Raw genomic sequence first — 113,737 nt, forward strand, 5'->3', positions numbered from 1 at the left:
TGCCCTGCGAGTCTCCAACGCGTGAGCCGAGCACGATCCGGCGGGCCAGCTTAAATCCTGTGGTGCTGAGGCTGCGCAGCGCGCCACGGCCGGCCTGGGAGTCAGGATGTGCTTTGGAACCGATGACGAGGGCCGGCAGGTCCGGAAGGGCGTGTGCCGATTCAAGGTCAGTGAAACCGAACGGGAGGTCATCAGCGGTGAGGAGGAGCCTCCGGCCGGTGCTGGCAGCAATCCCGCACCGCAGGGCGTTGCCCATGCCCTTCTCGCTCTGTAGAACCTTAAAATGGACGTTAGGTGTGTCAACGGCGTTGTCCAGCGCAGTCTGATAGCTGGCATCCGTAGACCCGTTCTCCACGACAATGATCTCGGTGAGTCCATCCTTGAGATAGCTCCGCCACTGCTGAAGAGCCGGTGCCAGTACGCGGCCGCTGTTGTAGACCGGAATAACCACAGTCAAATCCGGCATCGTTTTCTCGAAAGTCAAGAATTCCCTCAATATGATCAGTGCTGTGGTGTGCTGCCCGCAGGCATGCCCCGCACGCCACCTTCTTTGGCGTTGGTGGACGACCGGCCAGAAGCCTGGGTTCTAGCTACCGCCTAAAAGGAGGCCACTCCATCCGGTACCTAGAATCGTCTTATCCGCCCACCAACCGGTTCCTGTGACTTGGTAATTATACAGGTTACCCCGGCGGTCAACGGCCAGGACGCTGGCACCACCGTAGCCCATGACATCGCTGCCAGCGGCAACCGTGGGGAACGCGTCCCAGCCTGTGCCAATGACGGCCGGCGCCGATGAAGCGAAGCCGCCGGAAGCATCGCGCCGGTAGTACGCCATGTCGCCATTGGGGCGCAGGGCCAGAATGTCGGCGGTGGCGTCACCGTTCCAGTCAAGGCTAAGGATCCGCAGGCCATTCCAGCCCTGTCCAATGATTGTGCCGCCCTGCATCAGCGAAGCACCATCCGGATTGGTGTAGCGGCGGAGGTTCCCCGCTCTATCCCGCGCGAGAATCCCGGGCAGGCCGGACTGCGAGACGACGGGGTCGGGATAGACGGTCAGTGAGTCCCAGCCCGCGCTTCCGATCGTGCGGGCCGGGGCGAAGCCGCCCTGGCGGAGCCCGTGGTAGACGGAGACGGTCCCCTTGGCCCATTGGACAACGACGTCGACAACGCCGTCGCGGTTCCAATCGACTGTGTGGAACGACTCAACACCGTAGAACCCCGAACCGATCCTCGTCGGTCCTCGAAGTGCCCCGCCCAGCATCGCACGGTAGAGGAGCAGATCGCCCGCGCCGGACACCGTGACGATGTCCGAGGTGGACGGAATGGACGGCCCAGGCGGAGTGTTGAGGCTCTGGGTATTGGCGAGGAGATACGGTCCCCAGCCCTGGCCAACTTTGGGGGAAGACACCCAATAACCCGTTTTGCTGGCGCCATAATAACGGAGGTCGCCGCCCGCGAATTCCGCGAGGATCCCCAGGGTGCCGGCGCCGGCGAATCCGGTGACCGTCCTCAGCGCCGCCGCGTCCTGCCATCCCACGCCGATCGTCTTGGCATTTCCGGCCGTTCCGTTGGCAGATCGTGGCCGGGAGACCAGATCCCCGTTGGACCGGCGGAGGATGATTTCCTGGACACCGTCACCGTTGAAGTCCATCAGGGTGGCCAGGGTTCCTTCGAATCCAGTGCCCAAGGCGACGGGAGCTGAAGCCATGACGGCACCGGTAGTGTTGGCGTAGTACCAACCCCTGCCACGGGTATCCGATGCGATGACTCCTGGAAGCTTGGAGGCCGTGTCCCAGGTACCGACGGTGATGCGCAGCTGCGCCCAGCCCGTCCCCACTGTGCGGGGACCGGAGAAGCCGCCGGAACCCTGGCCGTAGTACAGGTTCAGGTCTCCTGACGCGTTCTGGGCCAGCAGATCGAAGACACCGTCACCGTTCCAATCCGTGGCATGGATGGATACTGTCCCGGACCACCCGGTGCCGATAGCCAGCGGAGGATTCAGCTGGCCCGTGCCGCGCGCGCGGTAGTTGAGCAGGGTGCCGGCCGGATCAATGGCCAGGACATCGGCTGCCGAGGTAATCGAGGGGGCGGAGGGCTGGCGGACTGCGAAATCGTAGAGGCTCGCAGCTGTGCCGTTCCAGACGTTCGAGTCACCGACGAACGGTCCGGTGCTGCTGTACTGCCAGACGTTGTAGGTTGTCCAGCCTGCCGGTATGGCGCCGGGAGTGCGGCTGTAATTGGCAAGGTGCAGGGGATGGTCAGCGAAAGCGGAGCTGTTCCCGGTACAAGTACGCCACCAATCGGTGGTGGTGTAGATCATGGGGGTGCGGCCGGTGCGGGCCTTGATGGTGTTGGAGAATTCCCGGATCCAGGAGACCATCTGGCCGGCCGTCATGTCGTAGCAGGTATTCCCCAGCTGGGGATACGGGTTGTATTCGATGTCCAGCAGGGGAGGCAGCGTGCTGCCGTCGGCGGACCAGCCGCCGCCGTTGTTCACGAAGTAATTTGCTTCAGTTGCTGCCGAGCCGCGGCTGGGAATGGCGAAGTGGTAAGCGCCGCGAACCATCCCCGTGTTCTTTGAGCCGTTGTATTGCTGGCTGTAGAACGGATTCTTGTAGTAGGTGCCTTCGGTTGCCTTGACGTAGGCGAAGCGGGCGCCTTGGTTCCAGACACCCTGCCAATCGACGTTTGACTGGTGGCTGCTGACATCGATCCCTTGGATCCCGGGCGGCATCCAGGACGCTGCCAACGCACGCGCAGGGTCACCGGAGAACGGCCGCGCCGGTTCACCGGGCGCGGCCAGGGCCGCGCCGGACTCGAGGTCACTCAATTTGGCTGCGACACCGGAATCGGGGACCTCCAGCGGGGTCTCGGGATCCGTTTCGGCTTCGTGCCGCATACGTTCTTCTTCGGCCGTGGCAACCTGGGGGTCACCTGTGGCCAGAAGCCGTTCGAGGCCTTGGCCCATGCGCGCGCCCAAGGGGCCAGCCAGCTCCGCTGTCTCCGAGTCGCTGAGTTCGCCGGATTCGCTGGGTTCACCGGGTGCACCGGGTTCGTTGGGGGCGGTTGGAACGGCTTCTCGGGGTTCGGTCCCGGCACCGGTCTCGTCAACAGCCATGCTGGAAGACGGAGATTCAGTCGGAGAACCGGCCGGTGGCGATTCCTCCACCGTGGGGGAAGCCGGGGAGCTGGCTGCCGTTTCAGGCACGGGGGACGGAGACTCCACCACCGCAGGGGCCGGCGCCGCCGTGATCAGGAGTAGAAGGGCAACTCCGAAGGCGAGAAGGGGAGCGCTTTTTGGTGTTGCCACTGGACCTCCAAGAGGAAACGGAGCGTCTGTGACGCCGAGATATCAGTTAGAGACTATCGGTGCTCAGGTGGCTAATGTGATGAGCTCGACGAAAGTTGTTGCTGTGGCAGCAGTATTTTTCGCCGCAGCGGTGGTTTTCTGCCGCCTTCCGCCCGCCCGGCGGGGGAGTTTTCCACATCCGGCACCCTTCACTCTCGCCAGCCGGGACTAAATCTCCTATTCTCGCCCCCAACGGCTGAGATGGCCGGTCAGATTAGTCTCGTTGCCGCAGCTTCCAGCTGCGGAGAGCCCGGGGGAGCGCCATGGATGCTGTGCGTATTGTCGAGGATGAGGTTCGCGAACTCATCCGCGTGCGCGGGCTGGATCCGGCGCGGCAGGTTCCCGAGGTCCGCCGGCTGGTCGAGGCAGCTGTCCAGGACTACGACGAACGCTCCCTCCTGGGGTCGCTCCCGGCCCTTGGCCAGCTGGACCAGGCGAGGAAGAGGGTGTTTGACGCCGTCGCCGGGTACGGTGCCCTGCAGCCTCTGCTGGACGATCCCACGGTGGAGGAGATCTGGATCAATTCCCCCGGTGAGGTCTATGTGGCCCGGGACGGGCGCTCGGAACTGACCGCCTTGAACCTCACGGCCGAACAGGTTCGTGACCTTGTGGAGCGGATGCTGAAGTCCTCGGGCCGCCGTCTGGATCTGTCTTCCCCCTTCGTGGACGCGGCCCTTCCCGACGGGTCCCGCCTGCACGTGGTGATTCCGGATATCACCCGCCGGCACTGGGCGGTCAACATTCGCAAGTTCATCGTCCGGGCCAGCCGCCTGGAGCACCTGGTGGAGCTCGGGACGCTCACCCCACAGGCAGCGCGGTTCCTGTCTGCCGCCGTTTCGGGCGGCCTGAATATCCTGGTCTCCGGAGCCACCCAAGCCGGGAAAACCACCCTGCTCAACTGCCTGGCCGCGGCGATCGGGGCCCGGGAGCGGGTGGTGACGGTGGAGGAGATCTTCGAACTGCAGCTGCCCCTGCGGGACGTGGTGGGCCTGCAGTGCCGTCAGGCGAACCTGGAGGGAACAGGCGAGATCCCGCTGCGCCGCCTGGTGAAGGAAGCCCTGCGGATGCGGCCGGACCGCCTGATCGTGGGCGAGGTACGGGAGGCAGAGAGCCTGGACATGCTGATCGCCTTGAATTCAGGCCTGCCGGGAATGTGCACAGTCCATGCCAACAGTGCGCACGACGCCGTCACGAAAATCTCCACCCTCCCGCTGCTTGCCGGTGCCAACATCTCCAGCAACTTCGTGGTTCCCACGGTGGCATCCTGCATCGATCTGGTGGTGCACTGTGTCCGCAGCTCCACCGGGCGGCGGGAAGTCGGAGAGATCCTGGCGCTCGGCCGGAGGGTGGAAAACGGAATCATCGAATCTTCCCTGCTCTTTCAGCGCGAGAACGGCCGGCTGGTTCCAAGCCTGACTTCACTTCCGTCGCCGGAAAAATTCGCCCGTGCAGGAATGAACCTCACAGAGCTGCTGGAGCCGGCCGCATGAGCACCGTTGCGGGACTGACACTGGGCATCGGACTGTTCCTCATCTGGTGGTCCTGCTGGGCACTGCCGCCCCGTGCCGGAAAGCTGCGGCGCCCGGGAAAACTGGTGGACCTGCTGGCTGCCTCGGGGGTGTCCCGGGTATCCCCGGCAGGACTCATTGCCAGCAGCGGCATCCTCGGAACGCTGGTCCTGCTGGTGGTGTGGCTGCTGACCGGGTCGCTGGTCATCGGCGCCTGTTTCGGTGTATTCGCCTGTGCCGTTCCGGTCACCGCGGTGCGCTGGCAGGCCCGCAGGCGCTCCGCGTCGCTGCTTGAACTGTGGCCGGATGCAGTGGACCACCTGCGTTCGGCGATCCGCGCGGGCTTGTCCCTGCCTGAAGCGCTGATCCAGCTAGGAGAGAACGGTCCGGAGGAACTGCGCGCCCCGTTTCGTGAGTTTGGGGCGGATTACCGGGCGGGAGGCCAGTTCGACGAAGCCCTGGGCAACCTCAAGGAGAGGCTGGCGGATCCGGTTGGTGACCGGATTGTGGAGGCGCTGCGGATTACGAGGCAGGTCGGCGGATCCGACCTCGGCCGGCTCCTTGGAACCCTTGCCGAGTTTCTGCGCGAGAACGCCAGGACCCGAAGCGAGCTCCTTGCCCGCCAATCCTGGACGATCAACGCCGCCCGGCTTGCCGTGGCGGCCCCGTGGATCGTCCTGATGCTCATGGCCACCCGCCCCGAGGCCGTGGCTGCCTACAACACCCCCTCGGGCGCTGGCGTCCTCGTCTCTGGAATGGTGATCTCGGTGGTCTGCTACCGCCTCATGCTGCGCATCGGTGCCCTGCCGCCCGATGAAAGGGTCCTGCGGTGAGCGCGGAGTGGCCGGCGGCATTCCTTGCCGGAGCCGGACTCGGGATCGGACTATGGCTCACGGTTGTTCGGCTGCCCTTCCTCCGGCCCCGGACCTTCGCCGACCGCATCGCCCCGCAGCTGCGCGCCGGTGCCCATGGCTCACGCCTGCTCCAGCCTGCTGACGTTACTCCTTTCGGGCCGCTGGAACGGATCTTCCGTCCAGTGCTCCGCGACCTGGTTCTGAAACTGAACCGCCTCAACCCTGCTGCGTCGGCGCTGCACAAGCGGCTGGAGCGTTCGGGAAAACGGCTGACCGTCCTGGAGTTCCGCTCTGAGCAGCTGCTCTATTCAGCAGCCGGCCTGATGATTGGCGGGACGGGGGCCGTATGGCTGGCCCTCACCGGCCGTGTCTCGGTGCCCGGGGCAGCGGTCCTAACGGTAGCCGGAGGGATCCTGGGGTACCTGCTGCGCGACTATCTCCTAACCCGGGAGGTCACCCGGCGTGAGTCACGGATGCTGGCAGAGTTTCCCAGCCTTGCCGAGATGCTGGCTCTGGCCGTAGGCGCCGGGGAAAGCGCCGGCGGTGCGTTGGAAAGGATCACCAGGACGTCGCACGGCGAACTGGCCGGTGAATTCGAAAGGGTCCTGGCGGAAACCCGCTCCGGGGCTCCGCTGCTGGCCGCCCTGGCCAACCTCTCAAAGCGGACGCAGCTGGCCCCGCTGGCCCGGTTTGTGGACGGAATCTCAGTCGCGATCGAACGCGGTACCCCGCTCGCAGACGTCATGCGCGCCCAGGCACAGGACGTCAGGGACATCGCCAAACGCGAACTCATGGAAGAAGCCGGAAAGAAGGAAATCGCGATGATGGTGCCGCTGGTTTTTGGAGTTCTTCCGCTCACCGTCCTGTTCGCCATCTTCCCGGGCCTCGCCCTGCTGAAGCTCGGACTCTAACGGCCTAACCGCCGCCGCCCATGCGCCGCCCAAGAAAAGAAAGAAAGGGTTCCAATGCAACCTCGATCCCAGATCCGCACCTTTCCGGTCCGGCTTGCCGCTAGCCTGCATTCCATACTGCTGGCGGCACTTCTACCGGACAAACCCGACCGTGAACGCGGGGATGTTCCCGGCTGGGTGATGATCACGCTGATGTCGGCCGTCCTGGTCGCGGCCATCCTCGCGGTTGCCCAGGAACAGCTCCTGACGCTCTTCCGATCCGCCATTGACCAGGTACGGCGCTAACTGCGGGCCCGCTGCGTCCGGCGGCCGGCGCCGGAACGCCGGGGAAGCCACCGGATCCGGGAGGCCAGATGAGGCGGGGTCCGCCGTCGTGGACTTCGTGCTGATCGGTGCCCTGCTGACGGTGATCGTCGTCGCGGTGATTCAGCTGGCCCTGGTGCTGCACGTTCGCAATACGCTCATCGACGCGGCGGCATCCGGGGCCCGGTACGGCACGCTGGCGGACCGCAGCCCGCAGGATGGCGTGGAACGTACCCGCAGCCTTATCTCCGGAACGCTGTCCCCGGGTTTCGCTGACGATGTCAGCTACACCCGGATGGGGGACGGTGCGGCTGCCCTGCTTCAGATCCGGGTAACCGCCCCGCTGCCGGTGATCGGACTGCTGGGACCCAGCGGCGGAATCGAGGTGACCGGGCATGCTTACTGGCCTGACACAGCGGATTAAGGCCGCCGCTGCGGACGAGGACGAAGAGCGGGGGAGCGCCGTGGTGGAGTTCGTCTTCCTTGGCGTCCTGTTGCTGGTTCCGCTGATCTATCTCATTGTTGCCGCCGGCCAGGTCCAGGGCGCGGCGTACGCGGTGGTGGGGGCGGCAGACCATGCCGCGAAGGTTTACGCAGCCGCCGGGCCGGACGGCAGCCCCGAAGCCCAGGCCCGCGCAGCAGCCGAACTGGCACTTTCCGACTTCGGCTTCGACGATCCGGGTCTGGAGCTGGCTGTGTCATGTTCAGCCGCGTGCCATGCTCCCGGATCGACGGTCACCGTGACCGTGGCCTTCGATGTTCCCCTGCCGGCTGCCGCCGCAATTCCCGGTCTGGACCTGGCCCCGGTCCGGGTCGATGCCAGCTCCATGCAGGCAGTGGAACGGTTCGGATGAGGACGAAAAAGAAGGTATCGGAGGACGAGGCCGGGCAGGTAGGCGTGCTGATTATCGGCTACGTCCTGCTGGCGCTGCTGGTCATCACCGTTGTGACCGCAGCTTCCTCCGTCTACCTGGCGCATAAGAAGCTGTTGTCGGCAGCAGACGGCGCGGCGCTCGCAGCAGCAGACACGTTTTCGCTCTCGCAGGTGCAGGGGGCAGCAGCCGGCACCGGTGCTGCACCTGCTGCCGTGCTGGACTCGGGCGCAGTGACGGCAGCGGTTGAGCGCTATTTGGCGGACAGCGGGGCCGGAGAACGGATCAGTGCGCTGGGCATAGCTGCGGAGACGGGAACCACGGACGGCCGGACAGCCAGGGTGGTGCTCTCCGGCGTCGTTCATCCGCCGATCGTGAACTTCCTGGTGCCGGACGGGATACCCATCTCCGCCGAAAGCGATGCCCGGGCCCGGCTCACGCGGTGAAGCCGGCGGCGCGGCGAACGGCTGGAGGACGGGACGCTACGAGGCCTTGGCCTGTTCCTGCGGTGGATAGTGGCTCCATCCGCCGTGGTCGATTTCCAGGAGCGCGCCGTCGCCGCCGAAGCACAGCGTCACCCGCTCGCCGTAGAGGTCGCAGGATGGGTCCGGACAGCGGTCGAGACGTGAACCCGCGTAGTCTGCCGCGGTGTACTGATCCCAGTCGTCGAGTTTGACGAGCGCCCAGGGATCGCCCTGGCCGGCCAGGTCTTCGAGCTCGCCGCGGCTGTACACCCTGCCGGGCTCCGGGTGGTGGACCGGGGAGGCGGATTCTGGTTGCCGGTTCATGGAAATGACGGTGCTCCTTTCACTCCGGTGTGCTTCTCTAACTGCGGTGCTCATTAACAGCGGTGTTCCTAATCCCTATGGACAGCACCAATGTACTCCCGGCCGCCGGCCTTCCCTGGTTCATCCCGGGTGCGTCGGACCGCGGCGCCCGGTCCCCGAACCGGGCCATGGCGTAGTCTGTAATCACCATGGCAGAAATAGATTTTCCCGCAGAAATCCGCGCGCTCCGCTCGACGTTCTCTTCCATCGAAGACGTGTCCGACGTCGCAGCGATGAAAGAAGACATAGCTGAGCTGAGCGAAATGGCCGGCGAGCCCAACCTCTGGGATGATCCGGACGCGGCGCAGAAGATCACCTCCAAGCTCTCGCACCGCCAGAGCGCCCTGGAACGGCTGCAGAGGCTCGAGGCCCGCATCGACGACCTGGAAGTCCTCGTCGAGCTGGCCCAGGACGAGTCCGACGCCGACAGCAAGGCCGAGGCCGCTGCAGAGCTGGAATCGCTGCGCAAGGCGCTGTCCGAACTTGAGGTCGTCACGCTGCTGTCCGGCGAGTACGACGAGCGCGAAGCCGTGGTCACCATCCGGGCCGGTGCGGGAGGGGTGGACGCAGCGGACTTCGCCGAAATGCTCCTGCGCATGTACCTGCGCTGGGCTGAGCGCCATGGCTACCCGACACAGGTCCTTGACACCTCCTATGCCGAAGAAGCCGGCTTGAAATCCGCGACCTTCGAGGTGAAGGCACCCTACGCCTTCGGCACACTGGTGGTCGAAGCAGGCACGCACCGCCTGGTGCGGATCAGTCCCTTCGACAACCAGGGCCGCCGCCAGACCTCGTTCGCCGCCGTCGAGGTGATTCCGCTGATTGAAGCCACGGACCACATCGACATTCCGGACAACGAGATCCGGGTTGACGTCTTCCGGTCCTCGGGTCCGGGCGGGCAGTCCGTGAACACGACCGATTCGGCTGTCCGGCTCACCCACATTCCCACGGGCACCGTCGTCTCCATGCAGAACGAGAAGTCCCAGCTGCAGAACCGTGCAGCGGCCATGCGTGTGCTGCAGTCCCGGCTGCTGCTGCTCAAAAAGGAGCAGGAGGACGCCGAGAAGAAGGCGTTTGCCGGCGATGTGAAGGCCTCCTGGGGGGACCAGATGCGCTCCTACGTGCTGAACCCGTACCAGATGGTCAAGGACCTCCGCACTGAACACGAGGTCGGCAACACCTCCGCAGTGTTCGACGGCGAGATCGACGATTTCATCGACGCCGGCATCCGCTGGCGTGCGAACGGCAGCGTGTCCGCGCGGAAGTAGCCATCGACGGGAACGTATCCCCGCCGGCGACACACCCGCGAAGGCTCTGCCCGCCGCGGCATTCCGCTGGCTATAGTCGAAAGGCCGGTTCCCTGCTCCCAAGCCCAAGGCCCTTGCCGTTCCGGTTCTTACGCGAGGGCATGAAACAGCGATGATCACTTTCGACAACGTCACCAAGGTTTATGACCGCAATTCCAGGCCGGCCTTGAACTCGGTTAGCCTCGACGTCGACCGCGGTGAGTTCGTCTTCCTGGTGGGAGCATCCGGTTCCGGGAAATCCACCCTCATCCGCCTGGTGCTCAAGGAAGAGCACGCAACCCGCGGGACCGTTTACGTGGCCGGCTCCAATGTGGCCAAAATTCCCAGCTGGCGCGTACCCCGTCTCCGCCGCGGAATCGGCGTCGTCTTCCAGGACTTCCGCCTGCTCCCCAACAAGACTGTCTTCGCCAACGTGGCTTTCGCCATGCAGGTGATTGGCCGCAGCCGTGCCGTCATCCGGGAGACCGTTCCCGAAGTCCTGAAGACGGTGGGGCTGGAAGGCAAAGACCAGCGGCTTCCGCACGAACTCTCCGGCGGCGAGCAGCAGCGTGTGGCCATCGCCCGCGCCATTGTGAACAAGCCCGGCATCCTGCTGGCTGACGAGCCCACTGGAAACCTTGACCCCACCACTTCCCTGGGAATCATGAAAGTCCTGGACCGGATTAACCAGAACGGGACCACCGTCGTGATGGCCACACACGACCACGACATTGTGAACGCCATGCGCAAACGGGTCATCGAACTGCGCAACGGCAAAGTGGTCCGTGACGAACGTGAAGGGATCTACTTGGCGACGGCGATGCAGCCCGTGGTTCCGGCAGCCGGTACCAGCCCGGTCCCGGCGCCGGACGGCACAGGTGCCGGCCCAGCCGGTGCTCCTGAGACCGTTGACGCCGTGAAACCCAACGGCCTGGCTGGTTCGGAGGCCGCAGAATGAGAATGGCCTTCGTGATGGGCGAGATCGGTTCCGGAATCCGCCGCAACCTCTCGATGGTTGTTTCGGTCATCCTGGTGACCTTCGTTTCCCTGACCTTCGTGGGGGCTGCGGGCCTCCTCCAGCTGCAGATCAACCAGATGAAGGGCTACTGGTACGACCGGGTGCAGGTAGCCGTGTTCCTCTGCGTTGACAATGACACTTCCCCCTCCTGCGCCTCAGGCGCGGTGACTGATCAGCAGCGAAGTGCGATTGAAGCGAAGCTGAATTCCGCGGAGTTCGAGCAGTACATCGACACCGTGCAGTTCGAAGATCAGCAGACCGCGCTGGGCCACTTCCGTGAGCAGTTCGCCAACTCGCCGATCGTGGACAGCGTGACCGCCGACCAGCTGCCGGAGACCTTCCGGGTATCCCTGGTGGATCCGGAAAAGTATGAAGTCATCAATGAGGCCTTCTCCTCGATGCCAGGTGTCGAGTCCGTCAGCGACCAGCGCGAACTGTTGGAAAAGGTCTTCTCCTTTATGAACATCGCCTCGCTGGTGGCGCTGCTGATCGCTGTCCTCATGCTGGTCTGTGCGATCCTGCTCATCGCCACCACAATCAGGCTCTCCGCCTTCAGCCGCCGCAGGGAGACCGGTATTATGCGCCTGGTGGGTGCTTCCAAGGCGGTGATCCAGCTGCCCTTTGTGCTCGAAGGCGTGATCGCCGCACTCATCGGAGCCGTGCTGGCCTCCGGCACGCTGTGGGCCGTGGCGCACTTCTTCATCGGAATGCTGGCTCGCCAGTATCCCGCCACCGCCTTCATATCTGCACAGGAAGTACTCATACTGAGTCCGGTATTGCTGATTCTTGGCGCGTTGCTGGCGGGCGTCTCCTCGCTGCTGACGCTCAGACGGTACATCAAGGTCTAGAGTGTGGGCACTGGGAAAGGAAAGCTGAAAAGTTCCATGGAAAGTCTCGCCAATGATTGACCGCCAGGTTCCGCGGCCGCCGCACGCCGCCCGATGGATGCGCCCTGCCAAACGGGGTGCCGCCGTCGTCTCCGCAATGGCGCTTGCCCTGGTTCTTGCCCTCAGTGCCAGCACCGCCAGCGCTGATGAACTCAGCGACCGCAAGGCCGCTCTGGATGCCGAGCAGCAGCGGGTGCAGGAACAGTACGAGTACCTTGGCGAGGATATTGCCAAGACCGTGGCGCAGCTGAATATCTACCAGAACGAAGAGCTTCCCGCCGCCCAGACAGTGCTGGCCGACGCCGAGGGCCGGGTGACGTCCGCATCAGCCAAGGTGGGTGCGCTGACTGACCGTGTAGCCCTCGCACAGGAAACCCGCAATACCATCGCCGCCCAGATCGCCGAGGATGAGAAAGCGCTCGACGAGACCCAGAAGGTGATCGGACAGATCGCCAGCCAGGCCTACAAGAGTGGAGGCGTGCCCTCGAGCCTGACGCTCCTTTTTGGTGCTGACGGGGCGGACAGCCTGACGGACACCATGGGGATGGCAGGGCAGGCACTGCGCGGACAGAACGCAGCCGTGGAGCGCCTGACCCAGCAGTCAGCCACCAACGTGAACTCTGAGGCGCGGCTGGCCGCGGTTGAAGAAGAAATATCCACGCTGAAGGCCCAGGCCGAAGAAGCGCTGAAGGCTGAACAGAGCGCCCGTGACGAAGCGGCTGCGGAAAAGGCCAAGGTCGATGACCTGATCGCCAGCGCCGAGGCACTAAACAGCGAACTCGAGGCGCAGAAGCCCGTCGTCCAGGCGAAGCTGTCCTCCATTCAGTCGGAGCAGGCAGCTGTCCAGGCCGAGATCGCCGAGCGCCAGCGGATCATGCTGGAAGAAGCACGCCGCGCGGAAGAAGCCCGGATTGCCGAAGCGAACCGGGTAGCGGCCGAACAAGCGGCACAAAACAACCAGCCTGTACCACCGCCCCAGACCGTCGTGCCCACAAACCCGTCCGCTTTCGGACTCCAGTACCCCGTCAGCGCGCCGGTGACCTCCGGGTTTGGCTGGCGCCCGACGCCGGCAGGCACCATCGATTTCTCCGGAACAGGCGGATACCTGCACTCCGGCATCGACTTCGGTGCACGCTGCGGAACCCCGATCTATGCTGCGGCTGCCGGTGAGGTGTGGCGATCGGACATGGGCGGCACCGAGATGATTGGTACCGGAAACCGGATTGTGCTGAACCACGGCGTGATCGGAACCAGCGCCCTGGCGACGAACTACTACCATATGAGCAGCCGGGTCGTCTCGGCAGGACAGTGGGTCAACGCCGGACAGCTGATCGGCTATGTGGGATCCACCGGTAACTCGACCGGCTGCCACCTGCACTTCGAGACCATGCTCAACGGCCAGCTCGTTAACCCCTCGGGGCTGCTCTAGGCCTACAATGGGTGTTCCGCATCCAGGATCCACCTTCCACTAAGGAGTTGAACCGTGCCCAAAGAAAGTGGCCGTAAAGTTGTGGCCACCAACCGCAAGGCCCGGCACAACTACGAAATCCTCGATACCTACGAGGCTGGAATGGTGCTGATGGGCACCGAGGTCAAGTCGCTGCGTGAAGGGCGGGCCTCCCTTGTGGACGGGTTCGCGACGTTCTATAACGACGAATTGTGGCTGGAAGCCGTCTACATTCCGGAGTACCTCAACGGCAGCTGGACCAACCACGCGGCACGCCGGCGCAGGAAACTGCTGCTGCACCGCGAGCAGCTGGAAAAGATTGCGCAGAAAACCCGTGAGTCCGGGTTCACGATCGTTCCGCTGCAGCTCTACTTCCTGGACGGACGCGCCAAGGTCGAAATCGCGGTGGCGCGCGGCAAGCGTGACTATGACAAACGCCAGACGCTGAGGGAGAAGCAGGACAACCGGGAAGCCCTGAGGGAGATGCGCGCCAAGAACCGCGGCGCCTGATGAGCGGCACCTTCTGGGAGCCGCAGGCCGAGCTGCCGGAACAGCGCGGCCCGCGCAAGCCAGTGTGGGCCTGGGCTGTCACGCTTCTGGACCTGCTGATAGTGGCGGCCGTGGCGCCGGTGGTGATTCTGGTCGTGGTGCCGTTCTTCGTGGTCTTCTACGTTTATCTCGCCCAGGTCCTGATCTGGATTTCGCCAGTGCTCCTGGCCGCCAACGCTGTCCTTTTTGTCTGGGCGTTCCGCCGCAAGTACGCCGGCATGACAGCCCTGTCCATTCTCTCGGTGCTGTTCGTGCTGCTTGCCGCGGTGGTCCTGGTTCTTTGGGGGACACCCTTCACAGTGTTCGGCCTGACGTTCTAGCCGGGATGCGCTATAGTTAACGGTCCGGTGTGTTTATAGCCGGACAGGTGTGCCGGTGCTGAAAGTGGTACTGAACCGGCACAGCACCTCAGTTGGTAACTGAATACGGGGATGACAGGTTTCGACGATGTTAGTCGCGACAGGTGAAGCGGGCCGAGGATGCAGGGTTATCTCGTAAACGCTCCTTGCAAACCAATAAGTGCCGAATCAAAGCGCACTGACTTCGCTCTCGCTGCCTAAGCAGCAGGCATAGTCCGTCAGACCGGGAATGCTCTCGTCCCGGATCCTGGCGTCATTTAGAGGGCCACTGCTGAGCACTTTCGCCGTTGGAGTGCTCGGGACTTTTAGACGGCTGGGCCCGGATCAGCCACTTGTTCACATGATGGCTGGGGCCGAGAAACTCCGACGTGAACTGCGCCCGGAGAAGCCCTGACAACACGACATCGGACGGGGGTTCAATTCCCCCCATCTCCACCAACCACGAAAAGCACCCCGGTCTTCGGACCGGGGTGCTTTTCTGCGTCAGCTTCGAGTGTTGGGCTGCTAGGAGGCACCGTCTTTGTAGTACTGGCTTGATAAGCCATAATTCGGATCCAGCTCGGACCGCTCCATCTGGTGGCCTGCCGGGTTTTCGCGGCAGTCGGACGTGAGCAGAATTTCCACCCATGGACTCGGGCTATTGCGATAGGTGACAGTTATGCCGATGTCGTCCCTGAGGTACATCAGAACCCGCACATCCCCTCGTTCCTCCGGCGGGTAGGAGACCTCATCCAGGAGTTCCCAACCCTCGTCATCGAGCCAGGCTCCCATCCGGTCAAGCGCCTCATTGGCTATCGAGGCGTCCGCTACCTGGCTGGAAGCGACACCCAGCCATCTGGTCTCAAGGTGCTGCTCCTCAATCTCCGGGCGCAGGCAGGATTCCTCCCGCAGGTCCGCAATACGGAGGCCAGCCCCGGCTTGCTCCACCAGTGCAGGCAGGAGCTCTTCGAACTGCACCAGATGATCCGGTGTCCCCGCCGCGGCAGGAGCATCGGGGGATGGTTCGGAGTTCAAGGCACAGCCTCCCAAGGACGCGGTCAGGATCAAGGCCCCTGCAAATGCTGCGGCGGGACGTAAATTCACTTTTCGAGACTTTCGGTGGTCACGGTCTGCAACTTCCTCGTCGTGTAGTCTTCCGGCCGTTCTTCGATGGGGCTTTCCCAATACGAATATCCGAATCCGTTGTGCAATACCTCATCAACGTACAGGCTGACGCGGCCTCCCTCGATGACCGACTGCATGTTGGCTGCCGACGTTGACCCCTTAACGAAGTAGTCACTGTGACCCTTCATCAGCGAATCCGGTTTTTTCGGATTTACGAAACCTGACTCCAGACGAACGGCATCCATTTGGGCCGTGGGCACCCCGCCGCTCCAGAAAGAACCGCTGTGGAAGCCGCCGCCTGCCACCTGCGCAGCGGTAATCGGATCGTCGCGGGTCTGGATCCAATAACGGTTTGCGTCCGGGCTGCCTGTATCGCTCGGACTCGAAACTTCATGGCCTATTCCGGCCGGGGCCACGTAGAGGATGTTAGATGCTGTCAGCCCCTCCCGTTCTCCGGTACCGAGTAGCGAACCCCCGGCGCTGTAGCCAACGTAGGTACTGCGTGTGTTCGCCGGAACCTCCAGGTCCAACGCATGATCGAACGCAGCCAGCAGCGGGCCGCCGTCCTCGTTGTAGGCGCTTGTGAGGTTGTGGTGCAGTTCGTTGGGAAGATCGGTGCCCTGCCAATAGAAGGAGAGTTTTTCCGGGGCGGAGTCCCCATTGATGGCATCGAGGCGGTCCGTGTAGCTTGCCAATGTGCCCAGGTCCGCGCCCGTCCCTGGTACCAGGACTGCGGTTCGGTCGACGGCGTCCGACGGAGAGCCGTGCATGGTGACGATCCGGCCATCAGCCGCAGAGCTGACCAAGATGACCTGGGAAGCGCGGTCTGTGGCGAAATCGAGTCCCTTGAGGACTGTTTCCAGCCTGGCCTTCTCGGCTTTCCACGCGCCGTGATCCCGTCCCCACTGCGCGGCGCCAGCCCTGCTTTGGCTGTAATCGGCGAGGGAAGGTTCCTTGAGCGACGCCAGGTCCCGCCGGGCCGTATGCCGGTAGCCGGCCACCGTGACCGTGTTGGCGTGGGCCCGCGACGCGAACGGAACTCCGTTGAGGGCGCCGAACACCGCGGGATAGAGCAGCAGGAGCTTTTCCTGGTCGGCGGCAGAAAGGTCCAGCCAGGCTGCGCGGATTGCGGCAATGCCCTCTTTTGACTGGCTGTCGTCCATCACGCCCGACAGGGCCGCCTCGGGACTTCCCAAGGGGAACGGACCTACCAGCTTGTTGGCTGCCAGCAAAGCGGCGCCCTCAGGATTAGCTTCGGCCCAAGCCTTCAACTCAGCCGTATCCAACCCCCGGAGGGAGAGGAGCAGTGCGCCCGGAGTCACCGCACCCAGCCGTTCGTCGAGCGTGCTGGTCAGCGATGCCCAGCTCACTCGCGGCAGCGTCTGGCTGCCAAGATAGGCAGTCATGGGCAAACCCTCCCCGGAGCCCCCGGAAACCGAGGCCAGACGGGCAGCGGTGTCCTGCTGCAGGGTGTTCCACTGTGCCGTAAGCCCGTCCGCCCGGGTATTGAAGCTGTCAACGGCTTTCCCATGCTGCACGGGGTCGTCGCCTTCTACGAGCTCCCGGGGCTGTTCAGCTGTGAGCTGTCGAAGTTCCTCGGCCAGGGTTAGGGCAGCGGCAGCGAAATCCTGGATGATCCCGGCGGCGGAGACCAGGGAGGCCCGCCACAGTGCCATGGGCTCGGCCAGCGAATCCATGGCCGCGTGCACCAAGTCCTGGGTCGCGGGTTCCCGGTAGGCGGGTCCGACCCGCTGCCAAGCAGTTGTGGCGTCGGACAGATAGCCCTCCGCCACTCCTGCGCGCACCAGGAGGTCCTGGGCCAGGGCATCGAGCCTGGTCCAGTCGCCGGTAATATCTGGAAGCGTCGAAAGATGCATCATTCCGCCTGGAACCGCAAACGCCCGGTCCGGGGAGGAGCTGCGGGAGCGTAGGCCGTGGGAAGGGTGGAGAGCGCGGACTGTGCTGCTGCGCTCATTTCGCCGTCGGCGTCGATCAGCGCCTGGGCCACGTCGGTGAGGGCCGTGGTCTTGCGGAAAACCAGGCTGGAGATCCGCTGGGCAACGTCCTGCCGGGGAGTCCAGAAGGAGGCGAAAGCACCCGCCACGACGTCGGCACTACCGAAACTGCCGGCGAGGTCCGCGGCGGTGTCCGCAGCGGCGTTCCCGGCCTGGTGCAGGGCCTGGCCATCCGCCGCAACGTCAATCACGACGGCGTGGATGGCCGCCGGCTGGATCTCGTACTGCAAGCTTCCCCCTGGATGCGCGGACGATTCGGTCACGTCCGAGTCTGCTGCAGCGGCGAGCAGACGTCGATGGGCAGAAGTACCCATCGGCGTGCGCGGCCAGCCGGACCGGCACAACGCGGCGGGCTGGCACAGGGGCCCTGCCTGTCCTTGGTAAGCTTGTCTGAAGCCCTCCGCCCGCCGTCCTGCGCTCTGCAGTGTCCGGCTCCGGCGCGGAGGCGCCCCTTTCCACCGCACCCACCACTGACCTGCTGCTCCGCTGCGCCGTGGCCCTCAACGGCCGTGTCGACCGGAGCGCTGTGCCGTGCCCCAAAGCCCGGCGGCGGGAAGAACCGCAATACCGTAGGAGAAGCGCCACCCCCATGCAGTCCGCCCCCGAAGCAACGCACGCCGAAACCCTCTGGAACCGCCGCTACGAACCCAACGTCGCGGAAGTTAACCAGCTCTGCGACTCCCTGATGGAACTCAAGCCAGGCAGCGAGGTGCCGTACGTCGACCCGCAGCACGATGTTGATGAAGCCAGGATCGTCAGTCTGTTCTCCAACAACGGCCCGGCGCATCCGTCCGGCTTCATCACCGCTGGCAGTGACGAGGCGATGACACGTCTGCTGGGGGTCCACTGGCAGGTTGGCCTGCGGCCCGAATTTGTTATGCCGTGGAACGTACACCCCTGGTACACGCCGGGAGAGCCGCACACGAAGCTAACCAAGGAGGAGGTCCAGGAGGGCCTGCGGCCCCTGCTGCGCTTCCTGGCACTCGTGCCGCGTGCCTCGGTGATCGTTGCGCACGGCACGGAAGCCCAGCGGCTGTGTGCGGCTTTCCTGAAGACCGAGAACCGCATGATCTACCGCCGCAGCTTTAAGATCTACAAGGCCCGGTCCGCGGAGGGACGCTCCTTCGGCGCCACGGAGGAACGCCAGCAGGAGTCGCTCGCAGAGATGCGGCTGGCTTACAAGGACGCCATGGCCCGGACCGGACTGGCTGCCACCGGACGCTAGCTGCACCCGGGAACAAGCCGGGCCCGGGCAGGCCAGGCGCCCGCCCGGGCATCAGCCGGCTGACACCGGAACATCAACGATTCCGGTGAAGCGGCTGCCGATGCCTTCGTACTCACTGCGGACGCAGCCCTCCGGAACCGGGGGAAGTTCCCGTGCGCTGTGGTCGAAACATGCCACGTGCGTGAACTCCGGCCACCACTTCTTGGGACGTGCCATCTCGCGGTAGCTGCAGACCGTGCACTCCAGCGATACCCAGACCGGCCGTTTGCCGGTCCGGTTGGCGCGTGACTGCGCAAGCCACTGCGGCGGATTGGCGTTGAGCTCATCGAGCTCAGAGCGTTCCATCTTTGGCGGGATGCCGTGGCGGGTGGCCATTTCGAGCGGAATATCCAGGATCTGTGCGGCAAGGCGTCGGGTAATCATCGCCTTCAACAATACGGCAGGGCACGACGGCGGTTGTCCGCCGTCGTGCCCTGTTTCAGTTTCGAGGCGGGTCAGTCCGCCTCGGCAAAGGCCTGCCGGAGGTTCGCCTCCTGCTCCTTGGAGAGGTTGGTGGCGATCAGGGTCGCATTCGGGAAGCCGTCCTTGAAAGCATCCAGAACCCGGTCCTCAACGGCATCCGATGACAGCACAAAGAGCGCCGACGTTCCCGGCGTGACTTCCTGCCGGACCTGTTTGATGAAGTTATCGTCAATGCCGACATCAACCATCGATGCCGACAGGGCACCTACCGCAGCACCAACAGCGGCACCGATCAGCGGAATAAAGAAGATCAGCCCAAAGAGCAGCCCCCAAAAACCGCCGCCCAGGGCCCCGGTGCCCACCAGATTGTGCTCCTGGATGGTCCGGGGCTTCTTCTTGTCGCGGGGCCAGGTGATAATCGCCTCGTCCTGCACGTTAATCAGGTTCTGGGACTGGAGGCTGGCGAGGGTTTGCGTTGCCCGTTCTGCGGCATCCGCATCGGGGAATTTCCAGACGGTCAGTGTTGCCATGGCAGATACTCCAAACGGTTGTGATCCTGGCACCGCCCGCTGCGCCAGGGGCGCAACAGGCAGAGTAGACGTCACGTTAGCCAGCGCAATACACCGAGATCAAGGAAAGCCGGGCCCCGGAGCCGGGTCAGCCTCAGATCAGTTTCCTACCGGCCTGACTCACCGTCACCGGAGAGGCTGGACCGGTAAAGCTCCAGCAGGCCGGCGGTGCCGCCCGAATCCCTGGCCCGGCGCTGCCGTTCGGCTCCGGTGCCCTTCTCCCAGAGGCCGGCGAGGCCTGCCTGGACCCATTCCGTGTCCTTCTCCGCTTCCAGCGCCGCTCCGGTGAACTCGAGCAGGGCGCGGATCCGGTCCTTGGCGGGGACCAGCTCCGCGCTCACGGGGTCCACCAGCGTGCTGGTCAAACCCTCCCGGGCTGCCTGCCACATGGCTGCGTCCAGCAGTTCGGCTTCCGGGACGGGCCGGTGCAGATCCCGCTCCGCCTCCTCCACTGCGGTGTTGACCAGTCCCCGGATCAGGGCGGCCAGGAGCACGGAATCCCGTGCCTCGAGCTGGGCATCACCGGCCCGGACCTCCAGGGTCGGATAGGAATCGGAGAGCCGGGCCATCCAGGTCAGGACCCCGCGGTCGATGATCGCTCCGGTGGCAACGAGCTGCTTCACCCGGCGTTCGTAATCCGCTGCGTCCTGGAAGACCGGAGGGCAGCCCTGGACGGGCCAGCGGCGGTAGTGCACCACCCGCCAGCTGCCAAAGCCGCTGTCCCGGCCCAGCCAGTAGGGTGAATTGGTGCTCATGGCGACGATCGCCGGCAGCCATTCCCGGATCCGGTTCAAAGCTTGTACCCCGGACTCCCGGTCCGGAATCGAAACGTGCACGTGCAGCCCGTTGACGAACTGGTCGCCAACGATTCCCGGTGCGCTGTCCCGCAGGTCCCGGTACCGTTCCTTGTCTGTGAGGTCGGGGTAATGGTCTTCGATAAATGGTGCGGACGCCGTTCCAGCCGCCACAACGGAAGCTTTCCTGGCAGCAGCCTCAAGCTGGGCACGGAAGTTGAGCAGATACTCCTCCGCTTCCGTCAGCGTGGAAGAAACCGGGGTGGCAGTTTCGAGCTGGCAGCTGAGCAGCTCGCGCTGGATTTCATCCTCGGTCACCCGCGGAGATTGGTGCAGGTAGCCGGCTACCTCGTCAGCCTTGTGCACCGGCAGCCCGGTGGACGGATCCAGCAGCAGGTACTCTTCCTCGATGCCCAGTGTCGCCATGCATCCCTCCAAGATCGTGTTACGGCCATGGGCGCAGGTAGCGCTGAGCCTGTCTAAAAGCCTAGGTCCAAAATTCTGGTCAGCGTCAAATAAGAAGTAACCTGAGGTTTTTCTCACGTCGGCTACGCGGCAGTGAGTGACCGGCCGAACAGGTCAGTGAGCCCGGACCAGCCGGCTTCGGCCACGGCGGCCCGCTGGCGGGCGGCTCCAGTGCCGGTCCGCTTCAACCGCTCCAGTCCGCGGACAACATAGGGAAGATCCCCGGCGTCTTCCAGCGCGGGCCGGATGAATGCCAGGAGGGTGTTCAACTGGACCTGGGCAGGGGAGGAGACGCCGTCCAGTCCCATCAGGTGCGCGTCGAGGCCATAGCGGGCGGCCTGCCACAGCGCGGCGTCGTGCATCTCCGGGTCGGTGGGAGAGGGTTCCGGTTCCCGCAGGACAGTCGTCACCAAGCCGCGCACCAGGGCCGCCAGGAGAACCGAATCCTGTGCCTCCAGCTGCGCGTCGCCCACCCGCACTTCCAGGGTGGGGTACTGCTGCGAAAGCCGGGCTGCCCAGCCGATGTGGCCGGCGTCCAGCACGACGTCGGTGGCGAGCAGGTGCTCAAGCCGCCGGTCGTAATCGGCGGCATCAGCAAAGTACGGCGGGCAGCCCTGGACCGACCAGCGGCGGTAGTGAATAAGCCGCCAGCTGGAAAAACTTGAATCGCGCCCCCGCCAGAACGGAGAGTTGGCGGAAAGAGCCGCCAGAGTTGCGAGCCAGGGGCGGATGCGGTTCAGGGCGGCTATCCGGTCTTCCCGGTCGGGAATCCCAACATGGATATGCGTACCGTTGAGGTAGTGTTCTCCCGCCACCGCGCCTGTCACCTCGCCCATGAGCAGGTACCGCCCCGATCCTGTGATCTCCGCGGGCGGCTCCGGGATGAGGGGAGCTGCCCCCGTCAGCGCAACACCAACCCCGGAAGCGGAAGCCGCTTCGGCTATATGGGCACGGGAAATCAGGAGCGCTTCAGCCGCCTGATCCAGGGACTCGCAGACAATGGTGGACGTCTCCAGCTGTGAGGCGAGGAATTCTGCGCTCGCCGTTGTCACCAGTGCGGATGTTTCCGCCAGCTTCCCCGAAAGTTCAGCCGCGCGCGCGGCGGGCATACCGCTGAGTGGATCGATGAGCAGGAATTCCTCCTCAATGCCGAACGTCACCATGCATTTCCCCTGTTCGCTGCGCTGGCGGAGGACCTAACCGGTTGGATTAGTTTAGGTCAGTGCCCGGTGCTGAAGGCAGGGGGAAAGGAAGAAGTGTCAGTCCGCTCTGCGCAAGGTGGTCCCCGCCGCGCTAGCCGGTGGCAGCCAGGTGGCCCAGCGCGACCGCGCACACGGACAGCACCAGGTTCAGGGTGACGTTGGCGGCGGCCAGCCGCCGGCTGCCATCGAGCCACAGGAGTACGGTCGCGGTACTCCAGGAGCTGAAGGTCGTCAGGCCGCCGGCCAGCCCGGCAGCAGCAGCGTCATACACGCCGCCGTCGATGCCTCCGCGCTGCAGCAGCCCGAAGGCGGCACCAATCAGCAAGGACCCGGCGACATTGACGATCAGCGTTGCCGTGGGGAAACGAGGGCGCCCGGCCCGCCGTGAACCGGTAAACGCGGTGTCCAGCCCGAACCGGATCAGGGCTCCGGCCATTCCGCCCAGGGCAACGAACAGGAACGTCATGGCTGCACTGCCTTCCTGCCGCGTCCCGGGCGGCCCAGCAGCCGGTTGCCCGCTGCCAGCCCGGCACCCGCTGCGGCCAGCCCAACGGCCGTGCTCAGTCCCGCGTACAGCAGCCAGGTGCCATGCCGCCCGGAGACGAGCAGCGTTTCGATGCTGAGCGCCAGGGCGGAGAAGGTGCTGAAGGAACCCAGCAGTCCAGGTCCCAGCCCCGCCCGGAGCCAGAAGGGCACCGTGGGGCGGAAGAGCCACCAGGAGGTCAGGAAACCCAGTGCCGCACTCGCAGCGATGTTGATGGTGAAGGTGGTGGTGTCGAAGGCACCCGGCACAGGGGGGAACAGCGCGGTCAGCAGGTAGCGTGCTTCGGACCCGGCCAGACCGCCAACGGCCACGGCTGTCCAAACCCGCCACCCCGGCAGGGTCCTTCCGCGGAGCCCTGTGCTGTTCACTGCCGGACGGCCCGCCATGTCAGCGTGAGATAGGGCAGGTCCAGGACTTCCGACGCCATATGCCCCAGGTGTTCATGCAGGTACCAGTCGAGGTTGGCCAGGACCTTTTCCCGGGTGGTCTCCGACGCGGAGAGCCAGTAAGCACGGGTCTTGGCCAGTTCCACCAGATCCGCCGGGGTCATCGGCTGGGTCCAGGCGCTGGTGTGGGAAGCCTCCAGCTGGAAGGGGGGCCCGAGCTCCGGCCGGAAACCCGGCCGCAGGACATCACCGGCATGGATGATGCGGGCGAACCGGTGCACCCACGGAACGCTCACGTCCAGCTGGTTCCAGATCAGGCCGGCCATGCCGCCCGGTTTGAGGATGCGGTCGAACTCGAACGCGGAGGCCACCGGGTCGCACCAGTGCCAGGCCTGGGCGACGGTCACGGCGTCGCAGGACTCCGCTTCCAGCCCTGTCTGCTCAGCGGTTCCAACTGTGGCCGGTACCGCCGGCAGAGCGCGGGTCAGCTGGTCCAGCATGTCCTGGGAGGGGTCCACCGCGTGGACAGTGAAGCCGGCGGAGACCAGGGTGCGGGTGTACTTCCCCGTGCCCGCACCAATATCCGCCACGGTCACCGATGCCGGAGCACGTGCAGCGAGTCCGGGTGTATCAAAAAGCCAGCGGACGGCATCGTCCGGGTAGCCCGGACGGACCCGGTCATAGTGTTCTCCGCCGCTGCGGTAAGTCTGGGCAAGCTGTTGCCGCCGCAGCCCGGGGAGCCGGGGCCCGCTGAACGCCACTGTTTCTGCCTTGGGCCTAGAAGAGGTCGTCGAGGCCGGGGTTCAGCCGCTGCAGTACTTCGTTGTGCAGCACGCCGTTCGTGGCGAGCGCGTTGCCGCCGAACGGGCCGTCTTCGCCGTCGAGGGAGCTGAAGCGTCCACCGGCTTCGGTGATGATGGGGACCAGGGCCGCCATGTCGTAGAGGTTCAGCTCGGGTTCGCAGGCAATGTCCACGGCGCCCTCTGCCACCATGCAGTAGGACCAGAAATCACCGTAGGCACGGGTGCGCCAGACTGATTCGGTAAGGCCAAGGAATCCGTCGAGGTTTCCACGCTGCTTCCAGCCGGTCAGGCTCGAGTAGGAAAGTGAGGCATCCTCCAGGCGGGAGACATCCGAGACCCGCAGCCGCGTGGCGGCAGCCAGGGAGCGGCCCATATAGGCCCCGGTTCCGGTGGCAGCCCACCAGCGCTTGCCCAGCGCGGGTGCGCTGACGACGCCGACCACGGGAACGCCGTCGTCAACCAGTGCGATCAGGGTCGCCCAGACCGGGACGCCGCGGACAAAGTTCTTGGTGCCGTCGATCGGATCGATGATCCAGCGCCGCGGCCCGGACCCGGTGGACCCGAATTCCTCACCAAGCACGGCGTCGCGCGGACGGGCGCGGGAAAGCTGTCCGCGGATGGCTTCCTCTGCGGCTTTGTCCGCGTCGGTGACCGGTGTCAGGTCCGGTTTGGTCTCGACCCGGAGGTCCTGGGCCTTGAACCTGGACATGGTCTGGTCGTCCACGGAGTCGGCCATAACATGGGCGAGACGCAGATCATCGTTGTAGTTCTGAGCGAACGGCATACCTCAACTTATCGCTATTACGCATCCAGTGCCCACGTTTACGCAGGTGCGCCGCGTGCAGCAGCAGGATCCGCCGGTCCGCCACCTGGCCTACTGGCTGCCAAGCTCCTTGGCGTGGGCGCGGTTCTCCGTGCGCATGCCGGAGCCGAGGAGCCGGCGCAGGGATGCCAGGCGGGCGGGCCCGGCGGTGCCGGCCTGACCCGACTCCACCCAGGCATCGAGTCCGCAGTTAACCGCCTCGGCGTCATGGCGGCACCCGCGTTCGCAGGCCTCGGTGCCGGGCTCCAGATCGGGGAAGGCGCTGAGGATCCGGTCAGGGTCAACATGGGCAAGCCCGAAGGAGCGGATGCCGGGAGTGTCGATGATCCAGCTGCCGGCCGGGGCATCGTTCACCTTCAGCGCCAGCGCCGAGGAGGAAGTGTGCCGGCCGCGTCCGGTGACTGCGTTGACGCCTCCGGTGGCGCGGCGGGAACCGGTCAGCGCGTTCACCAGGGTGGACTTGCCCACGCCCGAGTGGCCGACCAGGACGCTGACCCGGCCCAGGAGATGCTCATGGAGCGCGGAGACGGCGTTGCCGGCCAGCCGGGCGGACAATCCGTCATCGGATTCCGAGTCGATGCCGGAGTCCTCTTCCTGCGCCGTGCGGCTGATGATGACTTCCAGGTCAAGATGCTCGTAGTTGGCGAGCAGCTCCGCGGGATCCTTGAGGTCCGCCTTGGTGACGCAGAGCAGCGGGGAGATCCCGGCGTCGTACGCCGCCACCAGCGCCCGGTCGATGAAGCCGGTGCGCGGCTCCGGGTTGGCGGCCGCCACAACGATCACCAGCTGGTCTGCGTTTGCCACCACCACCCGCTCCACCGGATCAGTGTCATCTGCGGACCGGCGGAGGAGGGTGGCGCGCTCATTCACCCGGACCAGGCGGGCCAGGGTGTCCGGGGCGCCGCTGACATCGCCGACAAGTCCCACCAGGTCGCCGGCGACAACCGGGGTACGGCGCAGCTCGCGGGCCCGGGCGGCGGTGACGATGCGCTCGCTGGGGGTGTCTTCGTCCACGATTGCGGTGTACCTGCCCCGGTCCACGGTGATGATCCGGCCGGTGACGGCATCCTCATGCGCGGGCCGGTCCTTGGTCCGGGGACGCGATCCCTTTTTATTGGGGCGGACCCGTACATCGGATTCGTCCCAGCCTCCGGTGCCTCGTCCCACGGTCAGCCTTCCTGCGCTGCGCCGGCGGACTGTCCGGTGGAGGTGGCCAGGTCCGTCCACATTTGGGCGAAGTCCGGCATGGTTTTGGAGGTGGCGCCAATGTCCTCCACAACGACGCCGGGTACAGCCAGTCCGATGATCGCTCCGGCCGTCGCCATGCGGTGGTCGGCATAGGTTCCGAAAACCCCGCCGTGCAGCGGAGCCGGTTCGATCCGCAGGCCGTCCTCCGTTTCGGTGACGGAACCGCCCAGCCGGTTGATTTCGGTCCTGAGCGCGGCCAGCCGGTCCGTCTCGTGTCCGCGCAGATGGGCGATGCCGGTAAGGACCGACGGCGAATCCGCCAGGGCGCAGAGGGCCGCGACCGTGGGCGCCAGCTCACTGGTGTCAGCGAAGACTCCGCCGCGGATCCGTCCCCGGCCGGTAATGGTCAGGACTCCGTCCGCCAGTTCCGCATCGGCGCCCATCTGCGGGAGGATTTCCCGCCACTTGTCGCCCACCTGGGTGGTTGCTGCCGGCCAGCCCGGAATCCGCACTGTCCCGCCGGTGGCCAGTGCCGCCGCCAGGAACGGACCCGCGTTGGAAAGATCGGGTTCGATCGCAGTGTCGAAGGCGCGGATGGTGCCGGGGGAGACCTTCCACTCGTTCGGGACGGAATCGTCCACCTCAACACCGGTTTCCCGAAGGACCTGGACGGTCATGGCAATGTGATCCAGGCTCGGCACGGACTCGCCCCGGTGCACCAGGTGCAGGCCGTTTCCGAACCGGGCGCCGGTGAGCAGCAGCGCAGAGACAAACTGGCTGGATGCGCCCGCGTCAATCTCGAGGCGGCCCCCCGGGACCTCCCCGGTCCCGGTGACCCGGAACGGGAGCGAGCCGCTGCCGCCGTCGTCGACAGTGACGCCCAGCCCGCGCAGGGCCTCAATGGTCGGACCCATGGGCCGCTGCCGGGCGTGGGGATCGCCGTCGAAGGAAACGCTGCCTTCCCGCAGGGCTGCGAGCGGCGGGACAAAGCGCATGACCGTTCCGGCCAGGCCACAGTCGACGTCTGCTTCTCCGGATGCACCGGCCTCGATTGGTTCCACCAGCAGGTCCGGACCGAAAGGCCCGGACCCCGGTACCTCGGTGATCCGCGCGCCGAGGGAGCGCAGCGCTGCGATCATCAGTGCGGAGTCACGCGAATGCAGCGGTGCCCGGAGCCGGGAAGGCCCGTCTGCCAGCGCTGCAAGGACCAGGTACCTGTTGGTCAGTGATTTGGAGCCGGGAACCTGGACTGCCGCGTTCACCGGCTGGTCCGGTGTTGGAGCGGGCCAGCCCGCGGTGATGGGCTGGAGTGCAGAGGAAGAAGTCATGGTGCCTAGGAACCCACAATGTCTGTCGCTGCGCTGCGGACGGCGCGGTCCGCATTGGCCAGCTGCTTTTTGGTCAGCTTGGTGACCTTCCGGGACCGGCGGCCGGCGTCCTTGCCCATGGCGCGCACATTCCGTCCGGTGTCGGAGACGAAGTGCTCGGCGCGCCAGGCGAGTCCGGGACGCCCGTTGGTGTCCACCGCTGCCAGCAGGACCCCGCCGATCAGGGAGAGGTTCTTCAGCAGCTGGGTGCGCCGGTCCTTCCGCCCTTCCTTCGTGGCCGCGTCAGCGTTGCGGTATTCCACGAAGGTGTTCACGCCTGCCGTGGCAGCCAGGACCAGGCCGGCGAGCCGGGAAAACTTGCCGAGTCCGAGCATGGCGGCGGCGCCAAGCTGGGTTGCGCCCAGGACACGGGCGACAGCGACAGGATTGTCCGCGAGTCCGGCTGCCGACGGAACCGCTGAGCCGAGGCGCCCGAGTGTGGGGGACAGCTGCTCAGCGGTCTGCTCCGCGTTCCGGAGCCTCTCCACTCCGGCCGCGACAAAGCCAGCGGCAAGGAGCGGGCGGGCTAGGGTTCGGACAATCGTCATGCGTTCCTCCTGGAGTACGCCGGAATCCGGCGTGAAGTACTGGGATGATACGGCGGCGCCAGGCGTGCCGTAAGCAAACGGATATCCCCTAGTCTGGCACCTTTGGCACCCTTATACACTGTCCACCGCCGCGGGGGGAGGAATAACCGCACGGCGGCAGTGGTTATGGTTTGCACCGGCGGCGTCAACCTGTGCCGCCCGGGACACCACCAGGGAAGGGGCGGAAGCAAGGAATGGCGAATATGCTGCTGGACCCCGGGGCGCAGGCCCCCACGGACCAGCCCCGCTTGCTGCTACGCACGCGGCCCTTAGACTTGAACTTGATGAGAACTGATGTGCCGGAAGGCAGCCCACAGGTGGAAGATCCGGGCCTGGACGTCACGGCAGAGTCCGAGCAGGCCCGCAAGCTGAGGTTCGAGCGGGACGCAATGCAGTACGTGGACCAGCTCTACTCGGCTGCCATGCGCATGGCCAGGAACCCGGCTGACGCGGAGGACCTGGTCCAGGAGGCCTACACGAAGGCCTTCTCGGCGTTCCACCAGTACAAGCCCGGGACCAACCTCAAGGCCTGGCTCTACCGCATCCTGACCAACACGTACATCAACCTGTACCGGAAGCGGCAGCGGGAACCGCTGCAGTCCAATTCCGAAGGCGTCGAGGACTGGCAGCTGGCGCGTGCGGCGGAACACAGCTCCTCCGGCCTGCGTTCGGCAGAGGCCGAAGCGCTGGATCACCTGCCCGATTCCGACGTCAAGAGTGCGCTCCAGGCCATTCCGGAGGAGTTCCGCCTGGCGGTGTACTTCTCCGACGTCGAAGGTTTCGCTTACAAGGAAATCTCGGAAATCATGAACACGCCCATCGGCACGGTGATGTCGAGGCTGCACCGCGGACGCAAGATGCTCCGCGAGCTGCTGGCCGAATACGCCCATGAGCGGGGCATCAAAGCGAAGGTACGGCCGGCAGCAGCTGGTGCCGGTGACAAGAAGAATCAGGGGAACACACTATGAGCGATTGCCAGAGCCTGGGCGATTGCGAGGACGCACGCATCGAGAGGTTGTACGAATACCTCGACGGCGCGCTCTCCCATGACGATCTGGTCGAGATTCAGGACCACCTGCGGGGCTGTCCCGAGTGCGCGGAGGAACACGACCTGGAGTGCGTCATCCGCTCAGTGGTCAAGCGGTCCTGCACGGAGGCTGCTCCGGCGACGCTGAAAGCCAGCATCCTGGCGAGGATCAGCCAGATCCAGGCCGTGGACCACTAAACCGGTTACCAAGCTGAGTACACAGAAACCCCCGCCGCCGTGAGGCTGCGGGGGTTTCTGTTTGGTGCGGCCTGACCGCACAAGTGTCCTGACTTAGGTGTTGGGACGCTTGCCGTGGTTTGCGCCACCGCGCTTGCGGTCCTTGCGCTTGCGTGCTCGCTTGCTCATGGCTGCCTCCTTCTATTTGACAACAAGTTTTGCCCTTCAGTCTCCCACAGACTGCACCATTGGCGTAAATGGGGCGGCCTGCACCGCAGGTGGAGGGCAGGCCGGATCCGGCGGTCTTCCGGGGCTGTCCCCTAAGATGGTCCAACAAGCGACCAAAGGAGTTCCGCATGCGAGCGGTGTACGCACAGTCCCAGTCCCAGGAGGATCCGCTCAGCGGCCTGGTGGTCGGTGAACTCGACCGCCCGGAAGCTGTCCCGGGGTTCCGCCGGGTCCGGGTCCGTGCATCAGCGCTGAACCGGCACGACCTGTGGTCCCTGCAGGGTGTTGGGCTCCCTGCCGGCAGTCTCCCCATGGTGCTGGGCTGCGACGCAGCAGGCGTTGACGACGACGGCAACGCCGTCATTGTCCATTCCGTCATTTCCAGCCCGGGCTGGGAAGGGGACGAGACACTGGATCCGCGCCGTACCCTGCTGTCCGAACGCTACCCGGGGACGATGGCGGACGAGGTGTGGGTGCCGGCGCGCAACCTGGTGCCCAAGCCTGCCCAGCTGAGCTTCGAGGAAGCCGCCTGCCTTCCCACCGCCTGGCTCACGGCGTACCGGATGATCTTCACGGTTTCGCCGGCGGCTCCGGGATCGACCGTCCTGGTCCAGGGCGCAGGGGGAGGGGTTGCCACTGCCTTGGTGTCCCTGGCCTCGGCTGCCGGATTCCGCGTCTGGGTCACCGGCCGCAGCCAGGAGAAACTTGAGCAGGCCCGCCGGTTGGGCGCGGACGAGGTGTTCGAGGCCGGTGCGCGGCTGCCTGAGCGTGTGGACACGGTCTTTGACTCAGTGGGGGAAGCGACGTGGGCGCATTCCCTGAAGGCGTTGAAGCCCGGCGGAGCCCTGGTGACCTGCGGTGCCACCAGCGGGCCGAATCCTCCCGCGGACCTGAACCGTGTCTTCTTCCTGCAGCTCAAGGTGCTGGGTTCCACCATGGGAACGAAGCCGGAGCTGCAGCGGCTGGTTCAGTTCCTGCTGGCCACAGGGGTACGGCCCGAAATCGACTCGGTCCTGCCCCTGGAGGACGCTGCCAAGGGCTTCCGCCGGATGCACGACGGCGCGGCAGCAGGCAAAATCGTCTTCCGGCACTGAGATTCGGCCCGCACCGGCTCCGTGGAGACGCGAAAGGCGCCCGCAGTGTGCGGGCGCCTTTTCAAGCGGGTGAAATGCTGTCCACCGGTCAGTTCATATCCGGCAGGTCCAGCCAGCGGAACCAGCCGCGGTGCAGGACCAGCCAGGCAATCAGCCCATAGCCGGCCTGGCCGGGGGCCCCGCCGTTGGAAGCCAGGTCCGTGCGCCACTGCTCGTGGTTAAGGAGCGGAGTCAGCGTGTCCACGTAGACATGCTTGCGCCGGGTTGTGACATCCCCGAAAGCGGCTGACAGGTCGGCCAGTTTCCGGTTGCGTTCCTGGTCCAGGCCAGGGGGAGGTCCCACCACAAGGACCTTGATGCTCATCTGCGCCGCGCCGTCCAAAATGTTCGCCAGGTTCAGCCGGCTGCGCGCAGTGGAAAGTTCCAGGTCAAGGTCCCGGTCGGAAAGTCCAATGACCAGACGGTTCTCACAGGTTTCGTCGAACCTGCGGCCGGCTTCCATCAGCCAGCGGTTGGCAAGTGCTTCAGTGCCTTCGCCCGGGGCAGCGAGGCTGTACGCCTCGAGTTTCGCGTGTTCCGGCGTCGTTCGTGCCAGCACGCGTCCCAGCCAGCCCAAAGCGCGGGGATCGCCGTGGCCGGCGAGCAGTTCGTCACCGACCGCAGCAAGCCTGATTCTGCGTTGTTCCACGAGTTCCCTTTTCCAATAGCCGAAAAGTCCAGATGAAGGGTGCGTTAAAAGCCGGGTGGGGCACCAACGGTGCCCCACCCAAACCTAGCCTACTATCGGCGCTCGAAAGCCTTCTTGACCAGGATGTCCTGCTCAACGGCGTGGCGCTTGGCCGAACCGGTAGCGGTCGAGGCCGAGGCCGGCCGCGAGACCAGCTTGAGCGGGCGGTCCAGCTCCGGCGGCAGGTTCAGTCCGATAAACGGCCAAGGACCCTGGTTTGCCGGTTCGTCCTGTGCCCACACCAGCTCGGCGTTCGGGTACTTGGCAACCGCTTCGTTGATCTCCCTGGAGGGCAGCGGGTAAAGCTGCTCCACCCGGATGATCGCCGTCTTCTCGTCACCGGTTTTCTGGCGGTTGGCCAGCAGATCGTAGTAGAGGCGGCCGGAAACCAGCAGCACCTTCTCGACCGCGTTGGCATCGAGTTCCGCATGCTCGCCGATGACGGGCTGGAACGAACCCTGGGTGAATTCCTCCACCCCGGTGGCAGCTGCCTTCAGGCGCAGCAGCTGCTTGGGTGTGAAGATCACCAGAGGCTTCCGCGGCCGGCTGTAGGCCTGACGGCGCAGCAGGTGGAAGTGGGAGGCACCCGTGGTCGGGTTCGCCACGATCATGTTGTCCTCGGCGCAGAGCTGCAGGAAACGCTCGATGCGCGCCGACGAGTGGTCCGGACCCTGTCCCTCGTAGCCGTGCGGCAGCATCATGACCAGCGAGGAACGCTGGCCCCACTTCTGCTCGGCCGAGGAAATGAATTCATCGATGATCGTCTGCGCGCCGTTGACGAAGTCGCCGAACTGGGCTTCCCAGAGCACGAGTGCGTCCGGGCGTTCCACGGAGTAGCCGTATTCGAAGCCGAGGGCCGCGAATTCAGAGAGCAGGGAATCGTAGATCCACAGCTTGGCCTGGTTCGGGTCCAGATCGCCAAGCGGCATCCACTCGGCGCCGGTGGCGCGGTCATGGAAGACGGCGTGCCGCTGGGTGAACGTGCCGCGCCGGGAGTCCTGGCCTGCCAGGCGGACCGGGACACCTTCCATCAACAGGGAGCCGAAGGCCGCGATCTCCGCGAAGCCCCAGTCGATGTTGCCCTCGCGGGACATCTGCTCACGCTTTTCGAGCAGCGACTTGAGCTTCGGGTGCACGGTGAAGCCTTCCGGCACAGCCACGTGGGCCTTGCCGATGCGGGCCAGCGTGTCCGGGGAGATGGCAGTGCTGGCGGGCGCGACGACGGTCGAGCCCTCCTGCTGCGCGACCGGACGCTCCAGGTCGGAGACAGCTTCCGAGTCCTTGGTAATGACCGGGATCGGTGAGGTCTGTGCGGCATGGGTCTCGGCGAAGACCCGCTCCAGCCGGCTCTGGTAATCGCGCAGCGCCTGCTCAGCCTCTTCCTGGCTGATGTCACCGCGTCCGATCAGGGACTCGGTGTAAAGCTTGCGCACGGAGCGCTTGGCCTCGATCAGCGAGTACATCATCGGCTGCGTCATCGAGGGATCGTCACCCTCGTTGTGCCCGCGGCGGCGGTAGCAGACCATGTCGATGACGACGTCCTTGTTGAACCGCTGGCGGTAGTCGAACGCCAGCTGGGCAATCCGGACAACCTGCTCCGGATCGTCGCCGTTCACATGGAAGATCGGAGCCTGGACCATCTTGGCGACGTCGGTGGCGTACACCGAGGAGCGCGAGGAGGACGGCGCCGTGGTGAAACCAACCTGGTTGTTCACGATCACGTGGATGGTGCCGCCGGTGCGGTAGCCGCGCAGCTGGGAGAGGTTGAGCGTTTCCGCCACCACGCCCTGACCGGCGAAGGCTGCGTCGCCGTGAATCAGGATCGGCAGGACAGGGAACTCATCGCCCCGGTCCAGGCGGTCCTGCTTGGCGCGGACAATGCCCTCAAGGACCGAATCCCCGGCTTCGAGGTGGGAGGGGTTGGCAGCCAGGTAGACCTTCGTCTGGTTGCCGTTATCCGACGTGAAGGTTCCCTCGGTGCCGAGGTGGTACTTCACGTCGCCTGAACCCTGCACGGAGCGCGGATCCTGCGTGCCTTCAAATTCGCGGAAGACCTGGGCGTAGGTCTTGCCGGCGATGTTGGTCAGCACGTTCAGGCGGCCGCGGTGGGCCATGCCGATTCCGACTTCTTCCATGCCGTCATCCGCGGCACCGGAAATGATGGTGTCCAGCAGCGGAATCAGGGATTCGCCGCCTTCAAGGGAGAACCGCTTCTGGCCAACGAACTTGGTCTGCAGGAACGTTTCAAACGCTTCGGCCGCATTGAGCTTGCCCAGGATGCGCAGCTGCTCCTCGCGGGAGGGCTTGCTGTACGGTGCCTCGAGGCGGTCCTGGAACCAGGTGCGCTCTTCCGGATCCTGGATGTGCATGTATTCGATGCCGGCCGTGCGGCAGTAGGCATCACGCAGCACGCCGAGGATCTTGCGCAGCTTCAGCATCGGCTTGCCGCCGAAACCGCCGGTGGGCCATTCGCGGTCCAGGTCCCAGAGGGTCAGGCCGTGGGTGAGTACGTCAAGGTCGGCGTGGCGGCGCTGGACGTATTCCAGCGGGTTGGTGTCCGCCATCAGGTGTCCGCGGACCCGGTAAGCGTGGATCAGCTGCTGGATGCGGGCAACCTTGTTGATCTGCTCATCCGGGTTGACCTGGATGTCGGGGCTCCAGCGCACGGGCTCGTAGGGGATGCGCAGCGACTCGAAGACGTCGTCGTAGAAGTTCTGCTCACCCAGCAGCAGCTGGTGGATGATGCGCAGGAACTCGCCGCTGCCGGCGCCCTGGATGACCCGGTGGTCATAGGTGGAGGTCAGGGTGATGACCTTGGAGATGGCATTGCGCGCCAGGATTTTCTCATTGGATCCCTGGAACTCGGCCGGGTATTCAAGGGCGCCGGCGCCGATGATGCAGGCCTGGCCCTTGGACAGGCGGGGAACCGAATGGACCGTGCCGATGCCGCCGGGGTTGGTCAGCGAGATGGTGGTGCCCTTGTAGTCGTCCGCGGTCAGCTTGCCGTTGCGGGCGCGCTTGACGAGGTCTTCATAGGCGTGCCAGAACTCCGAGAAGTTCAGCGTTTCGGCCTTCTTGATGTTCGGAACCACCAGCAGGCGCGTGCCGTCGGGCTTCGGCATGTCGATGGCAAGGCCGAAGTTCACGTGGGCAGGCTGGACGGCAACGGGCTTGCCATCCACCTCGTCGTAGTAGACGTTCTGCGACGGGAACTGGGCCGCGGCGCGGATGATGGCGTAGCCGAGCAGGTGGGTAAAGGAAATCTTGCCGCCGCGTGCACGCTCGAGGTGGCTGTTAATAACGATGCGGTTGTCGATCAGCAGCTTTGCCGGGACCGCGCGGACGGTGGTGGCCGTCGGGACGCTCAGGCTGAGGTCCATGTTCGTGGCGATGGCCTTTGCCGGGCCGCGCAGCACGGTGACCGTGTCGTCTTCGGTGTCGGCACTGGGCTTGGTCTTGGGCAGCTGAGCCGGAATGGGCGCGGACTTGGTCTCCGGCTTGGTGTCGGCAGCGGGCTGCTTGGCAGCGGCGGCAGCGGACTTTGGCTCGTCCTTGGCTGAGGCTGCTTCCTTGGCTACGGGCGGCTTTCCGGACTCCTGCGACGCTGCAGGGGACTCGCCGGAGGCCTTGGGAGCCGGGGTCTCCGCGTTCACGACCGGCAGCTGCCGGGTTGCGGGATTGGCGCCGAGCTCACTCGGGGGAGTGGAGCCGTTGCCCGAAACGGGGCTTCCGGAAGCGTGCTTGGCGTCCTCGGCCTTGAAAGACTCGAAAATGCTCCACCACTTCTTGTCGACAGAATCCTTGTCCTTGAGGAACTGCTCGTACAATTCGTCGACAAGCCATTCGTTGCCGCCGAATTCCTCCGGCAGGCGGTGGTTGGGTTGGTCTGGCACTAGTTATACGCCTCTTCCATGAATTGCCGTTTGCCCTGATGGCACCATGATCTGGGCGCTTCCGCCTCAAGACTGGCTGGTGCGGCCCGGTGCGCAGTGACCGAGACTTGGTTGCAAGTCTAGTTACAGATGGACGGAAGTGGCCAATCTCGGCGCCGTGTGGTTGTGGGATGCGACACATATTGGGCGCTGCGGGCATCCCCCCAGGGTGGACCCCCCCCCGGGAGACGCGGTTCCACTTCAGGGTGCCGGATGTTCCTCTGGTGCAGTGAAGCGAAAGCTGTAAACTGAAACTTCTATGGACAGCAACTCTAGGCGCCGGCCTGCCTCCTCGTCCGCGGTTACCGCGGCGAAGACGCACAGAGCCGGCAACGCCCGCACCCGTTCCCCGCATTCTCCGGCAGAGTCATCGGAGCCTTCCAGTCCGGCCTCAGCCGACCATCCTCCGCCAGGCGCTAATCCGCCTACCCGCTTCCCCGGAAACCTAAAGCCCAGCCCCGCTGAGGGGGTGGCCTGCTGATATGGAGTGGTTATTCCTCTGTGCAGGCTTGCTGCTCATCTGCGGAACCGGGTTCTTCGTCGCCGTCGAGTTCGCCCTTGTGGCCCTGGACCAGCCCACAGTCCGCCGTGCGGTTGAAGATGGCGACCAGAAGGCCGTGCCCCTGCTGCGCTGCCTCACCACCCTGTCCACCCAGCTCTCCAGCTGCCAGCTCGGCATCACCATAACCACCCTCCTCACCGGGTATGTCATGGAGCCGTCGGTGGGCCGCCTGCTGCAGGGCCCCCTGGCGGTCCTGGGCTTGCCCCCGGCGGCGGCCCTCTCGGTTTCGGTGGTGGCCGCGATGCTGCTGGCGACCCTGCTCTCGATGCTGCTGGGCGAGCTGATTCCGAAGAACATGTCGATTGCGCTTCCCTTTAGGGTCGGCAGGGCTCTGGCCCGTCCCCAGCTCGCCTTCACCTTTGTTTTCAAGCCGGCCATCCTGCTCCTCAACGGGTTTTCCAATAAGGTCCTGAACCTGTTCGGCCTCGAAGCCAAGGAAGAGGTCTCCGGGGCGCGGACGCCGGCGGAGCTCTCGTCGATGGTGCGCCGTTCGGCTGAGATGGGCACCCTGGACCGCGGAACCGCGAACTTCCTGGCCCGCACCCTCTCCTTCTCCGAACGGACCGCCGCGGATGTTATGACTCCCCGCATCCGCCTGGAAACCATGGACTCTGAGCAGCCCGTCTCCGATGTGATCGAGGCAGCCCGCCGGACCGGGTACTCCCGGTTCCCCGTCCTGGGCGATTCCCCGGACGATATTCGGGGAGTGGTGCACGTCAAGAAGGCCGTGGCCGTTCCGCGGCACAAACGCAGCGGACTGCCCGTGGCGGCCATCATGAGCGAAGTCCTGCGTGTGCCGGAAACGGTGCATCTGGACTCCCTGCTCTCGGAACTGCGCGGGGCAAACCTGCAGCTCGCCGTGGTGCTTGACGAGTACGGCGGAACAGCGGGCGTCGCCACGCTGGAGGACCTGGTCGAGGAAATTGTCGGCGAGGTGTCCGATGAGCACGACAAACTGAAGCCCGGAGTTCTGCAGAGCGCTTCCGGCTACTGGTACTTCCCGGGCATCATGCGGCCGGATGAGGTCAGTGAGCTGGTCCCGTCGCTGCAGGTGCCGGACGATTCCGGCTACGAAACAGTTGGCGGCTACATCATGGCCGGGCTGGGCCGGATCGCCGAAGTGGGGGATACCGTGCCGGTGCCGGGTGGAACGCTGGAAGTGGAACGGATGGATGGACGCCGGATCGACCGTGTCTGTTTTGTCCCTGACGGAGATGAAGAGCCGGCAGCTGGGCGGGACGCCGGCGAAGGTGCGGACCGGAAACCGTCCGCTCCCGTGTCCACGGCCCGGGAGCCAAAGCCGTCTGCGCCCACCGGCCAGCCGGTCCACGGTTCGACGGCGGCACCGCTGCGGAAAGAAGGTGCCCGATGAATGACCTCGCAGGGATTTTCTGGCTTGTGGTCCTGCTGATGGGCAATGCGTTCTTTGTTGGCGCCGAGTTCGCCGTGATGTCCGCCCGGCGCAGCCAGATTGAGCCCCTTGCCGACGCCGGTTCCAAGCGGGCGAAGACCACGCTCTGGGCGATGGAGCATGTCTCCCTCATGCTGGCGTGCGCCCAGCTGGGCATCACCGTGTGCTCACTGCTGATCCTGTACGTCGCGGAACCGGCAATCCACCATCTGCTGGCTGCACCGCTCACGGCGGTCGGCGTGCCGGTGGAAGTGGCTGATTTGGCCGGGTTCCTGGTGGCGCTGCTGTTTGTGACTTTCCTGCACGTAACGATCGGCGAAATGGTGCCCAAGAACATCTCGGTGTCAGTGGCCGACCGCGCCGCCCTGGTGCTGGCTCCGCCGCTGGTGATGATTTCGCGTGTGGTGCGTCCGGTCACCGCAAGCCTGAACTGGGTCGCCAACCATGCCCTGCGGATGGTTGGGATTACCCCAAAGGATGAGGTCACGTCCTCCTTCACGCTGGAGGAAGTGCAGTCGATCGTGCAGGAGTCCACGCGGCACGGACTGGTGGCGGACGACTCCGGCGTCATCTCCGGGGCTCTGGAGTTCTCCGGCCAGACCGCCGGTGAGGTGATGATTCCGCTGGATGAGCTGGTCACGCTCCGCACCGACTGCACTCCCGCGGAGTTCGAGAAGGCCGTTGGCCGGACAGGTTTTTCCCGGTTTGTGCTGATGGATGACGACGGGAACTTCACGGGCTACATGCACCTGAAGGATGTCATGGCGATTCCGGAGGAGGCTTTCGAGCGGCCGATCACCGAGAACAAGGTGCGCACGCTCGCGAATCTGCGGCTTCAGGACGGCATCGAGGACGCGCTGGCAGTCATGCAGCGCACGGGCTCCCACGTAGCCCGTGTCCTTGGTCCGGATTCGCAGACCCGCGGAGTCCTCTTCCTTGAGGACATCATTGAACAGCTCATCGGAGAGATCCGGGATGCCACGCAGGCCCAGGGGTTCCGCCGCTCCGGGGAGAGCTTCGCCGGGTAGCCGCAAAACCCCGGACGAAACGCATATGCGAATGATTCGCGTTTGCGTTATGCTGGGGATCTCCGGCTTTCCGGAACTTCCATTGACACCTGAAACGGGGATTTTGACTCTATGCGCCGTCTGCCCATTCGACTCACCGGTTACCTCATCGCCGCCGGACTGGCACTCACCGCGTGCTCTTCGGACAGCGGGGGGAACGGTGCAGGCACGGGCACCGGAGACGGCACCATCCGTGTCGTGGCCTCGACCGACGTTTACGGCAGCATCCTCGAATCCGTAGGCGGAGAGCACGTGAGCGTGGAGTCGATCATCAACCGGCCGTCCCAGGACCCGCATTCCTACGAAGCCACCGCCCGGGACAAGCTCGCCGTCTCCGAGGCAAGCCTTGTGGTGCTCAACGGCGGCGGGTACGACAGCTTCATGGAAAGCCTGGTCAAGGATGAAGGACTGCCTGCCGAGGACGTGCTGAACGCCGTGGAGATTTCCGGTCTCGGTGAGGAATCCGGCCACACGCACTCCGATGAGGAATCCGGGGCGGACGAGGCCCATGACCACGCCGGACACTCGCACGGTGAATTCAATGAGCACGTCTGGTATGACCCGGCAGCCATGGGCCAGCTGGCCGAAGCGGCCGCGCAGCGCCTGGCCGAACTGGATCCGGCCAACGAAGCGTCCTTCCGGGACAACGCAGCAGATTTCCGTGCCGGGATCAGCGAATTGGAGACCAGGCTGGAAGCCCTTCGTCCCGCAGCCGACGGGCGCGGCGTCGCGATGACTGAACCCGTTCCGGCCTACCTCCTCGAGGATGCCGGGCTGCACAATGACACTCCCGAGGACTTCACCCAGGCGGTGGAGGAAGGCTCGGACGTGCCGCCCGCGGTACTCAAGGAAATGCAGGACCTGATGTCCTCTGCGGACATCGCCTTCCTGGCCTACAACGAGCAGACTTCCACCTCACAGACTGAGGCTGTCCGGAACACCGCGGAATCCGCCGGCATCCCCGTGGTGGACTTCTCCGAAACCCTTCCGGAAGGTGAGGACTACCTCGGCTGGATGGGACTCAACATCGATGCCATTGAGGGCGTCCTGCAGTGAACCGCCCGGTTGTCCAGCTCCGCGGCGCCTCGATGGCGTTCGGTGACCGGACACTGTGGCAGGGACTTGACCTCGACATCCATGCCGGCGAGTTCCTGGCCGTCCTGGGCCCCAACGGCACCGGCAAGACCACCCTGTTGAAGGTGCTTCTGGGCCTGCAGCCGCTGAGCGCCGGGTCCGTCACTGTCAACGGCCGGAAGATCGAGCGCGGAAGCAGCGACATCGGATACATCCCCCAGCAAAAGTCCTTCAGCCCGGGCACGCCGCTGCGCGCCCGGGACCTGGTTGGCATGGGTGTCGACGGCGACAAGTGGGGGCTGCGGCTGCGGCGGGCACCGGTCCGCCGGCGTGTGGACGAACTGCTGACCCAGGTCGGTGCCACCGGCTACGCGGACGAGCCGGTCGGCAAGCTCTCCGGCGGTGAACTCCAGCGGCTGCGGGCCGCCCAGGCGCTGGCAACGGATCCGGACCTGCTGCTCTGTGACGAGCCCCTGCTCTCCTTGGACCTGCATCACCAGAAAGCCATCAGCGCGCTCATCGATGAGCGCTGCCACGTCCAGGACTCCGCCGTCGTGTTCGTGACCCACGAAATCAACCCCATCATCGACTACGTTGACCGCGTCCTCTACCTGGCAGGCGGTCAGTTCCGGACCGGCACGCCGTCCGAGGTCCTGCGCTCCGAGGTCCTCTCGGACATGTACGGCTCCCATGTAGAGGTACTGCGCAGCCACGGCCGGATCGTGGTGCTGGGCGTCCCCGATGCGACAACCCACCACCACGGTGAAAGTGAAGACGACCTTGGACCTTTCTGATTTCTTCTCCTCCGTCTTCGACTTCAGCGACTACGGGCAGCTGCTGCCGCTGGTGACCAACTCCCTGTGGGCTGCAGCCATCCTGGGTCTGGTCGGCGGGCTGATCGGCATCTTCGTGATGATGCGGGACCTGGCCTTCGCCGTGCACGGCATTGCTGAACTGTCCTTTGCCGGCGCAGCGCTGGCGCTGCTCATCGGCGCCAATGTTGTCCTGGGATCGCTGGTCGGCTCCATTACGGCGGCGCTGCTGCTGGCCGTGCTTGGCCTGCGTGCCCGGGACCGGAACTCCATCACCGGCGTCATCATGCCCTTCGGGCTTGGCCTGGGCATCCTCTTCCTGGCCCTTTACGAGGGACGCTCGGCCAACAAATTCGGCCTCCTGACCGGACAGATCGTTGCCGTGGACAGCGTCCAGCTGAACCTGCTCGCCATCTGCGCGGCAGTGGTGGTCATCGGCCTTGTGGTGGTCTGGCGGCCGCTCACCTTCGCCAGCGCGGATCCGGACCTGGCGGAGGCCCGCGGAGTTCCCGTGGGTGCCCTGTCGATCGTCTTTATGTTCCTGCTGGGACTCTCCGTGGCACTGTCCATCCAGGTGGTTGGCGCGCTTCTCGTGCTCTCGCTGCTGATCACTCCGGCAGCCGCCGCACTGCTGGTCACCTCTTCGCCGAGGCTGGTGGTGGCGCTAAGCGTGGTCTTCGCCCTGGTTTCGGCTGTGGGTGGGATCCTGCTGGCGCTGGGCGGACGAATTCCGATCAGCCCCTACGTGACCACGATTTCCTTCGCCATCTACGTTGTCTGCCGCGTGATTATGAAAGTGCGCGGGCGCAGCCGGAGGTTCAGCGCGGACACCTCCACGGTGTCAGCCCGCTAAACCCGGTTGCCGGAATGCTCCAGGAGACCGGCTGCGGCTAACGTGAGCAGTCGGGGCAGAGTCCGAAGACTTCCACCGTGTGTGCAACGTCCGTAAAACCGTGTTCCCTGCCGAGCCGTGCAGCCCAGCTTTCGACAGCAGGAGCTTCGACTTCCACTGCTTTTCCGCAGTTCCGGCAGACCAGGTGATGGTGGTGGTGGGCGGCCTCGCAGCGGCGGTACAGGACCTCGCCGTCGGCGCCCCGCAGCACATCCACCTGCTCCTCATCCGCCATGGACTGCAGGATCCGGTAGGTGGTGGCCAGGGACACCGGTTCACCGCGGTCCTGCAGCAGGCGGTGGAGTTCCTGGGTGCTTACGAAGTCTTCCAGCGAGTCCAAGGTGCGGCCCACCGCGAGACGCTGACGGGTGACCCGTGGCTCGGCCGTCCGCCTTGATGGCGATGGCTGCGCTGACATGGGAGCCTCCTGCGGCTTCGGGTAGATGGGCTGCCCCCAGATTATCAGCGATGCGCCTTCCCGGTCCCGCCGCCTCCGTGGCCTGCCGGAGTATCGTGACCGTATGAAGATGACGAAGTACAGCCACTCGTGTGTCCGATTCGAAAAGGCCGGCGCCGTCCTGGTCCTTGACCCCGGGAACTTCTCCGAGGTGGAGGAGGCGCTGGAAGGCGCCGACGCGATCCTGGTGACGCATGAACACGCTGACCACATAGACCAGGAACGGGTGCTTCCGATCCTCTCGGAGCGGGAGGACCTGCGGCTGTACGCTCCGGCGCCGCTGGCCGCGTCCCTGCGCGAAGCCGTGGAGGAAGAGGTCCGCGGCCGTATCCTTGATGTCCAGCCCGACTCCGCGTTTGAGATTGCCGGCATCGGGATTCGTTCCTTCGGCGGGCAGCACGCCCTGATTCATCCGCTGATCCCGATGGTCCGGAATCTGGCCTACCTGATTGAAGGCGGTATCTACCATCCGGGCGACTCCTTCATTGTTCCGAACGGCCTCAAGGCCACAACGCTCCTGCTGCCGATCCACGCACCCTGGTCGAAGGTCGGCGAAGTGATCGACTTCCTGATCAGCTGCGGTGCCGAAACGGCCTACCCCATCCATGACGCACTCCTGAACGGCAACGGCCGGAAGATCGTGGAGAAGCACCTGGAACGGTTCGGTGGAATGTACGGCACGCGGTATGTGTCGCTTGCCTCCGGCGACGTGGTGGACGTGTGAACGGCGTGCTGATCAGCGCGGGGGAGCTGCAGGAGCTCCTCGCAGGGAACCGGCCCGTGCGCCTGCTGGACGTGCGGTGGGAACTGGGCCGCACTGACGGGCACAGCCAGTACCTTGCCGGCCATCTGCCGGGCGCGGTCTTCGTGGATCTGGATACGGAGCTCTCCGCTCCGCCCGGACCCGGTGGGCGGCACCCGCTGCCGGTGCCGGAGGACTTCCACACTGCTGCCCGTGGCTGGGGAATCAACGACGGCGACCTGGTGGTTGCGTACGACGCCGCCGGAGGAGCCGCCGCTGCACGCGCCTGGTGGCTGCTGCGCCACGCCGCCTTCCCGGAGGTCCGGCTGCTGGACGGCGGCCTGCCCGCCTGGCAGGAAGCCGGTGGCAGGCTTGCCGAGGGCAACGAGGTTCCCGTCCCGGGCACTGCCGTCCTTTCCTGGGGACACCTGCCGGTGGCTGACATGGAAACTGCCGGCGAACTGGCATCCTCGGGGGTCCTGATCGATGCCCGGGCTCCGGAACGGTTCCGCGGCGAGCACGAACCCATCGACCCCCGGGCCGGGCATATCCCCGGAGCCGTCAACATCCCCGCAGCCGGAAACCTGGAGGCCAACGGCCGGTTCGCCGATGCAGGCGTGCTCCGCTCCCGGTTTGAGGCGGCCGGCGTCGACGGGACCAAGCCGGTTGCCGCCTACTGCGGCTCCGGAGTGTACGCCGCCGCGGCAGTGGCTGCCCTGGCTGTTGCCGGCTTCGACGCCGCCCTGTACCCGGGCTCGTGGTCCGAGTGGTCGTCCACCCCCGGAGCGCCGGTGGCAACCGGCGCCGGTGACGGGTAGCGTCAAAGCCATGTTTACCGGCCGTCCCGTTCCGCCGCCGCTGCACGTGCAGCGCAGCGGCCATGACGCCAGCAGCTTTCACCGAGGAGAACGAATGAGCACGCTATTCACCAAGATCATCGAGGGTGAGATTCCCGGCCGCTTTGTCTGGAAGGATGACGACGTCGTTGCCTTCCTCAGCATCGGGCCCCTCGCCGACGGGCATACCCTGGTCGTTCCGCGCCGGGAAGTGGATAAGTGGACGGACGCCCCGGCTGACCTGCTGGCGAAGCTGACCGCCGTCGCGCAGGAGATCGGCAAGGTCCAGGTGGAAGTGTTTGGTTCGGAGCGGGCCGGGCTGACCATTGCCGGCTTCGAGATCGACCACCTGCATCTCCACGTGTGGCCGGTGAACTCCCTCCAGGACTTCGACTTCAGCCGTGCCGACACGAACCCCGACCAGGACCGGCTGGCAGCCAACGCGGAGAAACTGCGCGACGGGATGCGGGCCGCCGGGCACGCGGAGTTCGTGCCCGGCGCGTAGCCAGGTCCCCAGGCTCTTCGCCGGCCCCGGCAGCTATGCCGGGGCCAGCGCCTGGTTAAGTGCGGTCCGGATCCGTTTCTCCGAAACGGACCGGGCCGTTCCCAGTTCCTGGGCGAAGAAACTGATCCTGAGCTCCTCGATCATCCAGCGGACCTCCCTGAGGGCCGGGGGAGTGCCGGCCCCGGGCAGCAGGGCCGCGACGGCGTCGTCGTAATCATCTTCCAGCCCCTGGACCACTGCCATGTTGAGGGAATCGCGCTGGATGTTGGTGGGCAGCTTCTCCAGCCGCCGCTCAATTCCGGCAAGGTAGCGCGGCAGCTGGGCCAGCTGGGCGTAGCCGGTGCGGGCCACAAAACCGGGGTAGACCAGCTGCTCCAGCTGCGCCCGGATGTCGTTCAGGGCCGAGATCAGGGCCAGGGACGTGGTGCCCTTAAGCTGCTTCTGGATGCGCCGCGTGCTGGAAAGCACCTTCTCCACGATGGCCGTCACGGTGAACACGGTGTCTATCAGCTCTGCCCGCACGCTCTCGTAGAGCGCATCGAACTCCAAGCGCGACCAGGGCAGTTTTTCCGGCGTCAGCTTGTCGATCGCCGCGAGCGTGCAGTCCTGGATCAGGGCAGCCACGCTCCCGTGCGGGTTTTGGCTGAACGTCAGCTTCTCCGCATTGCTCAGGTGCTCAAGGACGTATTTCGCCGGGCTGGGCACCCGCAGTGCGAGGAGGCGGATGACGCCGGCGCGCATGGCGGCCTCCTGCTCGGGGACATTCTGGAACACCCGCAGGCCCACGCTGGCGCCCTCATCAACCAGGGCGGGATAACCGGTGACGGTGTGCCCTGCCACCTCCCGGGCGACCTGCCGCTCGATGGTGCCGAAGCTCCATTCGGTCAGACCGGTTTGTTCCCGGAACGACGGCGGCCCGCCGTTAGGGGACGCAGGAAGGGCCGCGCCCCCGCCGGAGCCCCTGCCCGGCTTTCCGCGTGCCGGTTTGTCCCGCTTGACGGTACCCGGCGTGGCGCCCAGCGATTCGGCGATGGCACGGCGGTTGGCCGGTGCCAGGGATTCCTGCAGAGCCGCCAGGTCCTTGCCCTCGTCCAGGATCCGTCCGGCGGAATCGACAACGGAGAAACTCATCCGCAGGTGTTCAGGCACCGCATCCCAGTTCCAGGAACCCGGCGGAATGATGTGCCCCTTGAGCCGGCGCAGCGCCAGCTCCAGGGACGGTTCCAGGGGATCAGAGGCCGGGTCGAAGTCGGCGGCCAGGGCGGCCGCTGCCGCGCGTGCCACGTCCGGTGCCGGTATGAAGTTCTTCCGCACGGCCTTGGGCAGTGACTTGATCAGGGCGGTAATGAGTTCGGCGCGCAGGCCCGGGATCTGCCAGCGGAACGGTTCGGGATCCAGCTGGTTCAGGAACAGCACCGGAACCTGGACAGTCACGCCGTCGTTCGCTCCCGGAACACCGGGCGTGAACTCGTAGGACAGCGGCAGGTCAAAGTCAGCGAACCGGAAGGCCTTCGGGAAATCGTTCTCATCCAGGTCCGCGGCATCGTCCGTGCGCAGGGCATCGGGATCAAAATCCAGCAGCCCCGGATTCTCGTGGCGGGCGTGCTTCCACCACTTGTCGAAGTGGCGTTCCGAAACCACGTCGGACCCTACCCGTTCGTCGTAGAACTCGAAGAGGGTCTCATCATCAACCCGCAGGCCGCGGCGGCGGACCCGGGTTTCGAGTTCCTCCAGCTCTTCCAGCAGGGCACGGTTGCGGTGGAAGAACTTGTGGTGCGTGCGCCAGTCACCCTCCACCAGGGCATGCCGGATGAACATTTCGCGGGACAGCACAGGGTCAATGCGGCCGTAGTTCACGCTGCGGCGCGGAATGACCGGAACACCGTAGAGCGTGACCTTCTCGTATGCCATGACGGAGCCGTTGCGCTTGGACCAGTGCGGCTCGCTGTAGGTGCGCTTGATCAGGTGCGGAGCTACTTCCTCCACCCAGAGCGGGTCAAATTTGGCGGCGATCCGCGCCCAGAGCCGGGAGGTTTCCACCAGTTCGGCAGCCATGACCCAGTCCGGGGACTTCTTGAACAATGCAGAGCCGGGGAAGACGGCGAACCGGGTGCCGCGGGCGCCGGCGTACTCACGCTTGCGCTGGTCGTAGAGGCCAATGTGGCTCAGCAGTCCAGCGAGCAGGGAAATGTGCACGTCTTTTTCGCGGCCCACCGGATCAACTTCACCGGGGGTAAGCGTGATGCCCAGCGGCTTGGCCAGCTGCCGGAGCTGGGCGAACAGATCCTGCCACTCGCGGATGCGCAGGAAGTTCAGGAACTCGTTTTTGCACAGTTTCCGGAACTGGGAGGAGGAGAGCTCCTGCTGCTTTTCCTGGATGTAGCGCCAGAGGTTGAGGAAGCCCGTGAAGTCCGAGTTTTCATCCACGAACCGCTTGTGGAGTTCGGCCGCTTTTTGGGCCCGGGCGGGGTCGTCCTTGGACGGGCGTTCCCGCGGATCCTGAATGGTGAGGGCGGCCGCCAGGACCATGACCTCGCGGACGCAGCCGCGCTGGCCGGCTTCCACGATCATGCGGCCGAGCCTCGGATCAACGGGCAGCTGGGCCAGCTTGCGTCCGACGGCGGTGATCCCGCCCTTGGGTTCCAGGGCACCCAGTTCTCGCAGCAGCAGGGCGCCGTCGTTCACGGCCTTGGGATCCGGAGGCTGGACGAACGGGAAGTCCGCCACGTCCTTGGGGCCCTGCGCCACACCCATGGCGGCCATCTGCAGGATGACGGCAGCCAGATTGGTCCGCAGGATTTCCGGGTCGGTGAACTCGGGCCGTGACTCGAAGTCCTCCTCCGAATACAGGCGGATGGCGATGCCGTCCGAAACCCGGCCGCAGCGTCCGGAGCGCTGGTTGGCCGAGGCCTGGGAGATCCGTTCGATCGGCAGGCGCTGGACCTTGGTGCGGTGGGAGTACCGGGAGATCCGTGCCGTGCCGGTGTCAATGACGTACTTGATGCCGGGAACGGTGAGGGAGGTTTCGGCAACGTTGGTGGCCAGCACGATCCGGCGCTGTTTGCCGGGGGAGAAGACCCGGTGCTGCTCGGCCAGGGACAGGCGGGCAAACAGCGGCAGGATTTCGGCGTTCGCCAGCCTCGGATTGCGCTGCAGTGTGCCGCGCAGGGCGTCGGCGGCGTCGCGGATTTCCCGTTCGCCGGAGAAGAAGATCAGGATGTCGCCGGGTGCCTCCCGGGAGAGCTCGTCAACGGCGTCGCAGACCGCGTCGAGGGGATCGCGGTCCTCCTCGAGTTCATCCTCATCATCCTCCAGGGCGCCGAGGGCGGGCTGGTTCAGCGGCCGGTAGCGGATCTCCACCGGGAACGTGCGTCCGGAGACCTCGATGACGGGAGCCGGGGTGCCGTCCGGTGCCGCGAAATGCCGGGCGAAGCGCTCCGGGTCGATGGTCGCGGAGGTGATGATGATCTTCAGGTCGGGACGTTCCGGCAGCAGCCGCTTGAGGTAGCCCAGGATGAAGTCGATGTTGAGGCTGCGCTCATGGGCCTCGTCAATGATGATCGTGCTGTACTTCTTCAGCTTCCGGTCATGCTGGATTTCGGCGAGCAGGATGCCGTCGGTCATGACCTTGACCTTGGTGCCGCGGCTGACCTGCCCGGTGAACCGGACCTGGAAGCCCACCTCGGCGCCGATCTCGACGTCGAGCTCCTCGGCGATCCGTTCAGCAACGGTGCGGGCCGCGAGCCGGCGCGGCTGGGTGTGGCCGATCATCCCGTTCTCGCCGAGCCCCAGTTCCAGGCACATCTTGGGAATCTGGGTGGTCTTGCCGGAGCCGGTGGCGCCGGCGATCACGGTCACCTGGTTGGCCGCGATGGCCGCCATGATGTCTTCGCGGCGTTCCGAGACGGGAAGCTGTTCGGGGTAGGAGATTGTCAGTGCCATAGTTGGCACCAGTCTAGTGGGTTGGCGGTGCCTGACCGGCGGCCCTGGCCAGGCGCCCTGCGGCGTCCCGGGCACGCTGGCGCATCTCCTCCGGTTCGAGGATCTCGAACTCGATCCCCAGCGCAGCCATGCGGATCAATGGAAGGTCCAGGGAATCCCAGCCGCTGCGCAGCATCGTGTGGCCGGGGCCGTCGGCTGTCAGGACCGCCACCTCCGCCGGCACCTGTTCGGAAACCGTGCCCAGGGGAGCCGCGATCCGCAGCACGACGTCGTACCGGTAGGGGCTGCGCGTAATGGCGTCCTGGACGTAGGCGGCGAGGTCCCTGGCCGGCAGCGGCCGCGGCACAAACCGTTCGCGGGGCACCGGGATGGACTGGCACCGGTCCACCCGGAAGGTCCGCCAGTCATGGCGCTCCAAATCCCAGGCGACCAGATACCACCGCCGGCCGGTGCTGACCAGTTTGTAGGGCTCCACATTCCGGCGGCCCTCGGCGGACTCGAAGGCCTGGTAGCGGAAGGCGGAGACCCGCCGCTCCGAAATCGCCGTGGAGAACGCGGTGAGGATGTCCGGATTGACCGCAGAGACGGTGGCCGCGGGACCGGCGAGCACACTGACCGACTGGCGCAGTGCGGAGAACTTCGGCCGCAGCCGGCCGGGCAGGACCTGTTCAAGCTTCACCAGCGCCCGGATGGATGCCTCGCCGATGCCGGAGACCGGACCGGATGCGACGGCGGTGAGGCCCAGGGCGACGGCCAGGGCTTCCTCATCGTCAAGCAGGAGCGGAGGCAGCTGCGCGCCGGCGCCCAGCTGATAGCCCCCGGCAATTCCGGGGGAAGCCGAAATGGGGTAGCCCAGGGTGCGCAGCTTGCCTATGTCGCGGCGTACCGTCCGTTCGGTGACGGCCATGCGGTCCGCGAGCGCCGCGCCGGTCCACTCGCGGCGCAGCTGGAGCAGGGAGAGCAGGTGAAGCAGCCGGGCGGATGTTTCGAGCATGCACTCAAGCTACTCCGATATGCGGACAGTAGCTGTCCTGAATTGGAAAAAGGCGGATTCCGGAAGCGGCGGCGCGGGGGATGAGCGCGGCACCCCGGCGATTGGCCGCAGGTGCCGTGGCGGAGCGGGAGCGGAGCATTACCGCAGCCGCGGCTGGTACGGCTGATCGAGGTAAAGGTCCCGCGGGTCATTGACGTCCCAGAGTGCGTTGCCATGCCAGGGACGGCCGGAATGGACCGGCGGAAGATGGCCGCGTCCGTCATTGCGGATGCTGTGGACGACTGCGGCGATGCTGGCGAGAAGGAGAGCGGCTAGGAGGCTGATCAGAAAGATTTCCATACCTCAAGGTTCGTCCTGGACGCCGGAAAAAAAAGTGGCAGAAATGACCATGACCGACAAAAAACTGCCATACTTTAGGCATGCTCAAATCTGTGGCAGTCATCACATTGGATACCGTTGGAATCTTCGAACTTGGCCTGCTGGGGGAGGTCTTCGGAATCGACCGCTCCGACCGCGGAACCGGGATTCCCCGTTTTGAACTCACCGTGGTGACCCCGGAGCCCGGCCCGGTGCGGACCGCGGCAGGGTTCAGCATCGACGTCGCCCATGGTCTGGACGCTGCCAGGGATGCCGACCTGGTGGTCATGGCACCGTTTGGCAGCACAGAAGCCCATAAGATGCCGGATGCCGTACTGGACCTGCTGCGCGAATCCCTGCAGCGCGGCGCCTGGGTGATGTCCGTTTGCACTGGTGCCTTCGCGCTGGCCGAAGCCGGCATCCTGGACGGCCGCAAAGCAACCACCCACTGGAGGTATTCGGACGAGCTGGCGGCGGCCTATCCCGAAGTCATCGTCGATGAGAATGTGCTCTACGTTCAGGACGGCAATGTGATCACGAGTGCTGGAACAGCCGCTGGAATTGATGCTGCCCTGCACCTGATCCGCCAGGAACTCGGTGCCAAAACGGCTGCCGCCATCGCTCGGGACATGGTGGTGCCCCCTCACCGGGACGGAGGCCAGGCGCAGTACGTCGACCGTCCGATGTCGATCACCGGATGCGACACCTTGGAGGAGGTGCTCGTCTGGGTCAACTCCACCCTGGAAGAGGAGCATTCGGTGACCGCGCTCGCCGACCGGGCGCATATGTCCGAGCGGACCTTTGCCCGACGGTTCAAATCCGAGACCGGAACCACGCCGTCCGCCTGGATCAATGCGCAGCGGGTGCTCCGGGCCCAGGAACTCCTGGAGGAATCCGAGCTGTCCGTAGAGGAAGTGGCCCGGGCCGTCGGATTCGGGCAGGCCGTCCTGCTGCGGCACCACTTCAACCGCGACGTTGGCATCAGCCCGGCCGCGTACCGCCGGGCGTTCCGGGGCGCGGCCGCGGCCGGTGCCCGCGTCCAATCCGCGTAATGCCGGGAAATACGGTCAGGACCGGGGGATGTTGCGCAGATTGCTCCGCGCCATGCTGACAGCCTGGCCGGCTCCCTTGTTCAGTACGACCTTTGACATTGCCGTGGCAAATCCCAGCACCTGATCCGTGGTGATCTTGGGCGGTATGGACAGGGCATTCGGATCGGTAATCAGCTCCACCAGGGACGGGCCCGGATGTTCGAACGCCGCCCGGTAGGCGTTCATGATCTCAGCGGGGTCGCTGACCCGCACTGAATGGATACCGATGGCGGCGGCAATCTCCGCATAGTTGGTGTCCGGGACGTCCACCGCGTAGTCGGGCAGTCCGTCCACCAGCATTTCCAGCTTGACCATGCCCAGGGTGGAGTTGTTGAACAGCACCACGTTCAGGGGGAGGTTGTACATGCGGGCGGTGATGAGCTCTCCCAGCAGCATGGACAGTCCGCCGTCGCCGCAGACGGCCACTACCTGCCGGTCCGGATGCGAGAACTGGGCGCCCAGGGCATGGGAGAGCGCATTGGCCATGCTGCCGTGCAGGTAGGAACCCAGGAGCCGGCGGGTCCCGAGCGGGTTGATGTACCTGGCGGTCCAGACATTGCACATGCCGGTGTCGGCTGTGAAGATCGCGTCCCTGGACGCGGCTTCGTCGAGGAGCGAGGCGGCGTATTCCGGATGGATGGGACGCAGCTTCTCCGCCTTCTGCGTGTAGGCGCCCACCGCCTTGTTCATCAACCGGTCATGCTTTTTCAGCATCTCATCCAGGAACCTGTGGTCCTGTTTCTCCTCGACCAGGGGCAACAGTGCTTCCAAGGTGGGCAGGATGTCGCCGTGGACGGCTATGTCCACGTCGGTGCGCCGGCCCAGGTGCTCGGCGGCACGGTCCACCTGGGCTGTCTTGGTGTCCGGAAGGAACTGGTTGTACGGGAAGTCGGTGCCCAGCAGGACCAGCAGATCGGCGTCTTTGATCCCCTCGGCGGCAGCCCCATAGCCCAGCAGTCCCGTCATGCCGACGTCGAAGGGATTCTCATATTGGATGAAGTCTTTTCCCCGGAGCGAGTGGCCGACCGGCGCGTTGACCTTGGCCGCGAATTCCACCACCGCATCGTGTGCACCCTCGACGCCAATCCCGACGAAGACCGCCACTTTCCGGGCCTCGTTGACGGCCGCGGCCAGCTTTCGAACACTCTCGGCTGCGGGCACCACGGAGGCGGGGAGGAAATCGGCGGGTGAAGGGGTCGGGGCCGTTGCCTCCTGGCCGGCAATGTCGCCGGGAAGCGTGACTACCGATACCCCGCGCAGGGCAACCGCATGCTGGATGGCGCTGTGCAGGACGCGCGGGGCCTGGTCGGAGGTGCTGACCAGCTCCGAATACACCGAACATTCGGTAAACAGCCGGTCCGGGTGAGTCTCTTGGAAAAAGCCGCTGCCAATCTGGGAGCTGGGAATATGCGAGGCAATGGCCAGGACCGGGGCGCCGCTGCGGTTCGCGTCGTACAGGCCGTTGATCAGGTGCAGGTTCCCCGGGCCGCAGGAACCGGCGCAGACGGCCAGCTTCCCGGTCAGCTGGGCCTCGGCGGAGGCGGCCAGGGCGGCGGCTTCCTCATGCCGGACGTGGATCCAGTCGATCCCGCCGCGCTTGGAGCCTCCGGTGCGGCGGACGGCATCCACGATCGGGTTCAGGCTGTCCCCGACAATGCCGTAGATGCGCTGAACTCCGGCGGCGCGAAGTTGATCGATCAGTTGGGTGGCAAGCTGCTTGGCCATGAGGCGCTCCCGGCTACCGGGGCCCAGTTCTCCGGCTGGCACCCGGTGGGTGATGTAGGCGGAATAAGGAAAAACTCCGGCCAGCACCGCAGCCGTTCGAAAAGAAAGCATGCTGCCGACCGGACTTTCATGCTACGCACCGCCGCAGCGCCCTCCAAGTCCGCCCGTCCGGCGCGGCTCAGCCCAAAGGATGAAAGCGCTCAACCCCGGGGAGGGGAAACGCCGTCCTGCGCCGTTTCATCGCTGAAGTGCCCGGGGAAGCTGGTAGCGTCCATCCCAGTCAAACCGGGACCACGGCACGCCTGCACGGTGTGCGGAGTGGGTTCTCGGACAAAGTACGCGGCTGGCCCCACCCGGCAGCGGTCTCTATCCACAATTGGAGAGCCCCTATGGGTGTTGCCAGGCGCATTGTTTTCCCTGTTCTTTGGCTGGTGGTCTTCGCCGTCATTGCCGCAGCTCTGTTCAAATTGGCGTTCCTCGATGGGCTTAGTGCCCAGGCTGAAACCCAGGTTCCCTCCGCCGCGCTGCAGACCGCAACGGTGCAGGCAGTCCGGGGGAGCATCACCAACACCGTGGATGTCCAGGGATCCGTGGTGTCGGATCCGGCTGTACCTGTCCGGAGCACCAGCGACGGGTTGGTCGTTTACATCGATGCTGAGCAGGGTCAGCGGATTGAAAAGGGGGAAAGGCTCTTCCAGGTGCGCAAGCCCCTGGAAGAGCAGCCGGCACCGCAGCCGGCCGCGGAGGAGGACTCTGCGCCGGTCCCGGCGGCCCCGCGCTACACATATGTCGATGTCACTGCGGCGGCATCCGGAACCCTGGCCAGCTTTCCGGTGCTGCTCAACCAGCAGGTGAGCGTGGGTACGGAAATCGCGTCGATCGACCCTGGCACCTTCTCCGTCCAGGGCGGGCTGACCACTGACCAGCAGTTCCGCATCCTGGACCGGCCAAACACGGCAGAGGTAACCATCAACGGCGGTCCCGCGCCGTTCGCCTGCAGCGACGTCACCATGGGCAAGACCACTCCGGCAGCTGATGGCATCTCCACCCAGGCCCAGTCCCAGGCCCAGCCCGCCGTCGGGCAGCCGGCTGCCGGGCAGGGCCCGGGTACCGTGAGCTGCTCCGTCCCGGCGGATGTCTCGGTCTTCGCTGGCCTCGGAGCCGCCATCACCATTACGGCGGGCCAGTCACTGGATGCGGTGACGGTGCCAACCACGGCGGTGCAGGGCGCGGTGCAGAACGGCGTCGTCTGGGTTGTCACGGCTGCGGGTGCCTCGGAGGAACGGGCCGTCGTCCTGGGCCTGACGGACGGCCAGTCCGTGGAAATCTCCGAAGGGCTGAGCGAGGGGGAGGAGATCCTGTTGTTTGTTCCGGGTGCGGAAGCGCCGCAGGACGGATCCCAGGTCGTGTACGGCCCCGGAGTGATGGGCGGATGAGCGGGGTAACGCTGCCCCGCTCCGAACGGCGCGCGGACACCGGGTGGGCAGGACAACGGGTGCCGGAAGCCGGGGCGCTCGTCTCCATGGAAGCAGTCACCCGCAGCGTGCAGCTGCCGGATGGTGCCCTGTTGACGATTCTGGACGGCGTCGACCTCCGGGTCCACCGCGGTGACCACGTGTCCGTCGTCGGCCGTTCCGGTTCGGGCAAGTCCACGCTGCTGAATATCCTGGGCATGCTGGACCTGCCCACCACTGGCAGGATGGACTTCGACGGGATTCCCGTCGAGTCCATGAGCGGAAATGCCCGGGCAGTAAAACGGGGGAGCTCGGTGGGGTTCATTTTCCAGCAGTTCAATCTGCTGGCCGAACGTACCGCGCTGGAAAATGTGATGACACCGCTGCTTTATGCCAAGGGACGCTCCTTCTGGCAGCGGGAGAGGATTGCCGCGGACATGCTGGAGAAGGTTGGCCTGGGCAACCGGCTTAGCGACAAGCCGCAAAAGCTCTCCGGCGGTGAGCAGCAGCGGGTGGCAATTGCCCGGGCACTGGTGCGCAGGCCGGCGCTGATCCTGGCCGATGAACCCACCGGGGCGCTGGACATCACCACCGGGCAGGCAGTCATGGCGCTCCTGGCCGATGTTGTGGCCGAATCCGGTGCCGCGCTGGTCACGATTACCCACGATCCGGGCGTGGCTGCGCTCGCTGACCGGCATTACCTGCTGGACGGCGGGCACCTTCGTCCCGGGGCGGAGCCCGCGGCATGAGCCTTTCAGGAATTACGGCCACCCTGGTGGAGGCCTGGACCGAACTGCGGATCCACAAGGCCAGGATCCTGTTGGCCCTGGTGGGTGTGGCCCTCTCCGTGGCGGCCTTGACCGCTGTGGTGGGGCTGGCGGATATGGCCAGGGCGGCCATGGCCCAGGGGTCCGAGTCGCAGGGCGGACGCCCGGCAACCTTGAATGTTTCCGCCTATTCCATGGACGGATCCGAAACTGACGCCGCCGGGCTAAGGGACGCCTATGTAAATGTTGCGGAACGCTACTCCGTTGAACACTCGTCCTTGTTCCTGCCCACCCAGATTCCCTTCCAGTTCCCCGACGGCGTAGCGCAGACCGACGCCCTTGTTGTGGATGCTGACTTCGGCACCATGCGCCGCGTTAATCTGCAGACTGGAACCTGGTTTACGGAGGCGGACACCCAGCGCATGGCACCGGCAGTGATCGTCAATGAGGCGTTCTACGCCAGGATGGGTTCCCCGGACCTGGCATTGGATCCCGTGGTGGAAATCTGGAACGGCGCTCCGGTGGACGCTGTCATCACCGGGGTCCGGGCCAACACCTGGGAGCAGGAAATGCCCGCTGTCTACCTGCTGACCGCGGCGTACGACAGGCTCGGCCTGACAGGAGGGGGCATGGGCGCTTCGCCGATGCTGGAACTGTGGGTCCCGGAGGAGATTGCGCTTCCGCTGCAGGAAGCCATTACCGCTGACCTCACGGCGCAGTTCCCAAACTTCCACGCCAACGTTTACCGGAGCGACTACGCCGCGTGGGGTGACCCGTACGCGGTGATGGAACTTGTTGTCGGCGGAATCGCGGCCATGGTGATGGTCCTGGGAGCCGTTGGTCTGCTCAACATCTCCATGGTGACTGTGAAGTACCGGGTACGGGAGATCGGTATCCGGCGCAGTTTCGGCGCAACGTCCGGCAGGATTTTCTTTGGCGTGATGCTGGAATCCGTGGTCGCAACCTTCGCCGCCGGCGTGGTGGGAGTCATGGCCGCTATCGCCCTGGTCAAACTGCCGATTGTGCAGCAGCAGATCGCCTCGGGTGTGGCCGAACTGCCGCCGTTCCCCATCGAAGCGGCCCTGCTCGGACTGGGGGCGGCAACCGCCGTCGGCACGCTCGCCGGACTGATTCCGGCACTCGTTGCCGTCCGCGTGAAGGTCATTGACGCCATCCGCTACTAGCCGGACACGGCCCTAGCACCCGAGTTCGGATTCCAGGCCGTCCCGGGCGTTGCGGATCTGCTCGATATCGTCGGACAGCGAGGCCGCTGCCTGGGGCACTGTCATGGACTCATCGATGTTCGCGACGGCGTCGTCGAAGTTCGTCCAGGCATCGTCGAGGGCGGTCCGGCGGTCCTCGGCCACCGATTCCAGGGCAGGCCCCAGGTCCTGGTAAGCGTTTTCGATGGTGTCGCGCTCGGCCTGGATCTCCTCGATGGTGGAGGACGAGTCGATCGAGGCGCGGGCATCGGAGACAGCGCCGGAAAACTCTGCGTAGGCGTCGCAGGCCGACTGGGTGTTCTCCGCGGGGGTCTCGCTCCCGCTGCAGGCCGCTGCCGAGAGGGCGGCAGCGGCGAAAATGACGGTAAGGGCGAGTCGGCTGCCGGACATGGGTGCCTCCTGGGGAACCGCGGATTTCAGCTGGGCGCGGCGCTGCAGGAACCGTACGCCGGAACTACATTCTCCGTAACACCGGAGGGAAGTGGAAGGCAGCAGCCACGGTGCCGCGGAATCTGCGCTGAAAAAGGCCTGCACTGAAAAGCCCACAAAAAAGCCAGGCCCTGACTTCCCCCTGGGGGAAGTCACGGCCTGGCCGTTTCACATGCGTGCCCTCGATAGGATTCGAACCTACGGCCTGTTGCTCCGGAGGCAACCGCTCTATCCCCTGAGCTACGAGGGCGGGACACCGGTGAGAATGATCAAAATCTCGATTGATTGTTGATCGCATCGAACCGGTATGTCCTGCAGGGACTAAAGAAGCTTAGCAGGTCCGGGGCGGTGCCCGGAAACCCGGACGGAGGCATGCGCTTAATAGCCCAGGAACGGGTCGGTATGGATACGCCGGATGCCCGCCCTGCGGGCTTCCCGCCGGGTGAAGGAGACCGCCGACGGTGATCCGGCCACGAACGCCGACCGCTCGGCTGCATCCGGCACGGCCTCCAGCAGCCGCGCCGCGTCCGGGAGGCCGGGGCCGAGCCAGGTCCATCCCGGCAGCTGGGGGTCGGCTGGCGTGCATGCGAAGAGCTGCACGCCCAGATCCGCCAGTTCGTGTGCGTAGGCCAGCTCCTGCGGCGAGGAGGCGGCGTAGATCAGCACGATGTCCCGGCCGTGCATCCCTCCGGTGTGGTTGGTGCCGAGGGACCGCAGCTGGCCGGCGAAGGGCGTGATCCCGATTCCCGAGGCCACCATCAGGATTTTCCGGGACACATCGCGGGGGAGCTGAAAATCGCCGCCCACTGTCGTGGCAGTGATCCGGGTCCCCGGCTTCGCGCCCAGCAGCTTTGTCTTGAAGGAGCTTCCGGGTGAGGCAACCCGCATGGCCACGGACACCGTGCCCGCATCCGCCGGGTCCGAGGTGATGCTGAAGATCCGCCGCAGGCCCCGTCCATCCGGGTTCGGATGGGGCAGGCTTAGTTCCAGATACTGACCGGCCCGGTAACGCAGGGGACGTTCCGGAACGAACACCAGTTCCCGCGACGTCGGGGTCAGTTCACGGGTTTCGCGCAGGCGCAGGCTGATGCCGCCGCGCTGGCCGGCTGCGAAGGCCAGCAGGTTTCCGATCAGCAGCGCCAGCTCGGGGGACATAAAGACCGGTCCCACGGAGAGTGGGGTGGTGAACAGGACTCCGACGACGGCGGCCTCAGCGAGCCGCTGCCAGCGCAGGGGCGGCAGGGTCAGCGGCTCCGACAGCATGAAGCCGGCGAAGAAGATGATGGGGTAGGAAGTAAAGGCGGTGGCCAGCCCTTCCAGGGCCGGCTCGCCCGAAACGGTGAAGCGGAGAACCACAATCCCGACTGTGACGAGGACAAATACTCCGGCCATCGGCAGCAGCCGGCTCCGGTAGAGCACCAGGAACGCGGCGGGCAGCACCACGATGAGCATCAGGGGAGCGGCGGCCCACCAGACCGGCGTGTTGAGCCCGGTCAGGCCAATCACGACGGCGCCGAGAGCCGCCGGATTAAAGATGTGCCGGCGGCGCCAGACGAGGAGGTACTTCGATGCCGTGGCCGCGAACGCAGCCAGGGCAATAGTGCCGAGCTCGGGACCGCTGGTGGTCGGCCAGAAGAGGAAAAACAGCAGCAGCCCAGTGATCAGCGCCGAGTCGGTCTGCGGGAAGGTGCGGAAGAGCAGCCCCATGACGCGGCTGGCAACCAGCGTTGAAATGATGGCGGTGGCAAGAGTTGCACCCAGTTCTGCCGGTGTATAGAAAAGTGCGCCGGTCAGGGAAAGCACGAATGACCAGGCCGCCATGGCCAGCAGCAGCACCACGAGCATCCGGTACATGCTCGTTTTGCCGAGCAGGCGCTGCAGCCGTGCGGTGGGGGGACTCAGGGATACGGTCATGAAAAGAGGACTCCAGCCATAGCGTTGGAAAACTGTGCCCTGCCGTCGGAGAACATCCGGATGTACTCGAAGCTGAACTCGGCAGCGAGCAGGGCGGGATCGGTGATGAACAGTGCGGTTGCCAGGCCATCGGCGGTCATCGCGTCGGCGGCGAGGACCCAGGTGGCGGCTACGGCGTCCACCGGGCGGCCGGTGGACGCGTCGAGGACGTGGTGCAGGCCTTCGCCCCAGTTCCGGCGGTTGGCTGCGGAGGCGCAGAGTGCGCGGTCCTGAAGGTCAAGAACGCCGACCGCGGCGGCGGGGTCGAAGGGGTGTTCCAGAGCAACCCGGAGGCTCCGGGGCCCGGAATGCCGCATGTCGGAACCGGCGTCAACCACTACGGCAGCATATCCGCGTGCGGTGAGCAGCTCCCAGACGAGGTCCACCAGCTGGCCCTTTCCGGCGGCACCCACATCCACGGTGGCGGGCTGTGCCAGGGTCAGGGCCACGGCATCCGGCGGTCCCTGGCGCTGCCATGAAGCGGTGGACGTCCAGTCCGGCGCCGCAGCCGGAGGACCCTGGGGACGCAGCGGGTAGCCGGGTCCGTAGCCCAGCTGCTCCAGTGATCCGCCGACCAGCGGGTTCAGCCTGCCCTGCGTCAGCTTTTCCAAGCTGTCGAACAGGCTGAACAGGGGTGCCGTGTAACCCGGGAGGAGGCCGGTGCCGCCGGTGTGGCCGAGCGCGGACACCACGGAGTCCGGGCGAAAGCGGGACAGCGCGGCGTCATACTGATCCACGAGCGCGCGGACCTCACTGCGGGCAGCAGCGTCCAGCGGCACCTCGGTGGTGATGTGCCATTGCGTGCCGATCGCCTCGAACGCGAAGGACTCCATTGCCGCGGATCCCCTAGCTGGCCGCCTCGCCCTTGACCATCTCCAGGGCCTTGTTGAAGCCCTGGCTGGTGAGGGAGGAGCCGGCCACCTTGCCGACATCCAGACTGTCCAGCGGCTTGCCGACGACCTGCTCCTGGATACCGTCGGTGAACTCCGCCTGATAGCGCTTCGACGTCGGGTTGTTGCCCGACGGCGTTACCTCCAGGGCGGTCACGGTGCCGCCGGAGAGCGTCACCTTCACAGTGACTTCCTCCTGCTGGTTCGACGGCGGGATATAGGTTCCGGTTCCCGTGTACTCGCCGTCCGCGTAGGTGCCGGTTCCTGCAGCCGCTCCGGACTCCAGCGGGGCCGATGCGGGGGAGGAGGCCGGAGTGGAGGAGGGCGTGCCGGCCGGGTTGTCGGCGGCTCCATCAGACCCGCAGCCCGCTGTCCCCAGGAGTGTCAGCCCTGCAACGACGGTCAGGATGGGCTTCTTGGCCTGCGGTTTCACGGGTTTCTCCTTGGTCTTTGGCGGAACGTCCTGGGCGCATCCGGCCGCGGCGGCGGCCGGTCGGCCACGCGGGACGGAAAATGAGCTCCCTCTTTATTACAGCGCATGAACCCTGCAGGTTTCCTCCGGGCACCGGGAGCCCCCCGGCAGGACAAGACCCTGCGGCGGAGCCAAACGGGAGGAATAAAGGCGCGGTGCCTGTCCCCGCTATGCTTAACCAGTGACTCCTGAAGAACTCTCCTCCGCCGTAACTGCCTGCCTCAAAGACGCCATCGATGAGGGTGATTTCAGCATTGAGCTGCCCTCCGAGGTCCGCGTGGAGCGGCCGAAGAACCGGGAGCACGGCGACTGGGCCACAAATATTGCCCTCCAGCTTTCGAAGCAGGCCGGCATGAACCCCCGCCAGTTCGCGGAAATTCTGTCCTCCCGGCTGGAGAAAATCGATGGTGTGGCCAAGGTCGATATTGCCGGTCCCGGGTTCCTGAACATCACTCTCGACGCCGCTGCTGCCGGTGAACTGGCGAAGGCGATCGTGGAATCAGGCCCCGCCTACGGCCGCTCCGATGCGCTGTCCGGCACCCGGATCAACCTCGAGTTCGTTTCTGCGAACCCCACCGGTCCGATTCACCTCGGCGGTACCCGCTGGGCCGCCGTCGGCGACGCGCTGGCCCGGATCTTCGAATCCCAGGGAGCGGACGTCACCCGGGAGTACTACTTCAATGACCACGGAGCGCAGATCGACCGTTTTGCCCGGTCCCTGCTCGCCTCCGCCAAGGGCGAACCCGCCCCGGAAGACGGTTACGCCGGTGCCTACATCGAGGACATCGCCGCACGCGTCCTCGCGGCGGAGCCGAACATCATGGAACTTCCTGAGGCAGAGGCCCAGGAGCGTTTCCGGGCCATCGGCGTGGATCTTATGTTCGGTGACATCAAGGAATCGCTGCACAACTTCGGGGTCGACTTCGACGTCTACTTCCACGAGGATTCCCTCCATGAGGACGGCCATGTGGAGAAGCTGCTGGAGCAGCTCAAGGGCTCCAAGAACCTGTACGAGAAGGACGGAGCCTGGTGGCTGAACTCCACGGAGTTCGGGGACGACAAGGACCGCGTGGTCATCAAGTCCGACGGCAACGCCGCCTACATTGCCGGCGACATCGCCTACATCCAGAACAAGCGCGAGCGCGGCTTCGACCTGAACATCTACATGCTGGGAGCGGACCACCACGGTTACGTTGCGCGCCTGAAGGCCGCCGCCGCAGCCTTGGGGCATGACCCGGAGTGCGTCGAAGTACTCATTGGCCAGATGGTGAACCTGGTCAAGGACGGCAAGCCGGTCCGGATGTCCAAGCGCGCCGGCACCGTGGTCACGCTCGAGGACCTGGTCGACGCCGTTGGTGTGGACGCCGCCCGCTACACGCTGGCCCGCTTCTCCGCCGACTCGAACATCGACGTCGACCTGGACCTGCTGACCAAGCGCAGCAACGAGAACCCGGTGTTCTACGTCCAGTACGCCCACGCCCGGACCTACGCCCTGGCCCGCAACGCCGAAGCCGCCGGAGTGGACGACTCCGCGTTTGATGCCGCGCTGCTTACGCACCCCACTGAAAGTGCGCTGCTGGCAGCTCTCGGCCAGTACCCGGGGGTGGTGGCCCAGGCCAGCACCTTCCGCGAACCCCACCGTGTGGCCCGCCACCTGGAAGTCATCGCCGGCACCTACCACCGCTGGTATGACGCCTGCCGGATCGCCCCGCAGCACGGCGAGGAGATCACCGATGTCAACCGCACCCGGCTGTGGCTGAACACTGCGGCACGCCAGGTCCTGGCCAATGGGCTGGACCTGCTCGGTGTCTCCGCTCCGGAACGGATGTAGGCAGCCATGACCGCATCTAAGCTGGCACCCGCGTGGCTGAGCTTCCCCGGGGACGCGAACGCACTGTCCGAAGACATCTGGGCGCGCGATGTGAGCCGCAGTGCCAACGGGGAACTGGAAATTTCCGGTATTCCGGTCTCGGCCCTGGCCGAGGAATTCGGTACGCCGCTGTTCGTGGTTTCCGAGGCCGACTTCCGCGCCCGTGCCCGGGACTTCAAGGACTCCTTTGACGAGGCATTCGCCGAATTGTGCGGGGGAGTGGACGTCTATTACGCAGGCAAGTCCTTCCTCTGCACCGAAATTGCCCGCTGGGTAGCGGACGAGGGCCTGCGCCTGGACACCTGTTCCGGCGGGGAACTGGCCGTGGCGAAGCGGGCGGGCATTCCCGGCGCCCATCTGGGCCTGCACGGGAACAACAAGTCGGATGCCGAACTGAACCGCGCCCTGGAGATGGAACTGGGCCGGATCGTCGTCGACTCACTTCCGGAACTGGACCGGCTGGGTGCCATCGCCCAGGACCGCGGCGTCCGTGCCAACGTGATGCTCCGCCTGACTCCCGGTGTCCATGCGCACACCCACGAGTTCATTGCCACGGCGCATGAGGACCAGAAATTCGGTCTGTCCATGGCACCGGACCCGGAAACCGGAACCTCGCCCGCAGCAGCCGCTGTCGCCGCGGCGCTGGCGAACCCGGGAATCCAGCTGCTCGGACTGCACAGCCACATCGGCTCGCAGATCTTCGATCCGGCCGGCTTTGAACTGGCCGCCCGCCGCCTGCTGGCCTTTATGGCGGAGATCAAGCAGGCGCACGGCGTCGAACTTCCCGAGCTTGACCTGGGCGGCGGCTACGGCATCGCCTACACCGAAGCCGACAGCCCGCGTCCCGCGGCGGAAATCGCCCGGGCCATGGCTGCCGTGGTCGGAGCCACCTGCGCCGAACTGGAGCTGGCGGTCCCGCGGATCTCCATCGAACCCGGCCGTGCCATCGTCGGTCCGACCACCTTCACGCTCTACAGGACGGGAACCATCAAAACCGTCCGCGTTGACACCCCCGGCGGCGGCAGCGCCCCGCGCCGCTACGTTTCAGTCGACGGCGGGATGAGCGACAATGCCCGGCCGGTCCTGTACGACGCCGACTACTCCGCCGTGCTGGCCTCACGCGCCTCGAATCATGACGCGGTTATGTCGCGCGTGGTTGGCAAACACTGCGAGAGCGGGGACATAGTAGTCAGGGATGTTTACCTGCCCTCGGATGTAGACCACGGGGACCTGCTGGCCGTTCCCGGTACGGGTGCCTACTGCTGGGCGCTCTCCAGCAACTACAACTACATTGCCCGCCCGCCCGTCGTCGCTGTCCGCGATGGTGCTGCGCGGCTGATCATCCGCGGCGAAACCGAAGACGACCTGCTGGCGCGGGACGTCTCAGAACCGGCATAGGAGAAGGCACGAAATGAAGACCCTCAAAGTAGCCCTGTTGGGATGCGGCAATGTGGGATCCCAGGTGGCACGAATCCTCCTTGATGATGCCGCTGACCTGACTGCTCGCACGGGTGCCCGCCTGCAACTGACCGGCATTGCGGTGCGTAACCCGGACGCTCCGCGCGACGCGGACCTGCCCCGGGACCTGTTCACGACCGATGCCGAGAAACTGGTGGAGTCCGCGGACGTAGTCATCGAACTGATGGGCGGGATCGAACCGGCCCGGTCGCTGATCCTGCACGCCATCGGCCACGGCGCTTCCGTCGTCACCGGCAACAAGGCGCTGCTGGCCGCTGACGGTGCCTCGCTCTACGGGAAGGCCGATGCCGCGGGCGTCCGGCTGGCCTATGAAGCCGCAGTGGCCGGTGCCATTCCGATCCTAGGGCCGATCCGCCACAGCCTTTCCGGCGACCGGATCACCCGGGTGCTCGGCATTGTCAACGGCACCACCAACTACATCCTGGACCAGATGGACACGACCGGTGCGCAGTTCGCTGACGCACTGGCCGAGGCCCAGCGCCTGGGCTACGCCGAGGCTGACCCGACGGCCGATGTTGAGGGCCACGACGCCGCCGCCAAGGGGGCAATCCTTGCTTCCCTGGCCTTCCACACCACCTTCGAGATGGAGAACGTTTCCTGCGAGGGCATCTCCGCTATCACCGCCCAGGACATTGCCGCAGCGAAGGATGCCGGGTTTGTCATCAAGCTGCTCGCGATCGCCGAAAAGTTTGAGTCCGAGGGCGCCGAGGGCGTCAGCGTCCGCGTGCATCCCACGCTGCTCCCGCGCACCCACCCGCTGGCCGCCGTGCACGGCGCCTTCAACGCCGTCTTCGTCGAAGCCGAGAACGCCGGCGAGCTGATGTTCTACGGCCAGGGTGCCGGCGGAACCCCCACCGCCTCCGCCGTGATGGGCGACGTCGTTACCGTCGCCCGCCGCCTGGTCCTGGGCGGACACATGGGCGTAGAAGCTGCCTCCGGGCATGTTCCGGCCCTGCCGCTGGAGAAGGTCACCACCAGCTACAGCATCGGGTTGGACGTCGCCGACGCCCCGGGCGTGCTGTCCGCCGTCGCGCAGGTCTTCGCTGACCATGGGGTCTCGATCGAAACCATGCGGCAGACAAGCCACACCGACGCGGCGAACGCGTCGGCTGAACTGCGTTTTGTCACGCACCGCGCACCCGAGGCCGCCCTGGCGGCCACCGTCGAGGCCATCAAGGGCCTGGACGTCATCAATTCCGTCACATCCGTCCTGCGGGTAGAAGGAGTCTAGAACCGTGGCTCATCAATGGCGCGGCGTTATCCGCGAGTACGCCGACCGTCTGCCGGTTACCGACAGCACCGAGGTCATCACTCTCGGTGAGGGCGGCACACCGCTGGTTTACGCAAAGGCCCTCTCCGAGCTGACCGGCAACGATGTCTATCTCAAGGTCGAAGGCATGAACCCCACCGGGTCCTTCAAGGACCGCGGGATGACCATGGCCATGACCGCCGCTGTGGAAGCGGGAGCGAAGGCCGTTGTGTGTGCTTCCACCGGCAATACCAGCGCTTCCGCCGCTGCCTATGCCACCCAGGCCGGGATCACCTGTGCCGTTCTGGTTCCGGACGGCAAGATCTCCATGGGCAAGCTGAGCCAGGCTATTGCCCACGGCGCGCAGCTGCTTCAGGTCAACGGCAACTTCGACAACTGTCTCGAGGTGGCGCGCAAGCTGGCCGAGGCGTACCCGGTGTTCCTGGTCAACTCCGTGAACCCCGCACGCATCGAAGGCCAGAAGACCGCTTCCTTCGAGGTTGTGGACTTCCTCGGCGACGCCCCTGATTACCATCTGCTGCCCGTCGGCAACGCAGGCAACATCACGGCCTACTGGCGCGGCTACCAGGAGTACGCCCAGCCCTGGACCAATAACGCCGGCACGGAACTTCCCCCGGTCGCCACCAAGACCCCGGTCATGTGGGGCTTCCAGGCCGAAGGCGCCTCCCCGCTGGTCAAGGGACATCCGGTGACTGAGCCAGACACCATTGCCACCGCCATCCGGATCGGCAACCCCGCGTCCTGGGACCAGGCGATCGCCGCCCGCGACGAGTCCGGCGGTCTGATCGAAGCGGTGACCGACACCGAAATCCTCGAAGCCCACCGCTGGCTGTCCTCCCGCGAGGGAGTCTTTGTGGAACCGGCTTCCGCGGCCGGCGTCGCGGGTCTGCTGAAGAAGCACGCCGCAGGTGGTGCCCCCACGGGCAAGAAGATTGTCATCACCGTCACCGGACACGGCCTCAAGGACCCGCAGTGGGCGCTTCGCACCGCCGACGGCTCGGATGTTGAACCGACCAAGGTGGAGTTCGACGTCGTCAGCGTCGCCGCAGCGCTGGGCCTCGAAGAGGCCGCTCCTGCGGCAGCCAGCTAAGCGAAGCCGATGCAGGTGAAACAGGTAGACCAGGTCAGCCAGGGTGCACAGGGCACGGCATCCGCCGCGCAGGTTGCCGCCGGGCAGGACATCACCGTTCGTGTGCCGGCGACGAGTGCGAACCTGGGTCCGGGCTTCGACAGCCTGGGAATGGCCGTTGGACTGTTCGACTCGGTGCGGGTCCGCACCCGGGACTCGGGCGGCATCAGCGTGCGGGTCAGCGGAGAGGGAGCAGACACGCTCCCCACCGATGGAACACACCTGGTGGCGCGGACCATTGTGGACACCATCCGGAACGCCGGATACGGCGTTGGCGGCTTCGAGCTCATCTGCGAGAACGTTATACCCCACGGCCGTGGTCTCGGATCCTCGGCGTCGGCTATCGTCTCCGGAGTGCTGGCAGGCAACGCGCTGCTTCCTGCTGCAGCGCAGCTGGACGAGGCCGGGCTGCTGCACGCCTGTTCCGTGCTGGAGGGCCATCCGGACAATGTGGCTCCGGCGCTCAGCGGCGGCCTTGCGGTGTCGTGGGAGGACGAAGGCCGTTTCCGTTCCGTCACGGCCCAGGTCCATCCGGACGTCATTCCTGTAGTGGCAGTGCCGGCAACCGAATTGTCCACGGAAAGTGCGCGCGGACTCCTGCCGCAGAACGTCCCGCACCGTGACGCGGCCGCCAACTCCGGCCGTGCCGCCCTGCTGATGCATGCCATGGTTACCGATCCGTCCCTGCTGCTCGCGGGGACCGAGGATTTCCTGCACCAGTCCTACCGGGCCCCTGCGATGCAGCCCAGCGCCGCCCTCATCGAGACCCTGCGCGCGGCGGGTTTCGCCGCCGTTGTCTCCGGAGCGGGGCCGACCGTTATGGTTCTGGCCGCGGGCACCGATCAGGCAGCCGCTGCGGAGGCCCTGATTGTGCGTCACCTGGCCGCGCAGGCGTTGGAGAATTGGCGTGTGCTGCGGCTTGGCGTAGACCGAGATGGTGCTAGAGTGGTAGTGCACCAGCGGTAATAACCGTATTTGTGCTTCCACCGGCAGGTCGTCCGTTCTGTGGACCACCAAGGCTTCTTCCTGGACCGGATTGTGGACCGTTTTGCCTGGATATCAGCTCAGAAGCTGGTAACTGAGCATCGATCATAACGATTCGGACGGCGGGGCGGAGTCAGTCCGCGGAAACACAAGCATCGGTGTAGCCTTCCGGAGACTGCCAAGAAACGGTCAGTCGAATGATCAAAATGATCCTCGCGTTTTCCGACAGCGCAGCTGCCGAAACTCCCGTGGACTCTCCAAACAAGGCACCAGCAGATTCACCGTTGCCGGGACACTTCCTGCAGCAGGTGAACCCTGAACCGTATGTCGAATCAACGGTTCCAGGGCCATTCAACGCGGCCGGCACTGCGCCGGACCGCCCGACGAGGGGGAAGGATCCTTCGTGACAGATACCACCGACCTGACTGCAGGTGTGGACTCATCAGCATCCGCCGGTTCCAACGGTGAAGCAAATTCCAAGAGCTCCGGGCTCGCCGGCCTGAAGCTTGCACAGCTGCAGGCACTGGCAGGCCAGCTGGGCATCACCGGGGGATCGCGCATGCGCAAGGGAGACCTGGTTACGGCCATCTCCAACCACCAGCGCGGCGGCTCCGTCGCAGACCGCCCGGTCCGCGGCTCCAAGTCTGAAGCCCCGCAGGGCGAGAAGGCCGGGTCTGAGCATTCGGCTAAGGCATCGGCCCCGGCCGAAACCGCGCCGGCGGCCAAGGCAGATGCCCAGGACACCGCCAGCAGCGAACAGGCCACCGAGCGTCCGGCCCGCACGCGCAACCGCAACCGCCGCGCTGCGAGCGACGGCGTGGTTACTCCTGCCGGCAGCGACGCCGCAGAAGCTCCGCAGGCTGATGCACCCGCAGCTGCCGCTGCCCCTGCCGCTGCTGAAAGCGGCCGGGAAGAGGGCCAGCGGGAGCGCGGCCGCAACCGCCGCAACCGCCGCAACGACGGCGAAAACAGCGGTGACGACACCGCGAACAACGGCCAGGAAGCCGCTTCGGAAAAGCCGGCCGAAAAGCAGGAGGGCTCCCGCGAGGAAGACCGCTCCGAGCGCCAGGGCCGCAGCCGCAACCGCAATGAGCGCGGCGACCGCGAGAACAACCGCGGTGACCGTGACGGCAACCGCAATGAGCGCGGCGACCGCGAGAACAACCGCAGTGACCGTGACGGCAACCGCAGCGAGAACAGCCGCAGTGACCGTGACGGTAACCGGAACGACGGTAACCGCGATTCCGACGGCGATGACAACAGCCGCAGCGGACGCAACCGCCGCAACCGCAACCGGAACGACCGCAGCGAGCGCAATGACCGCAATGACCGGTTCCGCGACCGCAACGAGCGCCGCCGCAACCGCGACCGCAGCCCCGATGTCGACGACGTCGAGGTCACCGAGGATGATGTCCTGCTGCCCGTCGCCGGCATCCTGGACGTGCTGGAGAACTACGCGTTCGTCCGCACTTCCGGTTACCTGCCGGGCCCGAACGACGTTTATGTTTCCCTGGCCCAGGTCAAGAAGTACAACCTGCGCAAGGGCGACGCCGTCGTTGGTGCCATCCGCGCTCCGCGTGACGGCGAAAACCAGGGCAACACCGCACGCCAGAAGTTCAATGCGCTGGTCCGCCTGACCTCGGTCAACGGCAAACCGGCGGAGGACAACAAGGACCGCGTGGAGTTCTCCAAGCTGGTTCCGCTCTACCCCTCCGAGCGCCTGCGCCTGGAGACCTCCGCAAAGGTCATCGGACCCCGGGTCATCGACCTGGTGGCCCCGATCGGCAAGGGCCAGCGCGGCCTGATCGTTTCGCCGCCGAAGGCCGGCAAGACGCTGATCCTGCAGGCGATCGCCAACGCGATCACCATCAACAACCCCGAAGTGCACCTGATGATGGTCCTCGTGGACGAACGTCCCGAAGAAGTCACCGACATGCAGCGCACCGTCAAGGGCGAGGTCATTGCCTCCACCTTCGACCGTCCCGCCGATGACCACACCACGGTTGCCGAACTCGCCATCGAGCGGGCAAAGCGCCTTGTGGAAATGGGCAACGACGTCGTCGTCCTCCTGGACTCCATGACCCGCCTGGGCCGTGCCTACAACCTGGCCGCTCCGGCGTCGGGCCGTATCCTCTCCGGCGGTGTCGATTCCTCGGCCCTGTACCCGCCGAAGCGTTTCTTCGGTGCTGCCCGCAACATCGAAAACGGCGGCTCGCTGACCATCCTGGCCACTGCGCTCGTCGAGACCGGGTCCAAGATGGACGAGGTCATCTTCGAGGAGTTCAAGGGCACCGGCAACATGGAACTGCGCCTTTCCCGCAACCTTGCGGACAAGCGCATCTTCCCGGCCGTGGACGTCAACGCTTCGGGCACGCGCCGCGAAGAGAACCTGCTCTCTCCGGACGAGGTCAAGATCATGTGGAAGCTGCGCCGGGTCCTTTCGGGCCTGGATACGCAGCAGGCACTGGAACTGCTGACCAACAAGATCAAGGAAACGCAGTCCAACGTCGAGTTCCTGATGCAGGTCCAGAAGACCACCCTGGGCAACAAGAACGATTAGCTGCCTGACCTAGCCGCTCATGCCCCTTGGCCCTCTTTGGAGGGTGAAGGGGCCTGGGCGGCTTGGCGGTTAACCGGCAGGTGGTCCTCCGGGCGAGAATGGTTCAAGACAGCAACGGGATTCGGGGTCCGCAGGCGGGCCCCACGGTGCGAAGAAGGAATGGGAAACAATGTTTGAGTCCATACAGGGACTGCTGGATGAGCACGCTGAACTCCAGATGCGGCTTTCAGATCCCGCTGTGCACGCGGACCAGGGCCTGGCCCGCCGCCTGGGCCGCCGCTATGCCGAGCTGAGCCGGATCGTGGATGCCTACAACACCTGGCACGGGCTGGAAGACGATCTCGCCGCAGCCCAGGAGATGGCCGGTGAGGATCCCGAATTCGCTGCCGAGGTCCCGGTGCTGAAGGATCAGCTGGGCGAGGCCCAGGAGAAACTGCGCCGCCTGCTGATCCCGCGGGATCCCAACGACGGCCGCGACGTCATCATCGAGGTCAAGGGCGGCGAAGGCGGCGACGAGGCTGCACTGTTTGCCGGCGACCTGCTGCGGATGTACACGCGCTACGCGGAAACCCGCGGCTGGCGCACCGAGATCATTTCGGCCACGGAATCCGACCTTGGCGGCTTCAAGGACGTGTCCATGGCGATCAAGGGTTCTTCCAACGACCCCGCCGAGGGTGTCTACGCCAGGCTGAAGTACGAGGGCGGTGTGCACCGGGTGCAGCGCGTCCCGGTCACCGAATCCCAGGGCCGGATCCACACTTCTGCAGCCGGCGTGCTGGTCCTGCCGGAAGTTGATGAGCCGGAAGAGGTCGAAATCAGCCAGAACGACCTGAAGATCGATGTTTACCGGTCCTCCGGTCCCGGCGGCCAGTCCGTGAACACGACCGACTCCGCCGTCCGGATCACCCACCTTCCGACCGGGATCGTGGTCGCGATGCAGAACGAGAAGTCCCAGCTGCAGAACCGTGAAGCGGCGATGCGCGTGCTGCGTTCGCGGATCCTCGCGCATGAGCAGGAAAAGATCGACGCCGCGAATTCGGACATCCGCAAGTCCCAGATCCGCACCATGGACCGTTCAGAACGGATCCGCACCTACAACTACCCGGAAAACCGGATTGTGGATCACCGCACGGGCTACAAGGCCTACAACCTGGACACCGTCATGAACGGTGATCTGGAAGCAGTGGTCCAGGCTGCCATCGAAATGGATGAGCAGGCCCGCCTGGACGCCATCGGCGACGAGGCGTAGTTCCGTTCATGCCGGCACACTCCCTTGACCAGGCCCTGCGCGCGGCGGCGGCGGAACTGTCCGCCGCCGGTGTGCCGAGCCCGCGTGTTGATGCTGAACTGCTGGCGGCCCACCTCCTCGGAGAATCCGTGGGCCGCGTGCGGGCCCTGGCCTTCACCGATGCCGCAGCACCGGAGGGGTATGCCGGCCTGGTTGCCGAACGCGCCCGCCGGATTCCGTTGCAGCATCTCACCGGCAAGGCGCATTTCCGCAGGCTGGAGCTTGCGGTGGGGCCGGGCGTTTTTGTCCCGCGGCCGGAAACTGAAACCGTTGCGCAGCTGGCCATTGACCGGGCGCGGCTGGTCCCTGGCGGCGCGAAGGTCGTGGACCTGGGCACCGGGTCCGGAGCGCTGGCGGCGTCCATCGCGTCCGAGGTTCCAGATTCGGACGTATATGCGGTGGAACTGAGCCCGCTGGCCCTGGCCTGGGCCAGGAAAAACCTCGACCCGCTGGGTGTCACCGTCCTGGAAGGTGATCTGCGCACGGCGCTGCCCGGTCAGGACGGAACGTTCGACGTCGTCGTCTCCAATCCGCCCTACATTCCTGCAGGGGCAGTCCCGAACGAACCCGAAGCGGCCGACCACGACCCCGCGATGGCGCTTTACGGTGGGGGAGCGGACGGGCTGGAACTGCCCGGCGCTGCCGCGCGCACTGCAGCCCGGCTGCTGCGCCCAGGCGGTTACTTTGTCATGGAGCATGCCGAAGTGCAGGCCAGGGCCATCGCCGCCCGTCTGGCAGCTGACCCGGCCTGGGAAGCAATAACCTCACACAACGACCTCAACGACCGCCCCCGCGCCACCTCCGCAGTGCGTTCCGCGGCGGCGGCCACTTCGCAGAGCAGCATGAAAGAATAGTCCCGTGACTACCAGCTTTGACTGCACAGATCCCGAGGCCCGCAGCGCCGGCCTGGCCCGCGCCCAGCAGGCCATCGCCAACCGGCAGTGCATCGTCCTGCCCACCGACACGGTCTACGGTATTGGCGCTGACGCGTTCTCTCCGCAGGCCGTGGCCACGCTGCTGGCCGCCAAAGGCCGGGGCCGGTCCATGCCGCCGCCCGTCCTGGTACCCCGCCTGCAGACCATGGACGGCCTGGCCGTGGACGTCAGCCCGGAGGCACGGGCGCTGGCGGAGGCTTTCTGGCCCGGCGGACTGACCCTGATTTTCCATGCGCAGCCGTCCCTGACCTGGGACCTGGGCGATACCAAGGGCACCGTCGCGCTGCGGATGCCCGACGACGAGATCGCCCTGGACCTGCTGGCCCTCACCGGACCGATGGCGGTGTCTTCCGCGAACCGGACCGGCAATCCGGCAGCTCAGACCGCGGCCGTTGCCCAGGCACAGCTGGGCGAGTCCGTCGAGGTGTACCTGGAGGCCGGACCCCGGCCGCAGGAAGGCAGCGACGGGATTCCCTCGACGATCGTGGATGCGACGCAGTCGCCCCTGCGGGTGGTCCGGGCCGGCGCCGTCGGGCTTGAGGAACTGCGTGCGGTGGTTCCGTCCGTGCTCGGCCTCGGCGAGGAACCGGAGCAGCCCGCTGCCGGCGGGTCCGTTCCGGACTCCGGGACGGATGACGATTCCGATGCCGACGCTGTTCCGGCCGCCGGCCACGGGTCCGTCCACGGCGAGGCCCGCTAGGCTTCCATGCCGTACCGTGCTCCGGCGCGGTCCTGTGTCTGCCCCTAGCCGCGCTGGCGGCGCGCCTCGCGCAGCACTTCCTCAACGCGCGGTGCGGGAACATTTCCGGTGGCCTCGGCCCAACCAGGCTCCTGGCGCTGCCCAAACCACATCATCTCGACCCGCCGCAGCGACCCGTGGAGGCGTTCGCCGAGCAGGGAAGACACGGCGTATCCCGCTTTCAACGAGCCGCGGCAAAACCAGCCGGGCAGCCGCAGGGGCGGCCGGCCGCCGGCGGCCTCGAGGACACCGGCGGCAGTCGCACCTTCCCACGGCTGCAGGACGAGGGCCGGAACGCCGTCCGGCTGTGCACCGACGGTCAGCACAAAGCTGGCCAATGCGTCCACCGAGCTGACCGGGCTGGGTGAATCGCCCCGCCCGGCCACCGACGCCAGGGGAGAAGCGGCGATTTTCATCAGGTTCGCTGTTGTTGCCCGTGCCGGTCCCTGCACTGAGGTCGCCCGGATGATGACTACTGAACAGCGGCCCCCAGCCCTGGCGCCCAGCGCCTGCTCGCCCAGCGCCTTCGACCGCGAATAGGCCGAAAACGGTTCCACCTGGAGGCTTTCGTCCAGGACCGGCCGGTGACCCTGCACCGAGGCACTGCTGAGGTGGACAAAGCGGCGTACCCCGGCGGCGTCGGCAGCGTTGGCCACCAGCACCGGCAGCAGTGCGTTGGCGCCGCGCAGCTCAGGGGAGTCCGCGCCGGAGGGAGTGGCCAGCCCGGCGGCGTTGACGACGACGTCAGCGCCGGTGAGCGCCCCTGTTAGGTCCCGTAGCTGGTCGGCGAGCTCCGCGGCTTCGGCCAGAAGGCCTGCTGCGTCCGTTGACCGGGCGCTGATCCGGGGGGCCTTGAGATGGCGGACAGTAATGCCGGCGCGGTCCAGTGCCGTGGCCAGGGCGCTGCCGATAAAACCGCTGGCACCGAGAACCGCCCAGACCTGGTCCTGGGAAGATCCGGCGGGGGGAGGGGTGCTGTTCACATCGTGTCCTGGTTTGAAGGAGCTGGAGCAGTGGTCTCAGTGGCGCCGCCGGTTCCGAGCGCCGGCATGGGTTTCCAGCCGCGGTCATGCAGGATGCGGCGGGATTCCCGCCAGCCGCGCCACAGGCTGCCGGCCCCCCGCAGGTTATGCTCGACGGCGATGAGCCGCAGAAGTTCCTTGGCAGCGGTCAGTGCCGTGCCGGCTGCGAAGCCCACGGGATGGAACCGGCCGTGCGCCCGCAGATACCCGGCCGTATGCCCGCGGTTCCGCATGGCGCAGAACCTGCTGAGGTCGCTGGAGTCGTTGAGGTGCCGGATACCCAGGTCGATCTGCTTCTGTGGGCGGACCTTGCGCAGCACGAACTCGTTGACGTAGACGACGCGGTGGTGCAGGGAAGCCAGCCACCCGTAAATCTCGTCGTCGCCGTTAATGAAGAAACGGGAATCGGGGAGTCCTATGTCCCGGACGACGGCGGCACTGACAAGCATGCCCTCGAAGCAGCCGACATTGGTGGCGAATACCGGACGGTCGGCGAAGATATTGCCGCGGACCGGAACATGGATACCCAGGAAGGGAAGAAACCGGTGCTGCCAGAAGAACGGGTTGCCGGCGTCGTCGAGCCGCCGGCCGTGGATGCAGTCGTACGTCGCGGTCCACTTCGCCAGGGCGCCGAGCGCTCCCGGGAGGACCTCGACGTCGTCGTCCATGAGCCACAGCCACTGTGCACCGGTGTCCAGGGCCCGGGCCACCCCCGCCGCGAACCCTCCGGAACCGCCGGTGTTCTCAGCGAGGCGCTCAATGCTGAGCGGAATCGGAAAACGTGGCTGCAGCTCGGTGAGCACCGCGGCTGTGTCATCCGTACTGGCGTTATCCACCACCACTACCCGCTCCGGAGCCGGGTCCAGGGCAGTAACCGACTCCAGCAGGCCACGCAGATAGCCGGATCGGTTGAAGGTGACTATCACCACGGCCAGGCCCTCGATGGCAGCGCCGGATCCGCTCACGCTAATAGCCCAGATCCGATGGCGGGCCGAAGAGGGTGCCCCTGGCCCCGCCTGCGTAGGCGCGCAGCCAGGCGCGGAACCCGCGGAAGTCCCGGGTCCGGGCGAAGTGGAGGGGATAGCCGACGGCATCCGCGGCCAGGGACCGCAGGCGCTTGTGTTTCCACATCAGGTGTCCGCGGTTGCGGAAGAAGTAAAAGCGCTTGAAGTCTGTGTCCGGAACCAGCACATGGAGGCGTCCGCCGAGGATTTCGTTGACCTCGGACCACGCAGCCGGGTGGCTCAGGGCCACGGAGGTCAGGGTGCCAAACGGAATCCCGGCCTTGCGCAGGCGGATCATGAAGTCAGTCTCATCGCCGCGGATGAACAGGCGCAGGTCAGGAAGGCCCACCCGGAAGAAGACATCACGGCGGATCAGCGCGCCATTGAAGAAGTGCCCCACGCCGGGAAGGAACCCGGCCTTGGCGACTTCGGCCCGGTTGTGGGTGAGACGCCCGTCGATGCGGAAGTGGAAGGAGAGGGTGTCCGGCCGTCCGGGGGCCACCACCAGCGGAAGGATCACGTCCAGGTTCCGTTCCTTGGCACCATCGATCAGGGCCTGGAGGCACTCCGGATCTTCCGGATGGGCGTCGTCGTCCATGATCCAGATCCAGTCCGCACCGGAGGCCATTGCCGTGAGGATGGCCAGCGAGAATCCGCCGGCGCCGCCGAGGTTGGTTTCCGAGCGGACATAGGTGACGTTGGCCGCAGAGGCTTCCGCAATGTCCCGGACCGGGCTCTTTCCCGAGTCAACCAAGGCCACGGAGGAGATGGCGGCCGTCTGGGCCGAAAGCGCCCCCAGCAGCGTCTTGACGTCATCCGGGCGGTCAAACGTCACAGCTGCCACGGCCACTGAATCCGGCAAGGTGTTCCTTTCCAAGGCTCCCCGGACGCACGGGCTTTGCCGGGCGGGAAGGGGTGTGCAGTTAGTATGCTGAATAGATTCCAGTCTATTACACCGGATTCACCGCACTTCCGTGCCGCCAGCACGGCAGGACCCCCAACAGCCTAGATACGAACCGGGTGCCAACCCGTTGAGGACTATGAACGATTCAAGCAGGGACACAACCACCCCGGTGCGGGACGAGAAGCCGGCGCTATGGCTCTGGTCCCAATACGTGCTGGATTCCATGGCGTGGGTGGTGGCCATCGTCCTGGCACTGGTCCTGCGCTACGAACTCACAGTTGACCAGATCAACGTAGCCGGGCTGGCGGTGTTCTGCGCCGTGGCCGTCGTGACGCAGCTCGTGGTGGGCTATTCCTTTGCCCTCTACCGCGGCCGCTACAGCTTCGGCAGTTTCCACGAAATGCGGCTGCTGGCCGTGGTTACCATCGTGGTTTCGGCGATCCTGGTCCTGGTCAGCGCCCTGTTCGGCCTGGCCATCGACATTCCGCGCAGCACCGGCGTGCTGGCTTTCCCGTTTGCCTGCCTGTTTATGGCGGCAATCCGCTATCTGAAGCGGATGTACGTCGAAAGCAAGACCCGCCCCGGCGATGAGGCGCAGCGGACATTGATCTACGGTGCCGGGTTCCTGGGCAACTCGCTGGTGACCCGGATGATGAACGATCCTGACTCCCCGTATTTCCCGGTGGGCCTGATCGACGATGATCCTGCGAAGAAGCACCTCCGCCTGGGCACGGTACCCGTGGTCGGCAAGCTGACAGACCTGCGGGAACTGGTGCAGCGCACCCGTGCGACCGTTCTGATCATTGCGATCGCCGACGTCGACGCCGCGCAGGTGCGGCAGGTTTCGGACAGCGCGGAGGGACTGGACCTGCGCGTGATGGTGCTCCCGCCGCTGCGGGACATGCTCTCGAAGGGATCCGGGGCCGGGCTGACCGATTTCCGGGAAGTCGCCGTCGAGGACCTGATTGGCCGCCGTCCCGTGGACATCCATGTGGACGAGGTTGCGGGCTACCTTACCGGCAAGCGGGTGCTGGTCACCGGCGCCGGCGGTTCCATCGGCTCGGAGCTCTGCCGCCAGATCACGGCCTTCGAGCCGGAAGAACTGATCATGGTGGACCGCGACGAGACCGGCCTGCAGCTCACCCAGCTCTCCATCACGGGCCAGGGACTGCTCAACGGCAAGGACACGGTGCTCGCTGATATCCGGGACGCCCGGGCATTGGACGAGGTGTTCGCCGCACGCCGCCCCGACGTCGTTTTCCACGCTGCCGCCCTGAAGCACGTCTCGCTGCTGGAGCAGTATCCGCTGGAAGCCTGGAAGACGAACGTGCTGGGTACGGCGAATGTGCTGCGTTCGGCCGAAAAGGCCGGTGTCAGCCACTTCGTGAACATCTCCACGGACAAGGCCGCCAACCCCACCACGGTCCTGGGCCACTCCAAGCGGGTCGCCGAGAAGCTCACGGCATGGATGGCCGGACACAGCGGGCGGCGGTTTGTCTCCGTGCGGTTCGGCAACGTGATCGGCAGCCGCGGTTCCATGCTGCCCCTGTTCACTGAGCAGATCCGCCAGGGCGGTCCTGTGACGGTGACGGATCCGGAGGTCACCCGGTTCTTTATGACCATTCCCGAGGCCTGCCAGCTGGTGATCCAGGCCGGAGCCATCGGCCGCGGGGGAGAAGTCCTGATCCTGGACATGGGCGAGCCGGTGAAGATTCTGGACGTCGCCCGCCGCATGATCGCGATGTCCGGGAAGGACATCGAAATCGTCTTCACCGGTCTCCGGAAGGGCGAGAAGCTGCACGAAATCCTGGTCGGCACGGGGGAGGACGATTCCCGTCCGCTGCACCCGAAAATTTCGCACACCTCCGTGGCTGTTTTGGCGCCGCAGGACCTCGACGCCGAGGACTGGCTGCGCCGCTGCGGGTTCGGGCCGGGCGAGTTCCCGGACAGCGGTACCGGGGCCGGCCCCGGGGCCCCGGCCGCGGCGCTTTTCCCGCTGCCGGACACCGCCGCGCTTCGCCTGGCCGATCTGCATAACGCCGATCTGCGCAATGCCGATCTGCGCAATGCCGATCTGCACGACGCCGATCTGCATAAGGGCTCTCCGGCTGCCGGGCGGCATGAGGATCGGCGGACCGGCTGATGGAGCTCGCCGTTCCTGTTGCGGCAGCCTTCCTCGCTAGCCTCCTGCTGCCTTTTGCCCTGATCCCGCTGCTGCGCCGCCTGGGTGTCGTGGATGTACCCAATGAGCGCTCCTCGCACACCAAGGTGGTGATCAGGGGAGTGGGCGCCACAATCGCCGCCGGGGTCCTGCTGGGCTTGGCGGCGGCACTGCTCACGGGCTACGTGGCCGTTGACCGTTCGCTGCTGCTGGTCCTGATGGCAGTGATTGCCGCCGCCTCGCTGCTGGGCTGGATCGAGGACTTCCGTGGGCTGTCCATCCGGGTCCGCTTCGGGATGCAGCTGCTCATCGGTGCCGCCGGAACCACAGCACTGGCAGCCGCCCTGGGCCAGAGTTACTGGTGGGTGCCCGTGGGGACGCTGGTGATCGCCGGTTATGTCAACGTTGCCAATTTCATGGACGGCGTGAACGGGATATCCGGTCTTCATGGCCTGACCGTCGGTCTTCTCTACGCGGCCAGCGGCGTGCTGGCCGATCAGGTGTGGCTGATAGCCGCCGGCACGGTGATCGCCGCTGCCTTCGCGGCGTTCCTGCCCTGGAACCTGGGCCGCGGGTCGGTGTTTATGGGGGACGTCGGCAGTTACCTGCTGGGTGCCGCCATTGCCGGAACTGCCGTCGCGGCATTCCTGGCCGGGGTCTACGTCGAGTACCTGCTCTTTCCCATCCTGATCTACGTGCTGGACACGTTCACCACCCTTGTCCGCCGGATCTGGCGCCAGGAGCGCTGGTACGCCGCGCACCGCCAGCATGTCTACCAGCGGTTGACCGATGCCGGGCTGAGCCACGTGCAGTCGGCGCTGCTGGTGACGTTGTGCACCGCAGCCGTCGGCGCCACCGGCCTCGTTACCGGAGGGTCAAGCTGGGGAGTTACTGCAGCAGGAACAGCTTTTGTTGCCGCAGTGGCAGCCTTCTACCTGGCTTCTCCGCGGCTGGTCGCCCGGCTGCGTGCCCGGACCCGGACCTGACATCCGGGCCCGGGGGAGGGACTGTGTCACGGAGCAGTTCTATGTGCTGTAGAATTCAAACGTCGCCACGATCCGTTATGCGACGACGCTATATTTCCTCACAAAGCACAAGGATGATCCTCCAGCCATGAGCCCAGAAGACGGCCCACGCGCTTCGCGGCTCAGTGTTTCCGGCCCCACAACGGCGCCGTGGCTGGACATCCTGAAGACTTGCCTTCTTTGGACCGCTTTGCCAGCTGCCGCCGCTGCAGTGTTCTCCCTCCTGGGCCCGGGTATCGCCGGGGCAGCCAGTGTTGCTGCGGGATGGGCAATGATCGCACTGTTCTTTGGTATCAGCCTGCTGGTTGGCCACGTAGTCGGGCGGAGCAATCCATCAGGCGCCATCGGAATGTTCGCCGTAACGTATGCCATTAAAGTTGTCGGGTTCGCGGCGATCCTCCTGATCTTCGGCGTGCCTGAATGGCTCGAACGGCCCTGGTTCGCGTTTACTGCACTGGGGGCCGTCGTTATGTGGCAAGCTGCAGAGATTTTCGCTTATTCACGCACCCGGCAGCTTATTTTCTCCGAGGCGCCCAATGGCCCGGACAATTCAGTGAAAGGTGCGCCAGGTGGCAGCTAAGCCAAAAAAGAATGCCCCCCAGCATGTTCCCGCAGCCTTTGAAACTCCGGTCAAAAAGCCGATCGCGGTGCTCCAATATGTCCTGTCCGGAATCCTTGCCCTGGGTTTGATAGGGTGGGGGCTGGACAGTCTTCTGGGGACCCGCTGGATTTTATTTGCAGGTATCGCCCTGGGTGGTGTCAGCGGTTATTACACAGCTGCCGCCCACGGGCTCACTTCCACCAAGCCACTACCGCCCAAGGGTGGAAAACGGCCGGATGAGGGTTAGAGACATCAATGTCACAAAACTTAGTACACGGGTGCATGAGCTATGTGCCCGCCAATGAAATGCCCAACGATGGACACAGCAGAGAGGAAACGCGTTGATCGCGCTTGCGCTTCCCGCCGCCAATGAAGAGGGTTTTGTTGCTCCCACCCTCGAAGACATGCACCTCCCTGAGATCCTTCCCTGGGGCGCACCGTACGGAGACGGGTTTGGGAAGCAGATGCTGCTTATCCTCATCTCGGTCATCATTATCGGATGGTTCTTCATAGTCGCAGCACGCAAGGGACAGATGGTCCCGGGCCGGCTGCAGTTCCTGGGTGAGGCGAGCTACAACTTCGTCCGCAACTCGATCGGCCGCGACATCATCGGTGAGAAGGACTTCCGTCCGTACACCCCGCTGCTGTTCTCGCTCTTCTTCTTCATCCTGATCAATAACCTGTGGGGCAGCATTCCGCTTGCACAGCTGCCGACCACCTCGCACGTTGGCACTGCCTACGCGCTGGCCGGCATCGTTTACTTCACCTGGATCATCCTGGGCATCAAGAAGCACGGCATCAAGTACTTCAAGTACGCGACCGTCCCTTCAGGTGTTCCCATGGCAATCCTGCCGCTGGTTGTCCTGATCGAAATCATCTCCACCTTCCTGGTCCGCCCGATCACGCACAGTCTCCGACTCTTCGCGACCATGCTCTCGGGCCACCTGATCATCATGCTCTCCGCAGCCGGCACCGAGTTCCTGCTGCTGGAAGCCGAAGGTCTGCTGAAGCCCCTGGGCGTGCTGACCCTGGTTGGCGGCGTCGCCATGTTCTTGTTCGAAGTTTTGATCCAGGTCCTGCAGGCCTACGTCTTTACCCTGCTGACCGCGATCTACATCCAAGGCTCCATCGCGGCTGCGGAACACTAAACCTCCCCTTTCCCAGGGGAAACCCCTGAACCAAACAACCTGCCTGCGGGCATCTTGAAAGGAACATCCATAATGGAAATCTCCATCGACGGCAACCTGAACCTCATCGGCTACGGCCTCTCCGCCATCGGCGGCGCCATTGGTGTGGGCCTGGTCTTCGCTGCTTACATCAACGGTGTTGCACGCCAGCCCGAGGCACAGCGTGTGCTGCAGCCGATCGCCTTCCTGGGCCTGGCCCTGACCGAAGCCCTTGCCATCCTTGGTCTGGTTTTCGCGTTCGTCCTCTAACTTCAGCGCGTTTTTCCCCACCAAGTAGATAGGACGGATGAGAAATGAACGAGGCACTTATCCTCGCCGCTGAAGAAGGCGCTAATCCTCTGATCCCAAACGTCTGGGAGATCCTGGTAACACTGCTTGGCTTCGCTGTGCTGATGTTCATCGTCGTCAAGTTCGTCGTCCCGATGTTCGAGAAGACGTTTGCAGAGCGTACCGAGGCCATCGAAGGCGGACTTGCCAAGGCCGAGGCAGCACAGGCTGAAGCCAGTGCCGCCCTGGACGAATACAAGCAGCAGCTGATTGATGCACGCACCGAAGCCAACCGGATCCGTGAGGAAGCGCGCTCTGAAGGCGCTCAGATTCTCGCCGACCTGAAGGCCAAGGCCGCCAGCGAGTCAGCACGCATCCTGGAACAGTCCCAGGTCACCATCGAGGCAGAGCGGCAGGCAGCAGTTGTCGCGCTCCGCAGCGAAGTTGGCGCCCTGGCGACCGAGCTGGCCGGAAAGATTGTTGGCGAGTCCCTTGCCGACGATGCCCGCTCCGCCCGCGTTGTCGACCGCTTCCTGGATGAGCTGGAAACCTCGCAGAACGCAGGTGCGGTTCAGTAATGGCAGGTATATCGAGCGAGTCACTGGCAGCAGCCCAGGGTCAGTTGGAAGCACGCCTTCCGCACGCGACCCTTGGTCTGGCTGAGGAACTCTTTGGCATCCTGGGCCTGCTGGACGGCCAGACCGGCCTGCTTCGGGCCCTGACTGATCCGGCTCGTGAAGGACAAGAGAAGGCAGCCCTGGTCTCCAAACTGGTCGGCGGCAAGGTTTCGGCCGACGCCGAACAGATTGTTGCTTCTTTGGTTGAATCCCGCTGGCGCGCACCGCGCGACCTCGGGGACGCTCTGGAAACCCTGGCTGCAACGGTTGTCTCCGCGGTCGCAGAAAACAAGGGGCCGGGTTCTGCCGGCCTCGAGGAACTGGAGGGGGACCTCTTCCGTTTCAACGAGACCGTGGCATCCAACCATGACGTGCAGCGTGCGCTGTCCAATCCGCAGTCAAGCGCGGACGCGAAGACCACGCTGGCACTGAAGCTGGTGCCCGGTGCGTCCGAGGCAGCACAGGTATTGATCCGCCAGGCTGTTACAGCTCCCCGCGGTCTTCGCCCCACCGCCCTGGTCACCCGGTTCCTGGAACTGGTTGCCGGACGGCAGCAGCGTTGGATCGCGGAAGTACGTACCAGCGTCCCCATGACAGAAGGGCAGCGCGCCCGGCTGCAGGCGTCCTTGAACAGCCTGTACCGCCGCGAACTGAAGATCAACGCCACTGTTGACCCCTCGATCGTCGGTGGTATCCGGGTTACGGTGGGCGATGAAGTCGTCGATTCCACTGTGGTGACCCGGTTGTCGGAACTGCGCCGGAAGCTCGCGGTTTAGCCACCCATCGTGGCTGAAGCGGGCCATGAGAAACATTTGAGAACCAATCGAAGGTCATCGGCACCAAGCGATGATCACAACATAGGAGAGCAGGGACTGCAGATGGCCGAATTGACCATCAACGCCGACGACGTCCGTAATGCGTTGAATGAATTTGCGGCGTCCTACGAACCCGGAAACGCAGAGCGCGTTGAAGTTGGCCGCGTAACCACCGCCAGCGACGGCATTGCCCGTGTGGAGGGCCTGCCCTCCGTAATGGCGAACGAGCTGCTTCGGTTTGAGGACGGCACGCTGGGCCTGGCCCAGAACCTCGACACCCGTGAAATCGGCGTCGTTGTGCTTGGCGATTTTGGCGGCATCGAAGAAGGCCAGGAAGTTCACCGCACCGGTGAAGTCCTGTCCGTCCCCGTTGGGGATGCCTTCCTGGGCCGCGTCGTCGATCCGCTGGGCGAGCCCATGGATGACATGGGTCCGATCCAGGCTGAAGCCCGCCGTGCACTGGAACTCCAGGCGCCGGGCGTTACCCAGCGTAAGTCGGTTCACGAACCGCTTCAGACCGGCCTGAAGGCCATCGACGCGATGATCCCGGTCGGCCGCGGCCAGCGCCAGCTGATCATTGGTGACCGCAAGACGGGCAAGACTGCCCTCGCCGTCGACACCATCCTGAACCAGCGGGCCAACTGGGCCTCGGGCGACACCAACAAGCAGGTGCGCTGCATCTACGTGGCCATCGGCCAGAAGGCGTCCACGATCGCTGAGATCAAGCGGACCCTCGAAGATGCCGGCGCCATGGAGTACACCACGATCGTGGCCTCCCCGGCGTCCGACCCCGCAGGCTTCAAGTACCTGGCACCGTACGCCGGCTCGGCCATCGGCCAGCACTGGATGTACGGCGGCAAGCACGTTCTGATCATCTTTGATGATCTGTCGAAGCAGGCTGAAGCCTACCGTGCAGTGTCGCTGCTGCTGCGCCGCCCGCCGGGACGCGAAGCCTACCCGGGCGACGTTTTCTACTTGCACTCCCGCCTGCTGGAGCGTTGCGCAAAGCTCTCCGACGAGCTCGGCGCAGGCTCGATGACCGGCCTGCCGATCATCGAGACCAAGGCAAACGACGTCTCGGCCTACATCCCGACCAACGTCATCTCCATCACCGACGGCCAGATCTTCCTGCAGTCGGACCTCTTCAACGCCAACCAGCGCCCCGCAGTGGACGTCGGTATCTCGGTGTCCCGCGTTGGCGGTGCCGCCCAGCAGAAGGCCATGAAGAAGGTTTCCGGTACCTTGAAGCTGGAACTGGCCCAGTACCGCGACATGCAGGCATTCGCCATGTTCGCCTCTGACCTGGATGCGGCTTCCCGCCAGCAGCTGACCCGCGGCGCACGCCTGATGGAACTGCTGAAGCAGGGCCAGTACGCACCCTTCCCGGTCGAAGACCAGGTTGTGTCCATCTGGGCCGGCACCAACGGTTACCTCGACGACGTTCCGGTGGAAGATGTCCGCCGTTTCGAAGCCGAGTTCCTTGACCACGTCCGCCACTCTTCGAAGGTCCTCACCGTTCTGGCTGAGACCAACAAGCTCGAAGATTCCACGGTGGATGAACTCAAGACCCTTATCACCGACTTCAAGCAGGGTTTCTTCGGCGAAGGTGACAACCGCATGGTTGCCGCCGGACACGAGGAAGCTGCGGCTCTGGACGGGGATGCAGTCGACCAGGAAAAGATCGTCAAGCAGAAGCGCTAGCGGCTTCCAGGTTCCGCGGCCGGTTCACGCCGGCCGCGGAACCTCTGCCCCTTGCCTTAGCCCCTAGTTCAAAACACTAGGAACCGAAAGGAAAAGTATGGGAGCCCAAATTCGGGTCTACCGCCAGAAGATCGCCTCGACCACGTCGATGCAGAAGATCTTCAAGGCGATGGAGCTGATTGCTGCCTCTCGCATTGGAAAGGCCCGCACCCGCGTAGCCGCGGCGCTGCCTTATTCCAACGCGATCACCCGTGCCGTTTCTGCTGTGGCGTCCCAGTCGGAGATCGATCACCCGCTGACGACCGAACCGGAGCAGATCCGCCGGGCGGCAGTGGTCGTTATGACTTCCGACCGTGGTCTTGCCGGGTCGTACTCCGCAGGCGTCCTGAAGCAGAGCGAATCACTGAATGAATTGCTCCGTGAAGAGGGCAAAGAAATCAAGACCTACCTGGTGGGACGCAAGGCCCAGGCGTACTACGACTTCCGTGACCGTGCTTATGAGCGCGTGTGGACCGGCGGTACAGATGCGCCCGAGTTTGAGACTGCCCGGGAAATCGGCAAAGCACTCCTCGATGACTTCAATACGGCCTACGAAGACGGCGGCGTGGATGAAATCCACATCGTGTTCACGCGCTTCAAGTCCATGGTTGTCCAGGAACCCGGAGTCATCCGGCTCCTGCCGCTGGAAGTTGTCGAAGAAGAAGCAGGCGCTGAAACCGAGCTCCTGCCCCTCTACGAATACGAGCCCGAGCCGGAGAAGGTCCTTGATGCCCTGCTGCCGCGCTACATCGAGTCGCGCATCTTCGCAGCAATGCTCCAGGCCGCCGCTTCCGAGCTCGCAGCCCGCCAGCGTGCCATGAAGTCCGCAGGGGACAACGCCTCCGACCTTATTAAGAAGTACACGCGACTTCGCAATAACGCCCGTCAGGCCGAAATCACCCAGGAGCTCTCCGAGATCGTGGCAGGTGCGGACGCGCTCAGCGCCTCCTAACCTGCAGGTCCCGGACCAAGAGGTCCACCAGTAAAAACTTAGCCCACACGCCATCTAACTGAGTGAAGTGAGAGAGATGACTGCCCAAACTGCCGAGCACGGAGCAACCTCCGTAGCACCGGGCGCCACAGGCCGTATCGCCCGTGTCATTGGCCCGGTTGTCGACGTCGAATTCCCGGCGGACGCAATCCCCACCATCTACAACGCTCTCACCACCGAGCTGACGCTCAACGGTGAGACCAAGACCATCACGTTCGAGACCTCGCAGCACCTGGGCGACAACCTCGTACGCGCCATCTCCCTGCAGGCCACCGACGGCCTGGTCCGCGGTGCCGCCGTTACCGACACCGGTGCTCCGATCTCCGTGCCGGTTGGCGACGGCGTCAAGGGCCACATCTTCAACGTCCTGGGTGAGCCCCTGGACGTTCCCGAAGAGCAGCTGGAAATCACCGAGCGCTGGCCGATCCACCGCAAGGCCCCGAACTTCGCGGACCTTGAGGGCTCGACCGAAATGCTGGAGACCGGCATCAAGGTCATCGACCTTCTGACCCCGTACATCAAGGGCGGAAAGATTGGTCTGTTCGGTGGTGCCGGTGTTGGCAAGACCGTTCTGATCCAGGAAATGATCACCCGTGTTGCCCGCAACTTCGGTGGTACGTCCGTGTTCGCCGGTGTCGGCGAGCGTACCCGTGAGGGCAACGACCTCTGGGTCGAAATGGAAGAAGCCAACGTCCTCAAGGACACGGCCCTTGTATTCGGCCAGATGGATGAGCCGCCGGGAACGCGTCTGCGCGTGGCCCTGTCCGCACTGACCATGGCGGAGTACTTCCGCGATGTGCAGAACCAGGACGTGCTGCTCTTCATCGACAACATCTTCCGCTTCACCCAGGCCGGTTCCGAGGTGTCGACCCTGCTGGGCCGCATGCCTTCCGCCGTGGGTTACCAGCCGAACCTGGCCGATGAGATGGGCCTCCTCCAGGAGCGCATCACCTCGACCAAGGGTCACTCCATTACGTCGATGCAGGCCATCTACGTTCCGGCTGATGACTACACCGACCCGGCCCCGGCCACCACGTTCGCGCACCTGGATGCCACCACGGAACTTTCCCGTGAAATCGCATCCCGTGGCCTGTACCCGGCCGTGGATCCGCTGACCTCAACGTCGCGTATCCTCGACCCGCAGTACGTCGGCCAGCTGCACTACGACACGGCTGTCCGCGTCAAGCAGATCCTCCAGAAGAACAAGGAACTGCAGGACATCATTGCCATCCTCGGCATTGACGAACTGGGTGAAGAAGACAAGATCGTCGTCGCCCGTGCCCGCCGTATCCAGCAGTTCCTGTCGCAGAACACCTACACCGCCAAGCAGTTCACCGGCGTCGAAGGCTCGACGGTTTCCATCAAGGACACCATCGAAGGCTTCAAGGCCATCTGCGACGGCGACGTTGACCACATCGCCGAGCAGGCGTTCTTCAACGTCGGCGGCATGGATGATGTCGAGCGTCAGTGGGCGAAGATCCAAGAGCAGACCGGGAAGTAAGCCCCATGGCTGAAACTGCTGAACTCGAAGTCGAAATTGTCGCGGCAGACCACTTTGTGTGGTCCGGTGCGGCGAAGATGGTCAAGGCACGCACCGCGGACGGCGAAATCGGGATCCTTCCCGGCCACTCTCCGGTGCTGGCGATCCTGGCCGAAGGCGAGCTGGCCATCGAGCCGGTGTCCGGCAGCCGGATCACGGTTGGGGTCGACGGCGGTTTCTTCTCCGTTGACAGCAACCGCGTGGTCATTGTCGCGGATAACGCGCAGTTGAACGACGCAGCCAACGCTGGGACCCGCTGACCCTAACCAATGGACAGTACCTACGTGTTCCTTGCACTGGCAGCGCTCTTCGCGCTGCTGGTCCTGGCAACGGCACTTTTCTGGGTACGCCGCACACAGCTGCGGCGTACCCTGGGTACCTTTGACGCCTCCATTTGCCTCCCGCCCGGCGGGTGGCGGATGGGGGTTTGCCGTTATACGGACACCCATCTGGAATGGCTCCGCCTGCTTTCGCTGAGCCCGCGCCCGCCGTACCGTTTCCTCCGAAGCTCCCTGGAGATTAAGGGGTGGCGCCAGCCCACCGAGGCTGAGCGGGCCCGGATCCAGCCGGGAGCTCTGGTGGTAACGCTTGAGTACGAAGGGCGTGAACTGCTCATCGCCATGAAGTACGACGTCTACACCGGCCTGTCCTCCTGGCTGGAGGCCGGACCGGTGATCGGTATCGGGACCTGGCGTTAGCCGTCGAATCCGGAATGCATGAAGGCGCAGGGAAAATGTTCCCTGCGCCTTCGCTGTATCCTCCCTGTGTACTTAGGCGTGGGCGGCTGCGTCCTAGTATGGAGGGATGGAAGACGTCATTGTTGCCACCGGTCCCTGCACGCTCAACGGCTCGGTGACGGTCCCCGGAGCGAAGAACAGCGTCCTCAAACTCATGGCGGCTACGCTGCTGGCCGAAGGCCGCTCCACCATCACGAATGTGCCCAATATCCAGGATGTCTGGATCATGGCGGAACTGCTCCGGCGGCTGGGCTGCGCTGTGGACTACGACGCCGATGCCGGCGAGGTGCGGATTGATGTGCCCGCCGTTCCGGGCCATCAGGCGGACTACGACCTGGTCCGTGCCATGCGCGCGTCCATATCGGTGCTGGGGCCCCTGGTGGCCCGGTGCAGGCGTGCCGAAGTCGCGCTCCCGGGAGGCGACGCCATCGGGTCGCGCGGGCTGGACATGCACCGTGCCGGGCTCGAAGCCATGGGCACCACGATCACCATCGACCACGGCTATCTGGTGGCCTCGGTGCCCCAGGGGCTGCAGGGGGCCCGCCACATCCTGGACTTTCCCTCCGTGGGGGCGACGGAGAATATTATGATGGCTGCCACCCTGGCCAACGGCACCACCGTGATCGACAATGCTGCACGGGAACCGGAAATCACCGACATCGCTGAAATGCTCAATTCAATGGGTGCCAGGATCAGCGGCGTGGGCACCAATACGCTGCAGATTGAGGGCGTGGAGAAGCTGACGCCGGTGGAACACCGGGTGGTGCCCGACCGGATCGTCGCCGGGACGTGGGCCTTCGCCGCAGCTATCACGGGCGGCAGCATCGAAGTCCGCCGCGCGGATCCGCAGGCACTGACCGTTGTCCTGGACAAGCTGGTGCAGGCAGGCTGCGCGGTGGAGCTCTCCGAGGACGGGTTTACCGTGAAGGGACCGTCCCGCCCGGAACCGATCAATGTCTCGACCCTGCCGTACCCCGGTTTCCCCACGGATCTGCAACCCTTCGTTGTGGCGCTCAACGCTGTGTCCACGGGCTCCGGGATGGTGACTGAGAATGTTTTCGAAGCCCGCTGGGGTTTCACCTCGGAGCTGGCGCGGCTGGGCGCAGTGGTCCGGCTCGATGGACACCACGCCCTGATCCAGGGGGTTCCTCTGCTTTCCGGCGCTCCGGTCGAAGCCAACGACATCCGCGCCGGCGCTGCCCTGGTGATTGCGGGCCTGGCGGCTGAAGGGACCACGGAGGTACGCGGCGTCGACCACATTGACCGCGGATATGAACGCTTTATGGAAAGCCTGCGCGGCCTCGGGGCCAACGTGATGCGGCGCCGGAGCTAACTCCGCGGGCGGGGGACACCGCGGTCCGGCGGGGCGGTTGGCCCGCTGAGCGTGCCGTTACGGCGGCTGTTGTGCGCGGAGGCTGTTGTGCCCGGAGGCCCGCGGAACCGATGATGATGTGACACAACAAAGGCGGAGACCAATTGGTCTCCGCCTTTGTTGTGCGAAGAGACTAGACGGCGGTGACGCCGGTGGCCTGGGGGCCCTTGGCGCCCTGGCCGATCTCGAATTCAACGCGCTGGTTCTCGTCGAGGGTCTTGAAGCCGTTCGACTGGATTTCCGAGTAGTGGACGAAAACGTCACCGTCGGAATCATCCGGGGTAATGAAGCCGAAACCCTTTTCGGCGTTAAACCATTTTACGGTTCCCTGTGCCATTTGCCTGTCTCCTTTATTGCTGGAACTGAACCGGCACACCGCGTGCCTGTGGTTGTTACCGAAGCGGGAAGTCCAGGTTCCCTGCCGGACGGCAGTTCCTACAGGAGCTTCACGCTCGCAACCGTCTTGCGAGCATGAAAATACACCTACACAAAGACTGCCTATAGCGTTACATACGGCCATACACCCGTCAACGGATTCGGCGAAAAATCTGCAGAATCTTTTGGCCGTTTATATTCCGGGTTGCCGGCCCGTATTCGGCCGGATCAATCGGCAGGGAAAGCGCCGGTAACAGCCGCAGGGAGCGATCAGGCAGAACTGTCTAAACAGTCAGATCAGTCAGAACAGGCGCGAGGCGCTGTCATCCACGCCGCGCATTTCGTCATAGTCCAGGGTGAGGCAGTCAATGCCGCGGTCGGCAGCCAGGACCTTCGCCTGGGGCTTGATCTGCTGGGCCGCAAACACGCCGCGCACGGGTGCCAGCAGCGGATCCCGGTTCAGCAGTTCCAGGTAACGGGTCAGCTGTTCCACGCCATCAATGTCGCCGCGGCGCTTCAGTTCGACCGCCACGGTGGCACCGGCGGCGTCGCGGGCCAGGATGTCCACCGGACCGATCGCGGTCATGTACTCCCGGCGGATCAGTGTGTAGCCCTCGCCAAGCTTCGTGATCTGCTCAGCGAGCAGCCGCTGGAGGTCCGCCTCCACACCGTCCTTGATCAGCCCAGGATCCGTCCCCAGGTCATGGGCAACGTCAGAGAGGTGCTCATACACGCTGATCACCAGCTTGTCGTCCGTTTTGGCGCTTTGGACGTTCCAGACCTCGACGACGCCGGCCTCGGCATCGTCGGCGCCCGGTTCGGTGATGCGCAGGGTCGCCGGCGGACTCATCCAGTTCAGCGGCTTGTAGGAGCCGCCGTCGGAATGAATCAGGACGGAGCCGTCCGCCTTCACCATGAGAAGGCGGGTAGCCAGGGGCAGATGGGCACGGAGGCGGCCGATGTAGTCAACAGAGCAGCGGGCTATCACTAAACGCACAGTTGCACTTTACCGGCTCCGCTGCGGCAAGATGGATTTATGCCCCGTTCCAACCAGCCCCGGCGCCGGCTGCCCGCCTCTGCGACGGCTGCCGGCCGCAACGCCCGCCGCAAATGGGCTGCCCCCGCCCCGGACATTGACCTTGACCGGGCACGGGTCGGGCTGCCGGAACGTGAGAGTGCGGCCGACGGCGAGTGGTCGGTGCGCCGCATCACCGCCCGCAACGCTGCGAAGGACTACCGCTGTCCCGGATGCGGGCAGGTCATTCCGCCCGGGGTTGAGCACCTGGTGGTGTGGCAGGAGGATTCGCTCCTGGGGCGGCAGACAGCGGTGGAAGACCGCCGGCACTGGCACGCCCGCTGCTGGCAGACCCGGCCGGGCTCCGGCCGCCGGCGCTAAGCCGGCCGGGCCGTCTAGCGCCTGTCCTGCTGGGCGATGACAACTTCCTTCATCAGCAGCAGCACTGCTGCTGCCGTCGGAATGGCAATCAGGGCACCGAGGACGCCCAGCAGCGTCCCACCGGCGATGACGGCGATGACAGCTACTGCTCCGGGGACCGCCACCGCACGCTGCATCACCCGGGGGGAGACGAAGTAGGCCTCGAACTGCAGATAGGCCATGTAGAGGATGGCGAAGACCACAGCCGTCTGCCAGCTCGCCGTCAGCGCCACGAGGGAGACCAGGACCAGGGCGATCGGCGGGCCGACCAGCGGAATGAACGCCAGCAGTGCTACGACGAAGGCCAGCAGCACTGAGAACGGCACCCCGGTAATCGTCATGATGACAAAGGCGTACAGCGCATCGAGGAGCGCTACAAAGCCCTGTCCTATGACGTAGTTGCCAACGCTCCCGGTAATTTCCTCCGAGAGTGCTTCCACCCGCCGGCGCCGGCTGCGCGGCGCGAGCCGGTAGGCCCACTTCTTCATGGACGGCAGTGAGGCAAGGAAATACAGGGTCAGGACCAGGATGATCAGCGCACCAAAGAGACCATTGGCAATCACCGAGCCGACGCTGAGTACCCCGCCGAATATCCCGCCAACGGCGTCTGCGTTGGAGAAGAACTTCTGCACTTCCTCATCGACGCGTTCCCGGATCTGGAACTGGCGCTCCACGGACACAAAGAAATCCGAGGAGAGGAACCGGTCCACATAGCCGGGAGCAGCATTGACGATCTCCGTGGTCTGGCTGACGATCGTGGGGATCAGGGTGGCGAAGAACCCGGCAACGGCACCGGCCACCAGCAGGACGGTGATGGCAATTCCGGCTGCCCGCGGCACGCCGCGGGCACTGAGCCAGCGGACCACGGGATCAAGGCCCAGTGCGATGAAAAGCGCCGCCCCGATCCAGACCAGCAGCTCACCGACATTGGTGACGATGAAGAACAGCAGCAGCGCGAAGCCAACACCGACAGTAAACATAAATCCGAACCGGATCGGATGCCCCTCCGGGCCGCGGCCACCGGTAAAAGGCGCCGGAGCGCCGCCGAACCGGCGCCGTTCGTCGGAGAGCTCCGCGTCCTCATCCACCGCGGGTGCCGGTATGCGCCCCTGGTCTCCATCCTCCGGCGGGACATCGAAGCGAGGGCGCGGACGTGCGCCGGGCACGTGGGAAAGCAGCTGCCTGAACAGGGAGCCGGGCTCCCTGGCACGGCCCGGCTTCTCGGCGTCTTTGCCGGGGGCGGGGAGTGGCTCGTCGACGGGCAGATCCCGGTCGTCCTCGCTCATCAGTGTCTTTCTCCCTGCATTGTGTGGCTGGTTGGGTCTGGTTCCGTGACTGTGCTGCGGCGCCAGATTATCAGTCATAGGCCGGGGAAGCGCGGCGGCCCGCTGCCGTAGGCTGGCTGGGGCCTGAGGACTGAAATGTGTTCTTTAAACGGATTTCGTTACCATAGGGTTATAAACCACCGCCATGCCGGTATCCATGGGGCCCGGAGTCCCCGTCACCGCTGCCTACAGGCGCGCGGAGGACCGTGAACGACGATAGGTAAGTTGTGCGAAACAAAATTGCAGTTCCGCTGATCGTGCTCGGAGTGCTGATGATGCTGGTCGGAATCGGCCAGCGGACATTCTGGGCACCCCCTGAGACCGTAACGGCCCAGGCTCCCGCTGGCTCCGGCGCGGCCCCGGTGGCAGTGCTCGATGCGGCCCTGCTGGCCTCCCATCCCGACGGCGCAGAGGTCACCATCCGCTCTGAGGATGGGGTTTTCCTGGCTGTCGGACGGGCTGCGGATGTAGATGCCTGGATCGGTGATGCTGCGGCGACGCGCATCAGCAGTGCCCCGGACGATGCCCTCTCCGCCGAGACCACCGAGGGCGAAGCCACTGTGCCTAACCCTTCCGGGTCGGATCTTTGGGTCACCGAGGAAACCGCGCAGGGCGAGCTTTCCTACTCCTGGGCCGAGCCCGCCGAGGGGGAGTGGTCGGTACTGATCGCCTCTGACGGCACAGCCCCTGCCCCCACGGACATCACCGTCAGCTGGGCCAATGACGAAGGCACACCGCTGGCTGTTCCGCTGATCATCGCTGGAGCCCTTGTCGCTGTGCTGGGCCTCGCCCTTGCCTTCATTGCCCGCACCGGCGGGAGGACACCGCCTGCTCCCGGAAGCCGCCGCGCCGTCCGTGATTCGGATACGGCCGCACAGAAGACGGTCGCCGGGCGCGGCCAGAGCGCCGGTGCAGTGAAGTTCAGCACGCCGGGAGCAGCCACCATCCGCCAGGGTATGGCCGGAGTGCTGGCCGCAGCACTTGCCGGCGGCCTGGCCCTGGCAGTGGTTCCGGCGGCGGCCTCGGCCACGGAATCCGGGGAGGATTCCCGCCCCGTGGTCCTGGACAGCCAGCTGACGCGCATCCTGGGGTCCGTGGCAGGAACGGTGCAGAAAGCCGACGCCGCCCGGGACGCGTCCCTGCTCAAGGACCGTGCTGCTTCCACGGCGCTGTCCCTGCGCGAAGCGAACTACGCGGCTGCCGCCAAGGCACCGGACACCAAGGCTCCCGCCGCCGTCGCCGCGTCCCCGCTCCTGACGGACATGGTTTCCTCGGGGACCGGGTTCCCGCGGACCGTCGTCGCCGTTACCCAGGGCCAGGACAACACCGTGCCGCAGGCCCTGATGCTGGTTCAGGCTTCTCCGCGGGAGAACTACAAGCTGGTCTCCGCGATCCAGATGCTGCCGGGCACCACCTTCCCGCAGCCGCCGGCCAACGGGACCGGTGTCTCCGCCGTCGCCGCGGATTCCTCCGAGGGCCTGACCATGTCCCCGCAGGGCGCCGTGGATGCCCTGGCAGACGCGCTGACCTACCCGGACGGCGTCAACAAGGAAACGTTCGCCGCCAACAGCTTCGCGGAAGCGGTCACCACGTTCCAGGCGAGCGTCACAGCCAACCCGGACAACGAATTTGCTGCCATCACCTTCCAGCACACGCCGGTCCCCTCGGACACGCGGGCGCTGCGGACGGCGGACGGCGGGGCGATAGTTTTCGGCTACATGTCCCACAGCTACTCGAGCGTGCCGCGCGAGGCGGGCGACTCGATCAACCTTGAGGGCACCATCTACGAGACCCTCACCGGCGAAAAGAACACTGAGGCCGGTATCGATGTCACCCACGGTGAAGCCGTGATGCTCTACATCCCGCCGGCCGGCAGCCCGGACCAGGCTGAGGTGGTAGGCGCAGCGCAGGAACTGCTCTCGGCCACACTCAAGTAACCATCCGGCAGGACCAACAGCGGTGCCGCGGCCGCTTCTGCCGCCGCACCGCTGGCCGTATTGGGGTGCACTTGCCCCGGGGAGGCGTCACCGTACTAGGGTTGAGGCCATGAGCACACCGAACCACCGTTCCGCGCCGTCACCGTCCATGAACCTTCGGGGAGCCGTGGACCTCTCCGCTCTCAAAGCCAAGGCCAGCGCTCCGCCGCCCGCAGCGGCTTCCGGTTCCGGTGACGCTGCCGCGTTCGTGATCGAGGTGAGCGAACAGTCCTTCCCCCAGGTTGTGCAGCTTTCAGCCACCGTCCCGGTCATCGTGAACCTGTATTCCGCCCGCAGCCCGGAATCGGCTGAGGTGACCGCGGTCCTGGAACAGGAAGCGGCAGCCCGCGGCGGGAAGCTGCTGGTGGCGAACGTCGACGCCGATGCGTATCCGCAGATTGCCCAGGCCTTCCAGGCAGTGTCCGTGCCGACCGTCGCCGCCGTCGTAAAGGGGCAGCCCGTTCCCCTCCTGGACCGGGCCGTCCCGGCCGAGCAGATCCGCGCTCTCCTGAACGAACTGATGCAGGTGGCGGAGGCTAACGGCGTCAGCGGCTCTCTGGCCGATGGCTCCGGCGAGGCGCAGGAAGAGGCGCCGCTGCCTCCGCTGCACCAGGAGGCCTACGACGCGATCGTTGCGGGAGATTACGACGCCGCTGCTGCCGCCTACCGGCAGGCGCTGGCCGAGCAGCCCGCGGATGCGGAAGCCAAGGCCGGCCTGGCCCAGGTGGAGCTGATGCAGCGGCTCAGGGGTGCTGACGCCGACGCCGTCCGCACCGCAGCGGCAGACCAGCCGGAGAATGTGGACGCCCAGCTCCAGGTAGCGGACCTGGATCTTTCCGGCGGGCACGTCGAGGATGCCTTCAATCGGCTGATCCGGCTCATTGCCCGCACCGCGGGGGAGGACCGGGAACGGGTACGCCTGCGCCTGCTGGATCTCTTCGAGATTGTCGGCAGCTCCGACCCCCGGGTCACGAAGGCGCGGTCCGCGCTGGCACGCGCCCTCTTCTAAACCTTCGCTCGCTGCCCCTTCTGCGCTCCGGAATCCGCCGGACCACAGAACACCGGACGGGCCTAGTCCGCACGACGGGTGCGGCGCGCGGCGGCGGCCGGGAATTTAGTTCACAAGGCGGAGGGCGCGCGGGGTCAGAGTTGCTAGCGTTACAGCTATGAGCGAGACACCCGAGCGTCCCACCCCCCAGAACGGCCCGGCCAGCCTGCCGGTGCAGGCCGCAGCGGCACCGCCGCAGGCGGCCCCGGGCGCCCCCGGAGCCGACCCGGCACCGACGCAGGCCCCTGCGCTGGCCATCCGCGGACTGGCCAAGCGTTTCGGCGAAAAAATCGCGGTGAACGGAATCAACCTCGACGTCCCCGCGGGATCCTTCTACGGACTCGTCGGGCCCAACGGAGCGGGTAAAACCACCGCGCTGTCCATGGCCACCGGATTGATGCGGCCGGACTACGGCCAGGTCTGGGTGCACGGCGTGGATGTCTGGGCCCGGCCGCTTGAAGCCAAGCGGATCATGGGGGTCCTGCCGGACGGGGTCCGGCTTTTCGACCGGCTGACGGGTGAGCAGCTGGTCACCTACGCAGGCCTGCTGCGCGGGATGGACCGGGAGACGGTTGCAGCCCGGGTCGCCGACCTGCTGGCTGCACTGGATCTGACCGCCGATGCGGGCACCCTGGTGGTGGACTACTCCGCCGGCATGACGAAGAAGATTTCCCTGGCCTCCGCGCTCATTCATGCGCCGCGGCTGCTGGTCCTCGATGAACCGTTCGAAGCCGTGGACCCGGTCTCCGCCGCGAATATCCGGGACATCCTCTCCAGCTACGTTTCCTCCGGCGGCACCGTCATCGTTTCCAGCCATGTCATGGACCTGGTCCAGCGGATGTGCGACCACGTGGCCGTGGTGGCAGGCGGGAACGTCCTCGCTGCCGGAACGGTTGACGAGGTGCGCGCCGGGCGCAGCCTGGAAGAAACCTTCGTCGAGCTGGTGGGCGGCCGCAGCACCTCGGAAGGCCTGGCATGGTTGCGCACCTCCTAAGGCTCAAGCTCGTCCTGCTGCGCAACTCCCTCCGCCGCAGCCCCTGGCAGCTGGTCGGCATCATTTTCGGTGCCCTTTACGGCCTTGGCATGCTGACCCTGCTGATGGGCGGCCTGTTCTACCTGAACTTCACCGACCCGGAGCTGGCACGCACGCTGGTGATCCTGGGCGGATCCGCAGCCGTGCTCGGCTGGATGATCATTCCGGTGGTGGCAACCGGCGTCGATATGACGCTGGACCCGGCCCGGTTCGTCACGTTCGCCATTCCCATGCGGCAAATGATCATTGGACTGGCGCTCGGTTCGCTGATCGGCATCCCCGGCATCGTCACACTGCTGGCCGCGCTGGTGCAGGCTGCTTCCTGGTGGCAGCACCCGGCTGCTGTCCTGGCCGGTATCCCGGCCGCCGTCGTCGCCGTCCTGACCTGCGTGGTGCTCGCCCGGCTTGCGGTGGCTGCGACCACGTCCCTGGCGAGTTCCCGCCGGTTCAAGGACATTTCCGGCATGGTGGCGATCATTCCCCTGATCCTGCTTGGACCCATCTTCGGGTTCGTTGCCACCGGGATCACGGAGTCAGGTGATTTCCTGGGCAGGCTTGCGGAAGTTCTCGCGTGGACCCCGCTGGGTGCGGCCTGGGCCATACCGGGAGATATCGCCCAGGGCAGCCCCGGAACGGCTGCCGCACGCTTCGCCATCTCCGTCCTGTTCCTGGCCGTCGCGGCCTGGGCGTGGCAGGCGCTGCTGCAGCGCGCACTGGTGACCCCGGCACACAGCGCCGCTGCCCGCCGCGGCGCCGGCAAGCTGGGCCTGTTCAGCCGGTTCCCGGCAACCCCCACCGGCGCCGTTGCGGCCCGTGCGCTGACGTACTGGATACGGGATCCGCGCTACAGCATTTCCCTGATCATTGTTCCGGTGATGGCGGCAGTGCTGATCTTCGCCGTCCAGACCGGAGAGGACCTGCCGCCTATGGTGCTGATCCTCGGCCCGCTGGTGGCCTTCCTCCTGGCCTTCGGCATCTCCGCTGACATCTCCTATGACAACACCGCCTTCGCGCTCCATCTCTCGGCGGGGGTCACGGGGGCAGCGGACCGGGCCGGCCGGGCCATTGCCTGCGCCGTGTTCGCCCTTCCAGCGACCATCCTGGCAGCCGTGCTGCCTCCGGTGGTGATCGGGCAGCCGGAGACCATTCCGGTGCTGCTGGGGCTTTCCGTCGGGCTGCTGCTGTGCGGCCTGGGCCTCTCGAGCGTCTTCTCTGCCCGCTACACCTACAACGTTCCGCTGCCGGGGGAGAGCGCCTTCAAGACGCCGCCCGGTTCCGCCGGACGCACCATGCTCGCCCAGGGGCTGTGGCTGCTGGCCCAGCTGGTGCTGGCACTGCCGCTTCTGGCCCCGGCCCTCGCCTATGCGTTTGGTGCGGGTCCCGTGTGGGGCTGGGTCACGCTGGCCGTGGGAATTGCCTTGGGATCCTTCGTGCTGGTGATGGGAATCCGCGTGGGCGGACGCTGGCTGGACCGGCGCGGTCCGGAAGTGCTTTTGGCTGTTTCGGTCAACAAGTAGCCGGTATGCCGGGTACTAAGATGGGTTCCATGACTCTGCCTCCTGATCCTTTCGAATCCGATCCAATGCGCCGGGCGGACAGCGGCTCCTCCACCGCCGTCATTGAACGTGAAGAGCAGCGCGAACTCGTTGAACCCGGCGACGCCGAACGGTTCTCGCACTACGTCCGCAAGGAAAAGATCATGGAGTCCGCCCTTTCAGGTGAGCCCGTGATCGCCCTCTGCGGCAAGGTCTGGACCCCGGGACGCGATCCTAAGAAGTTCCCGGTCTGCCCGGAATGCAAGGAAATCTACGAAGGCCTTCGTCCCGGAAAGGACTCCGGCGACAAATAGCCGCAGCCTTCCCACCGAAGCCCCTCGTCGCCGTCGGACCTGAGCGACGGCAGTAAGTCCCGATGCCTCCATGAGTGAACCCCTGCCCGAGGGCCGGCCCGCGGGTGCCATGTCCTCCGCGTACCGTCCGCTGACCCTGGGCGTAATCGCGATCGTGACGTGCGCGGCCTTCGAAGCCATGGCTGTCACGACGGCGATGCCTGTGGTCGCCGAGGAGCTGAGCGCCGGAGCAGGTTACGGGCTGGCCTTCTCCATGTTCCTCACCGCGTCCCTGCTGGGCTCGGTGCTGGCCGGATCCAGGTGCGACGCCGAGGGTCCGCGCCGCCCGCTGGTGGCCGGCATGGCACTGCTGATTGCGGGACTGATCATGTCTTCAGTGGCCGCCGAGTTCTGGCAGGTCACCGCGGGCCGGGCGGTCTCCGGGCTGGGCAGTGGAGCAATGGTGGTGGCGCTCTACGTCATCATCGGCGAGGTGTACCCCTCGAAACTGCAGCCGGTGGTCTTCGGCTGGGTCTCCGCAGCCTGGATCCTTCCGTCCATGATCGGTCCGCTGGCGGCGGGGCTGCTGGCGCAGTACCTGAGCTGGCGCTGGGTCTTTGCGGTGGCGATTCCGATCGTGCTGGTGGCTGCGGCGCTGGTCTGGCCGCGGGTGCGGCACCTCGGCGCACCTGATAACCCTGCCCTGGACCGCGGACTTGGACGGCGGCGCGGGCTCTGGGGCATCTTCCTTGCCGCTGGAGTCTTCGCTGCGCAGTGGGCAGGAAACGCCGCAGCCGCAACCGGGTCCCTGCTGGCCGCCGTCGTCACCGCAGCCGGAATCGCTGTCGCGGTAACGGCCCTTGTGGCGCTGCTGCCACAGGGCACCCTGTGGCTGCGGCGCGGACTGCCCTCCGTGATCGCGACACGCGGGCTGATCAACGCGGCGTTTGTGGCCGCAGAGGCCTTTATGCCCGTAATGCTGCTGGCCGTTTACGGCGTGAGCCCGGCCACGGCTGGAATCGCGCTGACGGTCGGCGCGGTAGGCTGGGCCATTGGAGCCTTCGTGCAGGCGAGGGTCACCCAGCGGCGTTACCGGCTGCTGGCCGGTGGAGCCGGCCTCCTGGCCGCCGCCGTCGGCGGTACCGGCCTGCTGGCCGGAGCCCAGGCGCCGTTCTGGCTCCTGGTGCTGGTCTGGTCGCTGGCCGGGGTGGCGATGGGTGCGGCCCTGTCCAGCACATCAGTGATGGTCCTGGACGCCTCCTCTGCTGCGGACCGCGGCAGGAACTCCGCCTCCCTGCAGCTGTCGGACCAGGTTGGTGCCGTAGCCGGAACCACCGTGGGCGGCGCCCTGTTCGCCGTCCTGGCCCAGCCTGGAACGTCCCAGGAAGGAACATCCTTCGCCGTGATGTGGCTGTTCCTGGCCGGCTTTGCCGTCATTGGAACGGCAGCCGGGCTCCGCAGTGCAATTGTTCGACCAAGTACCGGAAAGGTGCCTTCCCAAGAGTGAGTCCCGATACCCTTTTCGGCGGCGGAACAGCCCTGCCCCCTGCCTACCCAGAACGGGCGGCCTGGGGGACGGCCCCGAAGCTGCGGCAGTGGCAGGCCGAAGCACTGGAAAAATTCTTCGCGAAAAATGACAGTGATTTCCTTGCCGTCGCCACCCCCGGCGCCGGTAAGACGACCTTCGCGCTGCGCGTGGCCACGGAGCTCGTGGACCGCGGAATCGTCAACCGGATCACCGTCGTTGCGCCCACCGACCACCTCAAGCGGCAGTGGGCCGACGCGGCCGCCCGGGTGGGCCTGGCGCTGGACCCCAACTTCAAGAATGCCGACGGCCGGCACGGCCACGGCTTCATTGGCGTGGCGGTGACCTACGCCCAGGTGGCCAGCAAGCCCATGCTGCACCGCGCCAAGACCGAGGCCGCCCGCACCCTGGTGATCCTGGATGAAATCCACCACGGCGGCGACGCCCTGTCCTGGGGCGACGGCATCCGCGAAGCCTTTGAGCCGGCTACCAAACGGCTCTCGCTGACGGGAACCCCGTTCCGCTCCGACACCGCTCCGATTCCCTTCGTCGAGTACCAGGAGGACGGCGCCGGCATCCGCCGCTCCAAGGCCGACTACACCTACGGTTACGGCCAGGCCCTGAAGGATCATGTGGTCCGGCCCGTGATGTTCATGGCGTATTCCGGACAGATGCGCTGGCGGACCAGCGCCGGCGAAGAGATGGCGGCATCGCTCGGCGAAGCAGCCGTCACCAAGGACATCACCGCCCACGCCTGGCGTACCGCGCTCAACCCGGCCGGGGAATGGATCCCGGCCGTGCTGGCGGCAGCGGACCGGCGGCTTAGCGAAGTCCGGCGGACCGTTCCGGACGCCGGGGCGATGGTGATCGCCACCGACCATGAGGACGCCCGGGCCTACGCCGGCCAGCTGAAGAAGATCACCGGGGAATCACCCACGGTGATCCTCTCCGACGATGCCAAGGCCTCGGACAAGATCGACGAGTTCTCCGCCGGAACCCAGCGCTGGATGGTGGCGGTGCGCATGGTGTCCGAAGGAGTGGACGTGCCGCGCCTCGCCGTCGGCGTTTATGCCACGTCGACGGCGACACCCCTGTTCTTCGCCCAGGCTGTGGGACGCTTTGTGCGTGCCCGCAAGCGGGGCGAGACCGCATCGGTGTTCCTGCCGTCGGTGCCCACCCTGATGATCCTGGCCAATGAGATGGAAGTGGCCCGGGACCACGCCCTGGACCGGCCGGAAAACCACCTCGAGGAGGAAGGCTTTGGGCTCGACGATTCGTTGATGGAAGCCGCGAACCGGGAGGAAAAGGCCTCCGGGGAGCTGCAGAAGCAGAAGTTCGAGGCCCTGGAATCCCAGGCGTCGTTCGACCGGGTGCTGTTCGACGGCGGCGAGTTCGGGACCGGCGGCGAGCTGGGCAGCGAGGAGGAGCAGGACTTCCTGGGTATTCCCGGCCTGCTGGATCCGGACCAGGTGACCACGCTGCTGCGCCAGCGCCAGCATGAACAGCTTTCCCGGCGCGGCCGGCGCAAGCCTGAGGAAACGGTGCCGGAGGAACTTCCCTCAGTGGTCGACCACCGGCAGCTTACCGAGCTGCGCGGCCAGCTGGCGAAGAACGTGTCAGCCTGGTCGGCCCGCTCCGGCATGCCGCACGGCATGGTGCACAGCGAACTGCGGCGGATCTGCGGCGGACCCGCGGTGGCCCAGGCCAATGAGGAACAGCTGCAGAAGCGCCTGGAGAAGCTTCAGGACTGGTTTATCGGCCGTAAATAGCCCTCCGGGACGCACACCGTCCGAAAAAACAGAGTGCCCGTTTGATTCCTCAAACGGGCACTCTGTGCGTTCCGGGAGATTGCGTCCGGCAGCCAGGGCGGCCGGGCGGGTTACAGGTCCAGGAGTTCGACGCCGGCGTCCTCGAGTTCGTCGAGGGCGGCACGCACGTCAACCCGGTCCAGGCCGCGGCACAGGTCGGGAATGACGGCGGTGTCGTAGCCGGCAGCGATCGCGTCGAGCGCGGTTGCCTTGACGCAGTAATCGGTGGCCAGGCCCACGATCACGACTTCGTCAATGCCGTTGTCCCGCAGCCAGTCATCGAGGCTGACGGAGTCGGCGTCCCTGGCCGGTTCGGCGTCGGGTTCCCCCAGCGGGACCTCCACGTCCGGGGCCAGGACGCCTTCGAACCCCGAATAGGCAGCCTCATACTGACCCTTGCGGAAGTAGGCATCGATGAATTCCGTGTCCAGGTCCGGGTTCAACGCCGCACCGTGGGTTCCCGCCACACAGTGCACCGGCCACGAATCGCGGAAGTTTGGGTTGTCGGAGAAGTGGCTGCCCGGCTCGATGTGCCAGTCCTGGGTGGCAACGACAGCGCTGTACCGGTCCCGGGAGGACTCGATGTAGTCGCTGATTTCCCCGGCGGCATCCGTTCCACCGGGAACGGCGAGGCTGCCGCCTTCGCAGAAATCGTTTTGGACGTCAACCACTATCAGTGCACGGGTCATCGGGTTTCCTCCTCAAATTCGGTCGGGATTACGGGCTCCCCGCGCTGCAGCCGGTGAGCGGACGGCGGCAGTTCCGCGAGCGAGGCATCATGGCGCTGCCGGGCACGGACGACGGCGGCGGGGCCGGTCCAGCTTTCCTGGATAGTACCGCCGGAAACGAACGTGGTCAGCAGTTCGCGGTCGTTGCCGTCATCGGCTGGCTTGGCACCGACGCCCACCACCTCGGCGGTGGCGCGCCCGCGGGCATCCAGCCGGCGCAGGGCAAACTTTCGTCCGCCCAGCGAGGCCTTGTTCTTGGCCGCCTTGGCCACGGAAACGAAGTTCCCGTCCGTGCCTTCACGGCTGACGAGCTTGTAGACCAGGCCCGCCGTCGGTGCGCCGGAGCCGGTAACCAGGGAGGTACCCACCCCATAGGCATCCACTGGTGCGGAAGCCAGCGCCGCAATGGCGTACTCATCCAGGTCCGACGTCACCATGATCCGGGTCGAGGTATTGCCCAGGTCATCCAGGAGCTCACGGACCCACTGGGCCTGGGTGACCAGGTCACCGGAGTCCAGCCGGACACCGCCCAGCTTGTTTCCCGCCACGGCGACGGCGTTACGGACACCCTGTTCGACGTCGTAGGTGTCCACGAGCAGGGAGGTTCCGAGCCCCAGGGAAGCCGTCTGGGCCTCAAAGGCGGCGACCTCGGAGTCGTGCAGCAGGGTGAAGGAATGCGCGGCGGTGCCAACCGTCTTCAACCCGTAGCGCCGGCCTGCCTCCAGATTGGAGCTGCTGTCGAAGCCGGCGATCACTGCGGCACGGGCAGCGGCGACGGCGGATTCCTCATGCGTGCGGCGGGAGCCCATCTCAATGCACGGCCGTCCGCGGGCCGCACGGCTCATCCGTGACGCGGCGGACGCAATGGCGCTGTCATGGTTGAGGATGGAGAGGATCAGGGTTTCCAGGATGCAGGCTTCACCGAAGCTGGCTTCCACCTGCAGGATCGGGGAGCCGGGGAAATAGGCCTCACCCTCGGCGTAACCGTGGATGCTGCCGGTGAACCGGAAGTCCGCCAGCCAGGCCAGGGTCCGGTCATCGACAACACCCGTTGAACCAAGGAACTCCAGCTGAGCCGCTTCGAAACGGAAGTGGGGCAGCGCTTCCAGCAGCCGGCCGGTTCCGGCAACGATGCCGTAGCGGCGCCCGTCGGGAAGCTTGCGGGCAAAGGCTTCGAAGACCGACCGGCGGTCGGCGGTGCCGGCGTGGAGCGCGGCCTGGAGCATCGTCAGCTCGTAATGGTCGGTATAGAGGGCAGTATTGGGGTGCTGCCACGCGATGGGACTGTTCACATCCAAAACTCTAACCCGCCGCTCCTGGCCGGCCGCATCGGGACCGCCCGGGCCGCCGCCGTCGCGCTGGCGTGCGTGCACCAAACTACAATTGGCATCATGAGCGTTGCCACCCTCCCGGGTACCGGGACACAAACGGACTCCCGGACCGAGGAACTGACCTATAGCGATGTTCCCTGGGTGGTGATTGTCTGGAACGACCCGGTGAATCTCATGAGCTACGTGAGCTACGTTTTCCAGAGTTACTTCGGGTATTCGGAAGCCAAAGCCAACAAGCTGATGCTGCAGGTGCACAATGACGGCAAATCAGTGGTCGCCACCGGTTCACGGGAAGAAGCTGAACGCCACACGCTGGCCCTGCACTCCTATGGTCTCTGGGCCACGTTCCAGAAAGCCGACCAGCCCTAGCCGGGCAGCCAATTCACAGGAGATTTCCCTTTTGACAACCGGATTCAAGCTCACCCGCAAGGGCATCACCGCCACGCTGGAACCCGGGGAGCGGGACCTGCTCCGCGGCCTGTTCGCCGACGTGGCCGGCATGCTTGAGCCCGAAACCCCCTCGCACGAAGACCCGCTCGCCGCACTGGTGGGACTGGACGCCAGCGCCGAGGTGCCGGGGGACCCGGCGCTGCTGCGGCTCCTGCCGGACGGTGTCCAGGGCAACGACGACGACGCCCTGGAGTTCCGCCGGCTGACCGAGCGCTCGCTGCGTGAGGGAAAGATCGGCGCCCTGCGCGCCGCGTCCATGGCGCTGGAATCGAACCCGGTGCATCTGGACGCCGAGCAGGCCAGGCACTTTGCCCGCGCGCTGAATGACGTCCGGCTGGTGCTCGGCACCCGGCTGGGCCTGGCCACGGATGAGGATGCCGAGGCCCTGCACTCTATTACGGAGCCCGCCGACGCCCGGGACGTCGACGAATATCTGGCCCTGGTCTACAATTTCGCCACCTGGCTGCAGGAAACCCTGATGAAGGCGCTGCTGGAGACCCTGCCCGCCGAGTGAGTGTGACAAAGGCCACGGGCCTCCTGGTGCGCCCGGCCGCAGCCGGGGACTATTGTCGATACATCATGAGCTCTGACCACCCGGGCAGCCCGCAGCTGCTGGACGCCCTGCCGAAGACCACTGACGCGCCGATCGGCATTTTCGATTCCGGTGTCGGCGGTCTCACCGTGGCCCGCGCGGTCATTGACCAGCTGCCGAACGAATCCATCCTGTACGTCGGGGACACCGCGAACGGCCCCTACGGCCCGCTGCCCATCGCCGATGTCCGCGCTTTCGCGCTGGGTGTGATGGACGAACTGGTGGACGCCGGCGTGAAGCTGCTGGTGATCGCCTGCAACTCCGCCTCCGCCGCCGTCCTGCGCGACGCCCGCGAACGCTACACCGGCCGCTACGGCATCCCCGTGATCGAGGTAATCCAGCCGGCAGTCCGCCGCGCGGTCGCAGCTACCCGCACCGGACGCATCGGCGTCATCGGTACCGCAGCCACCGTGGGATCGCGTGCCTATGACGACACGTTCGCCGCGGCACCGCACCTCGAAGTGTCCTCCGTCGCCTGCCCCGCCTTCGTGGAATATGTCGAAGCAGGGGTGACAGCCGGGCCGGAACTGCTCGAAGTGGCTGAAGAGTACCTGGCCCCGCTGAAGGAACGCGGCGTCGATACGCTGGTCCTGGGCTGCACGCACTACCCGCTGCTGACCGGTGTCATTTCCTACGTGATGGGCGACGGCGTCACCTTGGTTTCCAGTGCCGAGGAAACCGCCAAGGACGTTTACCGGTCCCTGCTCACGCACGGCCTGGCGCGTGAGTCGGCCGCGCCTCCAAACCACCGGTTCGTTGCCACCGGGGACGCAGCATCCTTTGAACTCCTCGCCCGGCGTTTCCTTGGCCCCGAAGTCCTGCGCGTCGAGCATGCCGATTCCGTGGCCGCCCGGTATCCCACCGGTGTCCTGGCCCGGATTACGCCGGAAATGATTGCCGCCGCACGTGAACAGGCCCAGAAACGCGCAGTGCCAGGCACTTCGCGGAACGGAACGCGATGAAACTGACAATCGTGGGCTGCTCCGGCTCCTTTCCAGGTCCGGCCTCCCCGGCATCCTGCTACCTGGTGACCGCAGACGACGGAGAGCGCACCTGGCGCATCCTGCTGGACCTGGGCAACGGCTCGCTGGGCACGCTCCAGCGCTACATGGATTTGCGGGACATCGACGCGGTGCTGATCACGCACCTGCACCCGGACCATTTCATGGACCTGTGCGGACTGCACGTGGCGGTGCACTGGGACCCGAACGGCTGGAACCGGGACCGGGTGAAGGTTTTCGGACCGTCCGCCACGGCGGACCGGATCGCGGTGGCCTACGGCCTCGACCCCGATCCCGGCATGCACGAGGACTTCGAGTTCCACACCTGGACGGCAGGTGCACCGGTGCAGATTGGTCCGTTCACAGTGACTCCGTACCCGGTCAGCCATCCAGCCGAGGAGGCGTACGCCCTGCGGGTGGAAGCCTCCGTGGCAACGGAGGACGGGACCGAAGTCATCCGGTCGCTGGCGTACTCCGGGGATACGGACAGCTGTCCCGGACTGGAAGAAGCTGCCCGGTTCAGCGACGTATTCCTGTGCGAAGCTGCGTTCCAGGAAGGGCGCGACGACGCCATTGCCGGAGTGCACCTGACCGGCAAGCGCGCGGGCGCAGCAGCAACTGCTGCCGGAGCCCGCCGCCTGCTGCTGACCCACCTTCCCGTCTGGAACGATGTGAGCACGGCTGTCCGGGAAGCGCGCGAGACCTACGAAGGGGACCTCGCCGTCGCCGTCGCGGGTGTGTCCTACGACGTCGGCACTGCCTTTACGCCGCCGCTGGCCGCGGAACGGACCCAGCCGCTCTGACGACGGCCTCCGCGGGGCGGACTGCCAGGCGGGGCCGGGGATCTGCACGGCGATAGACTGGGCACATGACTACAGCCCCGAATTCCTCCCTGCCCGCTGCCTCCCCGCTGCGCGCTGACGGCCGTGCCCCCGACGAGCTCCGCAGCATCACCATTACGCGCGGCTGGTCCACCCAGGCCGAAGGATCGGCACTGATCGAATTCGGCGGCACCAAGGTGCTCTGCACCGCTTCTCTGACCGCCGGCGTGCCGCGCTGGCTGAAGGGCGAAGGCAAGGGCTGGGTCACCGCTGAGTACGCGATGCTGCCCCGCGCCACCAACACCCGTAACGCCCGCGAGTCGGTCAAGGGCAAGCTTGGCGGCAGGACGCATGAAATCTCCCGGCTGATCGGCCGGTCGCTCCGCTCGATCATCGACACCAAGGCGCTCGGCGAGAACACGATTGTCCTGGACTGCGATGTCCTCCAGGCCGACGGCGGCACCCGGACCGCGGCAATCACCGGAGCCTACGTGGCACTGGCGGACGCACTGACCTGGGCCAAGGACAATAAGCTGATTGCCCGCAGCGCCGAGCCCCTGCTGGACACCGTGGCCGCGGTCAGCGTCGGCATCATCGACGGCGTCCCCATGCTGGATCTGCCCTACGTCGAAGACGTCCGGGCGGAGACCGACATGAACGTGGTGGTGACGGGCAGCGGCAAGTTCGTGGAAGTCCAGGGCACCGCCGAAGGCGCCCCTTTTGACCGCGACGAACTCGACGCCCTGCTGGACCTGGCCCTGCACGGCACCTCCCAGCTTGCCGAAATCCAGCGCCGCACCCTCGCCGGCCAGTGAGCGCCGTCGAACCCCGGCTGGTGCTCGCCACCCGGAATCAGGGAAAACTGCGGGAACTGCGCGAACTGCTGCGCGGGAAGATCGAAGGGCTCGACGTCGACACCCAGGTGATCGACGCAGCGGCCGCCGGAGCCCCGGACGTACCGGAGACGGGCGTGACGTTCGAGGAGAACTCCCTGCTGAAGGCACGGGCCGTAGCCGAGGCGACGGGCCTGCCGGCCATCGCCGATGATTCCGGGCTGGCCGTCGATGTCCTGGGCGGAGCGCCGGGGATTTTCTCCGCACGCTGGGCAGGTGCCCACGGAGACGACGCCGCCAACCTGGAGCTGCTGCTGGCTCAGCTGGCGGACATCGGCCCCGAGCACCGCGGCGCGGCTTTTATCTGTGCGGCTGCCCTGGCCGTTCCCGGCGGGGGAGACGCCGTGGAGCGCGGAGAGCTGCGCGGCACCCTGCTGGCTTCCCCGCGCGGTGCCGGCGGGTTCGGTTACGATCCGGTCCTGCAGCCGCTGGGCGAGGAGCGCAGCTGCGCTGAACTGACCGGTGAAGAGAAGAACGCCATCAGTCACCGCGGCCAGGCGTTCCGCGCGCTGCTGCCCTCGATAGTCCGGATCCTCCGGGACGGGGCCCTCCCGGGAAGGTGATTCCCGTCACCGCCGCGGCAGGGTGATCTGCGGGTGGCCGCACCCGCGACACGCTGCCGCGTTCTGGGCCGGCAGGGGAGTAGGGCACAATTGGTTCCGATATGAGTATCCTGACCAGCGCCTCAGTTGACCCCTCCAGTTCCGGATCGGCCCTGGGAGGGGTCGCCGAATGGGCCGTGGACATTATGGAGGCCATCGGTGCTCCTGGTGCCGGCCTGGCCATCGCCCTGGAAAACCTCTTCCCCCCGCTTCCCAGCGAAGTGATCCTCCCGCTGGCCGGTTTCGCCGCCAGCCAGGGCAACTTCTCGCTCGTCGCAGCGCTGGTCTGGACGACTCTGGGCTCCGTGGTTGGTGCCCTGGCCCTCTACGGCCTGGGTGCCTGGCTCGGCCGGGACCGGATGCGCGCCATCGTTGCCAAGGTTCCGCTCGTGGACCTGGAGGACGTGGACAAGGTGGAGGCCTGGTTCGAACGGCACGGCTACAAAGCCGTGTTCTTTGGCCGGATGATTCCCATCTTCCGTTCCCTCATTTCCATTCCTGCCGGCATCGAGAAGATGCCGCTGCTCAAGTTCGCGGGACTGACCACGGCAGGCAGCCTCATCTGGAACAGCATTTTCGTTTTCTCCGGGTACTACCTGGGCGAGAGCTGGCACATCGTCGAGGAATACGCCGGAGTCTTCCAGAAGATTGTGATCGTTGCCGTCCTGGTGGCCGGCATCTGGTATCTCACCGTCAAAATCCGTTCCTACCGCCGGAGGAAGGCCCAGCGCACGGCCGAAGAGTCCTGACGTGGGCTTGGATTTCACCTCCATCGACTTTGAAACTGCGAACGGCTTCCGGGGGTCGCCCTGCTCAGTGGGACTGAGCAAGGTCCGCGGCGGCAGGATCGTTGAAGAGGCATCCTGGCTGATGCGTCCCCCGGAGGGCCACGATTTCTTTGACCGGCGTAACACCGGCATCCACGGCATCGAGGACTGGATGGTGGCCGGCAAGCCGCGGTTCGGTGACCTGTTCCCTGAAATCGGTGCCTTCATTGGCCAGGACCTGCTGGTGGCCCACAACGCGGCCTTCGACCTGGGGGTCATCCGCTCCGCCCTGGAGGTCTCGGATCTCCCCGGGCCGGCCTATGACTATGCCTGCACCGTTATGCTGTCCCGGCGGACGTACTCACTGCCCTCCCACTCCCTGCCGTTCGTGGCCGAGGCAGCCGGGGTGCCGCTGGAAAACCACCACGACGCCACCGCTGATGCCAGGGCCTGCGCCGGGATCATGATCGACGTCGTCCGCCGCTCCGGAGCCACGGAACTGGCGGAGTTCTTCCACCTCCAGAAGATGAAGCCGAACCATGCCCCGGCTTACCGCCCCGGCATCGACGCACTCTCCAAAGCAACCAGGGACGCACTGGAACGCGGCACCGGAGCCCCTTCCCCAGCCGGAAGCTGGGGCGGCTGGCCCTCGGAAGGGGTCAACCCTGCGCCGAATCCTGCCGCCGCGCCGGACCATCCGCTGTACGGCCAGACCGTCGTGTTCACCGGGAACCTGGGGATGCCCCGCCAGCAGGCCAAGGACCGTGCCGCGGAACTGGGGGCGCGGCCCGCAAGTACGGTGACACGCGCGACCACAGTGCTGGTGGTCGGCGACGGGTTTGAGCCCGGTGACCTGCGCAACGGGCGTGTGACGGGAAAGGCCCGCCGGGTGCTGGACCTGCATGAACGCGGACAGCGGATTGAAGTCCTCTCCGAGGCGGAATTCCTGCAGATGATCGGCGGGACCTGGCCGCTGGGCAGCCAGTAGGCCAGGCTGCCTCCAGCACGGGACCGTCCGCTCGGGGCGGGGCGGGGATCAGCCGACAGTGACGCGGATGAGCGCCTGTCCCATCTTTTCCACGGTCTCGCCGGCGTCGATTGCCTGCACCCACTCCGGAGGCAGGGCATCGCGCCCGTGCAGCGTCCCGAGGATGCTCCCGGCCACCGACGCCGTGGCGTCACTGTCGCCGTCGTGATTAACCGCCACCGCTATGGCTTTGCGGAACTGCGCCTGCGGCGCACCGGCGCCCTCCGCGGACAGGGCTGCGTACAGTCCGATGGCCAGGGCTTCTTCGGCGACCCAGCCTTCACCAAGGACCTCGGTCATGCGCTCGGCCGGCACCTCCTGCTCAGCGGCGAGGGCGACGGCGGCCTCCAGCCGGGCTGACAGCTCGGGAACACCGCTGGCAGCGGCACCCTCCACAGCCTGCGCAGCGGCCGCCTGCAGCGTCGCGCCTTCGGGCAGCAGGTCGTGGATCAGCGTGCTGAAGACTGCTGCGCTGTGATGGGCCGAAGGGTGGCCGTGGGTCAAGGCTGCGCCATCGGTGCTGAACCGGTAGAGGACCCCGCCCTCGACGTAGGGCAGCAGGCCGAAGGGGGCTGAGCGCGTTACGGTGCCGCTTTCCTTGGAGTCCGGGTTGATCGGACGGGACCGGGTTCCCATCTCCCCGGTGAGCAAAGCGGAGAGGCAGGCGTTGGCGGGGTCCCTGCGGTGATGGAGCACTTCCTGGCCGTCGATCCAGCGGTCCGGCTGGTACGGCGCGTTGCTGGGCAGCTGCAGTCCCTGCGTCTTCATCCAGCGCAGGTAGGCGAGCCACAGGCAAGCGGTCTCATCCGCACCCACACCGTCGTTGGCCCACTGCAGCACGTCGACGAGTCCGTCCACGGTGTACAGGGTCATCTGCGTGTCGTCCGAAACGGGAGCCGGTGAGTCCAACTGGCCGAAGTCCGTCAGCCCGCTGCCGCCGAAGCGGCCCCGGATGCCTTCCAACGAGTCGAATTCCACCGGGTAGCCGAGGGCATCACCGAGAGCTCCGCCGAGCAGGCAGCCGTGGACTTTGTTCCGGAAGTGAGCGGCGTCAACGGACGCTTCGGCCTTGGAACCGGGGCTGGATTCGGGGGATTCTTTCACATCTCAAGCATAGGTGTCCGCCGGGGCGCTGCCGCCCGGAACTCCGCGAGTGTATGCTCAGTGCGCACCCAGCAGACTCTCAGGTAGCGATGGAAGTCTTGGGTGGTTTGCACGGCGCCGGCCGGTTCCGGCCGGGCGCCACCCGCCGTCCGCGGCGATCACTTGTTTCCAACCGTTAGGAACACCCCCTCCATGACTGCAGAGCCACACTTCCCGGCCGGTGCCCGCGCCGGGGTCGAAACCGAGAGCGTATCCCTTACGCACCTTCGAGGGTATGGGCTCGTTGGCCGCAGCGTTGCTGAAGCGGTCGGCTCCTTCCTGCTGGTGATGGTGGGCCTGGGCGTCGCGTTCTTCAACCCCTCCGGCGGCCTGTCCGCACCCTTGGCCTTCGGCCTGGTCCTCGCCGCGGCGATGGTCGCCTTCGGCTACATTTCCGGTGGACACTTCATTCCCACCATCACCTTTGCCAGTGCCATGGCAGGGCGCACGGACTGGAAGTCCGTCCTTCCCTACATCGCCGCGCAGGTAGTTGGCGCGGTTCTCGCTGCGGTGATCCTCTGGGTGTCCATGACCGGGCACCCCCAGATCCCGGACACACAGCCGTTCTTCTCCGCCGTAGCCAACGGTTTCGCTGAAAACTCCAGCACGCAGTTCCCGCTGGCCGGGGCACTGCTGACCGAGGTTATTGCCGCTGCCCTGCTCACGGCTGTCTTCCTTGGGTCCGGAAGCCGGCTGTCCGCAGCTGCCGGGGCTTTCGCCGTCGGCGTTACGTATGCCGCGCTGCTCACCTTCCTGGTTCCCATCACCGGCGGATCCATCAACCCCGCACGTTCGACGGCGACGGCGATCTTCGCCGAAAGCTGGGCCGTGGGCCAGCTCTGGATGTTCTGGCTGGCGCCCCTTCTCGGTGCTGCCATCACCGGCCTGATCTACCGCAGCCTGGATCTTGCAGGCAGCACGGCAGCGGAAATCACTGAGGAGGAGTACCTCGACGAGGTTGCGGTTGCCGACGAACCCGCTGCAGGCCCGGCAGCCGGTGCCGGGGCAACGGCCGCGGCACCGGAAGCCGGATCGGTAACGGACGCCGAGGACGCCCGCAGGCAGGAGCAGGCGGATGCCCGTGGCTTCTTTGCCCGGGATGAAGCCGGCACGGACTCTGACACGGTATCCGGCACCAAGCCGGAGACCGGAACCACAGACGGTCCGGAAGACGGGGAAACCCCCGGCGGAACCACCGGACCAAAGCAGCCGTAACCTGCGGCCAGCCCTTCGTTCCCGGTGACACTTCCGTTCCGCAGGCACACCTGCTGAACGGAAGTGTCACCGGCGGACGGTAGTTTGAAGGTATGCGAATCCTGCACACCTCTGACTGGCACCTTGGCCGTTCCTTCCACGGCGTCGGCATGCTGGAGGCCCAGCGCGGGTTCCTCAGCCAGCTGCTGGACACCGTCAGGTCCTCCCGGGTGGACGCTGTCCTGATTTCCGGCGATGTGTACGACCGTGCCCTTCCCGGCGTCGACGTCGTCCGGCTCCTGGACGAGGCACTGGCGGGCATCACCGCCGCCGGCGCCCGTGTGATCCTGACCAGCGGCAACCACGATTCAGCCGCCCGGCTGGGGTTCGGCGGCAGGATCTTCGAGCAGGGCGGGGTGCATCTTCGCACCGCGATCGAATCGATCACCTCGCCGGTGCTCCTGCCGGACGGCCCAGCCACCGTGGCTGTCTACGGCATTCCCTATCTTGAGCCCCGGCTGGCGGCTCCCGAACTCGGCGTGGACATCCCGCCGAACCATGCGGGAGTCCTGGGCGAGGCGCTCCGGCGGATCCGGGAGGATGCTGCCCGCCGGGCAGCGGAGGGCACACCTGTCCTTCCCGTGGTTATGGCGCATACCTTTGCCAGCGGCGGGATCACCGCGGACAGTGAACGCGACCTGTCCATCGGCGGGGTAGGTGCCGTGCCCCTGGATTTGTTTACCGGGTTCACCTACGCAGCCCTGGGCCATCTTCACGGCCGGCAGGAGCTGGCCCCCAACGTCTGGTACAGCGGATCGCCGCTGCCCTACTCGTTCTCCGAAGCCCGCCAGTCCAAGGGTGGACTGCTGGTGGAGATCGGACCCGGAGGCCTGGCAGACGTCACACCGGTGCCGTGGGAAGCGCCCAAGCGCCTCGAGGTGCTCCGCGGAACCCTGGACGGGCTCCTGGCCGACCCTTCCCTGACCGCGGCCGAAGACGCCTGGTGCCAGGTCACACTGACCGACGATGACCGCCCGGCGAAGGCGATGGAACGCATCCGGTCCCGTTTTCCGGGCACCCTCGTTTTGGTGTTCGAGCCGGCGTCAGGGAACCGCGGCGTTAACGAAAGCTACAGCCGGCGCCTCGCCAGGGCCACCGACGACCTGGATATCTGCTGCGGGTTCCTGGACCACGTGCGCTCGCGCGAAGCGGCACCCGAGGAGAAGGACCTTTTTGTGGAAGTCCTGGCGAAGGTCAATGCCGCGGAGGTTGCCAAATGAGGATCCACCGGCTGGAAATCCAGGCGTTCGGTCCGTTCGCGGAACGCCAGGTAGTCGACTTCGATGAGCTCGGTGCACAGGGGCTCTTCCTGCTCAACGGTCCCACGGGCGCGGGGAAAACCAGTGTCCTCGATGCGATCTGCTTCGCGCTCTACGGATCCGTTCCCGGAGCCCGGCAGGCCGCCCGCAAGCTCCGCAGCGACCACGCTGCTCCCGGCACCGCGCCGGAGGTGGTGCTGGACTTCAGCGCCGGCCCGCGCCGCTTCGAAGTGGTGCGCAGCCCGCAGTGGGAGCGGCCGGCTAAACGTGCCGGCAGCACCAAGGGGACGGTAACCGAACAGGCCCGCACCCTCCTGCGCGAGCTGGTCCACGGCGAATGGGTGCAGAAAACCACCCGCAACGACGAAGCAGCAACAGAAATCCAGGACCTCCTGGGGATGAGCAGCGAACAGTTCACCCGCGTCGTTATGCTTCCGCAGGGAGATTTCGCGGCCTTCCTGAGGGCGGACGCCACCTCTCGGGCCGACCTGCTCCAGCGTTTGTTCGGCACCTGGCGCTTCGAGGAGATTGAGCGGCAGCTGAAGGAACAAACGGCCGACGCGCAAACCGAGCTGGCCCAGGCGCAGTCCTCCGCGGAACTGATTGTGGCGCAGGTGCAAAGCGAAGCAGCCAGGTGCATCAGGCTCCTGACCGGCGGGGCGCAGTCCGGAACCGGGGACGAGGCTTCCACTGAGGTCTCCGATCCTGCGTTCCCTGCAGAACCGGATGAAGACCCGGCGGCCTGGCTGGCTGCCATCCGGACTGCTGTGGGGGACAGGCTCACCACGGTCCGCACCGGGCAGGAACACCGGAAGAACGAACTTTCCCTGGCCGAAGCCACGGTGCACAAACTCCAGGCCCGCCGGGCCAGGGGCCTTGCGCTGCTGCAGCTGGAAGCTGAAGAGCGGGAGCTCGCCGCCCGGCAGGCCGCCAGCGCGCCGCAGCGGGAGGCCCTCGCTGCACATACGCGGGCAGAAGGCCTGGCCGGGTATCTGGCCGCCTGCGATTCCGCCGGACGGGCCATGGAGAAGGCAGCGGCCGACGCCGGGTCCGCGCTTGCCGGCCTCGCTGAGGCAGCCGGCGCGGCAGGCCTGGGATCGCTGGTCCCTGGCAGCGGCACGGAACCGGGAGCCTTGCCGTGGCCGGGCCCCGGGGAACTGGAAGGCCTGGAAACGGCCACCGCGTCGGACCTTAGCGCCGCCGAAGCCGCGCTGGCAGACGCAGACCGCCTCGCGGGGCTGGAGCGTGAGCTGGAGAAGGACCGCGCCCTCGAAGTCGAGCTCCGTGACAAAGCGGCACAGCACCACGCGGCGGCAGCGCAGCTTCGCACCGAACAGGCAGGCCTGCGTGCCGCCCTCCCGGACCTGCGGGCGAGGGCCGCCGGAACGGAATCCGCCCGGAACCGGGTGGAGCAGGCAGAACAGCTGATAAGCGTGATCGCCGAGTACGCCAAGGCGCAGACGGCGGCAGCCACTTCCGCAGAAGCCGCTGCCACTGCCCGTCAGGACTACCAGGACCGGCGCGGGGCGTGGCAGGACCTGCTGCAGCTCCGGCTTGACCAGGCTGCCGCCGAGCTCGCTGCCTCACTCGAGCCGGGAGGCGCCTGCCCTGTCTGCGGCAGCTGCGAACACCCGGCACCTGCGCCGCTGCCCCACAACGGGAAGTTTGTGGGACGGGAAGAGGAAACCGCGGCCCGGACCAGCAGCGAAGCGGCCGAGAAATTCTGGGAGGATGCACGGGCAGCGGCAGCTGCGGACGCCGCGGCCGCGGCAGCCCTCCAGGTGCAGGGCGGAGACGGTGATCCCGCAGACGCCCTGCAGGCGCGCGAAACCGCCGCGGCGCAGCTGGCAAGGGCCGAAGCAGCCGCCGCAGAACAGGCTGCCATCGAGGCGCGGCTGCAGGCACTGGAGGTTGAGCTCGACAGCCTGTCCGGAGCAGAATCCAACCTGCTGCAGGAGGCAGCATTGGCCCAGGCCCGCCTGCGCGCGGCCACCGCGGAAGCCGCGGCGCTGCGCAGCCGCAGTGCAGACCTGACCAAGGGGGCCGCGTCCCTGCAGGAGCGGGTCGATTCCCTCCGCGCGGTCCGCCGGCTCTGCGGTGCGGCCCGCTCCGCCCTGCAGGCCGTGGCTTACGCGGAAAATTCCCATCAGACCAGCCGGCAGGCGCTTGACGATGCCCTGGACGGCACCGGGTTTCCGGACGCGGACTCCGCCCGGGCCGCGCTGCTCCCGGCTGCCGAGGCCGAGCGCCTCCGCAGCGCCCTCGACGCCCTCGACGCAGACGCAGCACGCGTGGCCATGCGGCGCGAAAGCGAAGATGCAGCCGCTTCCCTGGACAGCGGCGGCGATCCGGCGCAGATGCCCGACGAAGAGGACCTCGCTGAAGCCGCCGAAGCGGCAGACGCCGCCCGCAAAGCGGTCTCCGACGGAGGCATCCAGACCGGCCTGTTGGAGGGGTCCGCCGCAACGCTCCAGGAACTGGCCGGGAAGCTTGCCGATGCAACTGAAGCGGTACGTCCCCTGCACCGCCGGTTCGAACTGCTGCAGTCGGTGACCGACACGGCCCGGGGCAACGGTGACAACAACTATCGGATGGCGCTGAGCACCTACGTACTGGCTGCCCGCCTGGAACAGGTCGCAGCCGCAGCGACCGAACGGCTGGCGGCCATGACTGCCGGGCGGTACTCACTGGTGCACGACGATTCCCGGTCCGGGAACCGCAAGGCCGGACTCGGG

General features: G+C 65.8%; 109 protein-coding genes, 1 tRNA gene and 1 other RNA gene (2 of these 111 only partly in view). 72 read left to right on the plus strand and 39 right to left on the minus strand.

The genetic code is table 11. From position 1 onward, the window contains the following. Positions 1-484: the 5' portion of a glycosyltransferase gene (locus H9638_RS10405; RefSeq protein WP_225217263.1), read on the minus strand. Its footprint begins 269 nt before the window's first position; the window shows 484 of its 753 coding nt (coding positions 1-484); its start codon is at positions 482-484; its stop codon lies beyond the left edge, outside the window. A gap of 102 nt (positions 485-586) precedes the next feature. Further along, positions 587-3,118, minus strand: coding sequence for a lysozyme (locus H9638_RS10410; RefSeq protein ID WP_191747102.1), 2,532 nt, complete (start codon positions 3,116-3,118; stop codon positions 587-589). 494 nt (positions 3,119-3,612) lie between these two features. Here H9638_RS10410 and H9638_RS10415 point away from each other — a divergent pair, with 494 nt between their 5' ends. Genes H9638_RS10415 through H9638_RS10445 form a run of 7 tightly spaced genes read left to right on the plus strand, consistent with a single transcriptional unit; the run spans position 3,613 to position 8,243 of the window. Continuing rightward, entirely contained in the window at positions 3,613-4,839 is a 1,227-nt protein-coding gene (locus H9638_RS10415; RefSeq protein ID WP_191747103.1) for a CpaF family protein, read from the plus strand. Continuing rightward, positions 4,836-5,690 carry a type II secretion system F family protein gene (locus H9638_RS10420; RefSeq protein WP_191747104.1) on the plus strand — a complete coding sequence of 285 codons (855 nt, stop codon included), beginning with the start codon at positions 4,836-4,838 and terminating at the stop codon, positions 5,688-5,690. The genes H9638_RS10415 and H9638_RS10420 overlap by 4 nt, the downstream gene beginning before the upstream one ends. Then, the gene (locus tag H9638_RS10425; RefSeq protein ID WP_191747105.1) at positions 5,687-6,622 is read left to right on the plus strand and encodes a type II secretion system F family protein; all 936 of its coding nucleotides are present in this window, start codon (positions 5,687-5,689) and stop codon (positions 6,620-6,622) included. Before H9638_RS10420 ends, H9638_RS10425 begins: the two co-directional genes overlap by 4 nt. A 54-nt stretch (positions 6,623-6,676) precedes the next feature. Next, positions 6,677-6,907, plus strand: coding sequence for a hypothetical protein (locus tag H9638_RS10430; protein ID WP_191747106.1), 231 nt, complete (start codon positions 6,677-6,679; stop codon positions 6,905-6,907). Next, positions 6,888-7,349 carry a TadE family protein gene (locus tag H9638_RS10435; RefSeq protein ID WP_191747107.1) on the plus strand — a complete coding sequence of 154 codons (462 nt, stop codon included), beginning with the start codon at positions 6,888-6,890 and terminating at the stop codon, positions 7,347-7,349. Before H9638_RS10430 ends, H9638_RS10435 begins: the two co-directional genes overlap by 20 nt. Further along, positions 7,321-7,779 (plus strand): hypothetical protein, encoded by a 459-nt coding sequence (locus tag H9638_RS10440; protein ID WP_191747108.1) that lies wholly within the window; start codon positions 7,321-7,323, stop codon positions 7,777-7,779. The genes H9638_RS10435 and H9638_RS10440 overlap by 29 nt, the downstream gene beginning before the upstream one ends. Then, the gene (locus H9638_RS10445) at positions 7,776-8,243 is read left to right on the plus strand and encodes a pilus assembly protein TadG-related protein (protein WP_191747109.1); all 468 of its coding nucleotides are present in this window, start codon (positions 7,776-7,778) and stop codon (positions 8,241-8,243) included. The genes H9638_RS10440 and H9638_RS10445 overlap by 4 nt, the downstream gene beginning before the upstream one ends. 36 nt (positions 8,244-8,279) lie before the next feature. On the opposite strand, the gene H9638_RS10450 is transcribed toward H9638_RS10445, so the two are convergent. After that, positions 8,280-8,585 carry a hypothetical protein gene (locus H9638_RS10450; protein WP_191747110.1) on the minus strand — a complete coding sequence of 102 codons (306 nt, stop codon included), beginning with the start codon at positions 8,583-8,585 and terminating at the stop codon, positions 8,280-8,282. 188 nt (positions 8,586-8,773) lie between these two features. On the opposite strand from H9638_RS10450, the gene prfB reads away from it, so the two are divergent. The 7 genes from prfB (at position 8,774) to ssrA (ending at position 14,608) form a co-directional block, all read left to right on the plus strand. Continuing rightward, positions 8,774-9,892: a peptide chain release factor 2 gene (gene prfB, locus H9638_RS10455; RefSeq protein WP_191747111.1), complete on the plus strand. Its 1,119-nt coding sequence runs from the start codon at positions 8,774-8,776 to the stop codon at positions 9,890-9,892. Between the two features lie 151 nt (positions 9,893-10,043). After that, positions 10,044-10,868 (plus strand): cell division ATP-binding protein FtsE, encoded by an 825-nt coding sequence (gene ftsE, locus H9638_RS10460; RefSeq protein ID WP_191747112.1) that lies wholly within the window; start codon positions 10,044-10,046, stop codon positions 10,866-10,868. Next, entirely contained in the window at positions 10,865-11,776 is a 912-nt protein-coding gene (ftsX, locus tag H9638_RS10465) for a permease-like cell division protein FtsX (protein WP_191747113.1), read from the plus strand. Before ftsE ends, ftsX begins: the two co-directional genes overlap by 4 nt. 52 nt (positions 11,777-11,828) lie before the next feature. Further along, a complete protein-coding gene (locus tag H9638_RS17085; protein ID WP_318241851.1) occupies positions 11,829-13,244 on the plus strand; it encodes a peptidoglycan DD-metalloendopeptidase family protein in 1,416 nt (471 codons plus the stop codon). Positions 13,245-13,298: 54 nt separating this feature from the next. Further along, positions 13,299-13,772, plus strand: coding sequence for an SsrA-binding protein SmpB (gene smpB, locus H9638_RS10475; protein ID WP_191747114.1), 474 nt, complete (start codon positions 13,299-13,301; stop codon positions 13,770-13,772). Next, positions 13,772-14,131 carry a hypothetical protein gene (locus H9638_RS10480; RefSeq protein WP_191747115.1) on the plus strand — a complete coding sequence of 120 codons (360 nt, stop codon included), beginning with the start codon at positions 13,772-13,774 and terminating at the stop codon, positions 14,129-14,131. The genes smpB and H9638_RS10480 overlap by 1 nt, the downstream gene beginning before the upstream one ends. 107 nt (positions 14,132-14,238) lie before the next feature. Beyond that, positions 14,239-14,608: a transfer-messenger RNA gene (ssrA, locus tag H9638_RS10485) on the plus strand. A 66-nt stretch (positions 14,609-14,674) separates the two neighbouring features. Here the strand turns inward: ssrA and H9638_RS10490 are convergent. The 3 genes from H9638_RS10490 to H9638_RS10500 form a co-directional block, all read right to left on the minus strand. Beyond that, positions 14,675-15,184 (minus strand): hypothetical protein, encoded by a 510-nt coding sequence (locus H9638_RS10490; protein ID WP_191747116.1) that lies wholly within the window; start codon positions 15,182-15,184, stop codon positions 14,675-14,677. Positions 15,185-15,249: 65 nt separating this feature from the next. Then, positions 15,250-17,154 (minus strand): hypothetical protein, encoded by a 1,905-nt coding sequence (locus H9638_RS10495; protein WP_191747117.1) that lies wholly within the window; start codon positions 17,152-17,154, stop codon positions 15,250-15,252. Then, positions 17,151-17,519 (minus strand): DUF6507 family protein, encoded by a 369-nt coding sequence (locus H9638_RS10500; protein ID WP_191747118.1) that lies wholly within the window; start codon positions 17,517-17,519, stop codon positions 17,151-17,153. Before H9638_RS10500 ends, H9638_RS10495 begins: the two co-directional genes overlap by 4 nt. A gap of 359 nt (positions 17,520-17,878) precedes the next feature. Here H9638_RS10500 and H9638_RS10505 point away from each other — a divergent pair, with 359 nt between their 5' ends. Continuing rightward, on the plus strand, positions 17,879-18,514 hold the full coding sequence (locus H9638_RS10505; protein WP_191747119.1) for a uracil-DNA glycosylase family protein: 636 nt from the start codon (positions 17,879-17,881) through the stop codon (positions 18,512-18,514). 51 nt (positions 18,515-18,565) lie between these two features. Here the strand turns inward: H9638_RS10505 and H9638_RS10510 are convergent, their stop codons facing one another. The 11 genes from H9638_RS10510 to H9638_RS10560 form a co-directional block, all read right to left on the minus strand. Next, positions 18,566-18,937 (minus strand): hypothetical protein, encoded by a 372-nt coding sequence (locus tag H9638_RS10510; RefSeq protein ID WP_191747120.1) that lies wholly within the window; start codon positions 18,935-18,937, stop codon positions 18,566-18,568. Positions 18,938-19,008: 71 nt separating this feature from the next. Then, complete coding sequence (locus H9638_RS10515) at positions 19,009-19,410, minus strand: DUF1269 domain-containing protein (protein WP_404799660.1); 402 nt, start codon at positions 19,408-19,410, stop codon at positions 19,009-19,011. Between the two features lie 242 nt (positions 19,411-19,652). Further along, positions 19,653-20,765, minus strand: a complete 1,113-nt coding sequence (locus tag H9638_RS10520) for a carboxylate-amine ligase (RefSeq protein ID WP_191747122.1) — start codon at positions 20,763-20,765, stop codon at positions 19,653-19,655. Between the two features lie 122 nt (positions 20,766-20,887). After that, complete coding sequence (locus H9638_RS10525) at positions 20,888-21,967, minus strand: carboxylate-amine ligase (protein WP_191747123.1); 1,080 nt, start codon at positions 21,965-21,967, stop codon at positions 20,888-20,890. Between the two features lie 130 nt (positions 21,968-22,097). Then, positions 22,098-22,472: a fluoride efflux transporter FluC gene (locus H9638_RS10530; protein ID WP_191747124.1), complete on the minus strand. Its 375-nt coding sequence runs from the start codon at positions 22,470-22,472 to the stop codon at positions 22,098-22,100. Then, complete coding sequence (locus H9638_RS10535) at positions 22,469-22,861, minus strand: fluoride efflux transporter FluC (protein ID WP_318241852.1); 393 nt, start codon at positions 22,859-22,861, stop codon at positions 22,469-22,471. Before H9638_RS10535 ends, H9638_RS10530 begins: the two co-directional genes overlap by 4 nt. A gap of 53 nt (positions 22,862-22,914) precedes the next feature. Beyond that, a complete protein-coding gene (locus H9638_RS10540) occupies positions 22,915-23,697 on the minus strand; it encodes a class I SAM-dependent methyltransferase (protein WP_191747126.1) in 783 nt (260 codons plus the stop codon). Between the two features lie 16 nt (positions 23,698-23,713). Beyond that, on the minus strand, positions 23,714-24,523 hold the full coding sequence (gene hisN, locus H9638_RS10545; protein ID WP_191747127.1) for a histidinol-phosphatase: 810 nt from the start codon (positions 24,521-24,523) through the stop codon (positions 23,714-23,716). Between the two features lie 90 nt (positions 24,524-24,613). Beyond that, the gene (gene rsgA, locus H9638_RS10550) at positions 24,614-25,729 is read right to left on the minus strand and encodes a ribosome small subunit-dependent GTPase A (RefSeq protein WP_191747128.1); all 1,116 of its coding nucleotides are present in this window, start codon (positions 25,727-25,729) and stop codon (positions 24,614-24,616) included. A gap of 2 nt (positions 25,730-25,731) precedes the next feature. Beyond that, positions 25,732-27,078 (minus strand): 3-phosphoshikimate 1-carboxyvinyltransferase, encoded by a 1,347-nt coding sequence (aroA, locus tag H9638_RS10555; protein WP_191747129.1) that lies wholly within the window; start codon positions 27,076-27,078, stop codon positions 25,732-25,734. Positions 27,079-27,083: 5 nt separating this feature from the next. Beyond that, positions 27,084-27,665: a DoxX family membrane protein gene (locus tag H9638_RS10560; protein WP_191747130.1), complete on the minus strand. Its 582-nt coding sequence runs from the start codon at positions 27,663-27,665 to the stop codon at positions 27,084-27,086. Between the two features lie 323 nt (positions 27,666-27,988). On the opposite strand from H9638_RS10560, the gene H9638_RS10565 reads away from it, so the two are divergent. Then, entirely contained in the window at positions 27,989-28,672 is a 684-nt protein-coding gene (locus tag H9638_RS10565; protein ID WP_191747131.1) for a sigma-70 family RNA polymerase sigma factor, read from the plus strand. After that, positions 28,669-28,929, plus strand: a complete 261-nt coding sequence (rsrA, locus tag H9638_RS10570) for a mycothiol system anti-sigma-R factor (protein WP_191747132.1) — start codon at positions 28,669-28,671, stop codon at positions 28,927-28,929. Before H9638_RS10565 ends, rsrA begins: the two co-directional genes overlap by 4 nt. 93 nt (positions 28,930-29,022) lie before the next feature. On the opposite strand, the gene H9638_RS17170 is transcribed toward rsrA, so the two are convergent. Continuing rightward, positions 29,023-29,097, minus strand: a complete 75-nt coding sequence (locus tag H9638_RS17170; protein WP_370664980.1) for a 50S ribosomal protein bL37 — start codon at positions 29,095-29,097, stop codon at positions 29,023-29,025. Between the two features lie 167 nt (positions 29,098-29,264). On the opposite strand from H9638_RS17170, the gene H9638_RS10575 reads away from it, so the two are divergent. Next, positions 29,265-30,230: a zinc-binding dehydrogenase gene (locus tag H9638_RS10575; RefSeq protein WP_191747133.1), complete on the plus strand. Its 966-nt coding sequence runs from the start codon at positions 29,265-29,267 to the stop codon at positions 30,228-30,230. 88 nt (positions 30,231-30,318) lie between these two features. On the opposite strand, the gene H9638_RS10580 is transcribed toward H9638_RS10575, so the two are convergent. Together H9638_RS10580 and H9638_RS10585 are read right to left on the minus strand one after the other, a co-directional pair. Next, positions 30,319-30,918, minus strand: a complete 600-nt coding sequence (locus tag H9638_RS10580; RefSeq protein ID WP_066295522.1) for a GDSL-type esterase/lipase family protein — start codon at positions 30,916-30,918, stop codon at positions 30,319-30,321. Positions 30,919-31,010: 92 nt separating this feature from the next. Then, positions 31,011-34,850 carry a multifunctional oxoglutarate decarboxylase/oxoglutarate dehydrogenase thiamine pyrophosphate-binding subunit/dihydrolipoyllysine-residue succinyltransferase subunit gene (locus H9638_RS10585; protein ID WP_191747134.1) on the minus strand — a complete coding sequence of 1,280 codons (3,840 nt, stop codon included), beginning with the start codon at positions 34,848-34,850 and terminating at the stop codon, positions 31,011-31,013. 521 nt (positions 34,851-35,371) lie between these two features. Between H9638_RS10585 and H9638_RS10590 the strand changes: the two genes are divergently transcribed. From H9638_RS10590 to H9638_RS10610, 5 genes are all read left to right on the plus strand, one after another. Further along, the gene (locus tag H9638_RS10590; RefSeq protein WP_191747135.1) at positions 35,372-36,823 is read left to right on the plus strand and encodes a hemolysin family protein; all 1,452 of its coding nucleotides are present in this window, start codon (positions 35,372-35,374) and stop codon (positions 36,821-36,823) included. Further along, on the plus strand, positions 36,820-37,890 hold the full coding sequence (locus H9638_RS10595; protein WP_191747136.1) for a hemolysin family protein: 1,071 nt from the start codon (positions 36,820-36,822) through the stop codon (positions 37,888-37,890). Before H9638_RS10590 ends, H9638_RS10595 begins: the two co-directional genes overlap by 4 nt. 111 nt (positions 37,891-38,001) lie before the next feature. Beyond that, a complete protein-coding gene (locus H9638_RS10600) occupies positions 38,002-38,985 on the plus strand; it encodes a metal ABC transporter solute-binding protein, Zn/Mn family (RefSeq protein ID WP_191747137.1) in 984 nt (327 codons plus the stop codon). A gap of 32 nt (positions 38,986-39,017) precedes the next feature. After that, entirely contained in the window at positions 39,018-39,797 is a 780-nt protein-coding gene (locus H9638_RS10605) for a metal ABC transporter ATP-binding protein (RefSeq protein WP_191747309.1), read from the plus strand. Next, positions 39,784-40,668, plus strand: coding sequence for a metal ABC transporter permease (locus H9638_RS10610; RefSeq protein ID WP_225217264.1), 885 nt, complete (start codon positions 39,784-39,786; stop codon positions 40,666-40,668). Before H9638_RS10605 ends, H9638_RS10610 begins: the two co-directional genes overlap by 14 nt. 37 nt (positions 40,669-40,705) lie before the next feature. Here the strand turns inward: H9638_RS10610 and H9638_RS10615 are convergent, their stop codons facing one another. Next, entirely contained in the window at positions 40,706-41,125 is a 420-nt protein-coding gene (locus H9638_RS10615; protein ID WP_191747139.1) for a Fur family transcriptional regulator, read from the minus strand. A gap of 103 nt (positions 41,126-41,228) precedes the next feature. On the opposite strand from H9638_RS10615, the gene H9638_RS10620 reads away from it, so the two are divergent. From H9638_RS10620 to H9638_RS10630, 3 genes are all read left to right on the plus strand, one after another. Then, entirely contained in the window at positions 41,229-41,888 is a 660-nt protein-coding gene (locus tag H9638_RS10620) for an MBL fold metallo-hydrolase (protein ID WP_191747140.1), read from the plus strand. After that, complete coding sequence (locus H9638_RS10625) at positions 41,885-42,724, plus strand: sulfurtransferase (protein ID WP_191747141.1); 840 nt, start codon at positions 41,885-41,887, stop codon at positions 42,722-42,724. Before H9638_RS10620 ends, H9638_RS10625 begins: the two co-directional genes overlap by 4 nt. Before the next feature lie 94 nt (positions 42,725-42,818). Further along, complete coding sequence (locus H9638_RS10630) at positions 42,819-43,247, plus strand: HIT family protein (protein ID WP_191747142.1); 429 nt, start codon at positions 42,819-42,821, stop codon at positions 43,245-43,247. Positions 43,248-43,280: 33 nt separating this feature from the next. Here the strand turns inward: H9638_RS10630 and hrpA are convergent, their stop codons facing one another. The 3 genes from hrpA to H9638_RS10645 form a co-directional block, all read right to left on the minus strand. After that, positions 43,281-47,189: an ATP-dependent RNA helicase HrpA gene (hrpA, locus tag H9638_RS10635; RefSeq protein WP_191747143.1), complete on the minus strand. Its 3,909-nt coding sequence runs from the start codon at positions 47,187-47,189 to the stop codon at positions 43,281-43,283. A gap of 13 nt (positions 47,190-47,202) precedes the next feature. Further along, complete coding sequence (locus H9638_RS10640) at positions 47,203-48,183, minus strand: helix-turn-helix transcriptional regulator (protein WP_191747144.1); 981 nt, start codon at positions 48,181-48,183, stop codon at positions 47,203-47,205. 138 nt (positions 48,184-48,321) lie between these two features. Continuing rightward, positions 48,322-48,522 carry a hypothetical protein gene (locus H9638_RS10645; RefSeq protein ID WP_191747145.1) on the minus strand — a complete coding sequence of 67 codons (201 nt, stop codon included), beginning with the start codon at positions 48,520-48,522 and terminating at the stop codon, positions 48,322-48,324. Positions 48,523-48,602: 80 nt separating this feature from the next. Between H9638_RS10645 and H9638_RS10650 the strand changes: the two genes are divergently transcribed. Further along, a complete protein-coding gene (locus tag H9638_RS10650) occupies positions 48,603-49,592 on the plus strand; it encodes a GlxA family transcriptional regulator (protein ID WP_191747146.1) in 990 nt (329 codons plus the stop codon). Positions 49,593-49,607: 15 nt separating this feature from the next. Here the strand turns inward: H9638_RS10650 and H9638_RS10655 are convergent, their stop codons facing one another. Continuing rightward, positions 49,608-51,356, minus strand: a complete 1,749-nt coding sequence (locus H9638_RS10655; RefSeq protein ID WP_191747147.1) for a pyruvate dehydrogenase — start codon at positions 51,354-51,356, stop codon at positions 49,608-49,610. A gap of 389 nt (positions 51,357-51,745) precedes the next feature. Here H9638_RS10655 and H9638_RS10660 point away from each other — a divergent pair, with 389 nt between their 5' ends. From H9638_RS10660 to H9638_RS10670, 3 genes are all read left to right on the plus strand, one after another. Then, positions 51,746-52,792 (plus strand): efflux RND transporter periplasmic adaptor subunit, encoded by a 1,047-nt coding sequence (locus H9638_RS10660; protein ID WP_191747148.1) that lies wholly within the window; start codon positions 51,746-51,748, stop codon positions 52,790-52,792. Between the two features lie 86 nt (positions 52,793-52,878). Beyond that, complete coding sequence (locus H9638_RS10665) at positions 52,879-53,559, plus strand: ABC transporter ATP-binding protein (protein WP_225217322.1); 681 nt, start codon at positions 52,879-52,881, stop codon at positions 53,557-53,559. Next, on the plus strand, positions 53,556-54,761 hold the full coding sequence (locus H9638_RS10670; RefSeq protein ID WP_191747150.1) for an ABC transporter permease: 1,206 nt from the start codon (positions 53,556-53,558) through the stop codon (positions 54,759-54,761). Before H9638_RS10665 ends, H9638_RS10670 begins: the two co-directional genes overlap by 4 nt. A 12-nt stretch (positions 54,762-54,773) precedes the next feature. Here H9638_RS10670 and H9638_RS10675 read toward each other — a convergent pair whose 3' ends face one another. From H9638_RS10675 to H9638_RS10695, 5 genes are all read right to left on the minus strand, one after another. After that, positions 54,774-55,190: a hypothetical protein gene (locus H9638_RS10675; protein ID WP_191747151.1), complete on the minus strand. Its 417-nt coding sequence runs from the start codon at positions 55,188-55,190 to the stop codon at positions 54,774-54,776. Between the two features lie 216 nt (positions 55,191-55,406). Next, a tRNA-Arg gene (locus tag H9638_RS10680) sits at positions 55,407-55,479 on the minus strand. Between the two features lie 128 nt (positions 55,480-55,607). Further along, on the minus strand, positions 55,608-57,143 hold the full coding sequence (locus H9638_RS10685) for an FAD-dependent oxidoreductase (protein WP_191747152.1): 1,536 nt from the start codon (positions 57,141-57,143) through the stop codon (positions 55,608-55,610). After that, positions 57,140-58,015 carry an FAD:protein FMN transferase gene (locus H9638_RS10690; RefSeq protein ID WP_191747153.1) on the minus strand — a complete coding sequence of 292 codons (876 nt, stop codon included), beginning with the start codon at positions 58,013-58,015 and terminating at the stop codon, positions 57,140-57,142. Before H9638_RS10690 ends, H9638_RS10685 begins: the two co-directional genes overlap by 4 nt. Before the next feature lie 13 nt (positions 58,016-58,028). Continuing rightward, positions 58,029-58,505: an FMN-binding protein gene (locus H9638_RS10695; RefSeq protein WP_191747154.1), complete on the minus strand. Its 477-nt coding sequence runs from the start codon at positions 58,503-58,505 to the stop codon at positions 58,029-58,031. 220 nt (positions 58,506-58,725) lie between these two features. Between H9638_RS10695 and argS the strand changes: the two genes are divergently transcribed. From argS to H9638_RS10740, 9 genes are all read left to right on the plus strand, one after another. After that, complete coding sequence (gene argS / locus H9638_RS10700) at positions 58,726-60,375, plus strand: arginine--tRNA ligase (protein WP_191747155.1); 1,650 nt, start codon at positions 58,726-58,728, stop codon at positions 60,373-60,375. Between the two features lie 6 nt (positions 60,376-60,381). Beyond that, entirely contained in the window at positions 60,382-61,812 is a 1,431-nt protein-coding gene (gene lysA, locus H9638_RS10705) for a diaminopimelate decarboxylase (RefSeq protein ID WP_191747156.1), read from the plus strand. Between the two features lie 13 nt (positions 61,813-61,825). Further along, complete coding sequence (locus H9638_RS10710; RefSeq protein WP_191747157.1) at positions 61,826-63,124, plus strand: homoserine dehydrogenase; 1,299 nt, start codon at positions 61,826-61,828, stop codon at positions 63,122-63,124. A 4-nt stretch (positions 63,125-63,128) separates the two neighbouring features. Further along, entirely contained in the window at positions 63,129-64,253 is a 1,125-nt protein-coding gene (gene thrC / locus H9638_RS10715; protein ID WP_191747158.1) for a threonine synthase, read from the plus strand. A gap of 15 nt (positions 64,254-64,268) precedes the next feature. Beyond that, on the plus strand, positions 64,269-65,258 hold the full coding sequence (gene thrB, locus H9638_RS10720) for a homoserine kinase (RefSeq protein ID WP_318241853.1): 990 nt from the start codon (positions 64,269-64,271) through the stop codon (positions 65,256-65,258). A 421-nt stretch (positions 65,259-65,679) separates the two neighbouring features. Beyond that, positions 65,680-67,836 (plus strand): transcription termination factor Rho, encoded by a 2,157-nt coding sequence (gene rho, locus H9638_RS10725; protein WP_191747160.1) that lies wholly within the window; start codon positions 65,680-65,682, stop codon positions 67,834-67,836. Between the two features lie 169 nt (positions 67,837-68,005). Beyond that, a complete protein-coding gene (gene prfA / locus H9638_RS10730) occupies positions 68,006-69,085 on the plus strand; it encodes a peptide chain release factor 1 (RefSeq protein ID WP_191747161.1) in 1,080 nt (359 codons plus the stop codon). A gap of 8 nt (positions 69,086-69,093) precedes the next feature. Beyond that, the gene (gene prmC, locus H9638_RS10735) at positions 69,094-69,978 is read left to right on the plus strand and encodes a peptide chain release factor N(5)-glutamine methyltransferase (RefSeq protein ID WP_191747162.1); all 885 of its coding nucleotides are present in this window, start codon (positions 69,094-69,096) and stop codon (positions 69,976-69,978) included. Between the two features lie 4 nt (positions 69,979-69,982). Continuing rightward, on the plus strand, positions 69,983-70,759 hold the full coding sequence (locus tag H9638_RS10740; RefSeq protein WP_191747163.1) for an L-threonylcarbamoyladenylate synthase: 777 nt from the start codon (positions 69,983-69,985) through the stop codon (positions 70,757-70,759). A 44-nt stretch (positions 70,760-70,803) separates the two neighbouring features. Here the strand turns inward: H9638_RS10740 and H9638_RS10745 are convergent, their stop codons facing one another. The 3 genes from H9638_RS10745 to H9638_RS10755 are packed head-to-tail and all read right to left on the minus strand — an operon-like array spanning position 70,804 to position 73,686. After that, complete coding sequence (locus H9638_RS10745; protein WP_191747164.1) at positions 70,804-71,781, minus strand: NAD-dependent epimerase/dehydratase family protein; 978 nt, start codon at positions 71,779-71,781, stop codon at positions 70,804-70,806. After that, complete coding sequence (locus H9638_RS10750) at positions 71,778-72,785, minus strand: glycosyltransferase (RefSeq protein WP_318241854.1); 1,008 nt, start codon at positions 72,783-72,785, stop codon at positions 71,778-71,780. The genes H9638_RS10745 and H9638_RS10750 overlap by 4 nt, the downstream gene beginning before the upstream one ends. Position 72,786: 1 nt before the next feature. Beyond that, a complete protein-coding gene (locus tag H9638_RS10755; protein ID WP_191747165.1) occupies positions 72,787-73,686 on the minus strand; it encodes a glycosyltransferase in 900 nt (299 codons plus the stop codon). A 178-nt stretch (positions 73,687-73,864) separates the two neighbouring features. On the opposite strand from H9638_RS10755, the gene H9638_RS10760 reads away from it, so the two are divergent. The 14 genes from H9638_RS10760 (at position 73,865) to murA (ending at position 86,742) form a co-directional block, all read left to right on the plus strand. Beyond that, positions 73,865-75,871 (plus strand): polysaccharide biosynthesis protein, encoded by a 2,007-nt coding sequence (locus tag H9638_RS10760; protein WP_225217265.1) that lies wholly within the window; start codon positions 73,865-73,867, stop codon positions 75,869-75,871. Further along, positions 75,871-76,875, plus strand: coding sequence for an MraY family glycosyltransferase (locus H9638_RS10765; protein ID WP_191747166.1), 1,005 nt, complete (start codon positions 75,871-75,873; stop codon positions 76,873-76,875). The genes H9638_RS10760 and H9638_RS10765 overlap by 1 nt, the downstream gene beginning before the upstream one ends. A gap of 127 nt (positions 76,876-77,002) precedes the next feature. After that, positions 77,003-77,494, plus strand: coding sequence for a hypothetical protein (locus H9638_RS10770; RefSeq protein ID WP_191747167.1), 492 nt, complete (start codon positions 77,003-77,005; stop codon positions 77,492-77,494). Continuing rightward, a complete protein-coding gene (locus tag H9638_RS10775; RefSeq protein WP_191747168.1) occupies positions 77,484-77,762 on the plus strand; it encodes an AtpZ/AtpI family protein in 279 nt (92 codons plus the stop codon). Before H9638_RS10770 ends, H9638_RS10775 begins: the two co-directional genes overlap by 11 nt. A gap of 94 nt (positions 77,763-77,856) precedes the next feature. Then, complete coding sequence (gene atpB / locus H9638_RS10780) at positions 77,857-78,663, plus strand: F0F1 ATP synthase subunit A (RefSeq protein WP_191747169.1); 807 nt, start codon at positions 77,857-77,859, stop codon at positions 78,661-78,663. Between the two features lie 72 nt (positions 78,664-78,735). Further along, entirely contained in the window at positions 78,736-78,951 is a 216-nt protein-coding gene (atpE, locus tag H9638_RS10785) for an ATP synthase F0 subunit C (protein ID WP_146361523.1), read from the plus strand. 44 nt (positions 78,952-78,995) lie between these two features. After that, the gene (locus tag H9638_RS10790; RefSeq protein WP_191747170.1) at positions 78,996-79,547 is read left to right on the plus strand and encodes a F0F1 ATP synthase subunit B; all 552 of its coding nucleotides are present in this window, start codon (positions 78,996-78,998) and stop codon (positions 79,545-79,547) included. Further along, the gene (locus tag H9638_RS10795) at positions 79,547-80,362 is read left to right on the plus strand and encodes a F0F1 ATP synthase subunit delta (RefSeq protein WP_191747171.1); all 816 of its coding nucleotides are present in this window, start codon (positions 79,547-79,549) and stop codon (positions 80,360-80,362) included. Before H9638_RS10790 ends, H9638_RS10795 begins: the two co-directional genes overlap by 1 nt. A gap of 102 nt (positions 80,363-80,464) precedes the next feature. Continuing rightward, positions 80,465-82,102, plus strand: coding sequence for a F0F1 ATP synthase subunit alpha (gene atpA, locus H9638_RS10800; protein ID WP_191747172.1), 1,638 nt, complete (start codon positions 80,465-80,467; stop codon positions 82,100-82,102). A gap of 97 nt (positions 82,103-82,199) precedes the next feature. Continuing rightward, positions 82,200-83,093: a F0F1 ATP synthase subunit gamma gene (locus H9638_RS10805; protein WP_191747173.1), complete on the plus strand. Its 894-nt coding sequence runs from the start codon at positions 82,200-82,202 to the stop codon at positions 83,091-83,093. Positions 83,094-83,169: 76 nt separating this feature from the next. Next, positions 83,170-84,633 (plus strand): F0F1 ATP synthase subunit beta, encoded by a 1,464-nt coding sequence (gene atpD / locus H9638_RS10810; protein WP_191747174.1) that lies wholly within the window; start codon positions 83,170-83,172, stop codon positions 84,631-84,633. Positions 84,634-84,638: 5 nt separating this feature from the next. After that, a complete protein-coding gene (locus H9638_RS10815; protein ID WP_066295459.1) occupies positions 84,639-84,932 on the plus strand; it encodes a F0F1 ATP synthase subunit epsilon in 294 nt (97 codons plus the stop codon). A gap of 9 nt (positions 84,933-84,941) precedes the next feature. Continuing rightward, positions 84,942-85,370: a DUF2550 domain-containing protein gene (locus H9638_RS10820; protein ID WP_066295458.1), complete on the plus strand. Its 429-nt coding sequence runs from the start codon at positions 84,942-84,944 to the stop codon at positions 85,368-85,370. Between the two features lie 106 nt (positions 85,371-85,476). Next, on the plus strand, positions 85,477-86,742 hold the full coding sequence (gene murA, locus H9638_RS10825) for a UDP-N-acetylglucosamine 1-carboxyvinyltransferase (protein WP_191747175.1): 1,266 nt from the start codon (positions 85,477-85,479) through the stop codon (positions 86,740-86,742). Between the two features lie 172 nt (positions 86,743-86,914). Here murA and H9638_RS10830 read toward each other — a convergent pair whose 3' ends face one another. Both H9638_RS10830 and nucS read right to left on the minus strand, forming a co-directional pair. Beyond that, a complete protein-coding gene (locus H9638_RS10830) occupies positions 86,915-87,118 on the minus strand; it encodes a cold-shock protein (RefSeq protein ID WP_066295455.1) in 204 nt (67 codons plus the stop codon). Positions 87,119-87,457: 339 nt separating this feature from the next. Next, positions 87,458-88,153, minus strand: coding sequence for an endonuclease NucS (nucS, locus tag H9638_RS10835; protein WP_191747176.1), 696 nt, complete (start codon positions 88,151-88,153; stop codon positions 87,458-87,460). A 39-nt stretch (positions 88,154-88,192) separates the two neighbouring features. Between nucS and H9638_RS10840 the strand changes: the two genes are divergently transcribed. After that, the gene (locus H9638_RS10840; RefSeq protein WP_191747177.1) at positions 88,193-88,552 is read left to right on the plus strand and encodes a hypothetical protein; all 360 of its coding nucleotides are present in this window, start codon (positions 88,193-88,195) and stop codon (positions 88,550-88,552) included. A gap of 14 nt (positions 88,553-88,566) precedes the next feature. On the opposite strand, the gene H9638_RS10845 is transcribed toward H9638_RS10840, so the two are convergent. Further along, a complete protein-coding gene (locus H9638_RS10845) occupies positions 88,567-89,877 on the minus strand; it encodes an AI-2E family transporter (RefSeq protein WP_191747178.1) in 1,311 nt (436 codons plus the stop codon). A gap of 266 nt (positions 89,878-90,143) precedes the next feature. Between H9638_RS10845 and H9638_RS10850 the strand changes: the two genes are divergently transcribed. From H9638_RS10850 to H9638_RS10880, 7 genes are all read left to right on the plus strand, one after another. Continuing rightward, complete coding sequence (locus tag H9638_RS10850; protein WP_191747179.1) at positions 90,144-91,853, plus strand: hypothetical protein; 1,710 nt, start codon at positions 90,144-90,146, stop codon at positions 91,851-91,853. 109 nt (positions 91,854-91,962) lie between these two features. Beyond that, the gene (locus H9638_RS10855) at positions 91,963-92,901 is read left to right on the plus strand and encodes a tetratricopeptide repeat protein (RefSeq protein ID WP_191747180.1); all 939 of its coding nucleotides are present in this window, start codon (positions 91,963-91,965) and stop codon (positions 92,899-92,901) included. A gap of 157 nt (positions 92,902-93,058) precedes the next feature. Continuing rightward, positions 93,059-93,934: an ABC transporter ATP-binding protein gene (locus H9638_RS10860; protein WP_191747181.1), complete on the plus strand. Its 876-nt coding sequence runs from the start codon at positions 93,059-93,061 to the stop codon at positions 93,932-93,934. After that, positions 93,916-95,490, plus strand: a complete 1,575-nt coding sequence (locus tag H9638_RS10865) for a transporter (protein ID WP_191747182.1) — start codon at positions 93,916-93,918, stop codon at positions 95,488-95,490. Before H9638_RS10860 ends, H9638_RS10865 begins: the two co-directional genes overlap by 19 nt. Positions 95,491-95,510: 20 nt before the next feature. Then, positions 95,511-95,822 (plus strand): DUF3039 domain-containing protein, encoded by a 312-nt coding sequence (locus H9638_RS10870; RefSeq protein ID WP_191747315.1) that lies wholly within the window; start codon positions 95,511-95,513, stop codon positions 95,820-95,822. 70 nt (positions 95,823-95,892) lie between these two features. Continuing rightward, positions 95,893-97,308 (plus strand): MFS transporter, encoded by a 1,416-nt coding sequence (locus tag H9638_RS10875; protein WP_191747183.1) that lies wholly within the window; start codon positions 95,893-95,895, stop codon positions 97,306-97,308. Next, positions 97,305-99,095, plus strand: a complete 1,791-nt coding sequence (locus H9638_RS10880; protein WP_191747184.1) for a DEAD/DEAH box helicase — start codon at positions 97,305-97,307, stop codon at positions 99,093-99,095. Before H9638_RS10875 ends, H9638_RS10880 begins: the two co-directional genes overlap by 4 nt. Positions 99,096-99,205: 110 nt before the next feature. Here H9638_RS10880 and H9638_RS10885 read toward each other — a convergent pair whose 3' ends face one another. Both H9638_RS10885 and H9638_RS10890 read right to left on the minus strand, forming a co-directional pair. Further along, positions 99,206-99,823 carry a nicotinamidase gene (locus tag H9638_RS10885; RefSeq protein WP_191747185.1) on the minus strand — a complete coding sequence of 206 codons (618 nt, stop codon included), beginning with the start codon at positions 99,821-99,823 and terminating at the stop codon, positions 99,206-99,208. Then, the gene (locus H9638_RS10890; RefSeq protein ID WP_191747186.1) at positions 99,820-101,154 is read right to left on the minus strand and encodes a nicotinate phosphoribosyltransferase; all 1,335 of its coding nucleotides are present in this window, start codon (positions 101,152-101,154) and stop codon (positions 99,820-99,822) included. The genes H9638_RS10885 and H9638_RS10890 overlap by 4 nt, the downstream gene beginning before the upstream one ends. 99 nt (positions 101,155-101,253) lie before the next feature. On the opposite strand from H9638_RS10890, the gene clpS reads away from it, so the two are divergent. The 8 genes from clpS (at position 101,254) to H9638_RS10930 (ending at position 107,307) form a co-directional block, all read left to right on the plus strand. Next, on the plus strand, positions 101,254-101,562 hold the full coding sequence (gene clpS / locus H9638_RS10895; RefSeq protein ID WP_191747187.1) for an ATP-dependent Clp protease adapter ClpS: 309 nt from the start codon (positions 101,254-101,256) through the stop codon (positions 101,560-101,562). 31 nt (positions 101,563-101,593) lie between these two features. After that, positions 101,594-102,157 (plus strand): DUF2017 domain-containing protein, encoded by a 564-nt coding sequence (locus H9638_RS10900; RefSeq protein ID WP_225217266.1) that lies wholly within the window; start codon positions 101,594-101,596, stop codon positions 102,155-102,157. A gap of 65 nt (positions 102,158-102,222) precedes the next feature. Further along, positions 102,223-103,197, plus strand: a complete 975-nt coding sequence (murI, locus tag H9638_RS10905) for a glutamate racemase (RefSeq protein WP_191747189.1) — start codon at positions 102,223-102,225, stop codon at positions 103,195-103,197. After that, complete coding sequence (locus H9638_RS10910) at positions 103,194-104,039, plus strand: MBL fold metallo-hydrolase (RefSeq protein ID WP_191747190.1); 846 nt, start codon at positions 103,194-103,196, stop codon at positions 104,037-104,039. Before murI ends, H9638_RS10910 begins: the two co-directional genes overlap by 4 nt. A 65-nt stretch (positions 104,040-104,104) precedes the next feature. Beyond that, positions 104,105-104,872 (plus strand): ribonuclease PH, encoded by a 768-nt coding sequence (gene rph, locus H9638_RS10915; RefSeq protein ID WP_318241855.1) that lies wholly within the window; start codon positions 104,105-104,107, stop codon positions 104,870-104,872. Continuing rightward, the gene (gene rdgB / locus H9638_RS10920) at positions 104,869-105,513 is read left to right on the plus strand and encodes an RdgB/HAM1 family non-canonical purine NTP pyrophosphatase (protein ID WP_191747191.1); all 645 of its coding nucleotides are present in this window, start codon (positions 104,869-104,871) and stop codon (positions 105,511-105,513) included. The genes rph and rdgB overlap by 4 nt, the downstream gene beginning before the upstream one ends. 101 nt (positions 105,514-105,614) lie before the next feature. Next, on the plus strand, positions 105,615-106,301 hold the full coding sequence (locus H9638_RS10925) for a DedA family protein (RefSeq protein WP_191747192.1): 687 nt from the start codon (positions 105,615-105,617) through the stop codon (positions 106,299-106,301). Position 106,302: 1 nt separating this feature from the next. Continuing rightward, positions 106,303-107,307, plus strand: coding sequence for an exonuclease domain-containing protein (locus H9638_RS10930; protein ID WP_191747193.1), 1,005 nt, complete (start codon positions 106,303-106,305; stop codon positions 107,305-107,307). A 48-nt stretch (positions 107,308-107,355) separates the two neighbouring features. On the opposite strand, the gene H9638_RS10935 is transcribed toward H9638_RS10930, so the two are convergent. Then, positions 107,356-108,363 (minus strand): ADP-ribosylglycohydrolase family protein, encoded by a 1,008-nt coding sequence (locus H9638_RS10935; protein WP_225217335.1) that lies wholly within the window; start codon positions 108,361-108,363, stop codon positions 107,356-107,358. Positions 108,364-108,642: 279 nt separating this feature from the next. Here H9638_RS10935 and H9638_RS10940 point away from each other — a divergent pair, with 279 nt between their 5' ends. The 3 genes from H9638_RS10940 to H9638_RS10950 form a co-directional block, all read left to right on the plus strand. After that, the gene (locus H9638_RS10940) at positions 108,643-109,704 is read left to right on the plus strand and encodes an MIP/aquaporin family protein (protein ID WP_191747195.1); all 1,062 of its coding nucleotides are present in this window, start codon (positions 108,643-108,645) and stop codon (positions 109,702-109,704) included. A 92-nt stretch (positions 109,705-109,796) separates the two neighbouring features. Beyond that, positions 109,797-110,963, plus strand: coding sequence for an exonuclease SbcCD subunit D (locus H9638_RS10945; protein ID WP_191747196.1), 1,167 nt, complete (start codon positions 109,797-109,799; stop codon positions 110,961-110,963). Continuing rightward, positions 110,960-113,737: the 5' portion of an AAA family ATPase gene (locus H9638_RS10950; protein WP_191747197.1), read on the plus strand. The gene runs 357 nt beyond the window's last position; 2,778 of the gene's 3,135 nt are visible here — the first part of the coding sequence; its start codon is at positions 110,960-110,962; the stop codon falls past the right edge of the window. Before H9638_RS10945 ends, H9638_RS10950 begins: the two co-directional genes overlap by 4 nt.

The sequence above is a fragment of the Arthrobacter pullicola genome (assembly GCF_014836875.1).
Taxonomy (GTDB): domain Bacteria; phylum Actinomycetota; class Actinomycetes; order Actinomycetales; family Micrococcaceae; genus Arthrobacter_B; species Arthrobacter_B pullicola.

What these genes read in the sequence shown, in the direction of transcription:
- H9638_RS10410 (WP_191747102.1), bottom strand. Translation starts at nt 3,118, where the DNA reads ATGGCTGTTGACGAGACCGGTGCCGGGACCGAACCCCGAGAAGCCGTT.
- H9638_RS10415 (WP_191747103.1), top strand. Translation starts at nt 3,613, where the DNA reads ATGGATGCTGTGCGTATTGTCGAGGATGAGGTTCGCGAACTCATCCGC.
- H9638_RS10420 (WP_191747104.1), top strand. Translation starts at nt 4,836, where the DNA reads ATGAGCACCGTTGCGGGACTGACACTGGGCATCGGACTGTTCCTCATC.
- H9638_RS10430 (WP_191747106.1), top strand. Translation starts at nt 6,677, where the DNA reads ATGCAACCTCGATCCCAGATCCGCACCTTTCCGGTCCGGCTTGCCGCT.
- H9638_RS10440 (WP_191747108.1), top strand. Translation starts at nt 7,321, where the DNA reads ATGCTTACTGGCCTGACACAGCGGATTAAGGCCGCCGCTGCGGACGAG.
- H9638_RS10445 (WP_191747109.1), top strand. Translation starts at nt 7,776, where the DNA reads ATGAGGACGAAAAAGAAGGTATCGGAGGACGAGGCCGGGCAGGTAGGC.
- H9638_RS10450 (WP_191747110.1), bottom strand. Translation starts at nt 8,585, where the DNA reads ATGAACCGGCAACCAGAATCCGCCTCCCCGGTCCACCACCCGGAGCCC.
- prfB (WP_191747111.1), top strand. Translation starts at nt 8,774, where the DNA reads ATGGCAGAAATAGATTTTCCCGCAGAAATCCGCGCGCTCCGCTCGACG.
- ftsE (WP_191747112.1), top strand. Translation starts at nt 10,044, where the DNA reads ATGATCACTTTCGACAACGTCACCAAGGTTTATGACCGCAATTCCAGG.
- ftsX (WP_191747113.1), top strand. Translation starts at nt 10,865, where the DNA reads ATGAGAATGGCCTTCGTGATGGGCGAGATCGGTTCCGGAATCCGCCGC.
- H9638_RS17085 (WP_318241851.1), top strand. Translation starts at nt 11,829, where the DNA reads ATGATTGACCGCCAGGTTCCGCGGCCGCCGCACGCCGCCCGATGGATG.
- H9638_RS10480 (WP_191747115.1), top strand. Translation starts at nt 13,772, where the DNA reads ATGAGCGGCACCTTCTGGGAGCCGCAGGCCGAGCTGCCGGAACAGCGC.
- H9638_RS10495 (WP_191747117.1), bottom strand. Translation starts at nt 17,154, where the DNA reads ATGATGCATCTTTCGACGCTTCCAGATATTACCGGCGACTGGACCAGG.
- H9638_RS10505 (WP_191747119.1), top strand. Translation starts at nt 17,879, where the DNA reads ATGCAGTCCGCCCCCGAAGCAACGCACGCCGAAACCCTCTGGAACCGC.
- H9638_RS10510 (WP_191747120.1), bottom strand. Translation starts at nt 18,937, where the DNA reads ATGATTACCCGACGCCTTGCCGCACAGATCCTGGATATTCCGCTCGAA.
- H9638_RS10520 (WP_191747122.1), bottom strand. Translation starts at nt 20,765, where the DNA reads ATGGCGACACTGGGCATCGAGGAAGAGTACCTGCTGCTGGATCCGTCC.
- H9638_RS10525 (WP_191747123.1), bottom strand. Translation starts at nt 21,967, where the DNA reads ATGGTGACGTTCGGCATTGAGGAGGAATTCCTGCTCATCGATCCACTC.
- H9638_RS10530 (WP_191747124.1), bottom strand. Translation starts at nt 22,472, where the DNA reads ATGACGTTCCTGTTCGTTGCCCTGGGCGGAATGGCCGGAGCCCTGATC.
- hisN (WP_191747127.1), bottom strand. Translation starts at nt 24,523, where the DNA reads ATGCCGTTCGCTCAGAACTACAACGATGATCTGCGTCTCGCCCATGTT.
- aroA (WP_191747129.1), bottom strand. Translation starts at nt 27,078, where the DNA reads ATGACTTCTTCCTCTGCACTCCAGCCCATCACCGCGGGCTGGCCCGCT.
- H9638_RS10560 (WP_191747130.1), bottom strand. Translation starts at nt 27,665, where the DNA reads ATGACGATTGTCCGAACCCTAGCCCGCCCGCTCCTTGCCGCTGGCTTT.
- H9638_RS10565 (WP_191747131.1), top strand. Translation starts at nt 27,989, where the DNA reads ATGAGAACTGATGTGCCGGAAGGCAGCCCACAGGTGGAAGATCCGGGC.
- rsrA (WP_191747132.1), top strand. Translation starts at nt 28,669, where the DNA reads ATGAGCGATTGCCAGAGCCTGGGCGATTGCGAGGACGCACGCATCGAG.
- H9638_RS10575 (WP_191747133.1), top strand. Translation starts at nt 29,265, where the DNA reads ATGCGAGCGGTGTACGCACAGTCCCAGTCCCAGGAGGATCCGCTCAGC.
- H9638_RS10590 (WP_191747135.1), top strand. Translation starts at nt 35,372, where the DNA reads ATGGAGTGGTTATTCCTCTGTGCAGGCTTGCTGCTCATCTGCGGAACC.
- H9638_RS10595 (WP_191747136.1), top strand. Translation starts at nt 36,820, where the DNA reads ATGAATGACCTCGCAGGGATTTTCTGGCTTGTGGTCCTGCTGATGGGC.
- H9638_RS10600 (WP_191747137.1), top strand. Translation starts at nt 38,002, where the DNA reads ATGCGCCGTCTGCCCATTCGACTCACCGGTTACCTCATCGCCGCCGGA.
- H9638_RS10605 (WP_191747309.1), top strand. Translation starts at nt 39,018, where the DNA reads ATGGCGTTCGGTGACCGGACACTGTGGCAGGGACTTGACCTCGACATC.
- H9638_RS10615 (WP_191747139.1), bottom strand. Translation starts at nt 41,125, where the DNA reads ATGTCAGCGCAGCCATCGCCATCAAGGCGGACGGCCGAGCCACGGGTC.
- H9638_RS10620 (WP_191747140.1), top strand. Translation starts at nt 41,229, where the DNA reads ATGAAGATGACGAAGTACAGCCACTCGTGTGTCCGATTCGAAAAGGCC.
- H9638_RS10630 (WP_191747142.1), top strand. Translation starts at nt 42,819, where the DNA reads ATGAGCACGCTATTCACCAAGATCATCGAGGGTGAGATTCCCGGCCGC.
- hrpA (WP_191747143.1), bottom strand. Translation starts at nt 47,189, where the DNA reads ATGGCACTGACAATCTCCTACCCCGAACAGCTTCCCGTCTCGGAACGC.
- H9638_RS10640 (WP_191747144.1), bottom strand. Translation starts at nt 48,183, where the DNA reads ATGCTCGAAACATCCGCCCGGCTGCTTCACCTGCTCTCCCTGCTCCAG.
- H9638_RS10645 (WP_191747145.1), bottom strand. Translation starts at nt 48,522, where the DNA reads ATGGAAATCTTTCTGATCAGCCTCCTAGCCGCTCTCCTTCTCGCCAGC.
- H9638_RS10650 (WP_191747146.1), top strand. Translation starts at nt 48,603, where the DNA reads ATGCTCAAATCTGTGGCAGTCATCACATTGGATACCGTTGGAATCTTC.
- H9638_RS10655 (WP_191747147.1), bottom strand. Translation starts at nt 51,356, where the DNA reads ATGGCCAAGCAGCTTGCCACCCAACTGATCGATCAACTTCGCGCCGCC.
- H9638_RS10660 (WP_191747148.1), top strand. Translation starts at nt 51,746, where the DNA reads ATGGGTGTTGCCAGGCGCATTGTTTTCCCTGTTCTTTGGCTGGTGGTC.
- H9638_RS10665 (WP_225217322.1), top strand. Translation starts at nt 52,879, where the DNA reads ATGGAAGCAGTCACCCGCAGCGTGCAGCTGCCGGATGGTGCCCTGTTG.
- H9638_RS10670 (WP_191747150.1), top strand. Translation starts at nt 53,556, where the DNA reads ATGAGCCTTTCAGGAATTACGGCCACCCTGGTGGAGGCCTGGACCGAA.
- H9638_RS10675 (WP_191747151.1), bottom strand. Translation starts at nt 55,190, where the DNA reads ATGTCCGGCAGCCGACTCGCCCTTACCGTCATTTTCGCCGCTGCCGCC.
- H9638_RS10685 (WP_191747152.1), bottom strand. Translation starts at nt 57,143, where the DNA reads ATGACCGTATCCCTGAGTCCCCCCACCGCACGGCTGCAGCGCCTGCTC.
- H9638_RS10690 (WP_191747153.1), bottom strand. Translation starts at nt 58,015, where the DNA reads ATGGAGTCCTTCGCGTTCGAGGCGATCGGCACGCAATGGCACATCACC.
- lysA (WP_191747156.1), top strand. Translation starts at nt 60,382, where the DNA reads ATGACCGCATCTAAGCTGGCACCCGCGTGGCTGAGCTTCCCCGGGGAC.
- H9638_RS10710 (WP_191747157.1), top strand. Translation starts at nt 61,826, where the DNA reads ATGAAGACCCTCAAAGTAGCCCTGTTGGGATGCGGCAATGTGGGATCC.
- prfA (WP_191747161.1), top strand. Translation starts at nt 68,006, where the DNA reads ATGTTTGAGTCCATACAGGGACTGCTGGATGAGCACGCTGAACTCCAG.
- prmC (WP_191747162.1), top strand. Translation starts at nt 69,094, where the DNA reads ATGCCGGCACACTCCCTTGACCAGGCCCTGCGCGCGGCGGCGGCGGAA.
- H9638_RS10760 (WP_225217265.1), top strand. Translation starts at nt 73,865, where the DNA reads ATGAACGATTCAAGCAGGGACACAACCACCCCGGTGCGGGACGAGAAG.
- H9638_RS10765 (WP_191747166.1), top strand. Translation starts at nt 75,871, where the DNA reads ATGGAGCTCGCCGTTCCTGTTGCGGCAGCCTTCCTCGCTAGCCTCCTG.
- H9638_RS10770 (WP_191747167.1), top strand. Translation starts at nt 77,003, where the DNA reads ATGAGCCCAGAAGACGGCCCACGCGCTTCGCGGCTCAGTGTTTCCGGC.
- atpE (WP_146361523.1), top strand. Translation starts at nt 78,736, where the DNA reads ATGGAAATCTCCATCGACGGCAACCTGAACCTCATCGGCTACGGCCTC.
- H9638_RS10790 (WP_191747170.1), top strand. Translation starts at nt 78,996, where the DNA reads ATGAACGAGGCACTTATCCTCGCCGCTGAAGAAGGCGCTAATCCTCTG.
- H9638_RS10795 (WP_191747171.1), top strand. Translation starts at nt 79,547, where the DNA reads ATGGCAGGTATATCGAGCGAGTCACTGGCAGCAGCCCAGGGTCAGTTG.
- atpA (WP_191747172.1), top strand. Translation starts at nt 80,465, where the DNA reads ATGGCCGAATTGACCATCAACGCCGACGACGTCCGTAATGCGTTGAAT.
- H9638_RS10805 (WP_191747173.1), top strand. Translation starts at nt 82,200, where the DNA reads ATGGGAGCCCAAATTCGGGTCTACCGCCAGAAGATCGCCTCGACCACG.
- atpD (WP_191747174.1), top strand. Translation starts at nt 83,170, where the DNA reads ATGACTGCCCAAACTGCCGAGCACGGAGCAACCTCCGTAGCACCGGGC.
- H9638_RS10815 (WP_066295459.1), top strand. Translation starts at nt 84,639, where the DNA reads ATGGCTGAAACTGCTGAACTCGAAGTCGAAATTGTCGCGGCAGACCAC.
- H9638_RS10820 (WP_066295458.1), top strand. Translation starts at nt 84,942, where the DNA reads ATGGACAGTACCTACGTGTTCCTTGCACTGGCAGCGCTCTTCGCGCTG.
- murA (WP_191747175.1), top strand. Translation starts at nt 85,477, where the DNA reads ATGGAAGACGTCATTGTTGCCACCGGTCCCTGCACGCTCAACGGCTCG.
- H9638_RS10830 (WP_066295455.1), bottom strand. Translation starts at nt 87,118, where the DNA reads ATGGCACAGGGAACCGTAAAATGGTTTAACGCCGAAAAGGGTTTCGGC.
- H9638_RS10840 (WP_191747177.1), top strand. Translation starts at nt 88,193, where the DNA reads ATGCCCCGTTCCAACCAGCCCCGGCGCCGGCTGCCCGCCTCTGCGACG.
- H9638_RS10845 (WP_191747178.1), bottom strand. Translation starts at nt 89,877, where the DNA reads ATGAGCGAGGACGACCGGGATCTGCCCGTCGACGAGCCACTCCCCGCC.
- H9638_RS10855 (WP_191747180.1), top strand. Translation starts at nt 91,963, where the DNA reads ATGAGCACACCGAACCACCGTTCCGCGCCGTCACCGTCCATGAACCTT.
- H9638_RS10860 (WP_191747181.1), top strand. Translation starts at nt 93,059, where the DNA reads ATGAGCGAGACACCCGAGCGTCCCACCCCCCAGAACGGCCCGGCCAGC.
- H9638_RS10865 (WP_191747182.1), top strand. Translation starts at nt 93,916, where the DNA reads ATGGTTGCGCACCTCCTAAGGCTCAAGCTCGTCCTGCTGCGCAACTCC.
- H9638_RS10870 (WP_191747315.1), top strand. Translation starts at nt 95,511, where the DNA reads ATGGGTTCCATGACTCTGCCTCCTGATCCTTTCGAATCCGATCCAATG.
- H9638_RS10875 (WP_191747183.1), top strand. Translation starts at nt 95,893, where the DNA reads ATGAGTGAACCCCTGCCCGAGGGCCGGCCCGCGGGTGCCATGTCCTCC.
- H9638_RS10885 (WP_191747185.1), bottom strand. Translation starts at nt 99,823, where the DNA reads ATGACCCGTGCACTGATAGTGGTTGACGTCCAAAACGATTTCTGCGAA.
- clpS (WP_191747187.1), top strand. Translation starts at nt 101,254, where the DNA reads ATGAGCGTTGCCACCCTCCCGGGTACCGGGACACAAACGGACTCCCGG.
- murI (WP_191747189.1), top strand. Translation starts at nt 102,223, where the DNA reads ATGAGCTCTGACCACCCGGGCAGCCCGCAGCTGCTGGACGCCCTGCCG.
- H9638_RS10910 (WP_191747190.1), top strand. Translation starts at nt 103,194, where the DNA reads ATGAAACTGACAATCGTGGGCTGCTCCGGCTCCTTTCCAGGTCCGGCC.
- rph (WP_318241855.1), top strand. Translation starts at nt 104,105, where the DNA reads ATGACTACAGCCCCGAATTCCTCCCTGCCCGCTGCCTCCCCGCTGCGC.
- H9638_RS10925 (WP_191747192.1), top strand. Translation starts at nt 105,615, where the DNA reads ATGAGTATCCTGACCAGCGCCTCAGTTGACCCCTCCAGTTCCGGATCG.
- H9638_RS10940 (WP_191747195.1), top strand. Translation starts at nt 108,643, where the DNA reads ATGACTGCAGAGCCACACTTCCCGGCCGGTGCCCGCGCCGGGGTCGAA.
- H9638_RS10945 (WP_191747196.1), top strand. Translation starts at nt 109,797, where the DNA reads ATGCGAATCCTGCACACCTCTGACTGGCACCTTGGCCGTTCCTTCCAC.